Source organism: Nitrosomonas ureae (assembly GCF_001455205.1).
GTDB lineage: Bacteria > Pseudomonadota > Gammaproteobacteria > Burkholderiales > Nitrosomonadaceae > Nitrosomonas > Nitrosomonas ureae.
In genome coordinates this window covers 2533942-2647409 of the sequence record NZ_CP013341.1, presented here as the reverse complement: position 1 = coordinate 2647409, position 113468 = coordinate 2533942, and the positions used below count along the sequence as shown (strand labels likewise).

General features: G+C 43.8%; 135 protein-coding genes and 1 other annotated feature (2 of these 136 only partly in view). Of the genes, 60 read left to right on the top strand and 75 right to left on the bottom strand.

Annotation, left to right across the window (positions count from 1 at the left end; all coding sequences use genetic code 11):
* From ATY38_RS12320 to ATY38_RS12215, 23 genes are all read right to left on the bottom strand, one after another.
* Window positions 1-174, bottom strand: partial view of a hypothetical protein gene (locus ATY38_RS12320; RefSeq protein ID WP_062559568.1) — the beginning only. It extends 1803 nt beyond the left edge of the window; 174 of the gene's 1977 nt are visible here — the first part of the coding sequence; its start codon is at window positions 172-174; its stop codon lies off the left edge, out of view.
* 2 nt (window positions 175-176) lie between these two features.
* Complete coding sequence (locus ATY38_RS12315) at window positions 177-638, bottom strand: hypothetical protein (RefSeq protein WP_062559567.1); 462 nt, start codon at window positions 636-638, stop codon at window positions 177-179.
* Window positions 635-1171 carry a hypothetical protein gene (locus ATY38_RS12310; protein ID WP_062559566.1) on the bottom strand — a complete coding sequence of 179 codons (537 nt, stop codon included), beginning with the start codon at window positions 1169-1171 and terminating at the stop codon, window positions 635-637. The genes ATY38_RS12315 and ATY38_RS12310 overlap by 4 nt, the downstream gene beginning before the upstream one ends.
* Complete coding sequence (locus ATY38_RS12305; protein ID WP_062559565.1) at window positions 1168-1419, bottom strand: hypothetical protein; 252 nt, start codon at window positions 1417-1419, stop codon at window positions 1168-1170. The genes ATY38_RS12310 and ATY38_RS12305 overlap by 4 nt, the downstream gene beginning before the upstream one ends.
* 66 nt (window positions 1420-1485) lie before the next feature.
* Complete coding sequence (locus ATY38_RS12300; protein WP_062559564.1) at window positions 1486-1881, bottom strand: Mor transcription activator family protein; 396 nt, start codon at window positions 1879-1881, stop codon at window positions 1486-1488.
* A gap of 6 nt (window positions 1882-1887) precedes the next feature.
* Window positions 1888-2130: a hypothetical protein gene (locus ATY38_RS12295; protein WP_062559563.1), complete on the bottom strand. Its 243-nt coding sequence runs from the start codon at window positions 2128-2130 to the stop codon at window positions 1888-1890.
* 2 nt (window positions 2131-2132) lie between these two features.
* Window positions 2133-2972 (bottom strand): hypothetical protein, encoded by an 840-nt coding sequence (locus tag ATY38_RS12290; RefSeq protein WP_062559562.1) that lies wholly within the window; start codon window positions 2970-2972, stop codon window positions 2133-2135.
* Window positions 2959-3345, bottom strand: a complete 387-nt coding sequence (locus ATY38_RS12285; protein ID WP_062559561.1) for a hypothetical protein — start codon at window positions 3343-3345, stop codon at window positions 2959-2961. The genes ATY38_RS12290 and ATY38_RS12285 overlap by 14 nt, the downstream gene beginning before the upstream one ends.
* Window positions 3329-4588, bottom strand: a complete 1260-nt coding sequence (locus tag ATY38_RS12280) for a tail fiber domain-containing protein (protein ID WP_062559560.1) — start codon at window positions 4586-4588, stop codon at window positions 3329-3331. Before ATY38_RS12280 ends, ATY38_RS12285 begins: the two co-directional genes overlap by 17 nt.
* Complete coding sequence (locus tag ATY38_RS12275; RefSeq protein WP_062559559.1) at window positions 4588-6042, bottom strand: hypothetical protein; 1455 nt, start codon at window positions 6040-6042, stop codon at window positions 4588-4590. The genes ATY38_RS12280 and ATY38_RS12275 overlap by 1 nt, the downstream gene beginning before the upstream one ends.
* Window positions 6043-6044: 2 nt before the next feature.
* Window positions 6045-6509 (bottom strand): D-Ala-D-Ala carboxypeptidase family metallohydrolase, encoded by a 465-nt coding sequence (locus ATY38_RS12270; RefSeq protein WP_062559558.1) that lies wholly within the window; start codon window positions 6507-6509, stop codon window positions 6045-6047.
* Window positions 6506-6706: a hypothetical protein gene (locus ATY38_RS12265; RefSeq protein WP_062559557.1), complete on the bottom strand. Its 201-nt coding sequence runs from the start codon at window positions 6704-6706 to the stop codon at window positions 6506-6508. Before ATY38_RS12265 ends, ATY38_RS12270 begins: the two co-directional genes overlap by 4 nt.
* On the bottom strand, window positions 6678-10982 hold the full coding sequence (locus ATY38_RS16870; protein ID WP_062559556.1) for a tape measure protein: 4305 nt from the start codon (window positions 10980-10982) through the stop codon (window positions 6678-6680). Before ATY38_RS16870 ends, ATY38_RS12265 begins: the two co-directional genes overlap by 29 nt.
* A gap of 3 nt (window positions 10983-10985) precedes the next feature.
* Window positions 10986-11432: a hypothetical protein gene (locus tag ATY38_RS12255; RefSeq protein ID WP_062559555.1), complete on the bottom strand. Its 447-nt coding sequence runs from the start codon at window positions 11430-11432 to the stop codon at window positions 10986-10988.
* Window positions 11433-11717: a phage tail assembly chaperone gene (locus ATY38_RS17185; protein WP_470381949.1), complete on the bottom strand. Its 285-nt coding sequence runs from the start codon at window positions 11715-11717 to the stop codon at window positions 11433-11435.
* A 50-nt stretch (window positions 11718-11767) separates the two neighbouring features.
* The gene (locus ATY38_RS12250) at window positions 11768-12199 is read right to left on the bottom strand and encodes a hypothetical protein (protein WP_062559554.1); all 432 of its coding nucleotides are present in this window, start codon (window positions 12197-12199) and stop codon (window positions 11768-11770) included.
* Window positions 12200-12309: 110 nt separating this feature from the next.
* Window positions 12310-13851 (bottom strand): phage tail tube protein, encoded by a 1542-nt coding sequence (locus tag ATY38_RS12245; protein WP_062559553.1) that lies wholly within the window; start codon window positions 13849-13851, stop codon window positions 12310-12312.
* Between the two features lie 20 nt (window positions 13852-13871).
* A complete protein-coding gene (locus tag ATY38_RS12240) occupies window positions 13872-14294 on the bottom strand; it encodes a hypothetical protein (protein ID WP_062559552.1) in 423 nt (140 codons plus the stop codon).
* On the bottom strand, window positions 14294-14695 hold the full coding sequence (locus tag ATY38_RS12235) for a hypothetical protein (RefSeq protein WP_143023462.1): 402 nt from the start codon (window positions 14693-14695) through the stop codon (window positions 14294-14296). The genes ATY38_RS12240 and ATY38_RS12235 overlap by 1 nt, the downstream gene beginning before the upstream one ends.
* Window positions 14692-15207, bottom strand: coding sequence for a DnaT-like ssDNA-binding protein (locus ATY38_RS12230; protein WP_062559550.1), 516 nt, complete (start codon window positions 15205-15207; stop codon window positions 14692-14694). The genes ATY38_RS12235 and ATY38_RS12230 overlap by 4 nt, the downstream gene beginning before the upstream one ends.
* A gap of 5 nt (window positions 15208-15212) precedes the next feature.
* Window positions 15213-15815: a hypothetical protein gene (locus tag ATY38_RS12225; protein ID WP_062559549.1), complete on the bottom strand. Its 603-nt coding sequence runs from the start codon at window positions 15813-15815 to the stop codon at window positions 15213-15215.
* A 2-nt stretch (window positions 15816-15817) separates the two neighbouring features.
* The gene (locus tag ATY38_RS12220; RefSeq protein WP_062559548.1) at window positions 15818-16336 is read right to left on the bottom strand and encodes a hypothetical protein; all 519 of its coding nucleotides are present in this window, start codon (window positions 16334-16336) and stop codon (window positions 15818-15820) included.
* 4 nt (window positions 16337-16340) lie between these two features.
* Entirely contained in the window at window positions 16341-17366 is a 1026-nt protein-coding gene (locus ATY38_RS12215) for a hypothetical protein (RefSeq protein WP_062559547.1), read from the bottom strand.
* A gap of 353 nt (window positions 17367-17719) precedes the next feature.
* Between ATY38_RS12215 and ATY38_RS12210 the strand changes: the two genes are divergently transcribed.
* From ATY38_RS12210 to ATY38_RS12165, 12 genes are all read left to right on the top strand, one after another.
* A complete protein-coding gene (locus ATY38_RS12210) occupies window positions 17720-18043 on the top strand; it encodes a hypothetical protein (protein ID WP_062559546.1) in 324 nt (107 codons plus the stop codon).
* A gap of 12 nt (window positions 18044-18055) precedes the next feature.
* Window positions 18056-18253: a hypothetical protein gene (locus ATY38_RS12205; protein WP_062559545.1), complete on the top strand. Its 198-nt coding sequence runs from the start codon at window positions 18056-18058 to the stop codon at window positions 18251-18253.
* Between the two features lie 13 nt (window positions 18254-18266).
* A complete protein-coding gene (locus ATY38_RS12200) occupies window positions 18267-19976 on the top strand; it encodes a DUF4942 domain-containing protein (RefSeq protein WP_062559544.1) in 1710 nt (569 codons plus the stop codon).
* A 150-nt stretch (window positions 19977-20126) separates the two neighbouring features.
* Window positions 20127-20912 (top strand): ArdC-like ssDNA-binding domain-containing protein, encoded by a 786-nt coding sequence (locus ATY38_RS12195; protein WP_062559543.1) that lies wholly within the window; start codon window positions 20127-20129, stop codon window positions 20910-20912.
* A 46-nt stretch (window positions 20913-20958) separates the two neighbouring features.
* Window positions 20959-21237 (top strand): hypothetical protein, encoded by a 279-nt coding sequence (locus tag ATY38_RS12190; RefSeq protein WP_062559542.1) that lies wholly within the window; start codon window positions 20959-20961, stop codon window positions 21235-21237.
* A complete protein-coding gene (locus ATY38_RS12185; protein WP_062559541.1) occupies window positions 21234-21503 on the top strand; it encodes a hypothetical protein in 270 nt (89 codons plus the stop codon). Before ATY38_RS12190 ends, ATY38_RS12185 begins: the two co-directional genes overlap by 4 nt.
* 79 nt (window positions 21504-21582) lie before the next feature.
* Window positions 21583-21735, top strand: a complete 153-nt coding sequence (locus ATY38_RS16120; protein ID WP_158441781.1) for a hypothetical protein — start codon at window positions 21583-21585, stop codon at window positions 21733-21735.
* Window positions 21736-21779: 44 nt separating this feature from the next.
* Window positions 21780-22208, top strand: a complete 429-nt coding sequence (locus tag ATY38_RS12180) for a hypothetical protein (protein WP_062559540.1) — start codon at window positions 21780-21782, stop codon at window positions 22206-22208.
* Window positions 22209-22267: 59 nt separating this feature from the next.
* On the top strand, window positions 22268-22444 hold the full coding sequence (locus ATY38_RS16115; protein ID WP_158441780.1) for a hypothetical protein: 177 nt from the start codon (window positions 22268-22270) through the stop codon (window positions 22442-22444).
* A 44-nt stretch (window positions 22445-22488) separates the two neighbouring features.
* Window positions 22489-22674 carry a type II toxin-antitoxin system HicA family toxin gene (locus ATY38_RS17095; RefSeq protein WP_062559539.1) on the top strand — a complete coding sequence of 62 codons (186 nt, stop codon included), beginning with the start codon at window positions 22489-22491 and terminating at the stop codon, window positions 22672-22674.
* Window positions 22671-23087: a type II toxin-antitoxin system HicB family antitoxin gene (locus ATY38_RS12170; RefSeq protein WP_062559538.1), complete on the top strand. Its 417-nt coding sequence runs from the start codon at window positions 22671-22673 to the stop codon at window positions 23085-23087. The genes ATY38_RS17095 and ATY38_RS12170 overlap by 4 nt, the downstream gene beginning before the upstream one ends.
* Window positions 23088-23141: 54 nt before the next feature.
* On the top strand, window positions 23142-23393 hold the full coding sequence (locus ATY38_RS12165; RefSeq protein WP_062559537.1) for a hypothetical protein: 252 nt from the start codon (window positions 23142-23144) through the stop codon (window positions 23391-23393).
* A 122-nt stretch (window positions 23394-23515) separates the two neighbouring features.
* Here the strand turns inward: ATY38_RS12165 and ATY38_RS12160 are convergent, their stop codons facing one another.
* The 8 genes from ATY38_RS12160 to ATY38_RS12125 are packed head-to-tail and all read right to left on the bottom strand — an operon-like array spanning window position 23516 to window position 31037.
* A complete protein-coding gene (locus tag ATY38_RS12160) occupies window positions 23516-23953 on the bottom strand; it encodes an Ntn hydrolase family protein (RefSeq protein ID WP_062559536.1) in 438 nt (145 codons plus the stop codon).
* Complete coding sequence (locus ATY38_RS12155) at window positions 23950-24774, bottom strand: hypothetical protein (protein ID WP_062559535.1); 825 nt, start codon at window positions 24772-24774, stop codon at window positions 23950-23952. The genes ATY38_RS12160 and ATY38_RS12155 overlap by 4 nt, the downstream gene beginning before the upstream one ends.
* 12 nt (window positions 24775-24786) lie before the next feature.
* Window positions 24787-25986: a phage minor head protein gene (locus tag ATY38_RS12150; RefSeq protein WP_062559534.1), complete on the bottom strand. Its 1200-nt coding sequence runs from the start codon at window positions 25984-25986 to the stop codon at window positions 24787-24789.
* Window positions 25973-27379, bottom strand: coding sequence for a DUF4055 domain-containing protein (locus ATY38_RS12145; RefSeq protein ID WP_158441779.1), 1407 nt, complete (start codon window positions 27377-27379; stop codon window positions 25973-25975). The genes ATY38_RS12150 and ATY38_RS12145 overlap by 14 nt, the downstream gene beginning before the upstream one ends.
* Before the next feature lie 4 nt (window positions 27380-27383).
* Window positions 27384-28688: a terminase large subunit domain-containing protein gene (locus ATY38_RS12140; protein WP_062559532.1), complete on the bottom strand. Its 1305-nt coding sequence runs from the start codon at window positions 28686-28688 to the stop codon at window positions 27384-27386.
* Complete coding sequence (locus tag ATY38_RS12135) at window positions 28663-29040, bottom strand: hypothetical protein (RefSeq protein WP_062559531.1); 378 nt, start codon at window positions 29038-29040, stop codon at window positions 28663-28665. Before ATY38_RS12135 ends, ATY38_RS12140 begins: the two co-directional genes overlap by 26 nt.
* Before the next feature lie 6 nt (window positions 29041-29046).
* Window positions 29047-29760 (bottom strand): ParB N-terminal domain-containing protein, encoded by a 714-nt coding sequence (locus ATY38_RS12130; protein ID WP_062559530.1) that lies wholly within the window; start codon window positions 29758-29760, stop codon window positions 29047-29049.
* Window positions 29736-31037: a putative antirestriction adenine methyltransferase gene (locus tag ATY38_RS12125; protein WP_062559529.1), complete on the bottom strand. Its 1302-nt coding sequence runs from the start codon at window positions 31035-31037 to the stop codon at window positions 29736-29738. Before ATY38_RS12125 ends, ATY38_RS12130 begins: the two co-directional genes overlap by 25 nt.
* 77 nt (window positions 31038-31114) lie before the next feature.
* On the opposite strand from ATY38_RS12125, the gene ATY38_RS12120 reads away from it, so the two are divergent.
* A complete protein-coding gene (locus ATY38_RS12120; RefSeq protein ID WP_062559528.1) occupies window positions 31115-31459 on the top strand; it encodes a DUF488 family protein in 345 nt (114 codons plus the stop codon).
* Window positions 31460-31653: 194 nt separating this feature from the next.
* Here ATY38_RS12120 and ATY38_RS12115 read toward each other — a convergent pair whose 3' ends face one another.
* From ATY38_RS12115 to ATY38_RS12065, 12 genes are all read right to left on the bottom strand, one after another.
* Window positions 31654-32097 (bottom strand): RusA family crossover junction endodeoxyribonuclease, encoded by a 444-nt coding sequence (locus ATY38_RS12115; RefSeq protein WP_201011898.1) that lies wholly within the window; start codon window positions 32095-32097, stop codon window positions 31654-31656.
* Window positions 32087-32374 carry a hypothetical protein gene (locus tag ATY38_RS12110; protein ID WP_062559526.1) on the bottom strand — a complete coding sequence of 96 codons (288 nt, stop codon included), beginning with the start codon at window positions 32372-32374 and terminating at the stop codon, window positions 32087-32089. The genes ATY38_RS12115 and ATY38_RS12110 overlap by 11 nt, the downstream gene beginning before the upstream one ends.
* A 125-nt stretch (window positions 32375-32499) precedes the next feature.
* On the bottom strand, window positions 32500-32757 hold the full coding sequence (locus tag ATY38_RS12105) for a DUF7352 domain-containing protein (RefSeq protein WP_062559525.1): 258 nt from the start codon (window positions 32755-32757) through the stop codon (window positions 32500-32502).
* 126 nt (window positions 32758-32883) lie between these two features.
* Window positions 32884-33396, bottom strand: coding sequence for a DUF1643 domain-containing protein (locus ATY38_RS12100; protein WP_062559524.1), 513 nt, complete (start codon window positions 33394-33396; stop codon window positions 32884-32886).
* A 504-nt stretch (window positions 33397-33900) separates the two neighbouring features.
* The gene (locus ATY38_RS15895; RefSeq protein ID WP_143023464.1) at window positions 33901-34098 is read right to left on the bottom strand and encodes a hypothetical protein; all 198 of its coding nucleotides are present in this window, start codon (window positions 34096-34098) and stop codon (window positions 33901-33903) included.
* A complete protein-coding gene (locus ATY38_RS12095; protein ID WP_062559523.1) occupies window positions 34070-34765 on the bottom strand; it encodes a DNA methyltransferase in 696 nt (231 codons plus the stop codon). Before ATY38_RS12095 ends, ATY38_RS15895 begins: the two co-directional genes overlap by 29 nt.
* Window positions 34766-34828: 63 nt before the next feature.
* Entirely contained in the window at window positions 34829-35389 is a 561-nt protein-coding gene (locus tag ATY38_RS12090) for a DUF4114 domain-containing protein (RefSeq protein WP_062559522.1), read from the bottom strand.
* A 48-nt stretch (window positions 35390-35437) separates the two neighbouring features.
* Window positions 35438-35638 carry a hypothetical protein gene (locus ATY38_RS12085; protein ID WP_062559521.1) on the bottom strand — a complete coding sequence of 67 codons (201 nt, stop codon included), beginning with the start codon at window positions 35636-35638 and terminating at the stop codon, window positions 35438-35440.
* A gap of 53 nt (window positions 35639-35691) precedes the next feature.
* Complete coding sequence (locus ATY38_RS12080; protein ID WP_062559520.1) at window positions 35692-36312, bottom strand: hypothetical protein; 621 nt, start codon at window positions 36310-36312, stop codon at window positions 35692-35694.
* Entirely contained in the window at window positions 36299-37261 is a 963-nt protein-coding gene (locus ATY38_RS12075; protein WP_143023465.1) for a hypothetical protein, read from the bottom strand. The genes ATY38_RS12080 and ATY38_RS12075 overlap by 14 nt, the downstream gene beginning before the upstream one ends.
* A gap of 180 nt (window positions 37262-37441) precedes the next feature.
* Window positions 37442-37912: a phage regulatory CII family protein gene (locus tag ATY38_RS12070; RefSeq protein ID WP_074701706.1), complete on the bottom strand. Its 471-nt coding sequence runs from the start codon at window positions 37910-37912 to the stop codon at window positions 37442-37444.
* 70 nt (window positions 37913-37982) lie between these two features.
* Window positions 37983-38231 (bottom strand): transcriptional regulator, encoded by a 249-nt coding sequence (locus ATY38_RS12065; protein ID WP_062559517.1) that lies wholly within the window; start codon window positions 38229-38231, stop codon window positions 37983-37985.
* 84 nt (window positions 38232-38315) lie between these two features.
* Here ATY38_RS12065 and ATY38_RS12060 point away from each other — a divergent pair, with 84 nt between their 5' ends.
* The gene (locus ATY38_RS12060; RefSeq protein WP_143023466.1) at window positions 38316-38711 is read left to right on the top strand and encodes a helix-turn-helix domain-containing protein; all 396 of its coding nucleotides are present in this window, start codon (window positions 38316-38318) and stop codon (window positions 38709-38711) included.
* Window positions 38712-38799: 88 nt separating this feature from the next.
* Here ATY38_RS12060 and ATY38_RS12055 read toward each other — a convergent pair whose 3' ends face one another.
* A complete protein-coding gene (locus tag ATY38_RS12055; RefSeq protein WP_062559515.1) occupies window positions 38800-39075 on the bottom strand; it encodes a hypothetical protein in 276 nt (91 codons plus the stop codon).
* A 21-nt stretch (window positions 39076-39096) separates the two neighbouring features.
* On the opposite strand from ATY38_RS12055, the gene ATY38_RS12050 reads away from it, so the two are divergent.
* The 3 genes from ATY38_RS12050 (at window position 39097) to ATY38_RS12040 (ending at window position 41413) form a co-directional block, all read left to right on the top strand.
* Window positions 39097-39327, top strand: a complete 231-nt coding sequence (locus ATY38_RS12050; protein WP_062559514.1) for a hypothetical protein — start codon at window positions 39097-39099, stop codon at window positions 39325-39327.
* Between the two features lie 22 nt (window positions 39328-39349).
* Window positions 39350-39997: a PEP-CTERM sorting domain-containing protein gene (locus ATY38_RS16645; protein ID WP_235590294.1), complete on the top strand. Its 648-nt coding sequence runs from the start codon at window positions 39350-39352 to the stop codon at window positions 39995-39997.
* A gap of 141 nt (window positions 39998-40138) precedes the next feature.
* Window positions 40139-41413 carry a Y-family DNA polymerase gene (locus ATY38_RS12040; RefSeq protein WP_062559512.1) on the top strand — a complete coding sequence of 425 codons (1275 nt, stop codon included), beginning with the start codon at window positions 40139-40141 and terminating at the stop codon, window positions 41411-41413.
* Between the two features lie 84 nt (window positions 41414-41497).
* Here the strand turns inward: ATY38_RS12040 and ATY38_RS12035 are convergent, their stop codons facing one another.
* Together ATY38_RS12035 and ATY38_RS12030 are read right to left on the bottom strand one after the other, a co-directional pair.
* Window positions 41498-41791 (bottom strand): STAS-like domain-containing protein, encoded by a 294-nt coding sequence (locus tag ATY38_RS12035; RefSeq protein ID WP_062559511.1) that lies wholly within the window; start codon window positions 41789-41791, stop codon window positions 41498-41500.
* Entirely contained in the window at window positions 41779-42636 is an 858-nt protein-coding gene (locus ATY38_RS12030; protein ID WP_062559510.1) for a hypothetical protein, read from the bottom strand. Before ATY38_RS12030 ends, ATY38_RS12035 begins: the two co-directional genes overlap by 13 nt.
* 447 nt (window positions 42637-43083) lie before the next feature.
* Between ATY38_RS12030 and ATY38_RS16110 the strand changes: the two genes are divergently transcribed.
* The 15 genes from ATY38_RS16110 to ATY38_RS11960 all read left to right on the top strand — a co-directional run bounded on the left by ATY38_RS16110 (window position 43084) and on the right by ATY38_RS11960 (window position 52044).
* Entirely contained in the window at window positions 43084-43260 is a 177-nt protein-coding gene (locus ATY38_RS16110) for a hypothetical protein (protein ID WP_158441778.1), read from the top strand.
* Window positions 43260-43526, top strand: a complete 267-nt coding sequence (locus tag ATY38_RS12025) for a hypothetical protein (protein WP_062559509.1) — start codon at window positions 43260-43262, stop codon at window positions 43524-43526. The genes ATY38_RS16110 and ATY38_RS12025 overlap by 1 nt, the downstream gene beginning before the upstream one ends.
* A gap of 108 nt (window positions 43527-43634) precedes the next feature.
* Window positions 43635-43973, top strand: a complete 339-nt coding sequence (locus tag ATY38_RS12020) for a hypothetical protein (protein ID WP_062559508.1) — start codon at window positions 43635-43637, stop codon at window positions 43971-43973.
* A 9-nt stretch (window positions 43974-43982) separates the two neighbouring features.
* Window positions 43983-44960 (top strand): YqaJ viral recombinase family nuclease, encoded by a 978-nt coding sequence (locus ATY38_RS12015; RefSeq protein WP_062559507.1) that lies wholly within the window; start codon window positions 43983-43985, stop codon window positions 44958-44960.
* Window positions 44961-44970: 10 nt separating this feature from the next.
* Window positions 44971-46011, top strand: a complete 1041-nt coding sequence (locus ATY38_RS12010; RefSeq protein ID WP_082633038.1) for a recombinase RecT — start codon at window positions 44971-44973, stop codon at window positions 46009-46011.
* Window positions 46012-46028: 17 nt separating this feature from the next.
* Entirely contained in the window at window positions 46029-46223 is a 195-nt protein-coding gene (locus ATY38_RS12005) for a hypothetical protein (RefSeq protein ID WP_062559506.1), read from the top strand.
* On the top strand, window positions 46216-46737 hold the full coding sequence (locus ATY38_RS12000) for a hypothetical protein (RefSeq protein ID WP_062559505.1): 522 nt from the start codon (window positions 46216-46218) through the stop codon (window positions 46735-46737). The genes ATY38_RS12005 and ATY38_RS12000 overlap by 8 nt, the downstream gene beginning before the upstream one ends.
* A gap of 45 nt (window positions 46738-46782) precedes the next feature.
* Complete coding sequence (locus tag ATY38_RS11995; protein WP_062559504.1) at window positions 46783-47475, top strand: Rmf/CrpP family protein; 693 nt, start codon at window positions 46783-46785, stop codon at window positions 47473-47475.
* Between the two features lie 2 nt (window positions 47476-47477).
* Window positions 47478-48155: a 3'-5' exonuclease gene (locus ATY38_RS11990; protein ID WP_062559503.1), complete on the top strand. Its 678-nt coding sequence runs from the start codon at window positions 47478-47480 to the stop codon at window positions 48153-48155.
* The gene (locus tag ATY38_RS11985; RefSeq protein ID WP_062559502.1) at window positions 48152-49888 is read left to right on the top strand and encodes an ATP-binding protein; all 1737 of its coding nucleotides are present in this window, start codon (window positions 48152-48154) and stop codon (window positions 49886-49888) included. Before ATY38_RS11990 ends, ATY38_RS11985 begins: the two co-directional genes overlap by 4 nt.
* Before the next feature lie 292 nt (window positions 49889-50180).
* Complete coding sequence (locus ATY38_RS11980) at window positions 50181-50837, top strand: hypothetical protein (protein ID WP_062559501.1); 657 nt, start codon at window positions 50181-50183, stop codon at window positions 50835-50837.
* A 6-nt stretch (window positions 50838-50843) separates the two neighbouring features.
* Window positions 50844-51062 (top strand): hypothetical protein, encoded by a 219-nt coding sequence (locus ATY38_RS11975; RefSeq protein WP_062559500.1) that lies wholly within the window; start codon window positions 50844-50846, stop codon window positions 51060-51062.
* A 175-nt stretch (window positions 51063-51237) separates the two neighbouring features.
* A complete protein-coding gene (locus ATY38_RS11970) occupies window positions 51238-51525 on the top strand; it encodes a hypothetical protein (RefSeq protein ID WP_062559499.1) in 288 nt (95 codons plus the stop codon).
* 73 nt (window positions 51526-51598) lie between these two features.
* Window positions 51599-51820 carry a hypothetical protein gene (locus tag ATY38_RS11965; protein ID WP_062559498.1) on the top strand — a complete coding sequence of 74 codons (222 nt, stop codon included), beginning with the start codon at window positions 51599-51601 and terminating at the stop codon, window positions 51818-51820.
* An 11-nt stretch (window positions 51821-51831) separates the two neighbouring features.
* On the top strand, window positions 51832-52044 hold the full coding sequence (locus ATY38_RS11960; protein ID WP_036504797.1) for a helix-turn-helix domain-containing protein: 213 nt from the start codon (window positions 51832-51834) through the stop codon (window positions 52042-52044).
* A 113-nt stretch (window positions 52045-52157) separates the two neighbouring features.
* Here the strand turns inward: ATY38_RS11960 and ATY38_RS11955 are convergent, their stop codons facing one another.
* Window positions 52158-53357 carry a tyrosine-type recombinase/integrase gene (locus tag ATY38_RS11955; protein WP_062559497.1) on the bottom strand — a complete coding sequence of 400 codons (1200 nt, stop codon included), beginning with the start codon at window positions 53355-53357 and terminating at the stop codon, window positions 52158-52160.
* Between the two features lie 517 nt (window positions 53358-53874).
* Between ATY38_RS11955 and ATY38_RS11945 the strand changes: the two genes are divergently transcribed.
* The 11 genes from ATY38_RS11945 to ATY38_RS11900 all read left to right on the top strand — a co-directional run bounded on the left by ATY38_RS11945 (window position 53875) and on the right by ATY38_RS11900 (window position 64307).
* Window positions 53875-54981 (top strand): tyrosine-type recombinase/integrase, encoded by a 1107-nt coding sequence (locus ATY38_RS11945; protein WP_062559495.1) that lies wholly within the window; start codon window positions 53875-53877, stop codon window positions 54979-54981.
* Entirely contained in the window at window positions 54978-55766 is a 789-nt protein-coding gene (locus ATY38_RS11940; RefSeq protein ID WP_062559494.1) for a hypothetical protein, read from the top strand. Before ATY38_RS11945 ends, ATY38_RS11940 begins: the two co-directional genes overlap by 4 nt.
* A 113-nt stretch (window positions 55767-55879) precedes the next feature.
* Window positions 55880-56140: a hypothetical protein gene (locus tag ATY38_RS11935; RefSeq protein ID WP_062559493.1), complete on the top strand. Its 261-nt coding sequence runs from the start codon at window positions 55880-55882 to the stop codon at window positions 56138-56140.
* A gap of 1 nt (window position 56141) precedes the next feature.
* Entirely contained in the window at window positions 56142-56561 is a 420-nt protein-coding gene (locus tag ATY38_RS11930) for a helix-turn-helix domain-containing protein (RefSeq protein ID WP_235590292.1), read from the top strand.
* The gene (locus ATY38_RS11925; protein WP_201011896.1) at window positions 56558-57484 is read left to right on the top strand and encodes a hypothetical protein; all 927 of its coding nucleotides are present in this window, start codon (window positions 56558-56560) and stop codon (window positions 57482-57484) included. Before ATY38_RS11930 ends, ATY38_RS11925 begins: the two co-directional genes overlap by 4 nt.
* Window positions 57481-58086, top strand: a complete 606-nt coding sequence (locus ATY38_RS11920; RefSeq protein WP_062559492.1) for a hypothetical protein — start codon at window positions 57481-57483, stop codon at window positions 58084-58086. Before ATY38_RS11925 ends, ATY38_RS11920 begins: the two co-directional genes overlap by 4 nt.
* Window positions 58086-58253, top strand: a complete 168-nt coding sequence (locus tag ATY38_RS16640; protein WP_235590291.1) for a TubC N-terminal docking domain-related protein — start codon at window positions 58086-58088, stop codon at window positions 58251-58253. Before ATY38_RS11920 ends, ATY38_RS16640 begins: the two co-directional genes overlap by 1 nt.
* 18 nt (window positions 58254-58271) lie before the next feature.
* Complete coding sequence (locus tag ATY38_RS16635; RefSeq protein ID WP_235590289.1) at window positions 58272-58451, top strand: hypothetical protein; 180 nt, start codon at window positions 58272-58274, stop codon at window positions 58449-58451.
* A 52-nt stretch (window positions 58452-58503) separates the two neighbouring features.
* Window positions 58504-59247, top strand: coding sequence for a hypothetical protein (locus ATY38_RS11910; RefSeq protein ID WP_062559491.1), 744 nt, complete (start codon window positions 58504-58506; stop codon window positions 59245-59247).
* A gap of 43 nt (window positions 59248-59290) precedes the next feature.
* A complete protein-coding gene (locus ATY38_RS11905; RefSeq protein ID WP_062559490.1) occupies window positions 59291-59800 on the top strand; it encodes a hypothetical protein in 510 nt (169 codons plus the stop codon).
* A 121-nt stretch (window positions 59801-59921) separates the two neighbouring features.
* Window positions 59922-64307, top strand: coding sequence for a DEAD/DEAH box helicase (locus tag ATY38_RS11900; protein ID WP_062559489.1), 4386 nt, complete (start codon window positions 59922-59924; stop codon window positions 64305-64307).
* On the opposite strand, the gene ATY38_RS11895 is transcribed toward ATY38_RS11900, so the two are convergent.
* Window positions 64296-65462 carry an IS4 family transposase gene (locus ATY38_RS11895; RefSeq protein WP_062558265.1) on the bottom strand — a complete coding sequence of 389 codons (1167 nt, stop codon included), beginning with the start codon at window positions 65460-65462 and terminating at the stop codon, window positions 64296-64298. The two genes, ATY38_RS11900 and ATY38_RS11895, sit on opposite strands and share 12 nt — an antisense overlap.
* Between ATY38_RS11895 and ATY38_RS11890 the strand changes: the two genes are divergently transcribed.
* The 6 genes from ATY38_RS11890 to ATY38_RS16840 all read left to right on the top strand — a co-directional run bounded on the left by ATY38_RS11890 (window position 65428) and on the right by ATY38_RS16840 (window position 70487).
* Complete coding sequence (locus ATY38_RS11890) at window positions 65428-66168, top strand: type ISP restriction/modification enzyme (RefSeq protein WP_158441777.1); 741 nt, start codon at window positions 65428-65430, stop codon at window positions 66166-66168. The genes ATY38_RS11895 and ATY38_RS11890 overlap by 35 nt on opposite strands.
* Window positions 66169-66638: 470 nt before the next feature.
* A complete protein-coding gene (locus ATY38_RS11885) occupies window positions 66639-67070 on the top strand; it encodes a CBS domain-containing protein (protein WP_013648844.1) in 432 nt (143 codons plus the stop codon).
* Between the two features lie 139 nt (window positions 67071-67209).
* On the top strand, window positions 67210-67896 hold the full coding sequence (locus ATY38_RS11880; RefSeq protein WP_062559487.1) for a S24 family peptidase: 687 nt from the start codon (window positions 67210-67212) through the stop codon (window positions 67894-67896).
* Window positions 67897-68096: 200 nt separating this feature from the next.
* Window positions 68097-69005: a hypothetical protein gene (locus tag ATY38_RS11875; protein ID WP_062559486.1), complete on the top strand. Its 909-nt coding sequence runs from the start codon at window positions 68097-68099 to the stop codon at window positions 69003-69005.
* Between the two features lie 78 nt (window positions 69006-69083).
* Entirely contained in the window at window positions 69084-69788 is a 705-nt protein-coding gene (locus ATY38_RS11870) for an FRG domain-containing protein (protein ID WP_062559485.1), read from the top strand.
* A gap of 573 nt (window positions 69789-70361) precedes the next feature.
* Complete coding sequence (locus tag ATY38_RS16840) at window positions 70362-70487, top strand: hypothetical protein (protein WP_256216574.1); 126 nt, start codon at window positions 70362-70364, stop codon at window positions 70485-70487.
* Between the two features lie 213 nt (window positions 70488-70700).
* Here the strand turns inward: ATY38_RS16840 and istB are convergent, their stop codons facing one another.
* From istB to ATY38_RS11810, 12 genes are all read right to left on the bottom strand, one after another.
* The gene (gene istB / locus ATY38_RS11865; protein ID WP_062559392.1) at window positions 70701-71510 is read right to left on the bottom strand and encodes an IS21-like element helper ATPase IstB; all 810 of its coding nucleotides are present in this window, start codon (window positions 71508-71510) and stop codon (window positions 70701-70703) included.
* The gene (istA, locus tag ATY38_RS11860) at window positions 71503-73002 is read right to left on the bottom strand and encodes an IS21 family transposase (RefSeq protein ID WP_201011930.1); all 1500 of its coding nucleotides are present in this window, start codon (window positions 73000-73002) and stop codon (window positions 71503-71505) included. The genes istB and istA overlap by 8 nt, the downstream gene beginning before the upstream one ends.
* Window positions 73003-73173: 171 nt before the next feature.
* A complete protein-coding gene (locus tag ATY38_RS11855; protein ID WP_062559483.1) occupies window positions 73174-73668 on the bottom strand; it encodes a C40 family peptidase in 495 nt (164 codons plus the stop codon).
* A gap of 63 nt (window positions 73669-73731) precedes the next feature.
* Window positions 73732-74811, bottom strand: a complete 1080-nt coding sequence (locus tag ATY38_RS11850) for a protein-glutamate methylesterase/protein-glutamine glutaminase (protein WP_062560199.1) — start codon at window positions 74809-74811, stop codon at window positions 73732-73734.
* Window positions 74812-74847: 36 nt separating this feature from the next.
* The gene (gene cheD / locus ATY38_RS11845) at window positions 74848-75459 is read right to left on the bottom strand and encodes a chemoreceptor glutamine deamidase CheD (protein WP_062559482.1); all 612 of its coding nucleotides are present in this window, start codon (window positions 75457-75459) and stop codon (window positions 74848-74850) included.
* A gap of 7 nt (window positions 75460-75466) precedes the next feature.
* Entirely contained in the window at window positions 75467-76330 is an 864-nt protein-coding gene (locus ATY38_RS11840) for a CheR family methyltransferase (RefSeq protein ID WP_062559481.1), read from the bottom strand.
* 213 nt (window positions 76331-76543) lie between these two features.
* On the bottom strand, window positions 76544-78730 hold the full coding sequence (gene cheA, locus ATY38_RS11835) for a chemotaxis protein CheA (RefSeq protein ID WP_062559480.1): 2187 nt from the start codon (window positions 78728-78730) through the stop codon (window positions 76544-76546).
* 132 nt (window positions 78731-78862) lie between these two features.
* A complete protein-coding gene (locus tag ATY38_RS11830) occupies window positions 78863-79228 on the bottom strand; it encodes a response regulator (protein ID WP_062559479.1) in 366 nt (121 codons plus the stop codon).
* A 62-nt stretch (window positions 79229-79290) separates the two neighbouring features.
* Window positions 79291-79911: a hypothetical protein gene (locus ATY38_RS11825; RefSeq protein ID WP_235590287.1), complete on the bottom strand. Its 621-nt coding sequence runs from the start codon at window positions 79909-79911 to the stop codon at window positions 79291-79293.
* Between the two features lie 340 nt (window positions 79912-80251).
* Window positions 80252-81490, bottom strand: coding sequence for an EAL and HDOD domain-containing protein (locus ATY38_RS11820; protein ID WP_062559477.1), 1239 nt, complete (start codon window positions 81488-81490; stop codon window positions 80252-80254).
* Between the two features lie 148 nt (window positions 81491-81638).
* Window positions 81639-82439 carry a GGDEF domain-containing protein gene (locus ATY38_RS11815; protein ID WP_062559476.1) on the bottom strand — a complete coding sequence of 267 codons (801 nt, stop codon included), beginning with the start codon at window positions 82437-82439 and terminating at the stop codon, window positions 81639-81641.
* A 331-nt stretch (window positions 82440-82770) separates the two neighbouring features.
* Window positions 82771-83424, bottom strand: coding sequence for a thioredoxin domain-containing protein (locus ATY38_RS11810; protein ID WP_062559475.1), 654 nt, complete (start codon window positions 83422-83424; stop codon window positions 82771-82773).
* 104 nt (window positions 83425-83528) lie between these two features.
* Here ATY38_RS11810 and ATY38_RS11805 point away from each other — a divergent pair, with 104 nt between their 5' ends.
* Both ATY38_RS11805 and ATY38_RS11800 read left to right on the top strand, forming a co-directional pair.
* Complete coding sequence (locus tag ATY38_RS11805) at window positions 83529-83984, top strand: EVE domain-containing protein (RefSeq protein ID WP_062559474.1); 456 nt, start codon at window positions 83529-83531, stop codon at window positions 83982-83984.
* Between the two features lie 31 nt (window positions 83985-84015).
* Window positions 84016-84813 carry a sulfite exporter TauE/SafE family protein gene (locus ATY38_RS11800; RefSeq protein ID WP_062559473.1) on the top strand — a complete coding sequence of 266 codons (798 nt, stop codon included), beginning with the start codon at window positions 84016-84018 and terminating at the stop codon, window positions 84811-84813.
* A 178-nt stretch (window positions 84814-84991) separates the two neighbouring features.
* Here the strand turns inward: ATY38_RS11800 and ppa are convergent, their stop codons facing one another.
* The 4 genes from ppa to ATY38_RS11780 all read right to left on the bottom strand — a co-directional run bounded on the left by ppa (window position 84992) and on the right by ATY38_RS11780 (window position 88286).
* Window positions 84992-85525 (bottom strand): inorganic diphosphatase, encoded by a 534-nt coding sequence (gene ppa, locus ATY38_RS11795; RefSeq protein ID WP_013647590.1) that lies wholly within the window; start codon window positions 85523-85525, stop codon window positions 84992-84994.
* 370 nt (window positions 85526-85895) lie between these two features.
* Complete coding sequence (locus tag ATY38_RS11790) at window positions 85896-86729, bottom strand: OmpA family protein (protein ID WP_062559472.1); 834 nt, start codon at window positions 86727-86729, stop codon at window positions 85896-85898.
* An 18-nt stretch (window positions 86730-86747) separates the two neighbouring features.
* Entirely contained in the window at window positions 86748-87155 is a 408-nt protein-coding gene (locus ATY38_RS11785) for a DUF4398 domain-containing protein (protein WP_062559471.1), read from the bottom strand.
* A gap of 756 nt (window positions 87156-87911) precedes the next feature.
* Window positions 87912-88286, bottom strand: a complete 375-nt coding sequence (locus tag ATY38_RS11780; protein ID WP_062559470.1) for a hypothetical protein — start codon at window positions 88284-88286, stop codon at window positions 87912-87914.
* Between the two features lie 353 nt (window positions 88287-88639).
* Between ATY38_RS11780 and ATY38_RS11775 the strand changes: the two genes are divergently transcribed.
* The 3 genes from ATY38_RS11775 to ATY38_RS11765 all read left to right on the top strand — a co-directional run bounded on the left by ATY38_RS11775 (window position 88640) and on the right by ATY38_RS11765 (window position 91353).
* On the top strand, window positions 88640-89239 hold the full coding sequence (locus tag ATY38_RS11775) for a ubiquinone biosynthesis accessory factor UbiJ (protein WP_062559469.1): 600 nt from the start codon (window positions 88640-88642) through the stop codon (window positions 89237-89239).
* 135 nt (window positions 89240-89374) lie between these two features.
* Window positions 89375-90889 (top strand): ubiquinone biosynthesis regulatory protein kinase UbiB, encoded by a 1515-nt coding sequence (gene ubiB / locus ATY38_RS11770; RefSeq protein WP_062559468.1) that lies wholly within the window; start codon window positions 89375-89377, stop codon window positions 90887-90889.
* A 155-nt stretch (window positions 90890-91044) separates the two neighbouring features.
* Window positions 91045-91353, top strand: a complete 309-nt coding sequence (locus ATY38_RS11765) for a (2Fe-2S) ferredoxin domain-containing protein (protein WP_062559467.1) — start codon at window positions 91045-91047, stop codon at window positions 91351-91353.
* Window positions 91354-91560: 207 nt separating this feature from the next.
* Here ATY38_RS11765 and rho read toward each other — a convergent pair whose 3' ends face one another.
* From rho to ATY38_RS11715, 10 genes are all read right to left on the bottom strand, one after another.
* Window positions 91561-92820 (bottom strand): transcription termination factor Rho, encoded by a 1260-nt coding sequence (gene rho, locus ATY38_RS11760; protein WP_062559466.1) that lies wholly within the window; start codon window positions 92818-92820, stop codon window positions 91561-91563.
* 143 nt (window positions 92821-92963) lie between these two features.
* Complete coding sequence (gene trxA, locus ATY38_RS11755; protein WP_062559465.1) at window positions 92964-93290, bottom strand: thioredoxin TrxA; 327 nt, start codon at window positions 93288-93290, stop codon at window positions 92964-92966.
* A gap of 232 nt (window positions 93291-93522) precedes the next feature.
* Window positions 93523-94578: an ABC transporter ATP-binding protein gene (locus ATY38_RS11750; RefSeq protein WP_062559464.1), complete on the bottom strand. Its 1056-nt coding sequence runs from the start codon at window positions 94576-94578 to the stop codon at window positions 93523-93525.
* Window positions 94579-94581: 3 nt separating this feature from the next.
* Window positions 94582-96183, bottom strand: coding sequence for an ABC transporter permease (locus ATY38_RS11745; RefSeq protein WP_062559463.1), 1602 nt, complete (start codon window positions 96181-96183; stop codon window positions 94582-94584).
* Window positions 96184-96283: 100 nt separating this feature from the next.
* Window positions 96284-97297, bottom strand: coding sequence for a Fe(3+) ABC transporter substrate-binding protein (locus ATY38_RS11740; protein ID WP_176767924.1), 1014 nt, complete (start codon window positions 97295-97297; stop codon window positions 96284-96286).
* A 116-nt stretch (window positions 97298-97413) separates the two neighbouring features.
* Window positions 97414-98193 carry a DUF3750 domain-containing protein gene (locus tag ATY38_RS11735; RefSeq protein ID WP_074701910.1) on the bottom strand — a complete coding sequence of 260 codons (780 nt, stop codon included), beginning with the start codon at window positions 98191-98193 and terminating at the stop codon, window positions 97414-97416.
* A 53-nt stretch (window positions 98194-98246) separates the two neighbouring features.
* The gene (locus ATY38_RS11730) at window positions 98247-98834 is read right to left on the bottom strand and encodes a YiiX/YebB-like N1pC/P60 family cysteine hydrolase (protein ID WP_062559462.1); all 588 of its coding nucleotides are present in this window, start codon (window positions 98832-98834) and stop codon (window positions 98247-98249) included.
* A gap of 58 nt (window positions 98835-98892) precedes the next feature.
* Window positions 98893-99984: a DUF4062 domain-containing protein gene (locus tag ATY38_RS11725; protein ID WP_074701913.1), complete on the bottom strand. Its 1092-nt coding sequence runs from the start codon at window positions 99982-99984 to the stop codon at window positions 98893-98895.
* Between the two features lie 433 nt (window positions 99985-100417).
* Window positions 100418-101968, bottom strand: a complete 1551-nt coding sequence (locus tag ATY38_RS11720; RefSeq protein WP_062559461.1) for a GTPase family protein — start codon at window positions 101966-101968, stop codon at window positions 100418-100420.
* Window positions 101965-103194 carry a YcjF family protein gene (locus ATY38_RS11715; protein WP_062559460.1) on the bottom strand — a complete coding sequence of 410 codons (1230 nt, stop codon included), beginning with the start codon at window positions 103192-103194 and terminating at the stop codon, window positions 101965-101967. The genes ATY38_RS11720 and ATY38_RS11715 overlap by 4 nt, the downstream gene beginning before the upstream one ends.
* A gap of 249 nt (window positions 103195-103443) precedes the next feature.
* Between ATY38_RS11715 and ATY38_RS11710 the strand changes: the two genes are divergently transcribed.
* From ATY38_RS11710 to ATY38_RS16630, 6 genes are all read left to right on the top strand, one after another.
* Window positions 103444-104169 (top strand): phage tail protein, encoded by a 726-nt coding sequence (locus ATY38_RS11710; protein ID WP_062559459.1) that lies wholly within the window; start codon window positions 103444-103446, stop codon window positions 104167-104169.
* Window positions 104144-105184, top strand: a complete 1041-nt coding sequence (locus tag ATY38_RS11705; protein WP_235590286.1) for a tetratricopeptide repeat protein — start codon at window positions 104144-104146, stop codon at window positions 105182-105184. The genes ATY38_RS11710 and ATY38_RS11705 overlap by 26 nt, the downstream gene beginning before the upstream one ends.
* 138 nt (window positions 105185-105322) lie before the next feature.
* Window positions 105323-105847, top strand: a complete 525-nt coding sequence (locus tag ATY38_RS11700; RefSeq protein ID WP_062559458.1) for a hypothetical protein — start codon at window positions 105323-105325, stop codon at window positions 105845-105847.
* 22 nt (window positions 105848-105869) lie between these two features.
* A protein-coding gene (locus tag ATY38_RS11690; protein WP_144429461.1) for an IS3 family transposase occupies window positions 105870-107089 on the top strand; the annotation gives its coding sequence in 2 pieces (ribosomal slippage) (window positions 105870-106161 and window positions 106161-107089; 1221 coding nt in all).
* Window positions 106148-106264 (top strand) — a sequence feature (AL1L pseudoknot). Its footprint overlaps the gene before it by 117 nt.
* Window positions 107079-111932 (top strand): beta strand repeat-containing protein, encoded by a 4854-nt coding sequence (locus ATY38_RS11685; RefSeq protein ID WP_235590284.1) that lies wholly within the window; start codon window positions 107079-107081, stop codon window positions 111930-111932. Before ATY38_RS11690 ends, ATY38_RS11685 begins: the two co-directional genes overlap by 11 nt.
* Before the next feature lie 84 nt (window positions 111933-112016).
* Window positions 112017-112664 (top strand): DUF4214 domain-containing protein, encoded by a 648-nt coding sequence (locus tag ATY38_RS16630; RefSeq protein ID WP_235590282.1) that lies wholly within the window; start codon window positions 112017-112019, stop codon window positions 112662-112664.
* A gap of 110 nt (window positions 112665-112774) precedes the next feature.
* On the opposite strand, the gene ATY38_RS11680 is transcribed toward ATY38_RS16630, so the two are convergent.
* On the bottom strand, window positions 112775-113468 hold the 3' end of the coding sequence (locus tag ATY38_RS11680; protein WP_062559455.1) for a glycosyltransferase family 4 protein. Its footprint extends 980 nt past the window's final position; only the last 694 of its 1674 coding nucleotides appear in the window; its start codon lies off the right edge, out of view; the stop codon is at window positions 112775-112777.

The following is a 113468-nucleotide window of genomic DNA, read 5'->3' as shown; positions in this document are numbered from 1 at the left end:
ATCAGCCGAAAAATCAGACCCGGATGCATCAGAAGCGTATCGGATGTAAGTATAAGAACTCACTCCACTACCGCCGCCCAAAGGGACAGCAGCCGCACGACCACGCACCGGCAATCTGGATGGTGAGATATCGAGTTTTCTGGTAACTTTTGTTTTTTGCGCTTTAGTAACCATGACTACACCTCCACGTCGGGCTTAAGACGAATTGTTTTTTTCTGCTGACGCAGGAAATTGGTACCGAAAATTTCCACAGCATCGTAAAAATATTCAGCACGAATGCGATTGATTGCGCATCGAAGTTTTTGGAATCGGGATTTATCCAGGCAAGAATCTTCTTTTATGATTCTTTTAAGCAAAGCATCGAATTCAGCCTTGAATGATTCTGGTAGATAGCCTTCGCGTATAAGTTGATATCCGGCATCATGGACAAGCGAACCCGCCATTACGCTGGGTGTATCGATCGCCGGACCGCTCGGACCGTCCCAGGCATATCGACGCTCGATAATCATCAAGCCGGATTTAAACAGCGTGATGTACTCGGTTACGATATCCTCAGCAGGAAAAATCTGAGTCTGTACGAAATAGCGATTCTGAAGTAGGTATTTGTAACCGCCTTGATAGCAGAGCTCGGATCTCATGGATAAACAATCTCCATATTTGGCAGCGCAAATTTATCAAGCAAAACTTTACAAGCGTTTTTCCCTTCCTCTATTTCTCGGAAGGTATTCCGAATAGCCTGTTCTGCTCCTGGATCCAGTTCTTGCCAGTAAACTTCCTCACCTGTTCCACCAGTTCCGCCGGAATTTGAGCCTTTGGCTTCTCCGGCGGCACTACAACTCGTTGGCTTTTGGGTGCTGACGTACATGCGATGTTTGCGAGACTCAGCAAGATCACGATCAAGATCATTACGAAGTTTTTCAGATTCATTGAATGCCCCTATCAAATCGGATTTTTGTTTAAGCAAAGCCGCTTCATACTTTGCCCGTTCCTGCGCCAATAGCTCTGCCGCCTCCTTGTCGGTTTTGGCTTTGTCTTCCTGCCAAATAGCGCGCTCGTGCAGACGTCCGCTATCAAAGATTTTGTAAGTAACAATGGCTATCAATGCCAATACAATGGTGATTGCTGCAATGATTAAGCCGGTTTTGATTAATGTTGGCGAAGGTAGACTCATTTTGATTTTTCCCAGTACAATTTCGATAAGTACCCGGTTAAAGCGGTAATTGGTGCGTGTACCGCTGTGATGATTGCGGCAAGCTGGAGGCCATCAACATGCTCGGCATTATTGTTAGCAAACTCGAAAGCCCACACCGTTACCAGATAAGTCATGAAGCAGATGAACAGCATTAAAAGTCGACGAAAAAGTTTGTGGTCGTCGAATTGGCTATGAAATTTTGCGGATAATGTTTTGATACCTTCCATTTGGAAGGAATGATGGCACTGCTGATCTAGATGGATAAGCGGGAACCGGTTCCCGTGAATGATTTGCTAGAATAAAGCGGGTTGCTCTATTACCTGGGGATGTTTATTTCTGTGGAGAATTTTAGAGATTTGGCGCTCAGTCAGTCCATACTTGCGCGCAACTTTTGATCGGCTGAGAACTTTCTTGTCGTTGAGTATCTCAATATTTCTTAACTCTAAGGTTAACATTTGAGCTTTAGGGATTTCTATTCTGTCATAACCCCCGAACTTTTCACAAATTTTTGTGGCTGAATCGATGCCAAGAACGGCAATCAACTCATGCCCTACTTTGAGCTTTCGGGGTATATATACGCTGGTACCGCCATAGTGACGCACGAGTTTCAGCGTGTCAGAAATGCCGATTTCCTGCGCTATTTCTTGCAGGGTTTTTGGCAGCAATGAGATGTTGATATCCGACGTCATGAGATGCTATTTATCAGGCAATATCCATGCACGAATAACGATAGCGTGATCTCGCACCCAATCCAGCGATAGACCGATAACAACAAGTGTGCCGACCACAATTCGGCCAGCAAACATATACCTTTTCATATCCGCTACGTCTTTCATCATTTGTTCCTGGTTGTGCAGCATTACCTTGATCTGCTCAGGAGTCATTGGACATGATTCGGTGGCATGATCTGATCGTCTTCGTCTTGGTGTAAAGTACATTTTTATACCTCCACAATGCGTTTGGACGCGCTGTATCGTTGGAAAAATGGAAGTGTTACAGATAAATCCTGGTCTAACTTGCCGTATATTTGTTGTGATAATTGTTCTTCCGTGATGGGACCGTTTCCAGGAACAAGACTTATGAACAATGGCTGACTTTTTCCAATAGATCGAAATAAATTGTTAAGCGCTGCTTTATCCTGAGCATCCATGGCTTGCATGGAAAATTCCATCGCGCGTGTGATGGTGCCGCGATCGGTTATCAGATCACCAGCCGACGTTCTCATCCCGGTTGTGGTATCGATGAAATCAGTCTTGGCACCATAATCAGCGTTTTCATTCGGCTCCCAGAATTTACCGGCAATGATTCGGCTGATTTCAATGTATCCGTCCGGATTACCCGCGCTGGTTAATTCAATCTCCATTCTTTCAACACCTGAAACGGAATTAAAGAAAGCAGAGACGTGCGCTCCGCCGCCGTAAGCAAATGAAGCCGAACCGATAGAATCAAATCCAACCGGAGGGTCGTAATTGTAAGTAACCGGAATCGCGCCCGTATCATGTAACAGAGTACCGGCAGCTGGGTCATCATAAAGTGTGATCTGGAACGTGGATCCCGCAATCAGGTTTGTAAATGCCAGCGCTACGCCACTGATTTCCTGAGCGCTTGCCCAAGTAATGATCATTTTTGGTGACGAGAGATCTACCGACCTCCAGGTTTTAGCTTTTTGATCATCTTTGAGGTTGCTAAGCTGATGTCCGATAACGGATCCCGGAACTGACATTGCGGCCCCGGAGTGATCGTCAAAAATATTTTTGTACAATATTCTAAGATTTGACATTTTTATTGGCTTCTTCCAATTCAAGCTCAGTTTTAGCTATCGCCGCGGCAATGGCTTCTTTCTTGATTTTTTCCTGCATGATTTTTTCGCGCTCCGCGACAACGTTCGCACGTCCCAGGTCAACGAATTGCCATAAGTCTTCTTTTCTGAACACGCCGGCAGGCTTGGTTTCTGTAGCGGCCATGAGATTGTCGTAACCGACGCCTTGAATGATGAAGTTTTCATAGTTCTGTTCTTCGGCAGCTTTAAACTCACCATCCGGCAAGATCGTGCCAAATCCAACCATTACCCGAACCATACGACCAGGCAAATGGTGCTCATAAGCCACAATGTCTTCATCTTGATCAAGTATTACTTCACGCTTTCTGGACATCTATAACCCTCCCTTTACGTTTGCCGGATTTCAATAAATTAACCTCTGCTGATAGTTCCTGGATTGCTTTTATGATGGGAGAAACCAAGCCGTTGTAATCCACTCCTCCGGTTCCGTCATTATTCAGGCTGGCTAATGAGTCTTTTCTATTTCCCAATAATTTAACGACTTCTTGATATATCAATCCGTGCGCAAGCAACTCTGGATTTTCAATCATTCTGAACGTTCTTGCGGTAAGTGAATTAATGAAATCCAAACCCAAAAATTCATGTTCTATTTCTGTTTTAAGTCTGGCGTCAGAAATATTTTCGATATAAGCAAAATTAGATGTGCCTCTCGTTCTAACTGTGGCCGCCAAAGAGCCAGTCACATTCAAATTAAAACCATTCCCAGAAACAGTACAAGTTCCAGTGTTGCAGGGCACAATGTTGCATAAAGCCGATGCATGTTTTCCGTCAACCATGTCAGCATTAAGATTTGTTACCAGTGTTGTATTTGTCATGGTCATTCGACCGCCAACATATAGAGCTACGCCACCAGCTACGTGTGTTGCTCTTACGCCAGTTGCATTAACGCCGGTTCCTTCTCCAAAGACGCCATATCCGGTGGAGGAAGATCCTTTCAATCCGGAGTCAGTAGAGCCGTTTCCGGAAAATGCCGATACCCCATTATCAGCTGTGCCGTTCAAGTTTGCGTGCAAAGATGCCTGCCTGCCGCCCAAAGTTGCCGAACCGGTAAAGCTTCCGTATCCAGAAATGGAAATGTCGCCACCGCCAACAATATCTCCGCCGAAACTTGGGTTGCCTGAAACCGGTATATTTACCATTAGCACGCCAGATTGGTACATTCTGAACCCGTTAGCATCGCCAACCCATCCAGTAGATGGATTGCTGCCGACTACCGCGAGTTGGGTGCTTTTCAGAGATTTGATGTATTCGCTACTGGAATTCAATGCATTGAATCCACGACCTGCACCGGTAACTTGGTTAGCGTTTGTACGAAAAAAAGTCACGCCATCATTGATATCATCCAGATCACCGGATATTTGGGTGAGATTAACATTGTGTGGATTTCCACTGGAAGAGGCATGCGCAGCTGCGTTTGCTGCATTTGTAACGACAGTATTGACGGGGGTGCCGCCAAGTGTGCCATTAACATTAACATTCGTACCCAGATTGACAGAAATGGTGCGTGGAGTATCCGCTTGCAGGAAAGCATCAAGATCGTTGAGGATCGCGGCCATTACACAAATACCTCGACCTGCGAGTACAGGGTTGACCAGTCTATGGACAGTCCGATAACCTGACCGTCCTTGCCGGAATCTAGCCCGAAGCGCGGATAAGTCAATGTCACAGCTCGACCAAGAAATAATTCAACAAGTCTGGGTTTACCGGTAAAAGTAATTACAAAACGAGGTGTTTTATAAAGATTAAGCGATCTATTACCCTCATTGATTGAATCCGATGCAGTAAGTAGCAAGGTATCAATTGGTATGGGCTCACTGTCAAGCGCGTAATTTGATTTTACTGTTGCATCCTCTACAGTTACGCTTGCGTATTCAGACGCATAGATTTTCTTATGTGATTCTGGAATGCCGGTCAGCAATTCTGGTTGAATAGTCCAATTCTTATTGTAATTAACCTTGAATGCCGCCTTGACAGGCAACTTTTTGGAAATTCTGATTGTGTTTTCAAAGATATCATCCGGGCCAATCTCAAACGGGGTGCCGGGTGCCGGTAGTTCAAGTTTTAGTAACTGCAATTTCCCGAGTCGGGACATAACTAACTGCGCACCAACGCTGGACGCAAGCTGGTTGCATATGCCTAGGGTATTCTCACGCGCACTGATATAAATCCCAACCGGCTGAGGATTGGCTGAATCGAAGGCCGATAATTGGGCAGAATCCAGATCTCCGGAAGTGAATTTGTTGGCGCCACCGTAATTTTGTACGATTCTTTGGATAATCGATGCAACTGTAGTATTCCATGATGCAGGTTTATCGCCTTGTACGCTAAGTGTGACTTTGCCAAAAGGTTGTACAGTAAGTGTAAATTTTCCATGCGCAATATCATTAACCAGTCCAACAGGAACGCCATTGACACGAACCTCAAGATTCTCTTCTATGGCGGATTGATGTGTCTGAAATTCCAGCGTAGCCGGGTTGCTCAATAACGGCGAAACATTGAAACATTCACCGAAACACAATGGAATAATCTCGTTTTTATTGGGCGTGGATCCACCCAGTTTTGTTTCTGTGATGGGCGTATTCAACCGCTGCAACTTGTCGCGCACTTTGATGTTCAGAGTTTGCGCTGATCGGCTATCAATATCTTCAATGGTACCGCTGAATATTGTCACAAAGTCGGAGCGTAACCAGCGCACGTCACCGGCATAGATGTTTATTGCTTTGTTAACCCAGATATCGTTTAACCAGCTATCAAGCGCTCCGTCAACATTGACGAGCTCGACGTCTCCAAATGACATGGAAGGCGAAGAATCTATGCTCATGCGCTCTATTAGCTGGATTGAATTCGCTGAAACGATCGGCTCATAAATCCTTCCGGCCACATCATCTGAATAATTCTTTGTAGACAAATAATGGGTAGTATTCACGCCTGCAATATTCGATACAGCCTCGACCAGAATGCACCTGATCGCGGTTGTGTCTTGGAGCCAGGCTGTGAAATTGACTGCCATAATTAAGCTATCAATCCCACTTGTCGAGATTTGCCTTTAATTGTCAGGCATTGCATGCGGTTTTTCCCGCTAACGATTGAGCAATGCACCCAACCGGAATTCGGAATGCCAGAGGTGTAATTCTCGAGTATTAGCTGGTCGTAAATCAGGCTGGTTGATATCCAAGTAGCCAGGTCATAGTTTGAAATACCCGGTATCTCAAAATCAACCGCCTCTCCGCGAATATGCTGTGATGTATTACCGCTACCGATAGCCTTGTTCAATTCCGGACACCGGAAACCGCTGCTGGGTTTAAATGCTGCATGGAAATGATCGCGCACCGGTTCAAGAATCCTGCAGCAAACTATTTTCAGTCTTTCAATAACTTCATCAGGAGGTGTGTTATCAATTCCTAGCTCCACCGCTTTGTCAGAGTGAATAAGCTCACCAAGGGTGAAATGAGGTGAAAGGTTTTGATTAATATTCATTTGTTATATTTAGATAAGTTTTCTAATTGAGCGTCAATATCAGCACAGTTACTACCATTCGCAGACATTGTTGCGCGCTTTTGCTTAAGTCTTTTTATCCAGTTTTTAAGTAGACCGGGAGCAATGTATTTATTATTCAGAACGGGTTTCTCCATTTTTTTACTCGTTTTATGCAATTTTTGGTTCTCTTGATTCATTCCACTGCCTGCGGTTTTCAACTTCAATCAAAGCTTCTGCAATTACCTTGGCGTTTTGTTTGTTTGTGATATCTGTAGCAGCGATCATGTCGCCAGTTTGTTCATTTTGCTCTTGTCGCAGTTGCACGATTTCTTCGCGCAACTTCCTAATCTCATCAGTCGTTGATGATGGAACAATGGCTTCAGCACGGTGAACCATGGCAAGACCTGATTTTTGAATAAAGTCAGTTCCACGAGCAAATGATTGCAATCCGTTATCCCGGACAAATTTTTCAATGTCGGTTAGGGATATTCCGGACACGCTGGATAATCTTCGGGATGAAATTCCATTGGCGCGCGCGGCGTTGTATATCGCCATCGGATTGTTTCGATTGGCATTTACGAAATCGATAATCTGTTTATCAGTAACGCTGGCCCCACCGAGGGATTGGTTGAGTTTAGAAATGTCATAACCCGCAGCTGATAACTGACCGCTTGAAACTCCGAATTCAGCCGCTTTAGTTCCCACCTGCTGAGGTGTCAATCCAGGATTGGCAGCAAGATAATCTTTGATCGTTTGAGTCGATATTGATGGATTACCCGCACCCTTCAAACTTGTGGCAACCAACTCTTTAACCATATCGGCAGTGGTTTTGGTATTTTGGTTAATATCAACCAGATTGCCTACACTGTCGTCGAGCGCTTTCAATTGCTGCGTAGTGATATCCACTTGGGAAAGTGCAACGCCCTCAGCATTTTTGAGAACGCTCTGAACCAAATTAAAATCACTGACAAACGCAGCAGAAGATGCGTTGTAGGTTTGGCTGGCCTTCAAGAATTCTTGCGCAACATTGGGCAATTTGGCCAGCGCGTTTTGATCGCCGGTGGCTGCTTTCAACCGCACTTCGTTGAATTGTTGTCTCGCCTCATCCAGTTTTTGGCGTGGGGTTAAAGGCGATAACTCTCCGAGCAATAAACTTTGCCGGAAATCTCTCAATTGGCCGGCAAGATCCTTGAATTTAGAAATCGTGCCTTCAAGTTCTGAGCGCTCTTTTTGGTAGGTGGAAGTCAGTTCATTTCTGATATCCAGCAAAGAACGCTCGTTTTCGACCAAACTATTTGTGCTTTGATTGAGCTTGGTTCGTAGTTTGTCTACATTGTCGAATTTCTCGATGACGTCAAGCAAACCAATATACTGATCTTTAGTTACGCCACCAACGGCTCCTACACTTTGAACAAGCTTCGTGAATTCATCGCGCGTAATCGAAGCTGAAAACCCAAGCTTGTTCATCTGAATGGACAGATCTTCAAACATCACCTTGAACTTGGTTGAATCGTCTACAAAGTTATCGATGAAGAATCCGATTTTCTGGCCAGCCGCATCCACACCACCTAATTGATCAACAACTTCCGTGCGGAATGTAGCAGGAAGGCTAAGAATTGCATCACGCGCCTCTTTCAATGATCTACCCGTGGATAAGGCAGCAGTATTCAGCACATCGAACTCTGCACTCAATCGGGAGAGCGTTTGGATATTCGTCTCGCCTGATTTGGCTATTACATCAATTTGGGCCAGGACTCCCCCGGCGATTTCATTGCCCAGGTTATCCAGTAATTCTTGAATCGCTTCTTCGGTTAAGCGCTTGCCTTTTTCCGATCTCAGGTCAATTTCTTTGGAGAAATTGGTTACTGAATCTGTACTCAGCCCAAGATTGTCAGCGAATCCTTTGACAGAAGTGCCGAACCCTTTGAGCGTGTTATCAAATAGATCAAGGAATGCAGCTTCATTCGGTGATGCTTGCTCACGGTGCTTATTGCCGACAAACAGTCCGCCTTTTGCCCGGAAAACGTCGGTAACTCTACCGTCAAAACCTTCTCCGGATGCCTTGCCTATGAGTGCTTCCTGACGGAATTTAAGCGGCCCGTGTCCGAACAGTAAAGCACCCAGGCTTCCGATCACAGGAATAGAATCAATAATTTTGCTACCTGTTGATTTATTACCGGCAAGCATTCTGAATACCACATCGGCGATCGCTGCCACCGCAAGCGGTCCCGCAGCTGCGGCTACGGATGAACCCAGTCCAGCTGCGGCCCCCATTCCTGAACCGCCGATTGCGGTACCAGCGCCGCCGATAAATGCCGTCCCCGCACCACCGGCAGCGCTAAATACTCCGGCGCCGGTTCCAGCCAAACCAGCTCCAAATGCCCCCACCGATCCTGGCAGCATAGACAATCCCCGCCCAACCAAGGATGGAATACCAAACCCGCTGCGCAAACCTGACTTTAAGCTATTGCCCAGACTTGCTATGTTGAGGAAGTTTGCCGCGCTGTTGCCAGAGGATGATGCACCGCCGCCAAATCCTGAATTGAAGAGTGATGAGATACCCGATGATTGAAGAATCTTAAACGCCGCAAATTCAGCAATCATCCTGCGAACAGCATCCGCAACACCGCGCACCATCCCTTCAAGACCGTCATCAAAGGGATTGAACAGGAAATTGGCTAGTGAAGTTTGGATATTCCTCGCGCCCTGGATTGCAAACTGATCCAAGCTTCCGAATACATCCCGTCCGGTTTCTTTTACCTTGAATAATTCATCATTGGTTTTGGCCAATACCCGGTTGTAGGTTTCTTGCGACAATCCGGCTTGCCGTAAGCGATCGAGTTCTTGAGTTGTGGCCGCGAGTCTTTCTTGTGGGCTGGCAACAGATTCAGTAAGTGATTTAACCCTTTGCAGATCTTTTTCAAGCGCAAGAGCGGTTTCCTGTTTTTGAGAAAGTTGCGCATATGCATTCGCGCTTGCCATGATTTCCAATCGAAGTTTCTCGTTTGGAGCTTTGGACGCAGCATTAGCAGCGGCAAGCATTTTTCTCTGAATTGCATTTAAACCGATTTCTTTTGATTCAAGCTTCAGGGAATCAATAACCTTTTGAGCGCTGTCTACCTCTCGTTTAGCATCGTTTTGGCGCTGTAGAGATAATCTTTCCCGCTCTTTTGCCTCAGCCTTGAGTTGTTGCAAAACCTCTCTTGGCAATTCAGGTTTGGAAGTTGGCGTAACAATGCTCTTAATTTTTTCCGGTGCGATTAGCGTGGTATCTATTGGCGCCGGTTTCGGCAAAACTTCTTTATCAAGATAATCAACTAATCCACTTAATGCTTTGGGGCCGGTTGGCAAGAAATCCAGGAATGAATCGATAGCACCGCCGACAAATGGTAATTGTTTGGTTTTAGCAACCAGCCTACCCACTGCATCGGTGGATCTATCAACCACAGATACAAATTTAGTGACAAAATCAATGCCACTGGAAAATACGTCAATTAATCCAAGCCTGCCGATGGAAAGCTTCAAATCAAACAAGGAATTATCCATGCGATTGACTTGCGCATTCAATCCCTTGGCTGCTTCGCTTGACTGGGGCCCAAACGTTCTTTGCCATTCAGCAGCTAGTTTGGGCAACAAGTCAGCAGCAAGAAGCTCGCCTTTCTGCAACATGCTGCTTAATTCTTGTCCGGTAACGCCTAAAGCTCTGGATACGGTATTGAACGTACCCGGCACCCGTTCCGCTATTTGTAACAGTTCTTCAGTGGAGACCTTATTTTTTGAGATGATTTGCTGGACAGCGGTTAACACGCCGCCGGTATTGTCAGCGGATAATCCCAGAACCGTTGCAGCTTGCGCAACACCGATAAATATATCGCGGGTTGCCTGACCTTCTAATTGAGTACCTTTTGAAGCAGCGGTAAGTTTTGCGTATTGTTCTGCGGTAGATGAAAACTGTAAACCAAGCCTATCCGATTCTTCACGCAGGAATGCTATCTCTTTAGTTGCAGCCTGAACTGATCCGGTTCCGAGGATTAAAGAATTGGTGAACCTTTCATTTGCAATTGAGGCATCCAGAATTGCGCGACCGCCACCAATCACACCATGGAACGATACATAAGCCGCAGCAATGCCAATAATTTGAGTTTTGAGCGTACCAATAACATCGATATTACTTTTTGCAGCAGATCTGGCTTTATCGAATGCATCGATCTGCCTGATGCTGGCATTTACTGATTCCCTTTGACTTGCATTTAATTTGAGTTGTGCAGCATCGTAAGATAGTAATTGCGCCCGAGTGAAACCCAATGTTTCCGCTTGTCGCTTCAGGCTGGCTACAAAATTATCCCCTTGCAGACCCATCCCGCCCAGGCTATCGGCGGCTCTTTTGGCGCTATCTGCAATATCATCCAGAGTACGCTTGACGGTTTTTCCGCCGCGCTCATTGATGACGATATCGTAATTTTCGGTAGTCACTTTTTAGGTTCGCTTTAGTAGGGAAGCTTCAACGCCTGTTTCAGTTGCAATTCCATCCCTTATGGCCTGCTCAATGAATCCCGCAGCTGCTTGCGGAGAATGACCTTTATTAAGATCGTCGATATACGGGAGGTTGATATTGATGTGAATTTCTTGACCAAACTCTCTGCCTTGCAGTGCACTTTCAGCTTGCGCAATTGCGGCCTGAGCATTCGCTCCGGCTGTGCTTCCCTTTTTTCCTGCAAAGTATGGTGCTTGAATTTCTGAGGCGGATGATTCTCCGACAGTTACCACCACAGAGGATTTGGCGCGACCTGTATCGACCGGCATAGCTTTTACAATGAGAGCATCAATAGCAAGAGCGACACGAATGGTTTTTTTATTCTGATTAACCAAAATCGTGTCGCCGTGTTCCCTCAGTTTCTTTGATAAATCACCGAAGTCAGCCATTTACTTGCTTTTCCTTTTCGCTTCAGCCCATTCACGATAAGCCGAATCAAGCTCGTTAATGTGATATTCAATGTCATCACGTTGAGCTTGATCCGTAATTCCTATCCGATCGCAATATTCCATGATGGTCATCCATGAAATGCTGCCTATCCCCCCGAAACTTGCAGTGCGGCATGTATCAAGCCGGTGAAACGCAACTAAAAACAACTCAAGTCCGCGCAGTAAAACAGGTGCATTCTTTATTGCTTTAGGAAGCTCCCTACCCTCCCTTACGCACTGTTCAATAATTGTTTTTTCTGATTTGCCCTGCTTTAGCGTGTAAAGCAGGACATCTGCTAGTTTTTTGCGTCTGCTTCCCGGTCTGCGATCCGGAACAATTGCATTTTGTTGGTCTGAATCTGAAAATCAGTGAACAAGTCAGGCAAATCAGCGAACGCATTAATCACGTTTTCTTCGGTGTATGGCAGTATTGATCCGTCAGGACCTTCTATCCCTTGCTTCCATTTGCCTTTTTCATCCTGAACTTCCCAGTTCAGAACAACCGCTTTTGCGTAGAGTCGGCGATTAATTTCACGCTCTTTTTCCACCGGCAAAATTTCTTGTTCAATCAAACGTCGAACCGGTTTGGTGAGAAATTCATGAGTGCGCACGAATTTACTGTTTGAACTACCGGCGCGCGCTGCGGTTATGCGGAATGTGCCGTAGTCCAACGTAATACCTTTCTTTTCTAATTCCTTGTCAGTGCCGAATTGTTTGTACATGCTCATGATTATTTCTCCCGATAAGCAAAAACTACCAAAAACTACAATTAATAAATATGCCGCGATATGGGGGTTACACGCTAAGAACAGTATTAGTCCCATATCCAGCATGCTTGTTATACCTCTGCCACGTCCGGCAAGTAATCAAAGAACGTGATTGATGCCGTGTAATCCAGATCAGGCGAGATACTTGCCGCCGTTGCCGCATCCATGGTTAATGGCAATTTCACCGCCTCATCCAGCTGAATATTCGGGTTTCCACCGCCAAGCGATATCAGTGGAAGATCAATTGCAAAACCGGCATTGTCTTTCACCACAATTGCGTCGATCGTGATATCTTCGTTATTGCGGATTGAATTAATGGCTTCGATGTCGGTAAAGTAAGCTGTCACATCACCAGTAACCGCGAAGGTTCCGGCGGAGATATCAAATGCCCCCAGAACGCCTACAGCTTTGGCTGGTTTATGGTTGTTTGATATGGATAGATTTAAATCCGTAACGAATGAAAAGAATTTCGCTGCGGCCTCATCTGTATTAGAAACCTTTGCCATCTTGATGCGCTTCACATCCGAGCTGGTGTTATAAGCATCAGAATCTTCCAACGTTGGCCGGTTACCCGATTTCAATCCAACGGTGCTTGCTCTGGTTTCGGAATCGGTAGCAATGAAACTGATGTTGTTAGTAATCTTTGTGGCGGTACCGATGCTGATATCGAGTTTGTCTGCCAAACATCCTTTCATGTACAACGCCTGGATTTGTGAAGGCTGAGCGGTATCCGGAGCGCCTAGTGATAATTCAAGCTGGTATGTTTTACGAACGATATTCACACCGGTTTCATTTTGCAATTTGCGTCCAAAATAAATCCGAACAGTTTTGCTGGTACCCGCATCCGTGACCATGGTGCTGTCAGATTTATCCAGCTCTAAAAAATCTGGATCAATTAAGCGGATTCTCTTAAATCCGGAATTAACCGCATTCAATGGATTCTGAGCTTCTTCGTCGCCGCCAATATAAATCCATTCGCCAACTGTGAGTCCTAACGTTGACATATCGAAGGCAGCAGATACCAGCTTTGGCAATGATCCGCTGACGTCCACAGTAATGTCCCCGGATGCGAATTGATGACCGACCACAACCAGCTTACTATCCGCAGGCGGAGAAGCTTCAGTAGTCAATGTTTCTGCCACAGCAATGGATACATCAGGATCAACCGCCGTTACGCGATGCAATCCGCTGTTACTTGCATTTGTAAATTTGGAACCGAAAACAAGGGATCCGACCAGGAATCCGGTAGTGCTAGCAAGTTCGTAAGTATCGTCCCCTGCCTGCACGGTTACAGAAGGAATATCGGTTCTTTCGGCTTTGGTCCGGTAATTGGCATAAAACACGCCTTTTAACAACTCTTGGAAGTTAGTTTGGGTGAAATCCGAACCGAAGCTTGCGGACGCTTCCAGATCAGTTACAACACCTTTTTTACGCTGGCGCCCGTCAGTAATCGGGTTACGAACCAGAGTCGTGATTTTGGATCCAATATCACCATAATCGTTGGGTTCGGCTGGCACCCAGTTTGGCGTGACTGGCAACACATTGATGCTTTCTTCTTCAGCTATCCTAAGCCCCGTGATATTGCTATCGATCTTATTTACATTTGTTGCCATTTTTCAGCACCTCCACTTGATTAAATAACTTCGTCGTATTCAAACTGAACAAACACGCATATCAAGAACCAGTCCCCGTGATTTCCCATCTCTTTGAGCTGGATCGATCGGAACACAACTCCGTCAATGGTTTTCCCCAAGAAAGCAAGCTCTACACTCCTGGCCAATGTGTAGGCTTCCTCAGTACCGGATCCAATGCGCACATAGATTTCACAGTTAAACCGGCCTTTTCTTCCCCAAAGTTTTTTTCCATCAGCCCCCGCAAGACTTAATTGTTTCCCGGCTTCATGAACAATATTTACGAATGCCCAAGGATTCGTTTGTTTGATTGGTTCTACTTCAGGGGTCTTCCCTGGCCAGACAGCCGGATAGCTCGCATTGACTGACCAGGCAGCATTGAAAGCTCCGAATATCGCGTCAGCAGCTTGCTGTTGCGTGGTCATCAGCTCTCAACCCCGATGTAATAAAGCAGCGTTGTGTCAGCCGGTTTAAGCTTTTCAATAAAACTGATCTTCGATTCCTGATCGCCATCAATCACGACATGGTATTGATCGAAATCTTCCGGGGTATCCTCGCCCGGCTCGGCAATAAAAACGCTCTTGGTATTCTTGTAGAGTTCGATTGTTTCGCTGCGAATACCTAGACTACTGGCCGATGAAAGCGGAATATTCACAGCTGAAATGGTTGTGCGGATCGTATTCTCAGGATCGCGCGGATTGGTAGCGCTTCGCCAAGGTTTACCTTCGATCGCGCTATCCGGATCAAGGGTTGATAGCGTGATTTGTCGGCCTTTAGCTCGTATTCTTGCCTTGACCTTGGCTAATCTGGCAGCGTAATCCATCACACATAACAAGTGGCGCCGCCACTGCTTTTAACAAAAACAGACATTAACGAATCGGCTTTGGGGTATGGCCGTGCTAATAAATATCCGGCTTGGTATTTTTTGGTTTCCGTTAAAGGTCCGGTGCCTTCGGATTCTTCAATCAAGATTCTCCCGCTGCTATCAACAATAGGATTGGGCATCAGAATTTGAGATAATGAGATCAGAGCATATTCACAGGTAGCTATTCTTAGTTCTTTTGGTGTTCCGGAAAGCAGCCTACCCTCTTCGTCATAAATATTGATCCTGGGGAATAATAAAGCTTGTGTATCGGGAAATTGCAATCTCCCTTTCAGATTTCCGCGCCATCTGATCTCGATGTATTCCGTTCCGGCTCTCATGGCAGCTTCTTTCACCTCACCGCTGCCAGACCAAGCTGAGATTCCAAGGGCGGCAAAATGGGCATCAGCATTTTCAACGCTTTCGTATGAGTTAGCGTCTGCCATGCCGGTGCCATCTTCGACTATGAAAGCCATTGTGATTATTTAGCGGATGTTGTCCGAACAGAACGAGGATCCTGTTTTCGGCCAGAACCGCCCTTTTGATCGATCGGCGCACGGGTCTCAAGCGCCTTAATCAATTCATCCGGATCAAGTCCGCGTTCCAGCATTGCCTTCTTTTTCTCAGCTTTTTCTTCACGCTTGCGATTCTGGCGGGTGAGATAAAATTGAATTTCAGACATTGGATTTTTATCCACCAGACTGCTTTCCTCAATAATCAGCGCATCCAACGCTTTGGTTCTTTCAGAAACGATCGTTTTGATACGCTCTTGTGCCTGCAATGCTTCATCAAGTGCATCCTGAGCACGAGATTTACGAGCAGGAAGAGACATATCCAATTGCTTTGCTTTTTCTGCTTCATCTGCGAGACGTTTTGCTTCGGCATCTGCCTGGGCTGCTGCAGCGTCAGACTTGGATTTTTCTTCAACTGCTTTCGCATCCGCTTCTGCTTTAGCTTTTGCAGCTGCTTCATCCGCCAATCCCTTTGCTTCCGCTTCAAGTGCCGAGGATTGCTCGGCAGTTGCCGAACTCTTTGTATCTTCTTGAGTTAAGACTGGATCTTGATTACTTGTGGTTTTCGCCATGATTAGTCATCTCCCAGAACGGTATATAAGACTTCCATGTGGCCGTTCAGCAGCAAATCGACCTCACCGGAAATGGCCGCATCATCTATCAGAACGTTGGCATAGAACTGAAGATCATTGGCTGTATTGTCATGAATCACGCCATTGCTTGCTGTTGCGGATACCAGCCGGACAACTGGTGAAACTTTACTGGTTGCAGCCCCCAGGGAAGTGCTTGCCACAAGGTTAATTTCCGATCCCGATAAGGATCCATCTGCATCAGATCCAGTGCCGATCGAAATATCGCCATCGAATGTGGCTGTCAGATCGGCATCAGAGCTCGATAACTGCACATAACCAGCAGCGCCGTGAATAAGAACATTTCCTTCCGGCAATTTGAACAATGCAGCGCTACCGAAACCAGGTGCACCATCTTCAACCGTGATTTCAAGATCCTTGAATTCAAATTTTTGCCGTATGAAATTTTGCCGTTTGCCCCCGGCTAAAGGGCGACGCTCACTGCGTCTTACGCCTTTAGTCATGGGATTAAGCCTCGCGTGTGATTAATCGAGCGATGTGAACTTGCTTGCGTTCCGGCCATACTCTTGACCATGAACCGGCATTTGCCAGGTCGTTGCTGGCAGCAGTATTGCCTGGGCCACCCGATGGCGCGGTGCCAACATATGCGCAACCAGCCGGATGAATAATCCATTCCCAACGGTGGTGTAATGTTTCCATACCAGCACCGTTACCGGCTGCGGCAACGCGATCAGATTCAAGCGGAACCTTTGGCAAACCTTGCCCGAATCGGAAACTCCCGCGCCCGAATAACCAGGACTCGAAAACGCCCGAGCTTGCAGGCATGGAATCATCGACGATTACGACCATCCCGTTAAATACCGGAATGTTATAAACACCCTGGGAATCAGGGATCATATCGATGAGATTGTTCTTCTGCATGCGGCCATAAACAATGGAATGAACGCTAATGAGGCCAAGCTCATCCATGCTATCGCCCATGGTCAATTTGGCATCAATCACGGCTTCTGCGGATAAATTTGTAACACCATCACTATAAGACGAACCGCTAATGTCCACGGTCATGTCGTTTTGAGTGTGTGTATCTGTTCCGGTAGGACTCGCCGCGTTATCCGCCAACAATCCTTTAACAACAGCGATAAACGTGCCTTGCAACCGTCGATTTTTATAATCAGCCACACGATTAACAACTGAAAGCATTGGATCGGCACCAGCCAGATCACCCGCCAAATCCATCGATGACCATGATTTGTTTCGAGACAAGCGGACTTGTATTTCTTTCGATGTTGATACTTTTGAAGGAGTGGCTAACACTGCTTCGTTATCAGAAGAAACGTTGTCATCATCATCTGGAAGATCACGGAATGAGGGCTCGTTGAAGGTATTTCCACCACCCAACAATACTAAATCCAACTGAGCGTCAGGAACGAGGATTCCTGATTGAATCAGGCGTGATTTAACGGTGGTTTGTTGTTGAACGTACGGCAGGAATATTTCTGGTTTGACGAGATCGGCTACTTTTGTAATGGCCATTTCTGAATCTCCATAGCTTAAAGTTGTTAACTCGAAGCAGGCTCACTATGGAGACTGGCTTCACGAATAATGAATGCATCTCATGATGCGTGAAGCACTTCAGCCAGCTGAGTCATCTCATCACGATCAAACTCAACCAACCGATTCGCTGTAAATATTAATACTGTTTTTTTAATTTATCAATATATTTCATGTGTAATACGTTATTGATTAGTATTTAACATGATTTAAAGTTGATAATTGTTGACACAGAATTATCGTAAGTGTATGATTATTAATATAAGTTAATCATTTTTTAACTTAAAAGCCAAGAGTTACCGGCTTGACGGATTCAAGAATAATAGGAGAAAACAATGCTAACTAATGACGAAGCAAAAATGATCGCGGCAACAATTTTAAAACAACTCGGCGGCGGTCGCTTCCGCGCGATGACCGGAGCTAGAGAATTATTTGCGCACAATGAAGGATCAGGAGGTTGCTCTTTCAAGTTACCTCGAATCCCAGGAGTAAAGATCAATTACGTTAAAATCATTTTGAATGCCAATGATTTGTATGACGTAACTTTCGGCAGAATCTTCAAAGACGAATACAAAGTTATCAGCGAATTTAAGGATGTCTACAACGATCAGCTGATTGGTTTGTTTGAAGATGAAACAGGTCTGGCCACTTCACTGTAATCGAGGGATAGAGTGAGAAACGGAACGAGGGTACAAACAAAATTCGGTGCCGGAACGGTTGTCGGAAAAGAGCCAATTTTCAATTGGTATCGAATTATTGTGGATCTTGACCCAGAACATACTTGGTCAATCAAAAATGAAAAAGCAGCATTTTTAGTAAAAGATTTAAAGATTCTTTCGCAAACCGACCCGGCGGATCCGGGAAACTAATTAGGGAACAACTATGAAAACTTCAACAGCACAAGCATTGGCAGAATTAAACGCAACCGGCCAAGACTTTGAATGGTACCCGACAACCAACGAGATCATCGATACATTCTTTGACCATGCGTCAAACTTTGAATTAGAGAGCATCCTTGATGTTGGTTCCGGTGATGGGAAAGTTTTGAAGAGATTTAAAGATAAGCATCTATCGGCACCGAAGCTTGATTGGGAAACACGTCGACACATTGATTATTTTGCGATTGAGAAAGCTCGGCCACTGCTTGATAGTTTGCCGATCGATATCGGGATTTTGGGAACGGACTTTTGGGAGCAATCACTACTTGATAAATCGGTTGATTGTATTTTTAGCAATCCACCGTACAAGGAATTTATTGATTGGTCTGTAAAAGTCATTCGGGAAGCAAATTGTAGTTATATCTACCTTGTGTTGCCGCAACGCTGGAAAGAGCAAAAGCCAATTATCGCGGCTTTGGAATCTAGGAAAGCAGGTTATAAAGTCTTGGGTGAGTTTGATTTCTTGAATTCAGAAGATCGTCAAGCGAGGGCGAGAGTTGACCTGGTTTATATTTGGTTATGTCACGTTGATTACAGCGAGAAGCGCTCGAAATATGCTCATGGCAGAACGCAAAATCTGATTGATCCATTTGATTTATGGGTAAAAGAGTTTTTCGGTCTGGAAGAAAATAACAGGAAACTCGACATTTCTGAATGCGCTCAAAAAAAAGAAGACGATGAAACTCGGAAGGCAAATATAGAAAACTCGCTTGTTCCGGGCAATGGAATGATTGAGGTATTGGATGAGCTTTACCGCGAAGAGTTAAACGGCCTGATTGAAAACTACAAGAAGGTTTGTTCGTTGGATGAAGCTCTATTCAAAGAGCTGGATATCTCAGTAAAATCCATAATCTCATCGATAAAAGTGAGGGTCAGCGGTCTTAAAAATTCGTACTGGAATGAGCTATTCAGCAATTACTCGCCGCTTACTGGAAGACTCACGGCAGCTAGTCGAAAGAACTTTATCGAAAGTATTAGACGCAAGACAAACATCGACTTTACCGCGTCCAATGCCTACGCGATAACAGTATGGGCAATCAAGAATGCTGACGGATATCTGGATAAGCAAATGATCGATACTTTCAAAAGAATGGTCGATTCTGCAAGCATCATTAACTATAAATCGAATGAAAAAGTATTCAAAAAAAATTCGTATATGTATTTCCGGGAAGATTACGATAAGCACACGCATTTCAAACTGGATTATCGATTAGTGATATCTCGCACCGGCGGAGGATTGAATCATGATAGGTGGGCGTCTCGCGGCGGATTAACCGAAGAGTCAGCAAATTTTATCGATGACTTGATTGTGATTGCTAAAAATCTTGGCTTCAATTCTGATGATTGCGTAAGAAATCATAATTTCACAGCAGGTCAAAAGGAAGAATTTTACTGCACCACCAAAGCGGGTAAGCACCTAAAATTAATGGAATTACGGGTTTACATGAACGGTAATATGCATGTCAAATTTAACCAGTCTTTCATGCTGGCATTCAATGTGGAAGTTGGTAGATTGCGCGGATGGATTCATAACGCGCAGCATGCAGCTGCTGAAATGGATGTTCCGGTTGAGGAAGTAAAAGAATATCTTAATTCGTCATATTCCCTGGCAAATGATAGTCAGGTTGCCGGTCTTTTAATGCTCGCACATTAGAATATTTATGTTTATTTTCAGTTACTTATATTGACCTTTAGGTAAAAAAGTGTAGAATATCAATAAGTTGAAAAACTAAATAACAAAAGCCAAATCAGGTGGCACCCTGAAATGGCTTTCTAATCAAACTCAATACGAGGGGTATTAAGAATGACTACAATCAATATACAGTTCTCCACACTACTTAGCAACGCAGTAAACCAGCCCGGCATCATCAGCGAAGCATATTCGGCCTTTCATAATTACAGCCTGGGCAATGTAATGGCGGCTGCGTTCCAATGCGCTGCCAGAGGAATTAAACTCGGACCGATCGCAAGTTACAAAGCATGGACAGAAAAAGGCCGGCAGGTCAAAAAGGGTGAGAAAGCAATCGCTCTGTGCATGCCCATCACCATGAAAAGCGAGAAGGAAAACAAATCAACCGGCGAAACTGAAGAGCATGTTTTTTCCCGGTTTGTTTGGAAAAATAACTGGTTCGTGCTTTGGCAAACTGAGGGCGAGGATTTTGCGAATGAGATTCCGGTACCATCCTGGGACAGAGAATTGGCATTGAATGCGCTGGGAATAACTGAGGGAACATTCGATCACTACAATGGAAATTGTCAGGGATATGCGTCCGGCGCATCGATCGCAATCAATCCCCTTGCTCAATATCCACACAAAACCCGCTTCCACGAATTAGCGCATGTTGTCTTAGGCCATACCCTAGAACACACCATGACTGACCACGATACAACGCCTCAAGACATACGTGAGGTTGAAGCAGAATCGGTAGCGTACATTTTGTGCAGTTTGTTGAGTTTACCCGGATTAGACGAATCTCGGGGTTATATCCAACACTGGCTAAGAAGCTGTGAAATTCAGGAAAAGTCAGCTCAGAAGATTTTCAGCGCAGCTGACAAGATCATGAAAGCCGGGCAAGTCAAGCCACAATAACTAAACAAAAGCCCCGCAAGGGGCGAACCAAATAGGAGAAGCAACCATGAAAATTAAATTCTTAGCAGATCCCGGTCACGGCTGGGCGAAGGTAAAAAGATCGCTCTTAATTGAGCTAGGTATCGAGAAAGAAATCTCGGCCTTTTCATACCAACTCGGCGAATGGGTTTACCTGGAAGAAGATTGCGACTTATCTTTATTCCTTAAAACGATCAATGAAAAGGGTGTGAAGGTTGAATTTTCCGATCATTTCGCCAAAACACAATCAAAAGTACGCAGTTATCAATCATTCCGATCCAACACAGCCCAACAGGTGAAACCATGAAATATTATCTACTATCAATATTAACCAGGTGCGGTGAGTTTGAATTTTACAAAGATGTATCGATTAAAGTCGAGCCAGACGATGATGTTAGTAAAGCGGCGAGAAAAGTTGTATGTGATTGGTATGATGATGGTGATCCAGGTGGACGTGACGGACCAGACGCCGATGGGGTGTATTGGTATGATAATGGAAATGATGTCCGTTGCGACAGGATAACGGAAATATCAAAATCCGAGTACGAAATATTTCAAAAATATTCTATTTAACTTGTTGTTTTTATTGTTTTTTTTGCAATACTCTGTATAATGAACATATCAACAAATTAAACAGAAAAAGGAAATGAAGATGAAAAACGCAAAATTAAATAGAAACTACTTTGATCACCAGGTTGGAGAAATAATTGAAGTTTTTGAATTCAGAGGAAACGGAAGATACTACGTAAAGTTTGCAAATGGCGAAACAGACGTGATCGGAAAATCTAGTTTCACATTAGTTTAATAATTACCGGCCAGGAGGATCCTGGCAGCTAACAGGAGAAAACGATGGAAAAAAAATTGTCACCACACGCAGCAGCAGCCCAAGCAATCCGCTCAGAGCTCAAAAAATTAGGCGTCAAAGCCAAAGTAACCAGCGAAAGATTCTCAATGGGTAACGCAGTAACCGTATATCTGGAAGATATCAATCCGGCTATGATGGAAGCAATAAAAGAAATCACCAGCAAATACCAGTTTGGGACATTCAGGGCAATGGAAGATTATTACGATATGAACAATGTAATACATGATATTCCGCAAGTTAAATACGTGCATGTGAGCAATCGTCCATCGGCGGCCATGAAGGATAAGATTTCCCAGGCATTAATGGCTACGAAATATCCTGGATTTGATACAGCTCAACCTTGGGAAGTCAGCGAATTAGTTCACAACTATTTTCGCAATGAACAATTCTGGAAAGAACACCTAGCCGCTTAAAATTATCCTCACCACAAACCAAAGGGGCGTAAGCCCCTTTTATTACAAGGAATAATGAAATGGATGAAAAGGAAGATCCTCAGCCACGGCAGGAAGAGAGAAAGTCTTACCTCCATGTCGAGTGCAAACCAGCTGAGAAAGGTCGGTATATCCAGGCAGCGAAACGAAAAAATATGAAGATGAATGCCTGGATTCTTGAAACATTAAATGCTGAAATTGATAAGAATAAACAGTAGTTTATATTGACTATATAACTATATTGTTATATGATATACTTACTATGAACGGAAAACAAATCATCAAGAAATTGCAGGCTGAAGGATGGAAGCTTAGTCACATCAATGGCAGTCATCATATGATGGCGAAAGGTGGGTACATAGTACCAGTACCGGTTCACGGCACTAAGGACGTTCCCATAGGGACATTATTATCAATCCAAAGATTATCGGGGGTTAAATTAAAATGAATACACTTTATCCGGCAATATTTGAACCTCAAGAACCATCGGGATTTCATGTGCAGTTTGTGGATATGGAAAACGTATTCACTTGTGGCGAAACAATCGAAGAATGCTTATTTAACGCTGCGGAAGTTTTAACGGGAATGATGGAATGTTTTCTTGAAAATGGAACGGATATTCCACGCCCTTCCGAAAACGTTGAAGGGGCATATTACATCGCTCCGGAAGTAAAAGTTCAGTCTGCCCTTTTGGTTCGATGGGCAAGAGGTGATAGGTCATTAGCTGATATCGCCCGTGCTATCGATTCATCCTGGCCGGTTGCTCAGCGCCTGGAAGATCCGCATCACTGGCCCACTTTAAAGCAGCTTGATAAAGCCGCAGCTGCATTAGGTAAAAAGCTGGTTTTGTCTTTGGAGTAAGTGATTTGAGAAATTGGTAGATTTGCTCAAAGAATTTGAAAGACAGGACAAAAAATGAAAGAAGTATCCGAAAGAATGAATTTGAAATTCGGTGAAGTAGCAGGCGCGTATGTTATTTACAGCGTAAGAAACATAAATGAGGGTATGAGGGTTTCGTTTTACAACTTAACTCAAATTTACTCAAAATTTAACCTTTATGAAGAAGGCAGCACAGATTATCGCAAAGCAGCACAAATTCTGCATGATTTTTGTTTAACCGCTAATGAGGATACAGGTTACACTGTTTCAGTTTGGTTTGATAAATAGGTGAACGAAGTTTGAAGTGCAATTTTGATGGCAAAGAAATATATTTCAATACTGACTTTCATCCCAATCTAAAATGATGTAATTCCACCAAATTAAAAAGGGCGCACTAAGCGCCCAATTTGCTACTTGAATTCAAAAGTTCTGATAGTGCCGCCGGTACATGAATCACGTTTCATTGCCAATTCAATCGACTCCTTTGCACTAGCACCCATGTCCATTGCAGCTAATGCAAATCGCATGCCGGAACCAACAGCATAGTGATAATTGAGTCTAGGGATGTCCTTGTACATACGAGAATGTCCATCGATCTCTTCTATACCGATGATGAGGAGCTTACCTTCAAGAATTGCTATCGCGTGGATATCTATGTACCGCATTACTGAGCTTCCAGACTGCGCGCAATGAATAAATTCGTCAGCCTGGCCTATATCCCCAGATATGAAAAAATGATCATTGCCTACATGAAAGTGCTTATCGATATTATCATCGATAATTAAATCACCTGCTCTAACACGGCTATCGTACGCAATGATCCCGTCCTTATACGCTATCGTTGTCATGCAGCTTTAGGTTGTGGTTTAGGACCGCCGACTGTCGTACCCGCAGACCGCGCCATTTGATCAGCACGTTTTGGATCTTGTGAGTGAACCTCTGCCTGTTTGGTCAAGTTCCACCCGGTAGCACTCCATGGGTTTTCGCCACCTAAGTTCCCTACACCCTCAGAACCAAATGAATTACCCGATTGACTACCTGGCCACCAGTAACGTTTTTTCTGTTGCATCTCGGTCAACCACACGGTTGGATCTAGGCCAGGAGTAACGCCAACCTGATCCTTTGTTACCACCCGGCCATCCTCGGTAAGGTCCATCATGGCATCGGCATACATCAAAACATCGTCATAAGCTTCAGGCATCATTTTAGACGCGATTGCGGCTTCCCGAACCTTGTCATGTATTGTTCTGCGTTTTTCTCGGGCAGAGAAATCATTCACCTGAGTTTGTGCGGCTTCGAGCTGAGTTTTTAACTGGTCCCGTTCTCTTTCTACCGGGGCAAGCTTCGTGCGTAATCGCCCTTCCACCATTTCATTGATTCTGGTTTCATCGATCTTTCCGGATGCTGCCGCTTCCAGCTCTGATACTCGATCGAGCTGGGATAGAATGTCAACCGGATCCTTATCACCCAGCACAGCATATTTGTCTTTCGTGGCTTTATGATCCTTGCGCTCCTTCGCCAATGACGTGGTTAAGACGTCAAGATCAGTCTGTGTTTTCATACCCTCCACTCCAGTCAGCAGATACGATCCGTCTGATTGCTGGGTGTACAGTGAATGAAAATGCTCTTCAAGTCCTTCAAGATTTGGTATTTTGATTTTCAGTGCCATTTGCGTCGTCTCCTAGTTTAAAAATTTACTAACATCCAATCCCGCACGCTCAAAAGCTACCGCGTCCCGCTGCGCGATTTCTTTAAGCGTGAGAGTTGTTCCGTCTGCATCGATAAATCTGTCAAGGGTCAAATTTCCTTTGCTGAATAATTCGGCTCTTGTTTTCCCCAAGGTATCCAATTGGAAAACCGCTGACTGCGTTTTAAGCCAGTCGTTGTAATTCAATTTGGCCGGTACCGGGCCCACCAATTCACGGATTCTTTTCCTCGCCCATTCGTCATAATCGCCCTTGGTACCATAAGGCAGATCATCACGTTTTTTGATTGACCCCAGATCATTCTTCTCGGCATATTCCTTGACCAGCAATCTTTCAGTAACCGGCTTGGCTGGCCGCACACCGATATCCTGGTTGATATACATCACACGAGCTGACCGGCAACCGATGTGAATTGGAGGATATGGTCCCTCCCCCGGCTTGAAGGTTTGGCTATCCAAACCTTTGCATTGCATCGTGGTTCTGCCATCGAGCATGGCTACATATTCTTCGAGCTCAATAATCTCGGCATTCATCAAACCAACTTCACGCCGAGCATTACCGTTGATGTGCTGAATAGCCGTGCGCACCATCATGTTCACTGAATCGCGGGTGTGTTGCGTTATGCCGTCCGTTCCTTTGGCTTTAACCGTTCCGAATACCTGCCTGCCTACTTCTTTGGCATCTTTGCCCTGAACGATGCCTTGATTGATCATTTTATTTATCCGCGCGATATCTTTTTCTTCATAATCCTTAACCCAATCCTTCAGCAGCTTGCCCTCGAATGGCCTGGCAGTGACAATAGATTTCAACGTTTCCGGGCTCGGTACAACTGTATCGATAATGACCGGCGATACGCTCGTGATTAAAAGCGTATAAAACTTTGATTCCTGTTCCACAAATGAAAGCGCTTCCTCAGAGAGCAATGTGCCGGCTGAACTCCAGGCATCAGATCTGATTTCCTTGATAACTTCCTGCAGCCTGGTCAATCGCTCCCAATCTGAACTTGTTACCACTCGTGAAGAGTCCCCGTACTTGTTGAGTAATTTTCCGGCGATTTCGTCCTCAGTCTGATCAAGCAATTCGTTGATCTTGTTTCTGATGCCAGCCGCATAACGCAGAACGTAGGTTTGATGGCGCAGCGCCGCATCGTACATTTGCTGATTAGCGGTCTCCATCGGTTCCCGTTCTCATTGGCACATCATCTTCCCCAGCAATTGCGGTAATCTCTTCATCAATGGTTTTATCCGTCAATCCACCCTCTCTCATTCGCTCATGAATGGTTTCTTGTGAAATTGGCGCCCCCATAGTTTTCGCTGTCATCATGTCGATGACATCTTTGGCAGTAATGGATACGTCCCCGAATTCAGTAAACGGTGTTACGATTACTTCATCCGGATTCAGGCTCATCCACTCAGCCATCATTTTGAGGATGGTTTCCAATGCTGCGCATGATGTTTTGGCAATCTGGGTAATGCTGGCCGTTTGGGAATTCTTACGAGTTATCAATGCCTCGCCACTTTCAGATGATTTCTTATCCAACAACTTGAGCGCTTTTTCCTCGGCCCTTTTGTAGTCGTTTTCCAGCGCTAACCTTTCTTCTGTCAACCCCTGGGAATTCACGCCGATGAATTTGGCATCGCCGCCTATACTGACATCCAGCACCGCACCGGCTCCCGTTCTGACGGTTTCGTTCTCGTTTTCAATCGTTCTCATATGACCGATACGAACCAGGGTATCTTGCGATTGCATGTATAAGTGATAGCGATAATTGGCTTCTGATCGATAGATCCCCAAAACCTCATTAACCAGGCCTATAAATGGCGGAAGATCGGGTTTAGTCAATGAATCTTTGGTGTTGATAAAAACGAAAGGGATTTTTTCCAGTGACTTTCCGATCAACTGGACTGGTTTTAATTGTGCGGAATCAAATGTGTCTTCAAATACTCCGGTTTGATAAACAGATTTGCCCGATTCATTACCGGACAATATGCATACCCGAAACATTTCCTTGGTAGTCCACTGAAGTTCTGAATCAAGTATGGTTTGGGGCTCATATAACACAACCATTTTAAGATTGGCCACCGTTCCGGATTCCAGAATCCCCTCATCCCAATTAGTCACAGACTCAGCGTTGAATAAGGAAATGTAAGGCAAATCCGTGTTTTCATCGACGTCAAGCAATAACCCCAGACGTCCGGGGATAAGTTGCTCTTCATTGATTCTGCGCAAAAGTCCGTAAACGGTTTCACCCTGCCGTGTAATTTTCTGCAGTATGGGCTCCATCTTAGTTGGTACCTGGATAACAGGATCTTCCCCATGCATAACTCCAAGCGTATTTTCTACAGCCTGATTAAAAAGGTCAGGGAATCTCGCACCCTCGATATACTTTTCATAAGAAGCTCGGCCTTTGTCGCCTTTTCCCATCCCATCCAGAACCTGTGCAACGGTAGGCTTTAGATAAGTAGTCTCTTTGCGCTTGACAACTCGCTCACCCAAATAAAAATCCCGTGCCATCAAAATGTCGGGTAGAGAATTGTCGTAATCCGGATGTGTGTTTTTTACGCTCATGATTTTAGGTCCCGTGTGTGGTTGCTTGTCTGATGATGTGAAGCACTGGCATTTCGTAGGCGATTGGATATCCAAATGCATCATTTCCGTGATCGAATCCGCCTTTCTTGTCCGGCTCGCCGTTATCGTCATATGCCTGTTTCTCAAGACAACTGGCAGTATCTGGGCATTCTTTCGCATTTACCCATACCTTTTGTTTTGAGAAAGCGACATTGACCGCATTCACCCGATCTTTAACGAACGGATTTGAAGCGTGTGCGCGAACCTCAAACCCTGCAGCAAGCAATAATTTGATATCGCTGGTTGCTGCTCCGGTGGTATTGCGGCTTGCCCCAGAAGCATCAGGATAGATGATGTGCCTGAAGTTAGAAGCTTTTGGCCACTTCTCGGCAATCACTCGAATCATTGCAGGCGTGTCGAAGATATCCTTTAATTCTGCGACGCAATGAAAGCCGTTTGGACGCTGAACCAATATCCGCGCAGCCATTTTCTGCACGTTGAAATCCATGCCGATGAATAGGACTTCACCTTTTGGATTAATGGTCTCGTTGGAATTGTTCGTAACGCGGTTGTAATTGCGATAGACGGTGCCGGATTTAAGGTTAACAAACTGACCATTCACATAAGCCAGAGCAAGTTCCGGCGTGTACGATTCAATCATTGACGGTATGTAATCGTCAGGCAGATTGATTTCGTTTTCGTAGGTGCTGGCTTGAATTAAACCGTAATTGTTTGATAGTTCAGGTTTTGCAATAACATCCTCGACAAAAAGTTTATGAGTTGCCAAAAAGCCTTCCGGTGTTGTGGTAACGTCGATGCCATTCCTCAATCCTTTAATCTTGAAACGCATCCGGGCAATAACACGCTTCCATACCAACAAAGCTTTCATCAAGGGCAAGGTATCAAACTCATCTATCAAAGCATGGCCGATCTTAAAACCAATTATTTTTCCGGGGTCATCCATTGAACGGCATATTGAAGTCCCGTAATACCAGCGGCCAATAAAGAAATGAACTTCTTTATTCGATTGGTTTATCTGTACACGGAAACCAAAATTGTAAGCAACCTCTTCAATCGTAGGATAGAAAATATCCCTGATCATTGGGTAACTTGGAGCAAAGTACCCAGCATTAATCTGTGGGTGTTCCCTGAAATGTGAGCACATTGCCATCCCACCCACGTATGTCTTGCCGCTTCCATACCCGGCGACAAAAGCCCGGAATTTGTGCGGCATGCGCAGAAATTGGCTTTGAGGTCTATTAGCCTTAAGATCAAGCTTTTCTTCAAGTGTCGCTAGGTTTGCGCCCATCGTATTCCTTAATCACAACTTTTGCAGCCGGCGGTTTTTCATCCGGCAAATCGGAACTTTTATCAGACCATCCGCCTTGAGTTTTAAGAAAAAAAATTTGCGCCGTGATATCTCCGTTTCTGGCTTTTGTAACGAGAGAATTTGCGACAGAAATAATCGCCTGCGATTTTCCTTTTTTATAGCGGCTCATCGCAATGGGCTGACGATCTAAAATGCGTTTAAATGTTGCTGGAGCGATCATAAAAAAATCCGCTATTTGCGGTATTGTTAAAAAGGATGCCAACGCTTCAAGTTGCTCAATTTGCTTATCATCTAAAACCTTCGGCGGCTTGGGATTGAATGCCTTGGCCATTTTCTTCTATTGTTCATTTGTTTCAACAGCAGCCGATTCTTTCTCGATTTCCTCTAACCTTTCCATAGTGAGTTGCGCCATCGTGCGAAGTGCAACCGCAGAATTGTGAATATTCATTACTTTTTTTGTTTGTGTGACAGCCTCAAAGAATTGATCAAAATCATCTATTTTTCCGCACAAATTGACAGATTCTTGTTTTTTTCCGATGTTTTTTACCAGTTCCATAAACACATCCATTTCTTCAGGCAGAAAGAGCAAGTTCAACTGTTGATATTTTGGTGCACCCACTGAGAGTGTGCTGATATCCAATTCTTCAACTTTAAAAATGTCATCTGTTAGTCCGGAATATTCTTTGAGAAACGAATCCAGACTGTCGTAATATTCCTGCAGCAAGCTAAGATTATCTTGACCAGCAATGGCGTTGTGGCTCAGTGCGATCGCTTTTTTCTCGGATTCAGTCAGCAGGCTAATAATTTCGATTACATCCGCCTCAATTATTCCGGCGGCAATAGCAGCCTGTACGCGATGATTCCCCGATAAAACTTCATTTTGGTAAATCAGGGGCGCACTGGTCAGCACCCCATCATTCTCAAGATTTTTCACCAGGCGCTTGAATTGCGCAGGCGTCATATAGCGAGGATTGCCATCAAGGAGCTTCAGTTTAGTTAAATCGGTTTTGTATGTTTTTGTCTGGATCATTTGTTGTATTTGTTGAACCATTCGATGTAAATCTGTTGAGGGGATTGGTTTCTTACTGGTGAGTGATAATTAAGAAAACCTTCTTTGCGCGAGTAAAGATTCCAGATTCCGCGATATTTCATTGATACTGGTTTTTCAGTGAAAACCGTAGTGCAAAGCTGTTTAAACTTGAGTAATGTCCTACGCTCTATCTCTGAAACAATATCTTTTGATGTGGCGATCATCGCTATGAGTTTGGATAAGCGATTGTTACGCGATACTGAAAAGTCCGAAAGAACATACAGACTTTCAATGTCTCCGTATTTTGATAATGAAAGGATTATTCCACCGGCCAGCTTGCCATCGATAAACACGCAATAATTGAACATTCCGGATACATGAGATATTCGTTTTGCAAGATATACGTTTTTCAAGAATGTCATTTGCGCCGAGTCCATTCGCGTGACATTTACTATGCTTTTTGCCGTGGCCGTGGCAGGGTCAAACTCTTGATATTTGAATTGCCTGCTGGTTTGAGATTTGCGTCTGAATGATGAACGCTCAATATTATTGACGTAAAGATATATTGGTTTATTGGTGTTGCTGAGAAATTTTCCGCCGCATTTTAGGTTTTCCATTTCCTGATCACCATAAACGCAGAAACTTATGTCCCTGTCCATTAATTCGAGCAGAAATCGGTCAAGTGTTTTGGGGTCAAATATCGCGTACTCCGGTGGTACCCAGGAAATATTCTCGCTCACGAATTTAAATATTCGCTCGTATCCGCCTTTATAGGTTGGAGGAAAGGCAATGACGATATCTGTTTCGGGCCGCGCTTTTTTCGCCTGCTCTATAAAATCACCAGGCGTAAAACTGGCTATGGGCAATTTATCGAGAAGTCTTTGAATCGATTCCTTAGCCTTCTGATGGAAGATTCCAAAGTTTTGAATAATGTGCTTTTGATGGATCTGGTTATATTCGTTCTTGGATGAGAATTTGGCGATCTGCATTGATGCAGCGATTGATGCTACACGATCAATGAACCCGCACCCATTACGGCTAGTTAAATACTCTTCAACGAATGCAAGCTTGTTAATAAACTCGAATTTCACTGTCTCGTTCACTGCCAGCTGGCCTATAGATACTGAAAGAATGTTCACGTCATTGGAATGCACCTTGAGCTTTTCATAGGTGCTGGAAATGCTTGAATCCACCCTGAAAGAACCCGAGCAAAGCACCCAGGCATTGTTATAGTTTTCAAAGTCAACTATATGGTGCATCTGCAACATAACATCTTTCGGAACGGAGCCAATAAACATGAATATATGTGTTAATTCAAGGAGTTATATAATATAATAAACCTTCGTAGTTAATTTAAACCACAAAGGAGAAAGTAATGAAAACATCAAGCTTGAGAACATATAAAGGACCAGGAAGAATTGTTATATCTAGATCTACCCGTGGCATTTCCCCAGCCGGATATCGTGTATTTAAAACATTGGCACCCGGCGATTACTTCAGAACAGCAACCAAAGAGGAATACACAAAGCTTTTTACCGCGCAGTTGGATGCACTTGATCCGGTTGAAATATGGGAAAAACTGCATGACTTGGCTGGAGGCGTTGAACCGGTATTGCTGTGCTATGAAGTTCCACCATTTACTGAAGAGAATTGGTGTCATCGTCGGATGGTTGCTGATTGGTTTCAGAAAGAACTTGGCCATAATGTTGACGAACTTTGAAACGATCATAACAACAAGCCATTGAGGAAATATTGGAGCGCGAGGATTGGATTTGAACCATCCAGAAACAAGGGGTACTTGTTTGCCTGCCATTTCTCGCGCGTTTTTATTATTATATGAATTATTTATAGAAATGCAATAATATATGAGGAATACTAATAATTGATTTGGGCAAATTTTTTTAGCGCAAACCATCACGCTACCTCCAAATCCAATTCCCGCACGATCACAACAACACCAGGTATTTCGGCATAACGCTTGCACTTCGATACTTTCACAACTAACGAATCATCATGCCAAACCACACCGTTCATCCCGTCTTTAACCGATTTTTCAAGGTTGTCCAAGTCTGGTTTCTTGGTGGCCGCTATCAAACCATCCACGGCCTTTTTCTTTCTCGTAGCAGACCATGAGGCAGGTATTGGTAGCCTCACATCTAATTCAAGATATATAGGCTTTAACATCAAGTTTTTTCCTGCCATTGCTATGCTTGCTGCATAGGCAACTAAGCTCTCATAATTTACCGTTTTCTTTGGCGTGTAGATTGTTATGTGATCGCCTCTTTTCGCAGCTTTTGGTCTACCTTTGGCTACTGGTTGTCCTGGAATGACAAATTGCAGTTCAGTTTTAATTTTCACACTCAGCCCTCAAATGAAGACAAGGAGCATATACCTCAATCCTGGACCTTAATGGCTCACCTGGTAATAGAGGGAGAATCTCGACTGCCGTCACATTTTCTAATTTCTCACCATTGCAATAAACTTGTGTGTTCCATGCATAACCATCAGAAACAATCAGTAAATTTTCTTTCTGACAAATCATTTCACGCTTGCTTTTTATTTCTTCGATGCTCTCACGAATCCTCATCCTCGCCAGTTCCAACAAGCGTCCATAATCAGTTCCGTTGATTATCAATTTCAAACTCCCTGTATGAAATGATTTAAAAAATATTTTTCATTATTCGTCATATTTATTGTGCATACCTGAAATATGCATCTAGTTTTTATGCCTACTAGTTTCGGTATGCACACTCCCATCATCTACCCACCCATATCAAAGACGTGATAAACCAATCCATGCGCTTGCAAAGTTGATACATGCTTTCCTATGGACATTGGCAATTCCTCACCGGTTAGATAAATACGTAATTTCCTCATGTATTTATCGTTTGATGTATCAACAAGAAACCATGCGCAAATTAATCCTTCCTGTATCTGCACATCAAGAATCTCAGCACCACTAGGGATCATCTCGTTCAACTCGTTGCGAGTAAATTCATATTTCCATATTTTCTTCATCTGCTCTTATCATCCAAAGTTATTAATAGAGTTTTGGAAATCTCTCTACATCAATCGTCAAATTAATGTGCATATGGTGATCTTGACCATAGGGAGCCCAAAAACCCTAAGCTGTATGCACACCCATCATTTACCCAAAGCCTCCATACCATCCATAAATTTGGTGTTGAATGAAATAGGCTTTAAATTCTTCGGCAAATAAAGCGGATGCGCCGGATGGCCTCCCTTTGTCAATCTCAAGCACATCAATTTATCACCTAATATCAGCTTCACTTTTTCCGCACGTCTATGATGTACGCCGTGCGTTCCCCATGCCGCTATAATCACGCCGGCATTCTTGGCTACATCGATGAGCATTTCATCGTTCTCCGGTCCTACTGGATCATCGACGGCTTTCATGACTTGCGGATCAGTTGCCCGGTACCCAAAAATATTGGTCATGCACAATGCAGAAAAACCCCATTCCTTCGAGAAATTAATGCACCGTCTCACCGTTGGATCGTCTTGCAATTCGTCAGCCGTTGAGGGATTCAAACCGATAAACATTGCATACCCGGCACCCCCTATCCAGTTACGCCATAAGGTGTATCGGTAGGTGCGACATGGTGAGAATATGCAGCCGGTTTTAACTGTGGTCATTAATTAAGATCCAAATTCAGTTGTTAAAAATTATTTAATAACTCAACTGACAAGTAATATTTGTCAGTTCAATTCGATGTTGGTGGCCGGTACTGATCTTCCGGCATAACAGATCCCAAGTTACCGTCGCGACCGGCTACTATCTGCTTAAGGTCTTGCGCATCAGCCTGCGCATTCACCAACAAGGAAAGAGGCCGTGTTAAGCAAGCCGGATTTAGACACCTTCTGACTCGGCACCGGCACACGCGAACACCACATTCGCCCTTGTCTCTTCCGCCGACTGGTTAGGTCGATCCGTATTGGTCAGCTATCGCTCACCGCCCCTTTCCTTGTTTGCCCTCGTCTTTCCGAGGCGTCATGTTGGTGTTGCGCAGACCCAGTCACACCTAGACCATCACCAACAAGTCATGAATACTCTAAGTTGCTTGTGATTTAATCTAATAGATAAATCCTTAAAATATTCATGCTTCTTGGCCCTGGTTTTAGGTACCAGGAAACCGTAATTCACTTCTTAACCTTCTTGCTTTCCCGCGCCATAAGTTCAGCGTTAATCCCATCAGCCAACCCATCGCCAAACTTTTCACGCCATGATTCAATACACTTAAGCTTATATTCATCAGTGACGCATCTTTCGATGAAGTCAGCGCCTTGCTGCACTGTTGGCGCAAGGCCATCACGCAAACAATCTTTCTTGCTGCGCATACTTCGATACCCTTTCACATGCCGTTTTAAAGTAATCCGGATCAAGCTCGCAGCAAGTTATTCCAAATCCCATATTATTTGCTGCGATCACGGATGACATTGAGCCACCGTGAGTGTCGAGAATTTTTTGCCCTGGCTTGGCATAGTTAGTAAGCAACCATTCATAAAGCGGTACCGGTTTCTGTGTCGGATGAATCCGTTTATCGTTTTTACGAACATCGCCACCAAATGAACCTTGATGCATACCATTCCACATATACTTAAATATCCGGACAGCACCATGAAAGGATGAATAAGCGAGCTCAGCATCTGCAAAGCTCGATTTGCCGTTATCCTTATCCCAAACAATCCAGCCTGCCGAACTTGAATCAAATAATCCTGCAAAATGATTTGCACCCCAAATAATTTGGTTTTTGCTCACTCGTTTCAGGTTAATGAAATATTCCCGATCTGGTACCGCCCAGCTTTTACATTCTTGGTAATACTTTGCTCTTTGAACGCCTAAGCTGGAAAAACCTTTTCCGTAATAACCTGATCTGTTTGGACCCTCAAAATATGGTGGATCGCACACCGCTAAATCAAAATACTTATCCGGCACCGTCCGCATAAATTCCATGCAGTCAATATTCAGAAGCGTTGCGTTTTTAATTACTGTTTTTTCCACCATTTGCCTCGTTATTTAACTTTAATCCGTTAACCTTTATTAACGCCGATTCTTATGCAATTTTGGCTAAACCGCGCTACCAGACCCACCAATGCCGCGCTTTCTGACAACATAAATCACCAGTAGCAATCCGATTAACAGCATCAAGTAAGTTTCGGGCTCCGGTACCGGGGCAATTTCAATATTCGTAAAAATCGCCATATGATCATTGAAGTCCAAATCTCCGCCGCCCCGGATATCTTCAAATCCAATCAGCACAGCGCTTGTACCATCTGGAAGTTGAAATGATGACGCGAACACATGATTCAAACCATCCGAATTGCTCTCCGGATTCGACCAAAAGAAGTCGCCTGTCGTAATCACTTGCAGGACTGGAATGAAATAATCACCGGCATGGAATTCACCCAGGCTTTTAAAATCCCCCATAGATGCCTGCCGATTTGAGAAAACACTGAATGGAAGTGAATGTTCTCCCTTCCCTATGAATGCCAGGAAATTGCTCTCATAGTCGGCACTTGAACCAGCAAAATACGCATTGACCGGACCATCGTTTTTAACCGTGAAACTGACGGCTTGAACGGAGAATGTTATGAAAAACAATGCGATTGACAACAGATATAATTTCATTTTTATTTACCTTTTTTAATGTTTATAGATATTTACGTTGAGAAATTTCTATGAAGGATCCGTTGATCTCTTTCTTGCTTCGATCCAGACAAAAATAAAGAAAATAAAAATACAAAGAACGAATCCGCCCCAAAAAGGCATAGTCACGTACCACCATGACCAGTCAATGTGTCCGGTAAGTTTCAGTGTCACAAAGACGACTCCAAGAATCCCCAGAATCCCGATACTTCCGCCGTTTGATGTACTCATTTCCATGCTCCTTTAAAAATTCAAAACTTCTGTTGATAAAATTTGTTGCTTGATTAAGCTTTTTTCAGTTCTCTGCCAGGCGTTAAGGAAAGTGATAATTTATTTAACCCCTGTGAATTATTTGAAATTGATAACTGCGTGGCACCGTTATCGCGGTATGGCAATAACTTCTCGGCGTGAGATGCGGTTAACCTTCCCTTCTCAACAGCCTCGACCAAAACTTGTTCTCTGCCATGCGGGTCATGTCCAAGTGAAGGAATCCACGTAACTGCCACACCTTGATCACGAGCTTTTGCACATCGATCGCGGTAAGCTTCAAGGAAGGCCATCCGCGCTTGAACCGTGTCACCATCGTTGATCAGTTGGCAGCAAACACCGTATGCCTCGGCCATTTCCTGAGTCCAAACCACGGATCCAGATTCGTTTTTGGGAATCATTGCCCAAGCTTCTTCGGGTCCAGGTCTTCCATCATCGATTCGTGAAATCACGTCTGCCAAAGACATTCGAGATTTCAGTTCCCTCCGGCATTTGGTTAATGCTTTAAACACCAACTCTTCAGGGTATTGGGATAAATCCTCAGCCATCATCCGGGCCGCATCGATCGACAATTCCGTACCGGTAAGCTCTGCAGTAACCGCGATTGCCTTTAGTAAATTTTCTTTAATTTGTGGCATTTTTAACCGTCCTTTGCTCTTCGATTAATTCTTTAAAAACATTTGCAGTACCCTGTTTCTTGTCAGCTAGCCTCGCTTGGGTGTTCGTAACCTGTCGCTTGGTTGCCCATTCGGTACGCAGCTTCTCGGCATCTGCCAGCAGAGTTCCGACCGTATGCATTTTCTGAATGTAAAATTGATTGTTGTGATGCACGAAGAACGCTGCTACATGCGGGGATTCATCAATTCCGATACGCTTCACAAATTGCACAATCTGAGCATTAACGGTGGCATTCCTGACCGGATCTGTGCCATATCGATTGTGGTAAGCAAGGACGTATTGATCCCATGTTTTCCGGCATGCCTCGGCATTCGGGGTTGATGATTTTTCGGATTTTTTGGTTTTTTCGATCGGTGGTGGGTCGGTTTTATCGACCCCCTCCGGGAAAATAGGTACGGAGGATTCGATAGAATCCGAAGTGCCGCAATCAGAAATCAGGTTAAGGCAATCAGGATTCAATGAATGGGGATTCAGGAAGAGGGAATCAGCGCGATCACTAGTAGAGTTGATCCGTATCGCTCCAGTTAAATCATGATTAATCGTGAGTGACGAATAATCAATGAGTTGAAGATGATCGGTATTGTATTCAGGTATCTCGCTAGGTTTTTCTCTTTCGTTCTTGTGCGGACTCTGGTGTTTGAGGAAATTGGGTATATTGATGAATAATTTTTCAGAGTCAGAGTAGAACCGTATTAATCCAGATTTATCGAGATTAATCATGAGTTGTTTGATATCGCAATCATCCCATGGCAAAACCTGAACTTTTATCGTTCTTGGTTTGCATTCTAAATTCCCGTTGTAATCAGCCAGTGTCCATAATCCGATGAATAGCAATCTTCCCAAAGGATCATTATCTGCAAGCTGCTCATTTGTAAAAAATGAGGGTTTTATATTCCTTGCGCGAGCCATATCAATTAACCAATAAAAAACCCGTGCATTTGAGCGATCAAACACACGGATATAAAACAAGCGGACATTATTAAAACGCCTGTCAGAAGTTTTGCGCGATTCCGACTATGCGATACGGGTCGCACATCGCGCTGCGGTATATCCAAAGAAGAAACTGATGGCCTATGGATATTGTTCATTTCATTCGTTGAATGAGTTGTAAAGCTGAGTTGTTATTTGCATCAGGTGCAAAAGTAACGGTCTCAATTTTTGACGCTCACTTGCATCAAAATGAAAATCTTGTGCGGCATCGCTGCCTTCTTTTAGTAGCGTGGAAGTGCTGGCAACCAAGGATAGGAAAGTTTTTACCTGACATTTTGGTTCGGTTTGTTCCAGCGACAGATCAACATCAATGGTTGCCTGACCGATTAAATAGGCCAGTGAAAAAATAGTGGCTTTGGCCTGGCAATGAATAATGATTTCTAAAAGGACAGAAAAGGAAGGAGGTAATGCTTCATGATCCGGATTCAAATGATTGGCAAGTGTTGTTGGATTCATTCCCAGCACACCTGCCAACGCGGTAATTCCGCCAGGAAATTTCTTTGCATCAGCTTGTAATGACAGAAACAATGATCTGTAAATCTGCTTTGTTAATCTCGATGACTGTCTCATAAAGCGAAACCTCTTGACCTTTCGTCTAGCTCACCACTTTCAGCATATGGATAATGCGCAAAATGAATACTCATGCCGCTTTTTCCGAATCAGTTTGTTCTTTCTTGGCAAGCTCCGGCCACCACGTTTGCCAGTCATCCGGCCTTAACTCTTTTCTTGTTACTAACCCATTGGTAGCAGATTCAATAAGTAATGCCTTAGCTAACGGGACTTGTCTTTTGTTATGTCTCCAATGGCTTACTGAAGGCAATGGAACTCCAATACGTTTTGCAAAACGGTTGGAATTTTCAATTTCATTTAAATATTGATTTAGGTTCATGCGGCGAATATTAGCACCGTGCTTATAGTAAAGTCAATTCCGGTGCTAATATTTTTTTTTATGCTCTTGTTGTTTAATTTGCCTATGAAAACTGTTGAGGAAACTAGGCACGAAAGGCTTCTGATACTCAGGGATGAGTATGGAACGGTGGCTGCTTTAGCAAAAAAACTAGAAAAAAGTTATACCCAAGTATCTCAATGGATAAACAGATCTGTCTCAACTAGAAATGGTCAACCTAGATCCATTAACTCTGAGTCAGCAAGAGAGATAGAAATAAAAACCAATAAACCTCGCGGCTGGATGGATCAACCAGTTACTCAAAGTCAATGGGAAGAAGAATTGAATATGGATCAATATGCTTTGCTCTCAAAATTTGGAGAAAGGCTAAAAAAAATGGGAGACGCCGAATTAAAGGCGACAGATAAAATTATTGATGGCGCAAATGATGCACTTAGAGCTGGAAAAGGAACGGATAAATAGTTGGGGAAAGAAAGTTGTTTCTATAAGAACAAGGTGTGCAAAGGAAGATTGCGGGTGCAGGAAAAGTTTTAGAGGTAAAACTTAATAATTAAGGCTCCTCCTGATTTAATTTATCAGCTTCATCATTTTCTTTCCATCTTAACTTGATGCGCTCTCTTAGTTCTTGGTGAACTGGTGAATTTATTGAATCAAGGTAGTCGATGATGGTTTTCTTAACAAACCTTTGATAGATATCGTAAGGAAGCCATTTATGTTCTCTCCATTCAGGATAAACATCAGGATGATCGAATGCTTCGGGTTCGTTTTGATAATTAAGAATTTTAGCTAACACGATTTCAACTTCGTTAAGTTCGTTTTTTTGCATTTTTTCACTCGGGAGTTGGGTATGGGGAATGTTGAGATATATGCACCGTTAGTTAATGGAAGTGTTTTTCCATATTACGAAAATGGTGAAAGCTGTAAATATTTAGTTGAAAGAATTTTAGGTGACGATCTACGACCGCCAGCCAGGAGCTTGACTATAAGGATTATAACTACATCAGGAAAAGAAGTGGTAATAGTTATTCCAAATGATCATTCTGAAGCTACAGTGAGATTGGATGGTGAAAAGATTTAATAACAAACAAAAAGGGGAAATAATGAAATCATCAAAGTATTTATTGGTTGCTGCATCACTAGCATTCGTAACTGGAACGGCTAGTGCGAATATTATTTTCACATACGAAAGCAATCAACTTTTATCAAAAGACGCTTTGGGAAATCCAGGACCGAATTACTCACCTATCAGCATGATATTTGAATTTACTGACGATAGGTCAACTCTGATTAATTGGTCTATATCCCAATCTGATACAGGTACTCTTACACAAGCTGATGCGAATCTTCAACAATCAAATGGTTTAAATCATCCTCAGCTTATCAGAATCGATACCGATAGCTCTGGAAACGTCAGTGACTGGAGCATATCAGTTTTGAAATTGTTGGAAGAAAATACATCAAGCAATGCGCATGCTGTTTATTTTCATTCATACAGCGATTTAACAAGGCCAGGAGTCAATAGAGATAATGATGTTTTTAGTTTATATAACTTTACGCCCTCTCCAACAGAAAGCGGATACTCAAAGAATCCAGGTGTTTGGACAATATCAAGCTTCCAACCAGACTTTCACTTTAATGCATCACTAAATTACGAATCCCCCTCCCAGATCCCGGAACCATCAACTTATTTGATGTTGTTGGCCGGGCTTGGTTTATTGGGATTTGTGGTAAGAAGAAACGCAGCATGATAAAGGAAGCGCGTTTCTTAAAATGGGGATCAAGAAACGCGCTAAATGACAACCTCTTGAGGTAGATTGAAGTGCCAATCACAATATACTCGCTCGATTGTGAATATTTTGTGATAGTTAGGGTTGTGAAAAATTAATACCATGGATAGATCCATAGCGCTCATCGATGTAAATAACTTCTATGTAAGTTGCGAGAGGGTTTTTAATCCAAAGCTCGAAGATGTGCCGGTTGTGGTGTTATCCAATAACGATGGCTGCGCCGTCGCCAGAAGCAATGAAGTAAAGGCACTTGGTGTAAAAATGGGCCAACCGTGGTTTCAGCTGAAAGATCTTGCCAAAAAACATGGAATCATAGCCTACTCATCCAATTACACGCTATACGCCGATATGAGCGACCGGGTAATGAGCATACTATCGGAATATAGCCCAAACCAAGAAATCTATTCGATCGATGAATGCTTCTTGGATATTACTGGATTCCGGGAGCATACCAATTATGGGCAAAGCATCAGGCAGAGAATCAAACAATGGACTGGATTGCCGGTTTGCGTCGGAATTGGTGGTACCAAGACACTTTCTAAACTGGCCAATCATGTTGCAAAGAAAAATGCTAACTTTAACGGTGTCTGCGATCTGAATGCTTTTTCCCCTACCCTGCATGATGAATGGTTGAGCCGTATTGAAGTTGGTGAAGTCTGGGGTATCGGCAGAAAGCTTGCACCCAAACTGAATAAACACGGAATTAAAACTGCCCTGGATTTGAAAAATTCCAATTCAAAACGTCTCAGGGAGGAATTCAGCGTGGTTATGGAAAAAACTATCCGTGAATTGAATGGTGTGCCCTGCATCGAACTGGAAGAAATCTCGCCACCCAAGAAGCAGATCATCAGCTCAAGATCGTTTGGTATAACGGTAAAAGATCTCAAGAGCTTGGAAGAATCAGTATCCTCTCACATTGCCAAAGCTGCAGAAAAATTACGCCGGCAACAATCTTATGCCGGGGCCGTGCATGTATTCATCACCACCAGCCGGTTCAATAAGCCAGAAGAGAACTATCACAACACCTATAAGATCAAGCTTCCGACGCAATCGGCCGATACTATTTTACTCACCAAAGCGGCGTTGTGGGGGTTGCACAAGATCTATCGAAGCGGATACAAATACAACAAAGCCGGAGTAATGCTCTCGGATTTTGTAACTAATGAGAATCGCCAGAACGATATGTTCGGTCTCCGATTGGAAGATAACAAGTCAAAGCGGTTAATGAAAGTAATGGATCAAATTAACGCTAGAATGGGCAAAGGGACTATTAAGTTAGCTTCCGAAGGCACTGATCAGCATTGGAAGATGAAGCAAGGTAGCAGGAGTCCGGGGTATACGACTCAGTGGGATGAATTGGTACAGATTAAAGACTAGATTTTGATTCTGTCTAATAATAGATTAAGTTAATTTCCATCGGTTAGATCCTAAGCTAAATGTAGCTAAATTTATCTAAAACTCTTACGCTAATTCAGATTTTTTTACAGCAAAAGCGAATCTGTTTTGTATTAATGTATTTATATGATGAGTAGAATTAACTATTTGCAGATATTTTTTTATATCTTCAAAAGTAACTTTTTCTAATAATCGTATAAATGCAGCATTTATAAACGCAGATGGGACAGATTCTATCCCAGCGAAAGAAACTTCCACTCTCTCGTTATTTGCTATTTCTGGGTAAATTAAATTAAATATTTTTTCTCCATCCTCATAGGTAGATGGCCTCTCAACGTATTTTTTAATCACAATTTCCATTGGAATGGCTCCTGTTTAATATCCTCCACAATTTTGTCAAAATTCTTTGTTTTCAAAATTATACGCACTAATGTACCAGGATAAAATCCCGGTGAAGGTCTTGGTATAATTTTACTTGTTTCAAAATCTTTTACAGCAGAAATTTCACCAGTTCCCGAAGCAATCAATATTGTTCCATTGTTTCTTTGAGTAACATATTGGATTAAGTTAGGAAGACCTGCACCACGATTCCTTACATTGGATTTTGTAGTAAATCCTTCTTCGCAAGCCACTTTAATTGCTTCGTGATCCAATAGCCCTTGCCTTACAGCTCTAACTGAAGCAGGTATTGTTCTTCCAAAATCTGAGATTGCAATTCTTATTTCAGATTTTCCAGGATCGTAATGTGTAAATGTACATCCTTTACCGACGCCTGAATGATATTCAATATTATGTAACACCTCTTCAATACAGCTCCTAAGAGGAGCTAGAGTCTCTTCATTACTTAACCCTGATTGGGTTGCAATCCAAGGTATTAACTCGAAATACAAATATCCAATATTTTGTTCGGTAGTAACTAGTTGCAATGGCATATTGCAATACTTAGTTTCATGCTTTGTTAAAACCTGTCCACCTAAATAAAGTTTAAAAAAACCTACTTCATCTAAAAACCTAATTGATTCATATCCAGTTTCATAATTCTCTAATTCGACTTTTACTTTAATTTTTTTGAAATATTCAATCAAATTACTTAAAACTACTACTTCTACTGGAAAAATTTCTTTTATTTCTCGAAAATCAAAAATTATCTTTGCTGCCTTTTCTTTTTTTTGAATTCTTATTGCATCTTCTATTAATGGATACATACTCACCCGATTAAAACGTACGGGCAATTTTATTCTTACATCTTTCCAAAAATATGTATGTGGTAACAATTAAATTTTAATTTTATTCAGATTTTTATTCAGTACGATCGCACACTCAATTTTAAACTAAAAATGCTTTTTTTCTTAAATAGAAAACGAGAATATATCCATCCCTATTTAAACTTTTCTAATTTTTCTACTTTCTCATAGCAATTCCAGCTTATCACATCAACTACACACTGCACCCTAATTCCGTCGAATTCGACGGAGTTAATCTTTATACCTATTTCGTAGTCGGTTCGTACTGAATTTGTCCTAGGTAATTACTATACCCATATTTATTAGCACCGTGCTATTGACTATACGTAAGCACGGTGCTAATATTCTTACATCAACCACCATAAATCGTAAGCGTAGGTCGGTTGGATAAATTAAGGAGGGTTTGAGATGAGAGACTTCAAAAGTTACGAGGCACCGGAAGCGGCAAATCTGATGAGAATTCTAGTATGGCTTTTCTTCTTCGGATTTTTGGCAGCTTTGGCTTGGGCAAGCAATTCGGATTACAGCGCATGCATGGCTGAGGTTAGAAGCATTTATCTGTGTGGCGGAGGAGTAAATAGATAATGAAAATAATTAATAGCAAAATTTATGCCAAGAAAACCAAGCCAAGATGCCCTTTTTTCTTAGGAAAAAGCGGGCTGTTCTGGACTTTTTCTTCATTAAGTAATTTTATTTTTATTTACAGAAAAGATCTTTTAGGCAAACCAGCTCTCGTTCAAATAAGAGAAATTGGTTTGTCGGACGAATTCGATGGTGGCGTAACGACTCATCAAATGCCTGGGACTTTGGCTTCTGCAGTTGATAACAAGAAGATAAATTGGGAGGAATGAATAGATGAGATTGATAAATTTATTGAATTTCTTTCGCAGATTAGTGCGTGGTCACTCTGTAAAAAGAGCATGGAAATTACGGTGGATATCGTCGCATGAGGTTTTCAAATGATCAGCGCCAAGAGGAAACCTACTGTTCAGTACACAAAAGAGTGTGGATTAAAGATTGTGACTGTTAACAACATTCAACAAGAAGTAATCAATCTCATCCGGGAATGGGTGTTTAATCGAGACGGTGAACCATTCTGCATGAATGATCTTTTCAATGCTCCGGAATTTGCAGGAAAACTGAATAAAAACATCCGAACCATGCTTCTGGTCGATCGCGCTCTTATAACCCTTCACTGCACATTCAAACGAGATGAAGAAAACGCGGTGACATTTTCCGAGCTTCTGTACACGCCGCCAAAAATCAAGCGGATACTTCGTGATGAACTTTATTCGTAAGGTGACTATATGAACGCAGTTATTCAAGAAATTCCGCTCGATCGGAAAAGGTATATCGGAAGTAGTGACGCGGCGGCAATCCTTGGTGTTTCACCATGGAAATCAATATTCCAGCTCTATCAAGAGAAAACTGGTGAGTATCAGGAAGAAATCACGCCGGCCAAGCAAAAGATATTTAACCGCGGAAAACGTTGGGAACCCATCGTCATTGAAATGCTGGTTGATGAGCTTGAAGACCGTGGGCATGACGTCAAGATCATGGGCAGAAACAATAGATTTCTTGATCCGGAATATGATTTTCTGGCTTCTGAAATCGACCTTGAATTAATTGTAGATGGTGAGTTTGTTAACGGTGAAATGAAAACGGTACACCCATTTGCTGCTAAGGATTGGGGCGAGGAAGGTACGGACGAAATACCGATCTATTACACCAGCCAGGTATTACACGGGCAAATGGTTACTGGGCGCAGTAAAACAATCGTGGCTGCTCTGATTGGTGCTGATGACTTGAGGGTTCACTTTGTTAATCGTGACGAAGAAATGATCCAATTATTGCGCGCAAAAGAGATTGAATTTTGGGATCGCTTAATAAATCGCCAGGCCCCAGATCCAACCACACCGGAAGATATCAAACGCTTGTACCAGATTGATTCCGGCAAAGTTATGGAAGCAGATTCAGAATTGATTCGGTTGTGCTCTGAACTTTCTTACAAAAAAGCTGATGGTAAATCAATTGAAGCCAGCATAGAAGTTTTAACTACCCGCATCAAAGCTCGTATGGGCGATGCTGCAGTCCTTCTGCACAACGGTCAGAAACTGGCCACTTGGAAAACTAATAAAGATAGCGTCAAGACTGATTGGAAGGAAGCATTCCATGATCTGGCTGATGCATTTTCTTATGAGCCAGGATGCGGTGAAGTTGTAAAAGATATATTGGCAGAACACACCTCCACCGAAACCGGCGCCAGGCCATTTTCATTGAAATAAGGAATTAATCATGAGCACAGCAGAATTAAAAGCAGTAGTAACAGGCAGCGAAAAGCAAGTAAGACTTTCTGATATGAAACCAAAAGATCAGATTGCTCATCTGCTCAGATCAAAACAAGCTGAAATCAGCAAGATGCTACCCAAACATCTAAATGCAGAACGATTGCTTAAAGTGGCTCAAATTGCTGCAACCACTACTCCTGCATTGGCTAAGTGTGATGTCCCGAGTCTTATCGGGGCGATTGGTCAGTGCGCGCAGATGGGATTGGAACCTAACACAGTTCTAGGGCATGCATATCTGTTGCCTTTCAACACCAAACGCAAGGACGCGAATGGTAATGAGAAATGGGTTAATTCTGTCCAAGTAATCATTGGTTACAAAGGCTTGATTGATCTGGCCAGGAGGTCCGGTCAAATCGTCAGCATTGCATCACATGAAGTATGTGCCAATGACAAATTTGAGCTTGTATATGGATTGGATGAAAAGCTAAATCACACGCCAGCAATGGGTGCACGAGGGGAAGTTATTGGATTCTATGCAGTAGCAAAGTTGAAAGATGGCGGTCACTCATTTGAGTTCATGAGCAAATTTCAAGTTGAAGAAATAAAAGCAGCTTCAGAGAAAAAGAACAAACGAGAGTCGTCAGTATGGAAAGATCATTTCATTGAGATGGGTAGAAAAACAGTTATTCGGAGATTGGCTAAATATCTACCTCTATCAGTAGAGTTTCAAACTGCTGCAGCACTTGATGGTATGGCTGATGCAGGGAAAGATCAACACCTTGATGACATTGAGGGGGATTACTCAATAATTCCGGATGATGCACCAGAAATAGATACCGATACCGGCGAAATCCTCAACGAAAAACCAGCAGAGACCAAACAAATCTCTGAGGAAAAACTATCCATCAAACCCGAAGAAATCCAGGCTAAAAATGATGAGCCAAGCCCGGAAGAGCAAGAAAAAATCAAAAAGCAATTGATTGATGAGTCCAATAAAGAACAGGCACCACGGGCGGCAAGGTCACGTCAGAACTTTGATCTTGAGTAATTTGGATTTTAAAAATCATGAGCCAAGTCCAAGATATTTACAAAGATGATGAGTTTGAAGGATTGCTCGAAGACGCACGGATGAATGCGGCCACTGACTGGGAAGAAAACTTCGTATCTGATTTATGCAGTAAATACGCTGATTTTGGTCGACGCATGTTTCTCTCGGATTCTCAGCAGCAACATCTTGAAAGGATAGCCAGCGATGAATGAAAACATACAACTATCTAACCGGCAAAAATCATTCTTGACCGCGCTGGGTTTAACCAATCCACCCGGATATCAACCGGAAAAAGCGCTAAAAAAAGAATCGAGCAAGAGGAAGAAAAAAACCAAGGAAAGCCAGACATTATCTATGCGGCCAGCAGATATCAAATGGCGCAAGGTAAAAAGATACATTCGTGAATATTTTCTGGATCGTGGATACACCTCGGCTGACTACAAAAAACTATATCAGGACGCTCAAGATGAGGGGGTTGATCTTGAATGTTTCAAGGGCAGGAAAGTTTCCTTGCGGAGTTTCGCAAACCAGGCGCGGAGGGTTCGGCTGGAATTGGGCATGCAATCGATACGCAGAGCCGGATTAAAAAAACTAATCTTAGATAAATTTGACTCGGGATCGACGGAAAAACAAATTGTATCCGAATTGAAATGCAGCCCGAGCCATGTTTACAACACGCTCAGAAGCGCTGGAAAAATCCAAGCCAGACCAATAAAAGTTTATTAGCAAACGCCTCAAATCAACTCTTAAAAATCAACATGGAGATTTAACATGACCAAAAAATCAAATGATTTCAGACAAATGACAGCCGATACAGTGGGCAAGGATTTGCTTGGTGCGCTCGTTCAAGAAATTAGATTGCTCCCGGATGTATGGCCAAAATTACCAAAGAAAAAGCAGGATGATGTCATTGATCGTTTGCGTAAGCGCGTAGAGGAAAATGTGAACATGGCTGTTTTTACCTTGGCCGCGCAAGATAGAACGGTGGTGGCCGGATCGTTGGATCAAATAACAATCAAAGACGGCGTTAAGGCTGTTATTAAATTCAGCATCAAATCTCCAAACCTTGATGGGTTATATGAAGCTGCAAGCGATGGGAGTGACGTGCTGGTTGTTGTGGCCGGAGTAAAAGAACATACCGGCGGCATGAATGAAATTCAGGGAGAGGATGATCAAAGAGGCATGGACCTCGGACACGAATACAACGAGAACGATGGCGGCGGTATGAATGAGCCCATTGAAGGCAAGGTAATTGGTTTACCAGAGAAAGTAATTACAGAAGAAGATCTTGAAACAGCCTATCAGGATGGTCGACTAGCAGCTGAGGAAGGCAATGAACAAGCTGATTGCCCGATCATGGATGGTTCACTTGTAGCCAAGTGGGTTCGTGGTTTTAAAGATTGGCATGAAGAAAACCCTGTTAACGATGAAACCGAATCAAGCGACGATAAGGATGCGGCTTAATCATGAGCAAAGTTATCGTTTTTGACACTGAAACAACCGGAATTGATGATCCGGAGATCATTGAAGCTGCTTGGGTTAATGCTCCAACCAGCATTGAGTATATCGACTCAGAGTTCGAATATTGGGAAGAATTTCATAAAAGATACAAGCCATCTAAGCCAATATCACTTTCTGCAATGGCCATTCATCACATTATGGACGAAGATTTAATTGCTTGCGATCCATCAGACTCATTTAATTTGCCAGATGATATTGATTATTTGATCGGCCATAACGTTGACTTTGACTGGAAAGCTTCTGGTTCGCCAGTAGTAAATCGAATTTGCACACTTGCATTGTCAAGATATCTATGGCCAGACCTTCCTGCGCACAATCAGTCTGCAATGCTTTACTTCTTGGAACGTGAAAAAGCCAGGGAATTACTACGTGGCAAAGCACATTCGGCAAAAGACGATGTTAGAAATTGCATCATTATTCTCAATCACATATTCAGGAAAATTGGAAACATCCACACTTGGGAAGAATTATGGGAAATATCAGAGATAGCCAGAATACCAACCCGTATGGCGTTTGGGAAGCATAAAGGTATGGAGATTAAAGATGTTCCATCGGACTATAAAAGATGGTTAATGCGCCAACCCGATACTGACCAATACCTTCTAAAGGCACTGCAATCATGAAAATAAATAAAATATCTTCTGTCGGCACGGTGGCTGTGCGGGAAATTGAAATTAATATCAAATCCCCTATTGCATTAATTTGCGGCTCTAATCGGGCCGGAAAATCAAGTTTACGGGATGGAATTTACCATGCTTTCACCGGCGAAAATCCTCACGATATTCTGAAAAAGAATTACGGACTACTTGTTAATCGGGATACCGGCAACAATATCGGGTATACCTACGTTGATTATAACAACGGGCAACGGGCATGCATTACCCTGCCCAATGGTACGCATGAATTAACTGAGCAGCTGCATTCCGCTCTGCCCTATGTTTTGAATCCATCCCTATTCGGAAGTATATCCGCTGATGATCGCCGCAGACTGCTATTTGATCTTGGGAATTTGAGAAGCGATGGCGGGGAAGTTAAAGCCAAATTACTCAAACGAGGTTGCGATGCTGGGAAAATTGACGGAGTTATGCCTTTCCTGAAATCGAGTTTTGATAATGCCCACAAGCATGCTTCGGACAAAATCAAAGAAGCGCGCGCCAACTGGAAAGCCACCACAGGCGAAGCTTATGGCGATAAGAAGGCTGTTGATTGGAAAGCTCCAAAACCAGAAGTTGATATGGAATCCGCAATTGCCGCAACAAATACAATAACTCAACTCGACGAGGAAATCGAAGAAACCAGCCAAAAACTGGGCGCATATGTCGCCACAATCAATGGCGCCAAAGCCCGTAATTCTGAAATTGTCAGATTGCGCGAATCAGCAGGAATGATAGATCGCATTGAGGCCAAACTTAAAAAAGATCGTCAAGAAGTTATCGTTTGGGAGGTTAAGGTCAATGATGCCAGGTTATTTGCCCAGGGTGTGAAGCCTGGAAATATCGATGTCTCATGCCCGTGTTGCAATGCTGAGTTGACTTTCAATGGCAAGGAATTGATCAAGCGTGAAACTGAATCTCCAATCGATAAAGAAGCTGCTGCAAAATTACCCGAATACGAGAAAACATTGACCATGCTCAGAAATGCCGTGGCCAGTGGAGAACGTGATCTTTTAGCAGCACAGTTCGCAAAAGAGAAACTTGCTCAGATTGAGGAAACCAAAGGGGATGAAGTATCTGAGGAAATGATCGCTCAAATTAAAATCTGCATCGAAGAACTTAAAGCCGGACGCAAGCAAGCCCAGGAATCATTTGATCAAATCAAAAAAAATAACCTATTTGCTGCTGAGGCTGATGAGAAAACTAAAAAGGCTGCGGGATATCACGCGGACGCCCAGGCTTGGGACAAGATCGCAAATGCACTGGCACCGGAAGGAATCCCAAGCGAAATGCTTTCTGCTGCATTGACACCGATCAATGAACGGATAGCTTTTAGTTGTGGTGTTTTAGGGTTTCCCGGAAAAGTAAGCATACAGGACGATATGACCATTTTGGAAGATGATGGAAAACTCTACTCATTCAGCTCAAAAGCTACCAAATTATTGATTGATTCAATGATTGCGGAAGCTATCAGCCATGTAACCGGAATCAAGTTTTTTATGGTTGATGAGTTTGATCTTCTGGATATGCCAAGCCGGAGCGCTTATCTCAATTGGTTAATGGATTTGGTTGAAAACAACGAAATTGACACAGTTCTTCTATTCGGCACATTGAAATCAGCGCCCACGAAATTACCTCCTTTCATCACTCCTTACTGGATTGAGAATGGCGTAATTCAGGACTGTAAAGCGGAAGCTGCTTAAGTAATATGAACTTCATCCAAAATTTACTATGTGTTTTTGTGTTCGGGATCGGATCAATTCTGTTTGTTGAATGGATTCAATACATCTGCTTTTTATGAGAGCTATCGTACAGATTTATCACAAATAATGTTTAAAAATTTACAAAGACTTCTCAGCCAGACGTGTGCCCTCCTAACTCTCTCGTTCGCACGTTTGGCACCCCTCTTCGGGCGGATCTGCTACTCATCAACAATGGGCCGGAAACCTTTGTCTTTGCCAGCGGATCTGCCCTTCCTCACTGAGGAGAGCTCAAATGATTAAAGAGCGGCCAATCCTATTTTCTGCGCCAATGGTACGTGCCATTTTGGATAATAGGAAAACTCAGACAAGGCGGATTATAAAAAAGGTTGATCCAGATTCTTTTCCATTTTGCGAATCTTTCGATGAAGCAAATGGATTACCAGTCATAATTTTTTCTGATGATATTGACGATAACGTTATTTGCAGGATATTAGTTTCATGCAAATACGGCAAACCTGGCGATCGGCTTTGGGTGAGGGAAACTTGGCGCTATTCTAATTGGGCTCCATTTAGTAGAAATGTTGCACTTGTTCAAATTCAATATCAATCTGATGACGCAAAAATTGAGCATATGGTCGGGGGTTTTAGCTATGATTATCATATCTATTATAGACCGTCAATCCACATGCCCCGCTGGGCATCGAGAATCCTGCTCGAAATTACGAATGTAAGAGTTGAGCGGTTGCAGGATATCAGTGAGGATGATGCGATTGCTGAGGGGTGTGAGCCTTATGGGGTTAGAACTCCAGATACACCAATGGCGCCGTCTGAATTCGAAGGCCACTCAGCAATTCAAGATTTTTCTTGTCTTTGGGAATCAATCAACGGCCAAGGCTCATGGGATCTTAATCCATGGGTGTGGGTTTTGGAGTTTAAAAGGATAGGATGAAATATCATGTCTTGGTATACGTCAACATTAGCGTGGATTGATGAGCAGCGATTGAAAAATCCGGACATGGCGCTCGAAGAGCTTAAAAACCATTCTTCTAAAAAATACCCGTTTCACGGACGGTATGGCTCTGCTTATAAGGGTTTTTTGAAAGCAATGCGAGAAAGATTCGGTTACACAAAAAGAAATGATTATCAAAAAGATATTTTTAATGAAGAGTCATAAATTCAATCCAGCGCAGAAAAAAAGCAAGAATTGAGAGAAGATTCGCCAGGCGCATGATTATGCGTTATGAAAAATCTGTAATGGAAATGTGCACTGACCCAAGAATTCCAAAAGAAGTAATAGTGGAGGCCATTCAATCTGCTATCAACGAAGAGAAATCGTATAGAGGTAAATCATGACAATAGGTATTAGCAAAAAAGTGTTGTTGGAATATAGAAGATTAAGATTGGATTCAGAAGAGCTATTGGACAGACTAATCAATGAATGTGTCGAACTAAACAATTGGATCCCAATTAATGAGAATACTCCTATTGATAAAGAGCTGATTTTGTATTATCCAGCAGGTATAGTTAATCATGTTTTTTTACCAAAAATCAAATTGATCGGCTACCACAGACCTCAACTTAGCAGTATTTGCAGACAACCAAGCCATTACCAGGAGCTAAGTAAAGATCCAGAATGATCCTGGCGGCATAGAAGTATTTTTTCTGCAAATGTTCCGAGAAGGATTAAGCCCACAAAAAGGAAACTAATAAATGTCAGAAAATAAAAAAAATCTATACGACCTGGCAAAAGAAAACGGCTACACCGATGAAGAATTCGTGAATGAAATCGCACAGTGCTACGGCACTCATACTTCATTAATCATGGACAAGATGGGTAGCGGCATTACGATAGAGCACAACGTCGAATTTGAAGATCACACCATAAATATCCAGTGCCGGAAGATTATTAATGATACCCGTACCTTAAATTGAGTATTGAAATCATGCAAACACAGCCAATCGAGAAATTAATCAAATCCGAGCAAGAAAAGCTAAATACGGATAAAGCAGCTGAAATCTTGGGATTAAAACCTCAGACACTTAAAGTCTGGCGTTGCACAGGCAAGCATAAGATTGCTTACTACAAGATTGGCAGGAAGGTGTTTTATCTTAGATGTGATCTTGAAACGTTTATGGAAAACAACAGAGTAGCTTAAATATGGGAAAATCCCATATTTAAAATATTGAACTTGCACAATTTCGCAAACTTAACTGCTTGCTTGACGAAAAACGAATTATTATGCAAATCGCTTGCATCAATTCTGATAATTTATTTCAAGTTCTTTTTTAGTTTATGAACGTCAGCCGGTTCTTTCAATCCTCCCGCCCTAAACATCGCGGAAACGGCAGAACTCATGCTTTCACGAACCGGATCAAGATCAAGTCTGGCATATATAGCCGTAGTATTTTGATGCTTATGGTTGAGTGATTTTCCGATAATTGCTAGTGATGCGCCTGTTTTAGCTTGCCAGCTTCCAAGCGTTCGTCGTAGGTCATGTAGCCTTAAATTTTCAATTCCCGCACGAGCAAGAATCCTTTCCCATCCCTTTCGAGGCTCAACCAAGTGACCCTGCTTCCCATCACCAGGAAAAACATATAAGCATTCAACTATTGGTTTTCGATTCAATAATACGTGTATGGCCTCAGGCAAGAGTGCGACGGTTTGCGGGGTGCCGTTCTTAGTTTCTTCAATTCTCCACTCGGCACGATCAAAATTGATGTCCTTCCAACGCATTGAACATACATTCGATCTTCTCGCGCCGGTTAATAAAGATATCAATACGTAATCGCGCACTGTTTCATTTGGTTCATCAGCAACCGCTTGGAAAAATCTGGGCAATTCATCGCCCTGGATAAACCTGTCACGACTATTTTCTTTATTCCTCCTGATACCAAGAGCAGGATTTTTTTCCCATAGTCCGGCAGATATCGCCCATCCGAATACACTGGAAATCAGTGCCAATACGCGGTTGGCTGCAATCGGGGAACCGTGTTTAGTTACTGAGCTATGGATCATAGCGATTGATGATCTATCTATTGAGGATAGTTTGAGTTTTCCTATTTTTCCGGAAACGTGGTTTTTATATTTTTCAACGTCTTCGGTCCACGTTTTTTTATTTGGCTTTGAATGACGCTCTATATACTCAGAGAATAAATCATCAAATATCATTTCAGATTTTTCTCCGCGCTTAACTTCCGCAGGGTTTCGACCTTCTGAAATGGCCAGGTTAATTTCCATGGTTCGGCGTCGTGCCTGGTCGATTGTCATATCCGGGTATCGACCTAACGTGATGCGCTCAGGGTCCCCGCATTTAATTCGTTTGAAAACGCTGAATGTCTTTATACCCGTATGAGAAACCCGTAATTGTAGACCGTTTGCTTTTGTATCCTGGTAAGTATCTCTCTTTCCAGTATCCGGAATAGGAAGAGAATCGATATCCGCTTTTGTGAAATTAAATTTCTTGGCCATTCAGGGTTACGCCGGGGTTACATCTGGGGTTACAATCTGGGTGCATTTTGATACACTTTTTTCAACTATCATTAACCTCAGATTATCCGAAGAATGGCTTTTTATCAATCTTTATGTAATTTTGCGAACTTCCATTAACCTGGATGAATTGGCGGGAAGGCGGACTGAAAATCCTTGTGTCGGTGGTTCGATTCCGCCCTTGGCCACCAATAAAAACAAGCACTTATAGCTTAACCGCATAAGTGCTTTTTTGTTTCCGGGACACTCACGGGACATTTCAAAAAAACAAACCAGAATATTTAAGCCTAACATTTACTTGATGAATGCAGGTCAAAATGACATTTTTCGCAGTCAATTGCCCCGCCAATGTCTTTTTATTAAATTTTTATATTTATATATTCATACAAACAACAAGTTATTTATCATAGTATTCAGATAATATATCCTGTGTTGTGATTTTCTATGCATTACTGTAGAGTGTTTGCAAGTTTTCAAAAACACTCAGAAGGAGCAGGATATGGCCAGCATTGAAAAACGCAAGCTTGATGATGGCACGTCAAGTTATCGGGTAAAAATCCGTCTGAAAGGTTACCCACCAGAGAGCGCAACTTTTGCACGATTGACAGATGCGCGCGAGTGGGTGAAAAAAATCGAAGCCAATATGAAAGCAGGCCGCCACTTTGGCGTAAGCAAGCGGCACACGCTGAATGAACTTATTGACTCCTACGAAAAGAGCTCACAGCACAATGAGTTGAAATCCGCCGCAGAAATGCGCACCCGCCTTGACTGGTGGCGCAAGCACTACGGTAAAAAGCTATTGCAGGACATTACACCTGGTGTGGTAGCACAAGGCCGCGATACTTTAAACAATGAATGCCTGACAGTACGCAAGCGTGGCGGTGATGGGAGCGTATCGCGTGTGCCAATTGAGAAAAAGCGTAGTGGCGCAACAACAAATCGCTTTCTTGCTGCGCTATCTACTGCCTGCGCTTATGGCGTAAAAGAATTAAATTGGATTGAACGCAATCCCGTAGAGCGCGTGGCCAAACCAAAAGAAAACAAAGGCCGTGTTCGTTTCCTTGACGATACTGAGTTACCCCGCTTCCTTAGTGCTTGCCGCAAACACCCAGACTTATATCTTGCTGTGCTGTTATCGCTTACTACTGGCGGGCGTCAATCTGAAATAATGGGACTTCGCTGGGGACAAATAGACCTTAAAACAGGCCGTGCAATGCTTTACGCTGGCACAACGAAAAATAATGACGCAAGAGTATTACCGCTGGTTGGCGAAGCCTTCACGTTGTTACAAGAACGCGCCAAAGTGCGCAGCCTATCCGATGACCGGATATTCCCAGCAACTAACAAAGCAAAAAAAACGGCCTTCATCACGCTGAGAAATCCATTTATAGCCGCGATGAAAGAAGCTGAGATTACAGATTTTCACTGGCACGACCTGCGCCATACCTGCGCGAGTTATTTAATGATGAATGGTGTTTCTTCGCTGGAAATATCCAAGATACTTGGACACCGTACCATGGCGATGGTAAGCCGATACGCCCACCTTGCCCCTGCCAGAGTGTCAGACATAGGCAATGCACTTGCAAAGAAAATGGGGGTGGCATGATGATTGAATTTATAGACAGTAACGGTATAAAAAGGACGTGCGTTGACGGCAACAATCAATATCTGACCGAGTGTGCAGGAACATTCCCGCCCTATGGCCAAACATGGCATTTAGCGGACACTTGGAATTTAGACCTTGCTGCTAAATTGATTGCTACAGGCTGGCCTAACGTGGATATTGAAGCTGACAGGCTTGATGCAAAACTGGCAATCTGCAAAAGAAGTGATGACGCAAAAGGACGACTTCGCGCCTATTCGCATTATGTGGAGTTGGCAACTGTCGCCATTAAAGACGGCATATTGAGAGACACCGACAGTCCCAGTGCGTGGCTTTATTGGGCGCAATCGAAGCATTACAAAATTGACCATCTAACAAAATATCTAGGCCGTTCGTTATCTGATAAAGATGCCGCTTTTTTTGCTGGCATTGATGCCATGCTTGAACCGTACCTAAAGCCCATAGATTACGGGCAAGCTGCGCCTGATGTTGTGGACACGACCAATAAGAAAAACTACCAACCGCCAGGCATTACTGATGGGATGGTGACCATCACTAGACTGGCAATCACAGCCGCATGGGAAATTGAGGGGGAAATTAAGCGAAAAGCGACTGCTAAAGAGGTAATTAAGAGATTACAGGAATGGGTGAAAAAAAATCAACATGCTGAATTGATAGAGATAATACCGCGTGGCGTTAAATGGATGACAACTGCCCCAGATGAGAAAAAATACGAAATTGGCGCTTGCCGGGCAACGCTTAAAGCATGGAATAAAAACCGAGACTAGACCGAGCCTATAGATTCTAAATAGAGACAAGGAACTGTAGAAAAAACATCGAAAGAACACGCGTAAATTACGCATCGAACCCCCGCACTTGCGGGATTAGAGGAGCGTATGTTATGCAAGAAGCACAAACCGCATCAAGCACACTTCCCAAGCTGGCAACTGTAAAAAATCTTCCAAGTTGTTTTCCGCTGCTGGGACTGACCACCGCCGCAGTTCACGGGCAAATTTTTAAATCAAAAGACCGCTTTGACTCTAAAGGCCGCCTGATTCCGGGCAACGGTTTAGCTGAAACTGGTGCAATAATTCGACGAGGTAGAAAAGTGCTTATCGACGTTGATAAGTATGCTGCTTGGCTATCTAATGGGGGATTATGAAATGAAAAACGCCCTCATTCAAACTACAAATAAGAGCGCGGCTGACACTGCGAATTATAGCTTAAAAATAAAGCAAGAAAGTGTTGGGCGTGGAGATATAAACATGGGAACCCATGAAAACACCGTCAAAGCGCAGCGTAAGCGCATTCTTGCTTATCTGCATACCAAACCCCTTGATACATTAGACGCACGCAAAGAACTTGATGTAATGCACCCGGCAGCCCGTGTCATGGAATTACGTAATCAAGGGATTGGAATCAAAACGATATGGATAGACCGGGCAAGCGATTGCGGAAAAATTCACCGAATTGCTTGTTATATTTTGGATGGAGTGACGGACACCACCCCAACCGATACAGAAGACAGTATCAATAGCAAACAAACCGACAAGCAAGAGGATAGCACGGAGGTGGGAGTATGAGTGGGAGTATGAGAACCTTCGAACAGCCAATCAAAGATAAATCATTTTATCGTGCAGGCACGTTAAAACGGATAAGGCGAACCAATCATCAATTAGATCAGTTAGATAATCATATTGTTACTGTTCTTATAGATGACCACCCGCAAAGTGTAAGACATATCTTTTACCGCATGACAGATCCACGATTACCTGAAAGTGTTGAAAAGTCAGACGCGGGTTATCGTCATGTTCAAGATAGGTGTGTGAAGCTGAGACGATCAGGCCGCATTCCCTATGCTTGGATAGCTGACATGAGTAGGCGTGGTTATTATGTTCATACCTATTCAGATGCCAGTGAGTTTATATCGAAGATGGCTGGATTATACCGGGCTGATTTGTGGGCAGGTTCAGATCATAGATGTGAAGTCTGGTGCGAGAGTAGAAGTATTGCCAGTGTCATTCAACGTGTCTGTACTGAAATGGCCGTCGATTTATACCCTTGCGGCGGGTTTGCCAGTCTGTCATTTGCTCATTATGCCGCAGAACAGCATAACAGAATGAAGGATTATCGCCCGCTGACGATTTTCTATATTGGTGACTATGATCCGGCAGGGGTAATGATTGATCGTTCGCTAGAACGTGAATTAAGGCTTCATTTAGATTCCAGAATAGATATGAGTTTCGACCGTATCGGTATTAATGAATACCAAATTGCTGAATTCGATTTACCAACTAAACCCCGCAAGAAAAGTGATACGCGCTCACAACAAGTTATTTCCACCGTTGAAGCTGAGGCAATGCCTGCGCATATCTTGCGTGACTTACTCAGGTATAGCATTGAAAGCTTACTGCCGGAAGGTGCGCTACACGCCGCAAAAATAGCAGAGCAATCCGAACGTGAAGGGCTGAAAATTCTTGCTAAGCACTTGCGAGGTGCGCAATGAGCCAGAATCGTAAACCGCCTGCTTATATGGAATATGCTGCTACCGTACTGGCACAGATTCCATTTCGCAGCATGTCCCTTCAAGAACGGGGTTTGTTCTACACGATGAGGCTTGAATGCTGGGTGAATAAGAACTTGCCCAGTGATCCTCTTACAATGTCAAAAATATTGGGGTTGTCAGCTGATGAGGTTGCCATTTCTCTTCCTGCTGTAATGAAATTCTTTAAGATTGAAGGCGATTTTATTATTTGCCCTGAGTTGGAAGACTATCGATCTCATTTAGAAGAAAGAAAGCATAAACAAAGCCAAGGCGGTAAAACCGGATCAGCCATTACCAATAAAAAACGAAAAGTGGCCAAAGAAATTGCAAATGAAGAATCAAGCAATAATCCATCGAGTACCTTGTCGAGTAACTCGCAAGTACCCCGACGAGGTAGTGACGAGTCCTTAGTTAAGTCAAGTACAGTAAAGCTAAGTCAAGTACAGTCCATTAAAGAAAAAGATTCTAGCGTGGATTCTTTTATTAAAGATTACGAAGAGTACGAAGCTAAGGAAGAAAAAGATGCATTGGATAACGGTAATAATGAATTTGTGAGGTTTTGATGAGCGCTATCGAAATCATTAAAGAACTGAGAGAACAAAACTTTTTTGTTAAAGCTGATGGTGACTATCTTGAGCTATCGCCGCCTGAGAAAGTTACCCATGAACTGATTAACCGTTTACGAAAACACAAACCCGCAATCATTGCGGAGCTGATGCGTGAAGAATGACGCACCAGGGTATTAACGATGCTGGCAGAGAATACCAGTACACCAAGGGCAATCATTACAGATGCGGATAGCGATCCTGATAACATGATTCTAGCCATTGCTATCCGTGATCAGTACAGCTTTGAAATGGCGATACCCAAAGATAAGTATGATCCATTTTTGTTAATGGAAATGATTGAAAACGGTTCGACCCAGTGACCGAAAGAACAAGCCGACAATAACTCATTTTTGATTAAAGGAATAATTACTCATGGCAACAAGAAAGAAAGCAAAAGAACCTAACCAGCAAGAAGCAAAAACATTAATCATCAAAAATCAAAAGGGGAAAAGTGAGGAACGAAAACTAGCCGAAGTGTTGCTATCCCCCACCGCGCTAAATGCATTTACCGCTGAAACATTTATTGCGACTTCTGCACGGGCACTGGATTTGACTGAAGCGGTGGATATAATGAATGGAAAAACAGAAAAAATTATTGCCGGTGATTTAAGCGAGTTGGAATCTACATTAATCGCACAAGCGGTTTCCTTAAATGCCATTTTCAATACCTTGGCAAAGCGATCAGCTCAAAATATGGGTAATTATCTTAAATCTACCGAAGTCTATATGCGACTAGCTTTGAAAGCACAGGCACAATGCGCCCGCACCATAGAAATATTGGCAGCCATTAAGAATCCCCCAATAATTTATGCCAAGCAAGCCAATATTGCACACGGACACCAGCAAATCAACAACAACACAACCCATACGCACACGGGGAAAAATATAAATTCTTCAAACGAACTATTAAGCGAGGACAACAATGAGACATTGGACACCCGAAGAACGATTGAAACAAGCGGAGTTAATCAGAAACTGGCAGCCGTGGAAACAATCCACGGGAGCAAAGACATCAACAGGAAAAGCAATATCCAGCCAGAATGCATATACGCATGGATTAAGCAAGTTTCAAAAAGAAATGCGCCAATTATTAAAGCATCAAAAACAGATTATTGAAACAATTTCATATTCATGTGATTCTGATATCTAGGAGTTGTCAATGTGCATTCTCAAATGGTTAAATAAACGTACTCCTCCGACGCTCTTAAGTAATGACACATTTAAAGATATTGCTTATATTCAAGTCCTGGAATATGCGGCAAAACAAGCAAGAGGAGTTGGATATAACAAAAATGGGGAAGAACGATGCATTGGATTCAAGCTTGAGAATATTCAGGTCGATCTAAAAGAAATTAAGTTAGATTGGTTACAAGAGATTCTTCCCGAAATCTGCACTATACGCCTAAATAACAAAGAAATAATTGGTAGACCCAGCCAAGAGAATGACAAATGGAGTGAATATACTTTTGTGATTAAATCAGATGAATATATTAAATTTATCACTCTTGAAAGTTCAGTTAATGCGAATAAGTCACTGATAGCAACCAATTCTTCTTTAAAAGTAGCAATTATTTCTCTTTGGATTGCAATAATTACATTGTTTGCAACAATCACAATAGATTTTTTTGAGGTTAATTATAAAGACTTAATGTTTTGTCTTGTTCCATAAACTAAAGAAATTAGTTGAAATAAATAGTAATAGCATTACTCCGTTTTGTTTGTTCAAATATGTAAATGAGTATATGCATTCCAAGCGAAATTCTGTTTAAAATTAAATTTCAGGGGAAAGTATGTCAGCCTTACGGGAATTACTCGCAAGCTATCGCAGCGCATCACGCACCGAACGAGAAAAAGGCACGTACTTTGAATTATTGATTAAGGATTTTCTCAAGAATGACCCCACCTATTCCCCGCAATTCTCCGAAGTATGGACATACAAAGACTGGGCAGAATCACAAGGTATTGATAGCCGTGACATTGGCATAGACCTGGTTGCAGGATTAAGTGAACAGGAAGGATTCTGTGCCATTCAATGCAAGTTTTATGCAGAAAACTACAGAATCCAGAAATCAGATTTGGATTCATTCTTTACCGCTTCAGGCAAGAAAGGATTCACTCGCCGGTTAATCATTGATTCTACCAATGGCGCATGGAGTGAACATGCTGAAACGGCACTCAGTAATCAAACCATCGGAACCCAACGGATTGGCTTATCCGAATTAGAAAACAGCCCGATTGATTGGAGTGTATACGCACCCAGCGCGATTATACTCAAGCCTAAGAAGAAACCAAGGGATCACCAGATTGCCGCAATAAAAGCGGTTAAGGAAGGATTGGCAATAGCTGACCGTGGCAAGATGATCATGGCTTGTGGCACCGGTAAAACCTTCACTAGCTTGAAGATTGCCGAAGAAATGGCAGGCAGCGGCCATCAAGTTTTATTTCTGGTGCCATCCCTGTCTTTAATGTCTCAAACGATTACCGAATGGACGATTGAAAGTGTCTTGCCGCTGCGTTCTTATGCCGTCTGTTCAGATGTTCAAGTAGGTAAACGGAAAAACAGCGATGATCTGGCAGATATCAATATTCATGATCTGGCTTACCCAGCCACTACGAATGCAAAGAAGCTGGCGGAAAAAATAGCGCATCCTCACGATGGTGAAATGACCGTCATTTTTGCAACCTATCAATCTATTCAGGTTATTCATGACGCGCAAAAGCAATATGGATTACCTGCCTTTGATCTGATTATCTGTGATGAAGCTCACCGCACTACAGGTGCCACCTTAGACGGTGAAGATGAATCAAACTTTGTAAAAATTCATGATCCGGATTATATCAAAGGCACAAAACGCCTTTACATGACCGCAACACCGCGTATCTTTGGTGATGCCATCAAAACCAAGGCCAAGGAAGTGGATGCCGTGCTTGCATCGATGGATAACCCTGCCTTATATGGCGAAACGCTCTATGAGTTGAGTTTTTCTTATGCAGTACAAAAACACTTACTCACCGATTATAAAGTGCTGGTATTGGCCGTTGATGAAACGCTGGTCAGTGAAGGCGTGCAGAAGCGTTTAACCGATACCGACAGTGAATTGATACTGGATGATGCCACCAAAATAATTGGCTGCTATCGTGCTTTAAGCAAACTGGATATCAAAGCGGATGTAGTTGCTGATTGCGACCCTATGCGCCGGGCGGTTGCCTTTTGCCGTGATATTAAAAGCTCAAAACGCATAAAGGATGAATTCGCCATCGTCATTGATGAATATCTGAAAAACCTATCACTGCCCGAAGATTTTCTACCCCTTAACTGTGAAGCCGATCATGTGGACGGCACTTTCAATGCCACTGCACGCAATAGCCGGTTAAACTGGTTAAAAGAAGATACTGATAAATATACTTGCCGAATTTTAAGCAATGCCCGCTGCTTATCGGAAGGTGTGGACGTGCCCGCTTTGGATGCCATTTTATTTTTGCATCCGCGCAAATCCCAGATTGATGTGGTGCAATCGGTTGGCCGTGTCATGCGCCGGGCGGAAGGTAAAAACATGGGATATGTGATTTTACCTATTGGCGTACCCGCTGGCTTATCCCCTGAAAAAGCCCTCAACAACAATGAAAAATACAAAGTAGTATGGCAAATCTTAAATGCCTTGCGTTCGCATGATGACCGCTTCGATGCCACCATCAATAAGCTGGATTTGGGCGCTGATGTCAGCAGCAAGATAGAAATCATTGCAGTCAGCAATACTTTACCCGAACGGCAAGGTACTAAGAAAGAAGGCAGCAATATTGGTGCGGGTGGCTATGACGGCAATGATAATGAATCCTTTGATAACACCAAGGACAAAACCACTTCAATCCAAACCAGCTTTGCATTTGATGAATTCCAGAAAGCTATATACGCGAAAATCGTAAAGAAATGCGGCAAGCGTGATTATTGGGAGAATTGGGCAAATGATATAGCGCGTATTGCACAAACGCACGTTACCCGCATTACAGCCTTACTAAAAAACAAGGGTGGCCGAGAGTATCAAGCGTTTGCAAAGTTTCTGGAAGAATTGCGCGATGATTTGAATGAAAGCATCACCGAGACTGAAGCCATAGAAATGCTGGCACAGCACATTATCACCAAGCCAGTATTTGATGCCTTGTTTGAGGGTTACAGCTTCACCCAACATAATCCGGTATCTCAAGCTATGCAAAGTGTGCTGAATGTATTGCATGAGCAAAACCTTGAAAAAGAAACCGAGACGCTACAAAAATTCTATGACAGCGTTAAAATGCGGGCAGCTGATATTGATAACGCCATCGGTAAGCAGCGCATCATTGTTGAACTCTACGACAAGTTTTTTAAAAACGCCTTCCCGAAAATGACTGATAGGCTGGGCATTGTTTATACGCCGGTTGAAGTGGTGGATTTCATTATTCACAGCATCAATGACGCATTACAGCAAGAATTCAATCAAACCTTGGGAAGCCCGAATGTCCATATACTTGACCCCTTTACAGGAACCGGAACCTTCATCACCAGGCTATTGCAAAGCGGGCTGATTGATCGGCAGCAATTAGCTTATAAATACCAGAATGAAATCCACGCCAATGAAATTGTATTGCTGGCTTATTACATCGCAGCCATAAACATTGAAGCGGCTTATCACAGCATCATAGGTGGGGATTATGAACCGTTTAATGGCATATGCTTGACCGATACCTTCCAGCTTCACGAGAAAGACGATTTGGTCAGCAATATGCTGGTGGCTAATAGCACTCGGCGCAAGAAGCAAAAGGCGTTGGATATACGCGTGATTATGGGCAATCCGCCTTATTCCGCAGGGCAGAAAAGTGCAAATGACAATAACAAAAATATAACTTATCCAAAATTGGACAGGTCAATTGAAGACACTTATGCTGAAGAATCAAGTGCTGGAAATGTTAAAAATCTTTATGATTCATATGTTCGCGCTATCCGTTGGGCAAGTGATCGTATTGGCAATAGCGGTGTAATTGGTTTTGTGAGCAATGCCAGCTTTGTGGATGGTAACGCTATGGATGGATTGCGAAAATGCCTGACTGAAGAATTTAGTCGTGTTTATGTGTTTCATTTGCGAGGGAATCAACGCACATCCGGTGAATTATCACGTAAAGAAGGTGGCAAGATTTTTGGAAGTGGTAGCCGGGCACCGATTGCTATCAGTATTTTGATTAAAAATCCCAAAGCTGCTGAGCATGGACAAATCTATATGCACGACATTGGCGATTATTTAAGTCGTGAGGATAAACTTGCCAGAATTAGGTCATTTAAAAGCATCAGTGGCATTAAAAAGGCTAATGGCTGGCAACCCATTACGCCGGATAAGCATCATGACTGGATAGGTCAGCGTGATGATAGCTTTAGTGAGTTTATTAGCTTGGGGGATAAGAAGGATAAAGAGGCAGTGGCTATTTTTGAAGATTATTGTCTAGGATTAACAACTAGCAGGGATGCATGGTGTTATCAGTTTTCAAGAAATTCACTGGAAAATAACATTTCAAGAATGATAGATTTTTTTAATTCTGAAGCTGCTAGATTTAAAGAAGCCTGTCAGAAGTTTACAAAAGATAATAGTTTTAGGATTGAAAATTTCGTTAACAATGATACAACTAAAATAAGTTGGTCAAGAGGTTTGAAACAAAGCTTATCAAGAGATAAACAGCTATCTTTTATGAAAGATAGCCTTGACATTGGGATATATCGCCCATTCTCCAAACAATGGGTTTATTTTGACAAATTTCTTAATGAGTATATTTATAAATTACCTCGCATTTTCCCCAATGCAACAGCAGATAATCGGGTGATTTGTGTAACTGGGAGGGGGGAAACAGTAGAGTTCTCCGCTTTAATCGTAGATAAGATTCCAAATTTGCATACGATTGCATCAGGTCAGTGCTTTCCTCTCAAACTCTATAACTCATCATTAAATGAATCCATCCAATCTGATGATGTGCATGGTGATTTGTTTGAAAACAATCAAAAGAAATCAATTACCACCGATGCTAAATACAATATAAAAGATGGTATAACCGTTGCAGGGCTGGCACATTTCCAATCAGCCTATCCATCAGAATCCATCAATAAAGAAGATGTTTTTTACTACATCTCAGTAGTGTCCGGCAATTTAGTTGAATAGATTCAGTTGGTTGTTGTTATGGTGAGTGATCATTTGCATCTCAGTATTTTTAAGTAATTGATCTAGGTTAGTTTTCTCGAAAAGAGTTAGGCTCAGGATTTGTAGGATTGTGTAAAGTGAAGTCTCGGTATTGAGTCGCTTTTTTACGATGGCAACCAAGACATAAACCGAGATGGCAATCCATATCTGTGTCTTGACTGCGTTTTCAGTGGTTCCGTAGAATTGCTTGATACGAAGATGTTGTTTGATCCACTTGAAGAATAGTTCGATCTGCCAGCGACAACGATAAAGCTGAGCGATGGTCAGTGCAGGTAAATCGAAGTTGTTGGTTAGAAATACCAGATGCTTGTCGTGTTCGGCATCATAGAACTTAATACGTCGTAGGTGCTGCGGGTAATCCTTGCTGGCCTTCGTAGCGGTCAATGCAATGGTCTGATCGCATCGCAGTCCCGTGGATTTGTCCACTGAGTGAGAGTAGACACGGCGAAAAAGGAGACTGGATTTAGCGCGCGTTACAAAAAATGCTTGTGCTTGATGCATAGTGAACCAGCGAGCAAAGTCGGTAAAGCCCCGATCCATGATGTAAAAGCTGCCAGCTTCGGGGATCAGGAAATCGAGCACATTGACTTCGTGCATCTTGCCGTCGCTGATATGGATGAACGTTGGAATGTTGCCGCGTAGATCAAGCAGTGTATGCATCTTGACGGCAGCTTTGGTCTGACGAAAGCGCGCCCATGGAAAGACGCTCAAACACAGATCGATGGTCGTGGTATCGAGTGCATAGACTGTCTGTTCCAACTCCACCGCTAAGCTATCGCTGGAGTAAAGCTTTCTGGCGATCTGGATCAAGCTCATCGCGAAATCCATGTAGATGCGACAATCGCGCTGCTCGTTGGCATCGGCCAACGTACTCTTGGCGATGTTGCCTCGTATGCCCAAGTGATAAAGCTTAGCTTGGTGAGCGCGCAGACAGGTTTCGATGTTGCGCAGACTCTCGCGGTAAGTCAGCTGCGCGAAAGCCATGCAAAGAAATTGATCGAGATGCGAAAGAGTCTTGGTGGGATATTTGGAAGGGTAACGCTGTACACAGCGGCGGAATGTGTGAAGGGGCAAGTAATCCATGAGTTGTGCGAATACCAATTTGCCTGAATGCATGATAAGAAGCCACGTAGGGAAACCTCCAGTTTCGCAAAAAATTCACTTTCAAATCGGTGACACCCCCAAACATACCATTTCATTCTACAGATCAATCTGTTATACAATCATCTTGGGTAAATTGCCGGACACTACTGACTACATCTATGGAATCTTGCATTCTGAAGATTACAAAAAACGTTTTGCTGATAACCTCAGCAAAGAATTACCGCGTATTCCTTGTGTGACAAAAGCCAGTCATTTTTGGGCATTCAGTCAAGCAGGCCGTGATTTGGCAGAGCTACATATCAATTATGAATCAGTTGAACCTTATGCCGTCAATTTTGCGAGCTGTGAATTATTCATGAATCAATTTGAAGATAAAGATTACCGTGTTGAACAAATGAAATTTGGAAAAAAAGGCAAGGAAACTGACAAATCTACGGTGATTTATAATCACAAGATCACCATGACACATATTCCATTAGAAGCTTATGAATATATTGTTAACGGCAAACCAGCTTTGGAATGGGTTATGGAACGTCAAGCAGTCACTACACATAAAGAAAGCGGTATAGTCAACGATGCCAATGATTGGGCAATTGAAACCATGAATGAAGCATCTTATCCGCTTAAATTATTTCAAAGGGTGATTACTGTGAGTCTGGAAACCATGAAAATTGTGAAGAAACTTCCAAAACTGGATATAGCAACAAGCCAATCTTGATTTAAACAAGGTACTTTACAGCGTTTTTTTTATGAGGATTATTCTAACCTGGTGAAAATTCCAGCGAATCAATTTTTAAAAGTGGTTAACACTTAACTTATCAATCAGGTGACATTTTAGTTCACAGGTTGACAATCAGTTAACTCGCCTTGAAATGTGAGTTTTAGCAAGTAATGTTACTTTCAAATCTAAGTTTTTTTCAGTATCAAGCTGCTACATAAAACTACAATTCAGCTAGTTATTTTAATTAACTATTAAATGCTTTCAGTTTTATTAATACCGAACTCAATGCTGACCCAATTCATACTTCTTCTTTGTTATTAATGAAGATAACAGCCACAAAGCTTAATCCTTTAGACTGTTAATAACCGCACATACATTATTTTTCCTAATTGTTAGTTTCTTATTTACCCAGTGCATTATTCAAGTTACATCTCTAGGAAATTTTAATTCCCCTTAAGGAGGACAACATGGAAAACCAACAAGTAAATAAACTAATGGAAAGGAATCTAAAGCTCATTAATGCTGATGCAACCCTGGAAGAGGCGTCAATAAAGATGAAACAAGCTGGTTGTGGCTTTCTTCCAGTGGGTGTCGAAAACACGCTTGAAGGGATTATTACGGATCGGGACATAGTTGTCCGTGCTATTGCGGAGGGTAGAGACCCTACACGCGAAATTGTGCGGGATTATATGACTTCTACTGTTTGCTGTTGTAAAGAATCAGATACTTTGAAAGATGCCGCGCAAGTTATGAGTGAAAACCATGTTAGCCGGTTAGTTGTAAAAGATGAGAACGATAATATTTGTGGCATTTTAACTTTCGGCAGAATCATTCGTAGCAATGACAATAAGCAGGAAACAAGTGAAGTAGTAGAAAGAGCAACTGGAAAAGCTGCATAAATTAGAAAATTAATGAACAAACCCGTCCTAGTGGCGGGTTTTTTATTGGTTCTGGTGGGACACTGGCGGGACACTACCAGCCAAAAAACAGGCATATTCCAGAATACATGCGAATAGGAAAATACCTTCTTCACATTGATTGTTATATGCTTATTTATTCTGGTGTATTATTATTTGTGCAAGAATTCAGACTGAATATCTTCCGCCCAAAAATGTTCTTGAAGCCATTCACACTTATATAAGTCAGAATCCTGATTTCTTTACAAAGAAAGATAACAAAGAAAGTAATGAAAAACAGTCTTCTAGGCTTTATTCAACCACACCACTAAAACTTGTTTCAAGTGATAGTGAGCACAATCACTTAACAGCCGAAAGTCATTCCATCACTAATATCAGGGTAAATGATTTTGTTTCGCTTCCGAAATATGATATTCAAACAGTAACAACGGAAGGGCATAATTGTGCAATTCATTCTGAACAAATTGTTGATTATCTGGCTTTTAAAAAGGAATGGCTTGATATGTCGCTGAATGTTCGTAATGATTGTCTGGCGTTAATTACTATTAAAGACGACAGCATGGAACCGACATTACGGAGTGATGACCTGATCCTCACCGACGTGAGAAGATCCCATCTGGAAAATAATTCCTTATACGTGCTGCAATTGGATAATGAACTAGTCGTTAAACGGATTCAGCGCAAATTGAACGGCTCCTTGATCGTTAAAAGCGATAATCCTAATTACGAATCTGAAGAACTAGATGAATTAGCAGCTAAATCGCTGCATATTATTGGGAAAGTGATTTGGTTTGGGCGTAGGATTTAATTTGGTTTTTTGTAAAATATTGCCATTTTTATTAAGTACTCCTCATAATTGTCTTATTTATCAACATAATAATAATATGTCTAATTCAGGAATTGACATAAAATTGACACACTTAAACATTTACTCAATTATAAAGTTATAAAACAAGCACATTTGATTATTGAGCACATGTTTCTTACTAATTATGGTACTTTTAATACATGGCATTAGCGCGTAGAATCAATTCAGAAGCGATGCGTACATTCCTAAAGTCTCAATCTCAAGAAGAAATTACTTCTTGGAATGAGCATAACGAACTGCGGGCCGAGGAGGAGTACAACAAATTCGAAGCCAGTTACCTAAAGCACGAATGCTATCTATGTGGCAAACCCTTAAAAACAACAATCAGTCGCACAGAGCCGTGCGTTCACTGGATACTGCGCCAATGTAAGTTCAAGAAAAATGACTTCCCTCTTCTGTTCCCAAGATTTGGTTACACACAGATCGCCGCCTTTACTCGCTGGTGTGCCAATCAAGAGAAATTACTCGGCGCAATCAATGACCTTACCTCGCAAAAGGCTGAAAGAAAAATATTTGAGTACACAGTTAAATGGAAAAACATAGAATGGACTTTTGACTGCGCTAAAAACGACTACACGGGTCACAATGGCACGCAAACAGATTTTCCGCACTATCACTTTCAAATGAGAATTGATGGTAAGCCATTTATCAATTTCAGCGATTTCCACATCCCACTCTCTGAAGAGGACTTGTTTCATATTGATCTTAGCATGTCCATGCCTGATCTTTTTCAACACAACTTTGGTCCCTTCGGTGCGGGAATTCAAGCTGCGGCCGACGCAGATCTTATCAAGCTCATCCAAGAGACAGAGACATCTAGTGAGGAAGAAGCAGCTTTTCGCTTCCAGACTATTATCAGCGGAAAGGATGGCCATCGCATTCAAGGTGAGGACTTGCTACAACTCGTTAAACAAAGTCAAGCCTCAGGTGAAACATTGGCTAGCCTTGCCCACAAGAATTTTTCTGACAAAGCTGAGATCTGCACTATCATATCACCATCTGATAATTTACCTAAAATCGCAAGACGCACGGAGAGAAAGCGACGGTAAAACCTTACTTTCATTTTTAGGGCTCTTAACGTAACAAGTCAATTTTGGCTTAAACATTCATTTAAATCTCCCATAAAAATGATTAAAGCGACCGTCAACTCCTTATCAGAATATATAGAAAATATCGACTTTTTAGAGGTAGTTAGTGCTCTGACAATCTTCCGAGGTCAACCCGTTGAAGGCAAACTCAATCCGTCATTAGTTAGATCGGCCCCACTGTTCAATCCTCTCGAACGAGAGAGAGAAATGCTTAAGCAAATGAGGCTGCTGGGCGCTTCTTTATTGCCAGCAAACGAGCTAACTTACATTGACCTACTTGTATTAGCTCAGCATCATGGCCTGAATACTCGACTTCTCGACTGGACATCAAACCCACTAGTTGCACTCTGGTTTGCATGTTCCGATCGTAACGCAGAGGGTGATGTATTTGTTTACGCATTGCTGGCAGGCACTCATCTTGAAGAAAATCCATATGATATATCAAGTATTTCACTTACTGAAACCAAGGTCTTCCAGCCTCGATTAAACAATCCTAGAATCGTTGCTCAGCAAGGCTGGTTCACGTGGCATCACAACACATTCAAAAATGGATTCGTTCCGCTGGAAGAAGACGCAAAGATCGCAGATAGTCTGTTTGAATATCGGATACCCAGCAAGCTTAAGTGTGATATTCTGATTTCGCTAGATCGGCACGGAGTTAGCGCTCGAACCGTGTTCCCCGATCTGCCAGGGCTTTGCAATTACCTCAATTGGAAGTATCCTCCAAAATATACTAAAAATTAAATTGTTTTATTTTTATACCAAACAAATCGCAAAAATTTATATTTTTGTCCAATTTTTTTATATTTTGTACCAAATAATTATTTTGGTGTTTTTCTGCTCAGATCTTTATTCGACGCTATCTTTCAGGCTATTTATTTCTTTTTTCTCTAGTGCCAAATAAGTCACCCCCCCACAGTGGCTAGTTCGTCGCGGGTCTCACCTAAATCTTCCCGCCCCGGCAAAATTGCCGGATCGGTATTTTGCTTTAATGTTGATAATTGCCTTTCTTTAGCCTTCACCTAATCAATAGCTCTGCCTGAGAGCATATGTAATTTTTCGCATGCCAATTAAACAGCAACAAATTACATATATATATATATTAAATCAATATGTTATGTGTTATATGGGCAAAATTCTATTAGCGTGATGTTGATCGATGCGATGACAAAAAATTAGCATGACGTTGATTTTTATACCATCAAAAAGAATGAGCTATTTTAAATTTTAGCCTGGTCAATGTGACGTTGACGCTTAAACTCGATACTCATTTTGAAAGCAATAAACTTTATATTAATTTAAAAAGGAAAGCGCAAAATGAAAGAACAACAACAGCAAGACTCAGTTACCACAGTAATGGAAGCGTTTGGAAAGTTCAAAGCTTCGCATGATGAAAAATTCAACGGACTACAAGAACAAGCTGACCGCCTGGAAGAGATATGAAACCGGCCACTAAATGGAATACCAAAAGCGGAGGTATCTCAACCTAATCGTTTTGCAGTGACTGTGTTGATACCGGTTTAAAATTGCCCCCCATTACGGTTGAAAATTGACCAGGGGAAATCAGTGCGTAGGGTACTACGCATCTGTGGATAAGTCGACCAGACTGAGTTGGTTTTTTACCTCCTGTTGATGTTTTAGTCATAATGCAATGCGCTACAAATTAGCCAGATATTCTTCTGGAGAAGATTTTTCTTTTTCTCTTTCCTGTATTTTCATTTTTGCATTAGCGGCGCTTTGTTTGTAACGGAAAGAGTCATTACCGGTTTCGATAATATGGCAGTGATGGGTTAGTCGATCCAAAAGCGCGGTGGTCATCTTGGCGTCGATGAAAACGCTGCTCCACTCAGCAATCGCCAGGTTGGTGGTAATGATGACGCTGGTGCGTTCATAAAGCCTGGAGAGTAGGTGAAACAATAAAGCGCCGCCCGCTTGAGAGAATGGCAGATAGCCCAATTCATCGAGGATAACTAGGTCGACCTGTAATAGTCTTAGCACCAATCGACCTTGTTTTCCTGCAGATTTTTCCTGTTCCAGACTATTGGCCAGATCAATGGCACTGTAAAAACGCACTTTTTTATTATGATGCTGTATGCCTGAGGTACCGATGGCAACGGCTAAGTGCGTTTTGCCAGTTCCGGTGCCACCGACCAGCACCAGGTTCTGTGCTGCGGTTGCAAATTCCATCGTGGCCAGTTGATGAATCAGTTGTTGATCGACTTTGGACTGGCTGAAGTCAAAACCCTGTAAATGGCGCTGTATCGGGAATCTGGCGGCCTGGGTCTGATAGCGGATGGAGCGGATGCTGCGCTCGGTTGATTCGGCCTGGAGTAGGTGATACAGGATTTTGTCGACCGATTCAAGATCAGCCGTCCTATCCAGTGTATGCTGTTGCCTTAGTTCGGCATAGCAGGCCGCCATTCCATATAATTTCAATTCCTTGATTTGCGCGAGAATGTCAGACATGCGGCACCTCCTGGACGCTCAGGCGGTCATAGCGCGCAGTATCGGCCCGCGGCTCTTCATTGAGTTTAAGTGTCGTTTCCACTAGCGCAGGTAGCTCAGCCTGTTTCAGGCGCGCGAGTACATTGGCTACATGCTCGGCGCTAAGCACACCGGATTCCAACGCCAGTTCAACGGCGACCAGAACAGCTTCCAACCCATGTGTTGGTACCAGACTCAGTACTTTGGCCATGGTTCGATCGGCTTGCTGGTGTTCTCTGCGCCGCAATGCAGTCTGAAATTGCAACAAGGGTGCCGGTAATTCAGCAAATGGGGCACCGTTGCGCAAGGCGCCCGGTTTCTTCTCGATGATCGGAATATAATGCTGCCAGTTATAGCTGACCTGGTCGCAATCCAGAAGACGGATATGACTGACTACTACAGCATTGTCATGGACAATCTCGACGCGGTTGGAGTACAGATGAACCGCTACCATCTGGTTGGCTAGGTAACAGGGAACGGAATAACGGTTACGTTGCAGTGTGACCAGGCAAGTGCTGGAAACACGCGCCAGCACTTCAATATAACCATCAAACGGCGCTGGCATCGGCATCAGGTGCATCTGTTCCTGTTCCAGCGCATCGGCTAGGGTAATGCCAGCATAATCCGGGTGCTGTATTTCTGACCACAGCGCGCGGCAGCGCGCTTCAAGCCAGTTATTCAGATCCTCAAATGTACTGAACTGTTGCTGTTTGGCCTCAGCCCAGATAAGGCGGCGCACATCCTGAACATTCTTCTCAACAATCCCCTTTTCCCAGCCGGAAGCAACATTGCAGAAATCCGGCTCGAACAGGTAATGTGCCGTCATCGCAAAGAAACGTGTATTGACCACACGTCCATTGCCTTTGGTCACCTTGTCCACAGCAGTCTTCATGTTGTCATAGATGCCGCGCCTTGCAATACCTCCTAAAGCAGTGAATCCGCGCGTATGGGCATCAAACAACATCTCGTGGCCTTGAGAAGGATAGCCCGACAGCATGAATGCACGGCTGGCGCATAGTTTGGTGTGCGCAGCCAGAACCTTGCGATGAATGCCGCCGATCACCAGCCACTCTTCGCTCCAGTCAAACTGGAACGCTTCACCCAATGCAAACCTTAGCGGCACATATGCTGATTTACCCTTACCATCTTGATTGCGCCAGTTACGGATAAAGTCGGAAACAATCGTATAACCGCCCGTATAGCCTTCGTTCAAAATCTCTTTAAACAACATCTTCGCCGTGCGCCGATCCTTCTTGGGACGACGCGCATCCCCTTCCAGTGCCAATAACAGCCTAGGCTCAAACGGAGTCAATTTGCCTGACTTCTTTGCCCTTTGATATTTAACAGCACTATCACCGGACGCTCTCAGCCACTTCTTTATCGTGTTTCGTGACAGACTTGTTCGTCGCTGAATTTCATTCATCGACAGATGTTCACGATAATACATCCGCCGTATCTTTGCATACATAACCATAGTAATCACTTCTACTGTCTCCTGCCTAAAATTTAAGCAGGATACGTCAATTACCTGGTCAATTTTCAACCGGTACAATCAGGCTTTTCTGGTCAATTTTCGACCGGCGTCAACAACCTACTGCAATGAGAGAGATCACGAGAAACAAATTAATATAATTTTATTTCAAAGTTAGATGCGAACGGATTTCCAGTAATTGGATCTCCAATAGATATGATCAAGCCTTGATATTGTGACGCCTTTCTTTTGAGATGCGTGCAAGAATTTATTTTTCTCCAGATAAATTCCTACGTGATTTGATGCTTTACCGGTTCTGAAGAACACTAAGTCTCCAGCTCTTAAATCATTCTGTCTAATTTCTTGTCCAATTCTTGCTTGCATCCACGTTGTTCTTGGTAAATTCATACCGAGTTTTGATTTAAACGTCAAATGCACAAAACCTGAACAATCAATTCCCTGTCGACTCAATCCGCCATATTGATAGCGCACCCCCTGCCATTCATTATAATGAGAATAGAGCGCCTTTCTCATATTACTGGGATCTAATGGCTTATTGATAGTAGAGCGAGAATTATTCTTGTAAACAGACCGTTCCTGAATTGACTCGCAACCTAGCAAGACACTTACGCCAATAAAAATTATAAATCGAGAAACAGATATTTTCATTGATGATGTACTTTCTACTTGAATCCGCCCTTTACCCTCAATCAAAACCAAGGAATAAATAAGCTAAATACGGTTACTATGTGACCCTATACTGGATAATTTTGATAGAACACACCTAGCCATATCTTTTAATGAAACAATCTCATTCACCCCACCTGCGGCAATGGCTTCTTTGGGCATCCCAAAAACAACACAGCTCGCCTCATCTTGAGCAAAGGTATGTGCTCCTGCTTTGTGCATTTCCAACATTCCTGCAGCGCCATCTTTTCCCATACCCGTTAGAATCACACCAATAGCATTTTTTCCTGCGCAATTTGCTGCTGAACGAAATAGTACATCAACTGACGGCCTATGTCGACTCACTGGTTCTCCATGATTTAGTTCAGTTATATAATTCGCACCACTACGTTTGAGTAATAGATGCGAATGGCCTGGCGCGATAAAAGCATGACCCGGCAATATCCTTTCCCCTCCCTGAGCTTCAGTAACTGATATCTTACATATACTATTCATGCGGTTAGCAAACGACTTAGTAAATCCTTCTGGCATATGCTGCGTCACAAGTATGCCCGGAGAATTAGGTGGCATGCGAATCAGAAATTCTTTAATCGCTTCCGTTCCACCAGTAGAGGCACCTACTATGATTAATTTTTCGGTTGATGAAATGCGATTTAACACAACTGGTAAAACGGCATCCGCAGTAGCACTTTTTGTAACCGGTATAGACATATGTCGCTTAAGCCGAGCCGACTTGGCTATACGAATCTTATCTGCAATTTCGTTACCATATTCTTTCAGCCCCGACACAATATCGATTTTAGGCTTAGACACAAAATCAACTGCACCTAATTCAAGCGCACGAAAAGTTACGTCCGAGCCTTTCTCTGTCAGCGTTGAAACCATGACAACAGGCATAGGCCTCAACCGCATTAATCTCTCCAGAAAGTCAATTCCATCCATTTTAGGCATTTCCACATCCAATGTCAGCACATCAGGATTCATGGCTCGTATCATTTCGCGTGCCGCCAAAGGATCAGCTGCGACTCCAACAACTTCCATATCTGGTTGGCTATTAATAATTTCACTCAATAGCTTACGAATAAGCGCCGAATCATCAACGACCAAAACTGAAATTTTTTTCATATTATGAATTCGATGAAATGCAAAAAGTGGGTTCAATCAAGAAAACAACTCTATTTCTCCACCGTTTTCGACTTTGCGTAAGCGTAGACTATAATCTCTTTCACGCTCAGAAATAGTCATGTTACGAGTATTCCGTAATTTCTTTACCATTACCTTACTATTTTTTGGGAAGAAATAGACTTTGCGCGGAAATATATCAACTAAATCTTGTGCTACCACTCTTATTCTTTCAGTTCGCAGAAACTTCAAAACAAAATCTGCATTCCTTTGGCCAACATTCGCAACCGTCAGCCCATCCAGAACATTTCCGCCACCAAATACTTTGGCCTCAAGATTACACCTACGGGCGCCCAGTTTGAGCAATTGATTAATCAGTATTTCCATCGCATACGTGCCGTAGCGAGCTGAAGCATTCAAGGGGCTACCCACATCCGCACCACTATCTGGAAGCATAAAATGATTCATACCACCGATACCGCTATAACAATCACGTATACAAGCTGCAACACATGAACCAAGTACAGTTACCAAAAGCATGTCTTTATCAGTAACGTAGTATTCACCTGGTAACAATTTGACAGCCTGATGATTAAAGCTTTTGTCAAAATATAAATTGCTCGCAATTTGATCATCAAGGATCTCAGTCATACGATTATTACCTTTTCCGGTTAGCTAATTCATAAACTGTTTTCTCACGCAACTTAAATAAATCAATAGCATGTTGAAAACTTTCAGAATGCCCAGCAAACAACAATCCATCAGAGGCTAACAATGGCACAAATTTTTTCAAAATTTTATATTGCGTTTGTTTATCAAAATAAATCATTACGTTGCGACAAAATATCGCATCAAATGGACCTCGAATTGGCCAATTATCATCAAGCAAATTCAATTTCCGGAAGGTAATCATATTCCGTAACTCAGGACGAACTCTTGCCGAACCATCATGAGAACCTTTACCTTTCAAAAAAAACTGTTTCAGCTTTTCCTTAGGTAATTTTTCTAATTTATCCAGTGAATAAATGCCCATTTGGGCTTTTGCCAACACATTTGTATCCAAATCCGTGGCCAGAATATGTACAGGTGGAGTATATGACTTAAACGCCTGCACCATTGCCATTGCCATCGAGTATGGTTCTTCACCGGTAGATGAGGCACTGCACCAGAGTTGAATTTTGTCGTGATTTTTACGCTTCTCTACATGCCTCTCGAGAATGGGAAAATGATGTTGTTCACGAAAAAATGCGGTAAGATTCGTTGTCAAGGCATTAGTAAATGCTTCCCATTCTTCCGGATTGCCGCGCTCTAAATAGTCCAAGTATTCATTAAAGCTATCGAGACCTGTCGCACGCAACCGTCTAGCAAGCCGACTATACACCATGTTCTGCTTACCAGTTGAAAGTGAAATACCCGCATGCTTGTATATCAACTTTCTAATACGTTCAAAATCAGCCTGAGTAAAATTATATTCGCGCCCTTTACTATCAGAGTTATCTTCGATATTCGTTATTAACCCCATAATTTCCACTCACAAAAAGATAAAATGATATTTCGCGATAACTATCCAACATCAAACTAAAATCCAGGTTACTTCTTTGACAACGGCAGCCTCATAATCGGACGAAATGATACAACTCAACACTTTGATAATACAAAGTAATGTTATTTCTGCAGAGCTCCTACTATTTTTATATGATTTTCTCTTTTTTTCATAAAGAATTAAGTATGAACTCTACACAAGCTCTTGCTGAGACGCCATCACCAGAGCTGCAGCATCAAGAATAAGCGCAACTTTGCCATCACCCATAATAGTCGCACCCGAAGCTCCCTGAACTCTACGGTAATTACTCTCCAGACTCTTAATAACAACTTGGTGCTGTCCAACCAAATCATCCACAAATAAAGCTGCTTTATGTCCCTCAGCCTCAAGAATGACAAGAATTCCTTTATGAATCTCCGTTACGTTCGGACGCAAATTGAAGAATTCATGCAATGCGATCACTGGAAGATATTCACCTCTTACCTGCACTACACGCCCTTGTCCGCTCACTGTTTTAATATCGGTGGCCGCCGGTTGCAATGACTCGGTTATATAATTTAACGGGACAATAAACATTTGATCTCCCACAACCACAGATAATCCATCAAGTATCGCGAGCGTTAGTGGTAAGCGGATAGATATGCGCGTACCTGATCCAAATGTTGATTCAATATCGATGCGCCCTCCCATACTCTGTATATTTCGTTTCACTACATCCATGCCAACACCACGACCAGACACGTCTGTAACTTGATCCGCTGTTGAGAAACCAGCTTCAAATATTAATAACCAGACCTCCTGATCAGTCATTGCATCATGTACAGGTAAACCACGTTCTTTTGCTTTGGCAAGAATTTTCCCTCTATTTAGTCCTGCACCATCATCACTGACCTCGATTACAATACTTCCCCCTTGGTGGAAGGCTCGAAGGGTAATTGTGCCTTGCGCCGGCTTACCTGCAGCAGTACGTTTTTCAGCTACTTCTACACCGTGATCCAAGCTATTTCTAACTAAATGTGTTAAAGGATCAGCAATTTTCTCGATTAACCCCTTATCAAGTTCTGTATTCTCACCAACAGTCCTCAACTCCACGCGCTTATTCAGTTTCGCCGCCAAATCACGTACAACTCGCGGATATCGGCTGAATACAAAACTGATTGGCATCATACGAATTGACATCACGGATTCTTGCAAATCTCGTGTATTTCGTTCCAATTGACTCATTCCACTATACAATTTCTCGAACAACACCGGATCATACTGAGAAGCTGTTTGAGCAAGCATTGCTTGAGTAATTACCAATTCCCCAACTAAATTAATCATTTGATCAACTTTCTCTATACTGACTCGAATAGATGACGTTTCACTAACAGAGGCTGCTGTATTAGTTTTTCCAGAAGATTTATTTGTAACTTGGGATTCATTTTTGTTGCTACATGTATTCGGCAACTGTGCCTGGTCCAGGTTAATTTCTGAATCTTCTATATTCCGCGGTACAGCGGGCGCTCCAGGGAAGAACCCATAGCCTGGTGCAGAAGGCGTTTTACATGTCAATTCGTCTTCTTTTGCTAAAACTCCTGCATCACAGACTGATTCATTTAGAATCTCAATTTCTGCTACCTTGGTTGAAGTACCATCAATCGTAGTTGCTTCAATTTTAAGACTCGCGGGATCAACCACGAATGCCAAAGTTTCCCAAACATCTTCTTCGCTACTACTTGTGGTCAGCGCTAATTTATAATGCCCCTCCGCATTTACCGGCGTAAGATTCTCCAGATCACCCAACTCCTTTAAATTAGAGAATAAATTCTCAAGTGCTGCACTACTCAAATCCATACTGGAAAACTCGATAATAAAACTAAGCCCTGCGGCAACATTTTCATGAGAAACTTTATCTATACCGGACTCAACATCAATCTCTTGCGACACTAACTTAGCCTTAGTATCAGAAAAAGCTGTTTTGGCATCTACTATCGATGGGGCTTCCTGGGTATCCTCACTTAATCTTCTAAGCTCTTCACAAACGGCTTCAGCAACAGCGGGATCAGCTTGTCCTTCTCCGCGATGTCCAGCCAATTGTGCTTTGATAACGTCCCCGGCCTTTAAAAAAGCATCGACCATCTCGCTACGTACCTCAAGCTCGCCCTTACGTAATCTGTCAAGCAGTGTCTCCAACATATGCGTCATCTCCGTCATATCTGTAAAACCAAATGTTCCCGCTCCACCCTTAATTGAATGAGCAGCACGAAATATAGCGTTTAAATCTTCCAAATCTGGCGAATTCACGTCCAGTCTAAGTAAACATGCCTCCATATCCGCAAGTAACTCTGAGGATTCTTCAAAAAATATCTCATAAAACTGTTCAAGATCTGTACTCATGAGAAGCCCTATTTCAAGTTAAATTGTTTGATTGACGCTTTAAAGAAAGAAACCCAATATTAGAGAACAAAACACTTACTCTTTGAGAGTAGAGGTTATTTAAGCCAGTTATTCCGCTTAAAAATATTTTTTTTAACCAATAACTTTACCGATTACTTCCAATAATCGTTTGGGATCAAACGGCTTCACTAGCCATCCCGTTGCCCCCGCCGCTCTACCTTTTGCTTTTATTTCATCTCCAGATTCAGTGGTCAATATCAAGATAGGAATATTTTTGTATTGAGCTAATTTCCGCAGCAACTCCAGTAACTTTAATCCGTCCATGCGAGGCATATTGATGTCGGTTAGTATTAGATTAATTTGATGATGACTTGCCTTATCGAAAGCATCTTGACCATCAACTGCTTCAATGACCTCATAACCCGCACCCTTAAGTGTAAAAGTTACCATCTGCCGGATTGACGCAGAATCATCTACTGCAAGTATTGTCTTAGCCATTTGCTTTACTCCTTTGCTGATAATATTAAGTTGCTCGATAGAAAATATCCGTTCAGCATTTTTTAAAAAAGCTCAACATCACCCATCTGCATTCCTTGCTGCACAACCGGCTTTTTTTTGCTTTTATTCTTCACCACATCAATTGCTTTAGAGATTCCTGAATGTATTGAATCCAAAGCTTCTCTTTCAGTTTCTCTCTGCCAACCACCTTGCCTATCAATACGCTGCAATTCAACATTTAACATTTCCACTTGACGCGTAGTGTGAGCAAGCAATTGCGCAACTAAATCACCAAACTGCAAAGAGGTAATTACCATCTCCAACTCTTGTTCGATTTGATTGGCAATAACCATTTGCTTCTCCAATAACTCATTAATGGAGCTACTTGCCTCAGGAGTGGCCATTCTTTCAATAACCAGAACCATTTCATGATGAGACTCTGTTAATTTACTTATGTATCTGAAATTAATAACTAAATTATTAACTGCATCACTAACTAATCTTTCGGCCTGGTTCAAATCCCCTTTGATACCTATGAAATATTCATCGACAGCGTTATTGCATATAACTTTATCGTTATCTTCGAGCGCCAATTTACCTTCAGATTTATTATCAAGCCTGTCGCTAACTGATTGCAGCTCAGTCATAATTTTTTCCTCGCCACTTGTTTTACTCGAAGCCATTGTCGCAATCGTTTGATACACAAGCCTGTTATCATGCTCCATGCATAAACTTTATCATCGACTATCGCAAATACCTTAATTCAATAGAACATAACCATAAGGGTATTTGTCGCATCAATACTTCTTTGACATAAAAAATTAACGTCATAACATTTAATAACTTTAACTCCACAACCTTGCAAAGAATCTAGTAAATTCACAAATATAAGCAAAATGAAATCAGCGTTTATGAATAGTCAAATATGTCACGAAAATTCTTTGCGAATTAATTGCATTCATCAATTCCGATTAGTTATATATCAATACTCAAACTTAAAAATAATTCGATAACACACCCAGTTTAATTGGCCACCTCACTGATTCGATTTGCCCATCCAATTGCTTGTATCTCAATATCTGCCAAGTCACTCAAACTCAGAAAACCAAGTTCAGCCAATATTAATTGAATCACAGCAACATCCCCTTTCTCATTAGCTTCTATTAATTTCAGTTCTTGACCTAAACGCCCTTCTCGATTTAACAGCGCTTGACTCATATCATCAGGGATTTCCAACTTATCGACAATTTTCTGCATCTCAATACTAAGTAGCACATTGAGCAGAGATAATATTCCTACCATAAAAGCTCTTTCTTGGTGATTCTTATCATGAGGTCGCTCCGCTGTTGCAATTAATTCCATTAATTTGCCCCGTGCTGCCGCTGTCTGCATTAATGCATTGGACATATTTTCATTAGACTGATCAGCTGTATAGAGCAACAATTGCACCCACCTTTGCAACTGCTTTCGCCCCATTATCATAATCGCATGCTTGATCGAATTGATTTTTTGCGGCAATCCACTTGCTACTGAATTCACCATTCGCATCAAGTTGTAACTTAGTCCAGGTTGATGTTTAAATTCCTTTTCTATTTCTTCAATATCGTTATCCCCCATCACTAGTGTCAGTAATTTTAATAGCGACAACTTTCCAGGATCAGCCCGTTTTACTGATAACACTTCAGGTTTTGCAAAATAAAACCCCTGAAACATCTGGAATCCAAGTTTCATACAATTGCTTTCCTGTTCGCGGGTCTCCACTTTCAACGCCAAAAGCAATACTGGCCAACGATTCAATTCAGCTACTAACTTAGAAAGTTCATTTTTCTCCACTTCAAGCACATTTACTTTAACCACACTGACCAATGGCAGCAATTGCTCGACTTTTTCATTCATGGCAACCACATTATCCAGTGCAAATTGATACCCTTTTTGCTTTAACTCGCTACATCGCTGCATAAAATCGGCTGTCAGAGTCGTTGTTTCCTTTATTTCGAGTACTACATGTTTACTGGGAAGCAAACTAATAATATCGCTCATTACTAGTCCTGGATCCGCATTGATAAATCCTCGCTGTTTGCCCAAAACATTCTGAATGCCCAACTGACAATATGCATTGATGATGACATTTGCGGATGCGGATAAGTCGTTATTAATATTAATCTCTTCATCAGCTTCTTCTTGTCTAAAGAGCAATTCAAAGGCCACCAAATTTTGATTACGATCGAGAATGGGCTGCCGTCCAAGAAAGAAACCTTCCATTTACTCCTCCACACTAACCAAGCAATATAAAGAAACGTTCAAGTACACGGATTCTGTTTATTTCTCTAGCTTTCTTCATATTTACAAGCATATTTTTCTGAGATCCATATATGGAAAAAATGATCCTTCATCCCACTCTTGCTCCAAGTTAAGCCAAAGCAGGAATTGCTCTGTTTTTCCCTGTTCGCTTTGCTTGATAAAGCGCTTTATCGGCACGGCTTATAACTGAATTCTGATGCTCTCCAAATGAGCGCAATGCAACACCAGCACTAAAAGTTATTGGTATTGATTCGTTATCGATTTGCAAAGTGAAATTTCTTTCCAAGTTATTTTGTAACCTCTGGATGATAGTTAATGCATCTTCTAGCTCAACCTCGGGCAATAAAATTACAAATTCCTCTCCACCAAAACGCGCGACTATATCGGAAGGGCGTAATGTTTCCTTAGCAACGGTAACCAAGTTAATGAGTACACTATCCCCGTATTGATGACCAAAATTGTCATTAATTTTCTTAAAATTATCCAGATCAATCAGAACTACTCCCAATGATTGGGCATTTCTGTCGGCACGCGCTGCTTCACGCTTAAAAATATCATCAAGACCACGACGATTGAATGCACCCGTCATTTGATCTGTCTGCACAAGTCCTCGCAGTTGTTCCAACTCACCCTTTAATAATTCAATCTTCTGCTCTGCTCGTTTCACTTGCTCCTGAGCGACAAAAACCTCATCACTAAATTTCAATCCTCGCGTCTCGGATAACACGACATCCAGAATTCTAATGATCTCATCAGCATTATGTGTTTTGCGGATTTGTTCAGCGTAATGTTCTACTTGCTTATAATAATCTTCAGAATCAATCATAGATTTCTGCTCACTTCTAATAGCATTAGTCGATTTAACCAATCTTAATATTCTTTTTTGTTTATGATTAATAGCTTCTTGCATTGCTATCCTCCTCAATTAACGACATTGGATGCAGAACAAAACCAGCGGGGAGATAATTCGTCGGATTGCGAAGGAGAACCCGTTCTGGTATAAACTGCCACATCAGTAAGTTAACAGAATGTGGTTGGAACAGATGTAAAGAATAAAAAGGGAAATCGGGTGCTATTTACCGATAAGAATGGCTTCTATACTGACTTAATGGTCCCTCGGAAAGTATCGAGCCATCGTAATATGGGATAAGCCGCGCGAGAAACTGTATGGGTAACACCCTAAATGAAAAGCTCTGCCAATCTGCACCTCAACAATTGACAATAGGCAAAATCTGAAACAATTATTTTTCTTTAATACAATGCTCCACCATTGCTTGCTTGTAATCAATCCGGCCAAATGACACATCTTTTAATTGACCCTTGCGGTCAAACAAAATGCACGAAGGTGTTCCCTGCAATGCAAAGTTCTCGAAAGTTTCAGCTTTCATCGATTTCTGCTCCAGATAATGCCTAACTTGATGCAGCACTAACCTTTTCTGCTCATCGCCCAGGTTCTCAAAATTCGGAATAAATTCACCAGCATAGCGTAATACGCGCTTATCCGTTATCGGCTCAGTTTCCGCCACAACGCGATCCATGCCCACTGCAAAAGGAATTTTCCATGGTAACTTACCCTCTGATAATATACCATATTGATTCAGTGCCTTGAGTGTTTCACCGATCACCTCGCCGGTGGTAATTAATTTCTGCAAGTTCTCGAGCGTATTTTTGTCATAATCCTCAAATGCGGTGGCCAAACCGATGACAACCAATCCATGTTGATGATAGCGTTCATGCAGATCGATAGCTTTAGGTAATGAATAAATAAAACAGCCCGGACAATTTACCTGAAAAACCTCAATCAATACCACCGAACCCACTAAATTATTTAACACAATCGGCCCTCCTTGCACCCAAGCAGCAACCGAAATATCAGAAAGTGAATGATTATTCATGATTAAAATAGTTAAAATAAATAAATAGAAACTCTGGCATATTACAGAAGCTGGACATTGTCATACAGTATTTTTGATAAAAACAAATTAGAATCCGCCACAAAATGCGTTACTGGTTAATGAAGTCAGATCCTGATGAATTCAGTATTGACGATTTTGCAGCATTACCCGAACAGACCGTAGCCTGGGAAGGCGTACGCAATTATCAATCACGCAATTTTATGCGCAATCAAATGAATATCGGCGATCAAGTCTTTTTCTATCATTCCTGCTGCAAAAATCCCGGCATCATGGGTATTGCAACTGTTAGCAGACCCGCATATCCAGATGTTTCGCAATTCGATTCCAGCAGCAAGTATTTTGATCCCAAGGCATCCTTAAATAACCCGCGTTGGTTTAATGTTGAGCTTACCTTAACAAGAAGAATCCATCTGATCTCGATCAAAGAGCTCAGGCAGCACGAGGAGCTGCGCCGTATGCGGGTACTGCAAACCGGTAACCGCTTATCGATCACCCCGGTTGATCCGGCCGAATGGCAATTTATCCTGAACCTGCTATGATCGTATTGGATCCTTTTTATAGAGACCGAATATGGAATGGTGGCTGATTTACCTTCTGACCGGTGCATTTGTAGGCTTCTTCGCCGGCTTGCTCGGCATCGGTGGCGGACTGATCATGGTGCCCGTGCTGATCACCGTATTTACTGCTCAGAACTTTCCCGTTGACCGCATCATGCATATGGCGCTCGGTACCACGATGGCCACCATTATTTTCACATCAATCACCAGTTTGCACACTCACCATCAGCATGGTGCAGTAAATTGGCAAATTGTAAGAAATATTACCCCCGGTATTATTCTCGGCACTTTCGGCGGCGCCACCTTGGCGGGATCGATGACGGGGCAGCTACTGAGCTCTATTTTTGTCATTTTTATTTTTTATGCCGCCACGCAGATGCTGCTGCAATTTCGTCCCAGCCCGATGTTTCAGTTACCTGGAAGAATCGGCCTGTTACTCGCCGGCGGAGTTATTGGCGCAGTTTCCAGTCTGGTTGCTATTGGTGGCGGGTTATTGTCCGTACCATTTCTTACTTTATGCAAAACCAAACTTCAACACGCTATCGGCACTGCAGCCGCCATCGGTTTTCCCATTGCGCTGGCCGGTACCATCGGCTATGTCGTAAATGGATTGATTCAATCGGATCCACTTCCTGCCAATAGTTTAGGCTATGTCCATTTGCCCGCATTAATTTGGCTGGTATCCGCCAGTATGTTGACAGCACCGCTCGGTGCAAGACTAACACATTCGACCCAAACCGCCATCCTAAGAACAATCTTTGTTGTATTGCTTTATAGTTTAGGTATTAGGATGTTAATCAACTTAATTTAAAGAGGGAGATTTTGATTTATCTTATTACAGTATTTCAACTGTAGGATTCCAACCTTCTTCCATCGCTGCCCCACCTAAGAAAACAGCCACTTAATCTCTGGGAATTCAGTTTTCCGCTCCTTAGCGGCGAAACTGATGCAGTTTGCAGTTAATATTTCGTAGCTTGCAGTGAAGTACTTTACTCCGCAGCTTTAGCCATTTTAATCGCTCGCATCACCATGTCGCGCGCTTCGGCCGCGTCACCCCAGCGACCGACACGCACCCACTTTTCCGGCTCAAGATCTTTATAATGCGTAAAAAAATGCTCTATCTGCTGAAACACGATATCAGGCAGATCCTTTCGCTCGGATACATGTGCGTAATAAGGGAAGGTCTTGGTATCCGGCACACAGATAAGTTTCTCATCACCGCCATGTTCGTCTTCGAGATGAAGCAGCGCAATTGGTCTTGCGCGCACTACGCATCCGGCCAGGAATGGCGAACGGGCAATAACAAGCGCATCGAACGGATCACCATCATCGCATAAGGTATGAGGAATAAAACCGTAATTAGCCGGATATCGCATCGGTGTATGTAAGATGCGGTCTACGAATAATGCTCCAGATTGTTTATCAAACTCATATTTAACGGGTTCACCACCTGTGGGAACTTCTATGATGACATTGACATTGTTGGGTACATTGGCGCCTACAGGAATTGCTCTAATATCCATGAAACATGCCTTTCTCGCTTTTTGGGATTGGAAGAAACAAATACTACGACTACGCGGATCTTTACTTTTGTAATTTTAGTGTACTGAAGGCCGGAATGACTGTCAAACATTCATCCGGGCATTAAAAGAACAAATAAAAGAGAACGACTAAATGAATCACCGCTTCCGCAACCGACCCTCAAGCGCAAAATCAGATGAACGACTTCCCTCCCCCGAGGAGCAAGGAATAAGACCCGATACAGATTAAACCAAATATTTCGCTCACAAATATTTTGTTAAGAGCAAATGAGTGGACTTAACATATACCATCGAGCCAAGCTTAGCTGGCTCTGATTTTATATGTTTTTTTCTATATGAGTATTTACATTACTCACGGTCGTGGTGTTATGACGCCATTTTCATCTGACAAGATAATTTCTACGCGCCGATTCAATTGACGGTGTTCGGCAGTATCATTGCTGGCAATCGGCAAGGCTTCACCATAACCGCGTGAAGCGACACGATCATTACTAATACCACTATCCAGTAAAGCCATCTTCACGGCATCGGCACGTCGCTCGGAAAGCTCCTGATTGTAATGGTAACTGCCCGTATTATCGGTATGGCCTTCAATCAATACCTTATGCTGGGTATACTGTCTGAGAAAATCAGCCAGTTTTTGCACAGTACGAACACCATTTGCTTCGAGCTGAGCCATATTGGTACGGAACAATACATCATTCAATGTAATCACCAAACCGCGTTCTGTTTTCTTGGCGTTTAACTCATCCAGTTCCTTCTGTTGCTGAGCAATAAGTAATTGATCAAATGCCACCTGTTGTTTGGATTCTTCAGCCTCGGCTGTTCTTGCTTCAAGCAGAATTCGATCACGCTCGACATCGGCATTTGTTACCACTGACTCAGCGATTTTCGCTTTGGTAGTTTCTTGCGCGATGGCAACTTGTTGTTTTGCCATGTAGGCCAAATGATTAACTTTAGCATCGCTTTCTCCTTGGTTTAAAGCAACGTCTGCTTTATCCAGAATATCGCCGGCTTCTTTTAATTCCAATGCTGCCATATTGGTAACCTGCGGATTTGCTAATGCACTGTTGTAATTAGTATGCGCTTGCGCAAGAGATGGATTGTGCGGAGTCGAGCTACAGCCAGGAATAGTATAAATAGCTATAACAATCAGAATAGTAGAGAGATACCCATTTTTTTGCATAATAAACTCCAATGAAGATTATTGAACTTGACGATCAATTTCTTGACGTAACGTACGGCTCGCTTCCTGCAGCGCATCCGCCGCTTTCTGTGCTTTAACAGTGCGCGCCATCGCTCCAGCAAGTTTGGCATCCATCTGCGCTTGTTCTGCCAGCTGACGGGCAAGCACATAGTCTTTCTCTCCCATTGCGCGTTCGGCAGCTTCCATTTTTTCCATCGCAGACTTAAATTCTACTGGCGCGAATTCACTACCGCCCGCGCTGAGGGCACTATTTACTGCGGTTCTGGAGGTCGCTATCTGCTCAGTAGGTGCCGGAATACTTTCACAACCAACCATAAAGAGGGCAGAAATTACTGTGACATTGAATATGCGAATCATGTGATACGAATTTATGGGATAAAAATTCTTTATTATTTTTTGATCCATTGGTAAAGCTCCTAAAACAATTGTGGCAATAATTACTTAGTTTTCCGTGATAATTGGCAAATTATCTCTATCAAAATCCAGATGAATCTATTTTGAGAATGGTCATTTTCAAGACTCTCGATGGTAATTAGATGCCTTCTAATGAGAAAAATCAGTACGCTAGCGCACACATCAGTTCAGACACTGCGATACAAACCTGTTTAGAAAGAAACTTGAATAAGCCAGGTTTATGACTTCACAATCCCTGGTTCTTTGTTCTCAATTTAACAGCAGCAAAGAAAGATTCAATTGATGGTGGTGCTCTGAAATGCCGCCAATTCTCGACAGGAAAATCATACAAACCACAATGGAGGCTCTGGTTTCCAGCCGCATTACAATACCTCTGGATATTTCGGACTGGATCACTTAGTACAGTGATAAAACGCTTGATAAGCTTTTTTCTGATTTCTGCCTGCCGGATCTGCGCAAAGCCTCTTTGACCTCAGATTGCAGAAGGATCAGGCAATTTTCCAATATCTTGGCAATCAATGCTCCCAGCAGCGTGCTGATCCGCTTGGTGGGCATAGCTGGGAGCCACTTTGTGGAATCCCATCGTAACGTAACCAATAGCTAATTTGAGAGGATTTTTGAGTACTCGCTCTCTCTCATTCGCGAGAAATGATCACAGCATTATCAGATGCTGCACTTTGAACTTGAATCCATGATTAGGCATACATAAAACCAGCCTTACTTCTTTATTCGGAAACGGAAACACGCTTAGTCGGTCATCCGCGCACTGCGCGACAAATAGCCTAAATAGCAACCTGCCAGCACTCCTAAAATCCAACTGAGAACAACAAGAACAGGCATCAAATGTGAATCGTTTGTATCGCGAAATTGGCTGATCAATACTCCCATCGGCGCCGCTCCCACCACTATAAAAGCGCAAGTTCCCAGTGCTCCTTTACTCCATCGATATACCGCGCATGATAACAACAGAAAGGGTAATGTCATGATTAGTTGAATATGCCAGGAAATACCACTCCAAAGTAACCCAAAACTAATAAATGACAATAGAAAACCACTGACAAGCGCACAAAAAATAATGAATATACTGTGCCAAAAATTGCGGGTAGGCGGTTCTTTTTTCATCTTAACCACTCATTATTTCCAAATACTTTGTTAAAGAATTCAGCATGCACACTTCCTGAACATCAATAGAACTATCTTAAGGTTAATCTATTCCGGAAATTATAATGCCAAGCGTCAATCATACAATAACAACTCCATTGATAAACCAGTTGATCCAACAACTTGAGGAAACTTTAGGGTATATCGAGAACCTATAATGAATTCAAATTAAAATGCTATACTCGCACAGCAATTGTGAGCTCGGGAACGAAGAGGATCAATTTAAATTATGGTTAGATTCTATATGAAAAAACTTAACAAAATATGTAGCTATCTCTTTTGTTCCCGTTATTATCTCTACAAAATTACATAGAATGCTGACAACCGTTGTAATTGCTTCAATCAATCATGTTTTACGCAGTGAAAGCTGGGCATCCAGGCGATTGCAATCTTTTACCGGGAAAACATTCTGCATTCGGACTTTTCCCTTAATTAATCTCAAAATGCTGATCAACACAACGGGTGAATTACAGAAAGTTGATGATTCTATGAATGCAGATGCAACATTGACATTATCTCCACTAATACTGCCCGGATTGTTGGCCCGCGAACTGAACGCATTCGCGCAGATAAAAACATCCGGGAATCCAGCCTTGGTTGAGGAATTGATTAACATCGGCCAGCATATCGACCTTAAAGGAATCGTTGAACACGATCTTAGCAATGCCATCGGAGACATACCAGCACACCGAATTGCTCATGCAGGTGAACATTTGGTGCAATGGCAAACAAAAAATATCAATCGCTTTTCTCAGACATTGATCGAATATTTAACAGAGGAAAATGTTTTTCTAATCAAGCCCGACACAGCCCGTCGATTTGCAGAAGAGATCAATTGCGTGCAACTTAATATTGAGCAACTGGAACGACGGTTAAATAAATTAGCGCAACATAATACCTTCGCCAATGAATAGAGAACGCTATGCAGCGCATTCCTTTTGCCGAATGGCACCGCAAATGGCTTAGGATTGAACCTGAGTAAATAATACCTGAAGTATTCTATCTAACCTTTTTGGCACAATTGACCCCTACCGATTATTGATTTACTCATGCGCCTATTTCGACTTCTAAAAATACAATACGTGGCTTTCCAATTCGGACTGGATGAATTTGTCTTAAATCATAGCCGTTTGCGGGTGTTAAGAATTGTTGTAAAAACATTAACCTTCTGGAGAAAACTGGATAAGCCGCGTGGGGTGAGATTACGGTTGGCTTTAGAAAAATTGGGGCCTATTTTTGTCAAATTTGGCCAAATGCTATCCACCCGGCGTGATCTTTTGCCTCACGATATTGCCGATGAATTGGCTAAACTGCAAGATCAGGTTCCCCCGTTTTCTCTACAACTCGTATTAGCAACATTAGAAAAAGAATATGATCAAAAAATCAATGAAGTATTTCTCGAATTCAGTGACATACCGATAGCCAGCGCATCTGTTGCACAAGTTCATTTTGCAGTCTTGCACGATGGAACCGAAGTAGCGGTAAAAATATTACGCCCTAATCTGGAACCTATTATCACACACGATGTTGCGTTGATGGATACAGGTGCCTGGCTGGCAGAAACACTCTGGTCGGACGGCAAGCGTCTAAAATTGCGGCAGGTCGTCTCAGAATTCGCCCGCCACTTGGATGATGAACTTGATCTAATGCGCGAAGCAGCCAACTGCAGCCAATTACGCAGAAATTTTCTAAATTCTCCATTGTTGCTGGTGCCCGAAGTCTACTGGGATTATTGCCGCAATGGTGTAATGGTGATGGAACGTGTTAAAGGCACCCCTATCAGTCATGTTGAAAGACTGCAGGCTCAAGGAATCGATATCCCGCAATTAGCACGTGTTGGAGTGGAAATATTTTTCACTCAGGTGTTTCGCGATGGGTATTTCCATGCCGATATGCATCCGGGGAACATCTTTGTTGGTGCAGATAGCCGGTATATTGCGGTTGATTTCGGCATCATGGGAACGCTCAGCGATCAAGACAAAAATTATTTGGCGCAAAACTTTCTGGCCTTCTTCCGCCGGGATTACGGACGCGTTGCACAAGCTCACGTAGAAGCTGGTTGGGCGCCTAAAAATACCCGAGTGGACGATTTTGAATCCGCCATACGGGCTGTTTGCGAACCCATCTTCGACAAACCGCTGAAAGAAATATCCTTTGGGCGAGTTTTGTTCCAGTTGTTTCAAGCTTCACGACAATTCAATGTCGAAATCCAGCCTCAATTGGTATTGCTGCAAAAAACATTACTCAATATTGAAGGCCTTGGTCGTGATCTGGATCCGAATCTGGATCTTTGGAAAACCGCCAAACCGTTTCTAGAGCATTGGATGGCTGAGCAAATCGGCTTGCGCGGATTTACCAGTCGAATACAAAAAGAAGCCCCGAACTGGGCGATTATCCTGCCGGAATTTCCTCGCTTGATACATCAAGCTTTTGCGGAAAACCGCAATCATGCTTTGGAAAAAAGAATGACCGATCTCGTCATCGAGGAAAAACGACAAAACCGGTTGTTGTTACTGATTGCAATCTTGCTGGCTGGACTGCTGTTCTGGCAAATATTTCATTAACTCGCTTCAATCAAGGATTTTTCCACGCAAAAATATTTTTCTCGTTAAAGTAATCCTTGCTAATATTGATGACACCACACATCACCAATCAAGTTTCAGCAAAAAGAATTACATTAAACTAACAATCATATTTTTCCAACTTCTCTATCATCCTTATGAGTTATTATCAATATCATGTCTTTTTCTGCATCAATCAACGTGAAGGAGGTGCAAAATGCTGCAACAATTTCTGCGCTCAGGAACTGCGTGATTATGCCAAACAACGCATCAAATCATTAAAACTCGATGGTAAGAAGAAAATCCGCATTAATAATGCGGGTTGCCTTGATCGCTGCAATGAAGGTCCCGTTATTGTGATTTACCCGGAGGAAACCTGGTATACCTATATCGATCAAGAAGATATTGATGAAATTATTGATGAGCACTTGCTCAAAGGAAATATTGTCGAGCGTCTTAAAATCTGATCTCAACTAGATGTGCTGCATCCCGAGTAAATGAATGACGGAAATCTCTAATGGCCAAGATCCGTCGCCAGGGGCTTGAGATCACTGCAGAAATAACGAAATCTACGCGCCATCATTGTGCGCTCTCACCTACTATCCAGCGCCCGGAATAACAACGTTATCCCAACCATCTCCACCATAAGATTTTACGTCAATCAATCTCGGCTTCTATACTCGTCTCATTGAATCAAAGAAATCAGAATTATTTTTGGTTCCTTTGATTTTATCCAGTAGAAATGCCATTGCATCCATATCATCCATGGGATGCAGCAACTTACGCAACACCCAGATTTTCTGCAGAACTTCGGGGGCAATCAACAATTCTTCACGGCGCGTACTTGAGCGATTCACGTTAATTGCCGGATAGATCCGTTTCTCAGCCATGCGGCGGTCAAGATGAATCTCCATATTGCCGGTACCTTTAAATTCTTCGTAAATCACGTCGTCCATTCTAGAACCGGTATCAATCAGCGCGGTTGCAATTATTGTCAACGATCCACCCTCTTCGATATTCCGTGCCGCGCCAAAAAACCGCTTAGGGCGTTGTAGCGCACTTGCATCCACGCCCCCTGTTAATACCTTTCCGGATGCAGGTACCACGGCATTATAAGCACGGGCGAGCCGTGTAATCGAATCAAGCAGTATTACGACATCTTTCTTGTGCTCGACCAAACGCTTAGCTTTTTCAATAACCATTTCGGCCACTTGGACATGCCGACCGGCGGATTCATCGAAGGTGGAAGAAATCACCTCTCCCTTGACGGAGCGGATCATTTCCGTAACCTCTTCCGGACGCTCGTCTATCAATAACACCATCAGAATCACATCCGGATGATTAGCCGCAATGGCATGTGCGATATGTTGCAGCATGACGGTCTTTCCTGATTTAGGACTGGCCACCAGCAATCCGCGCTGCCCTTTTCCGATCGGAGCAATCAAATCAATAATACGACTTGTAATATTTTCTTCAGCTTTAATATCCCGTTCAAGTATTAGTCGTTCATCAGGAAACAGTGGTGTCAGGTTTTCAAACAAAATTTTCTGCTTGGAATTTTCTGGTGGCTCATTATTAACTTTATCAACTTTCACCAGTGCAAAATAACGCTCCCCATCTTTGGGGGGGCGAATCTCGCCATCGATTGAATCGCCCGTATGCAAATTAAAGCGCCGAATCTGACTCGGTGAAATATAAATGTCATCCGGACCGGCTAAATAGGAAGTATCCGGAGAACGTAAAAAACCAAATCCATCCTGTAGCACTTCCAGCGTTCCATGACCATAAATATTCTCACCCTTGCGTGCCTGGTTTTTAAGCAAAGCAAAAATCAAATCTTGCTTTCGCATTCGATTGGCACCGTCAATTTCGTTTTCGATAGCCATTTTCACTAATTCAGTGACATGTAAATTTTTTAGATCAAATAAGCGCATGAGGAAGCTCTTAGAAAAGAATACTTAGGAAAAGGTAAAAATACTGGAAAGGAAAATATTACAGATGGGATAATAAAAAAAGTCGCGACGTGGTCTTTATCAAAAAATAATCCATAAATCTATCTACTTACAGACTAACGATTTTAAATATTACTGTCAATAAATGCTGTCAACTGCGATTTTGATAGTGCGCCCACTTTTGTGGCTTCTATATTTCCATTTTTAAAAATCATTAATGTCGGAATACCACGGATGCCATATTTGGGCGGTGTTAACTGATTCTCATCAATATTCAGCTTAACCACTTTAAGTCGCTCCCCATATTCATTGGCGATTTCGTCAAGTATGGGCGCTATCATTTTGCAAGGACCACACCACTCTGCCCAATAGTCAACGAGTACGGGGGTAGTCGATTGCAAGACTTCCGTTTCAAAATTTGCATCGGTAACGTAATGAATATGTTGACTCATAAAATAAAATCCCTCATTAAAATTGTTCAATTCTTGGAATAGTAGCCTCAATAATATCTCTGAGACCGGTTTACATGATTGTTGGGAAAAAGCTGTAAAAGAGAGGTATAAAATACCAATCTGATTATGCTATAGAAAAAACTATTAAAAGGGAAGTGGCAGCACCGCAAAAAAGTGCTTTAAACCTAAATCCGGTAAAATTTACATACAAAATTGATTCAAAAATCAAGCCTCAAGCTCCCAATTGTTGAAATGCCACAATATGATCAATTTCAAGCTTGATACCTATCTTCTCGCCAATGGCATGATTATGATGACTGGATACTAATGCCAATACCCGCGCTCCACCAGAAAGACGCAATGTATATAAAATCTCTGCGCCACGAAATGCCTTGCACACGATTGTCGCCTGCAGCGAACTGGTATCGTCGTGCACAATATCGTCCGGCCGTAACAACACATCCACGTTACTACCCATCTCATATTGATGAGGGCCCGCATTCTCTAAAATCCCAAGCTCGACCTCAATCTGTTGCGCACTAATCACCTTTCCGGGAAGAAATACACCTTGCCCGATGAAATTGGCAACAAAACGATTCGCCGGTCGATGATACAAATTAAAAGCAGTATCCAACTGTTGCATTTCACCGCGATGCATGACGCCAATTTCGTCAGCTATCGCAAAGGCTTCGGCTTGATCATGGGTAACCAATATAGCCGTGATTCCCTGGCTCTTAATAATTTCACGCACTTCCATGCTTAAGCGCTCACGCAAGCTAATATCCAGATTGGAAAAAGGCTCGTCCAACAACAACAACTCCGGCTTGGGTGCCAATGCTCTCGCCAATGCCACACGCTGTTGCTGCCCACCCGATAATTCATGCGGATATTTTTTGGAGGCTTCGGTCAAATGCACCACATGCAGCAATTCATCGACACGCCGGGCACATTCCGCCGCGGTTAAACGATGCAGACCAAAGCCGATGTTGGCAGTCACATCCAAATGTGGAAATAACGCATAATCTTGAAAAACCATGCCGATGCGCCTTCGTTCCGGCGGCACAAAAACATCCGCGCTACTGACACAAACTCCGTTCAGGAAAATTTCCCCGGCCAATACGGGCTCAAATCCTGCAATACAGCGTAATGCCGTGGTTTTTCCGCAGCCACTCGGCCCCAGCAAGCAACCTATTTTTCCTTGCTGCAAAGTCAGGGTTAAATCATGAATCACCGCTTGCTTACCATAAGCCTGTCGGACGCTGTTCAATTGTAACAATGGAATGCTCATTACTTATATTTCAGTTTGCCGCATAAATAAATAAATCGGTATTAATCCAGCCAGTATCAGCGTAACCGCAGGTAAAGCCGCCTGCTCCCATTGGCCTTCCGAAGTCATTTCATAGATTCTGACCGCCAGCGTATCCCAACCGAATGGACGGGTCATCAGCGTAATAGGCATCTCCTTCATGACATCAACAAAAACCAAAGTGGCCGCGGTAAAAATGCCCGGTTTCAATATGGGAATATGCACGCTCCTGATCATCGCCCAGCCATGCACCCCCAAACTCATCGCCGCCTCATCAACGCTGTGCGTTATCCGTTGCATTGCGCTGTCAATGGGATAATGACTCACGGCCATAAATCGTATCAAATAAGCAATCAACATGATGGCCAATGTACCCTGAATCAATTGACCTGTTTCTATTTCAAACCAGTGTAACGCCAATTCACCAAGCTGCCCATCCAGCCAAGTCAGCGGCACGTACACGCCAATTGCCAATACTGCGCCCGGTAATGCATAACCAATGGTTGCGGTACGCACTGCATAGCGCGTAACGGGATCAGGATAACGCCGCACCGCATAAACCATGGCAATCACAACCAGGCAGATCAGCAAAGCCGCCAGGCTGGATAATGTCAGGGAGTGCCAGAGAAATTCCAGGTAACGGTCTACATCATAATCCTGTGTAAATGACTGCATGGCCCAATAACACAATTGTGCAACGGGCAAAAAGAATGAAAAAAACAGCACACTCACCACAAAACCGATGACCATCCAGTTATGCCATCCGGTCAACTGAATGCGTTGAGCGCGTGCGCTTTTTTTAGTTTCGGCGTAACGCATACGGGCTCTGAACTGCTGTTCCAGCACAATTGCAATAAAAACTATAATAATCAGTAAAGAAGCCAGCTGAGATGCGGCATGCAATGAAAACATGCTAAACCACGCCTTGTAAATTGCTGTGGTAAACGTATTGTAATTAAACACCGCAACCGTTCCGAAATCCGCCAATGTTTCCATTGACACGAGCATGATACCGCCGGCTATCCAGGGACGCGCCATAGGCAACACTACTTTGAAGAAACCCTGCCTACGGCTGAATCCCAGGGATTGTGCAACCTCTAACGAACGCTTGCCCTGGCTCAGGAAAGCATTCCGTGCCAGCAAATAGACATAGGGATAAAATGCCAGGGTCATGACGATAATAACGCCCATCCTGCCGCGTATCTCCGGAAACCAGGACAGATCAGAATCCAACCAAACACGCAATGTAGTCTGTATCGGGCCGGTAAAATCAAACAGACCCAGTGCAACAAATGCGGTTACATAGGCAGGTGTCGCCATCGGCAATAACAACGCCCAGGAAAAAAAACGCCGCCCGGGAAATTCATACACCGCAGTAAACCAGGCCAGACTGATACCCAATAGCGCAGTCCCGATGATCACACCCAATACCAGCCAGAAGGTATTGAGTAGCAAAGGAATCAGTGTGGTTTCAAAAAGATGTTGCCAGATCTCGTCCGCCGGTGCCAGCACGGAGGAAAGAATTACGCCGATGGGCGCCAGTACCAGTACAGCCGCGATAAAAGGTACCCAGCGCCAATTGATCATCAAACGTTTGAAAAAAGACAGAACAAAAAGAAACTTGCGTATTCAGGAAATTGATTTTGCACCATTTCAGCCTGCATCAACCTCCTTACTTACGCGGTTTTTAGCGGTATCCTGCACGGTCCATCAGTTTTACAGCGGTCGTCTGCAATTCTCCGGCCTTGATCAGATTCATTGGGTTTTGCTTAAAGCTACCCCACCCCGCGACAAATGGATCTGCGGCAATTTTGGGATTGACCGGATATTCCATATTCACATCCGCGAAAAGGTTTTGTGCTTTATCGGATGACAAGAATTCCAACAGCTTGATCGCGGCTTGTTCGTTGCGGGCATGACGCGTGACGCCCGCGCCCGAGATATTGACATGCACGCCATTGTTATCCTGATTGGGCCAGAAAATCGCCAGCGGCAAATTCGAATCATTCTTCATTAAACGGCCAAAATAATACGTATTGACTACGGTGACATCGCATTTTCCAGCCGCCACAAACTCCAATGCCCGGGTATCATCGGACAATGGATCGGTGGCCAGATTAGCCACCCAACCCTTGACGATCTTCTCCGTCTGCGCTTCGCCATGCTCGGCAATCATCATCGCTACGAGAGATTGGTTGTATACTTTCTTCGAAGTACGCAAGCACAACCGTTTGCTCCATTTGGGATCAGCCAGATCTTCATACGTTGATAGTTCCGCGGGATCCACTTTTTTCGTGTTATAAACCAGAGTCCTGGCACGGACGGATAGCCCGAACCACACATTGCCCGGATCGCGCAAATGCGCCGGAATATTATGCTCAAGCACCCCGGATTCAACCGGTTTCAACAAGCCTTTCTGCGCAGCTGCCCAGAGATTACCAACGTCTGCGGTTATCAGCATATCCGCCGGAGTATTTTTTCCTTCAGCCTCCAGCCGGGCAAGCAGCGCGCCTTCATTATCCGTGGTGTATTTGACTTTGATTCCAGTTTCCTTGGTAAAAGCATCAAACATCGGCTTGATGAGCTGCTCGATTCGCGCGGAATAAACAACCACTTCATTGGCATGCACGGGCTGAACAATCAATAACGAAAAAACAAAAGGAACGACAATAAGAAAACGGCTTAAATTTGGGCTGGCCATGAGAGAAATTCCAGGGGAAAAGTTATATCAATCGAATTATTCAATGACGAATACTATAGTATGAATAAGAATAATTATCAATTAAATGTCTATTGTAGAGAGCTGCGAGATCCCGATTAATTCTCGGTTAGCGGCTGCGACCACAAACCCAATTCCTTGCGGCCCACCAAGGGCAGTTTAATGGCGAGCGGATTCCAATTCAGGCCAAAAGACAAGCCCAGAAAATTGAATTCAATGCCTTCCACCGCACTAACCAACACGCCCAACAAACCAAAAAATGAAATCTGAAAACCACTGCCGCTCGGCGCATGGGAAATAAACCGATAACCCAGATAATCCTTGCCAATCGCTGTCGGCGGCAAATCCAGCCGCAGCTCCGGCACCGCGCGTGAAACCCAGGCGGTAAACGTATTGGAATTCGGCCCCGGCCATATGGTGTAATCTTTCATGTAAGGATAACTATTAGCCGCCAGATCGATTTTCTCGATCAGCGCATCCACTCCGTCACCGCGTAGATCTGCCAAAATCTCGGGCGTATTGCCGTACCAGCGCCGATCAGGCGCATTCTCATAAACCGCCAATACCGACCTCTGGCTACGGCGCAACCATCCGATCACCTCATAAATGGTATAAGACTGAGCACCCGAAGGCTTCACAGCAATCCAGGTATGAATGCCAAAATAACCGCGCCAACCAAAAGTGCGCGCACCATAAACCTGAATAATCGCCTCAGAATTCGTGGCAGGATCAGGCGCTATGCCGACCGGCTCGCGGCTCGCATTCCACCAGTACTGCGCCTCCGCGTGCTGCGAAAAAGACAGCCCGGCAAGCAAAACCATCACCCAACAACTCAATAAAACAGAACGACCCACACCCCGCGCAACTGATACCAACATCTTGAGAAAATCCGGTTAAGTCAATAAAAATTTAAATGATGGATTGAGTAATACTAAAGAATTCGCCCTACTAGAGAAACTTTCTCGTCCAGCCAAACATCTTCTGGACTGATAAATTCTTTAGGATTGAATGCGAACTCTTTACCTGCATGAGAAAAACACTCGTGCACCAATTCCGAGCAGATGTATTCTCGATCTTTTTCCTTCTTTCCAATACCAAGCGTGATACGCGCTAAAATCTTTGCGATTTCGTCTTTATCGTAGGGTTGCGTTAGCTCGTCTATGCCAAATGTCGCAATCCCTTCGACCGTCGCAGAATTCACATCTTTACAACGCGCTAGCACTACCCGCCCTTTATAAGGCCTTTTATCTTCATAGTCGTTCAGATACTTGGACAAAGGCGCAAAACGTACCCCTATGTCCTCGACGCTTTCCAATAGCAAAACACGATCAATCGAATCAAGCCGAAACACTATCCCTACATGACTCCAAGGACTTCCTGTAACTTTTTGAATTGCTTTGGAAACCAAATAGTCACCGGAAGCAAAGAGAATGTCTCCGGACTTCAGTTTTGCCCGTAGATCCGAGTAAGGAAGGACGGGAAGCGCCTTGATGTCTTTGCTTTCAATATGAGCAGCCATTTCTTACTCCTTTTGTTGTTAGTGGTTGTAGAACGTCATAGTTGAGAAGTGACATACTTTATGCACCGTCCTTCTTGAATGCCTTGTTAGACGGGCTTGATGTAACTTTCTCATATCCTTCTTTTCGAATAGCCCTCAACTGTGTCATAACAGCCTCTCCATATGCTGTAAGAGTCCAATAATTCGCCTTGTCCTTTACGCTACGGCCTTTCACACTTTTTGTTACGAGTTTTAATGCGAGCAATTGAATTTTGATAGTATTGAAATCTTCACTTTTAATCGAGAATTCACCTAGTTCATAACCTTCTAAAGCTTTATCTTCGCTGAGCGAATCCATATTAACTTCGCGAATCATCCGATTTAACTCTGAGCGTAGATCGCTATCAGTTGCTTCATCAATCATTAATGGAGAAATTCTTGCAAAAATTTGAGACCAAGAGATCTCAAATGATGCAGAATAAATTGTGTCAGCAGTATATCGGCTAGATTTAAATGCGCCAAAACCATAGTTAATGTCAAATAAATCCTCGCCTTGTGCTAGATGCTCGGTCTCTTTTGGTACTGTTGTTCTTGAGGCTTCAAGTTCTCTCTGGAGCGTGTCTATTTGTTTTCTTAGTAACAGTATTTCCTCAATTGACTCTTTTGATGGAAGCAAATCAGCCTTCACCCAGCCTATTCCTGGATTATTCTTGATTAGTTTAATTAAGCTGCGACTCACGGCGGATCCAAGATCGGCTGGACCATTCCAATAACGAACCATCTTCTGTTCTGCAAACGATCTAAATTCTTCTAATTTTTTCACCTTCTCGGGCTCTTTTTCGCTATCTTCTGCAGGGAGTCTGCCTGGGGTTTTATGTAAAAAAGCTATAACTGGCTTTCCTTGCTCAATTGCATATTCGTATTCTAGTTGTGTAAAGCTTTTATTCCCTGGCCCCAGTGAACCATAACGACCGGCAATAATTACGATGTAATAATCGCAGTCATCAATCACACGTTTGATCAAAGTCCATTGATCATCATCTGCTGCAGGAAATAACTCCATACCAGCGGGAATACAATCTAATTCTAACAAGGCTTGCATCACCTCCTGGCGTGCTTCAAGCAAATCCCTGTAAGTTGAACTGACGAAAACTTGGTAACGTTTATCCATAATTATTTTTATCGTCTAACGTGGGATTAATCGGCGGCGCGCTATTGCGCTGCCCTATTGAACACAGAGTTATATTCACGAAACATGAAAATCCCTTGGGATTTCGCAGTACCCAAGGATACACGGCTGTATCTCGCTTCTATATACGTGTATGTTTGATAGATTGTCTTTGATTCCTTGTTGCTGCAATGTATCGAACTCAATCGCAAAAACAACGTAGCTCTCATCAACATCATGATGTATCAACACTCTAGTACATATATCAAATACTTCATTTATTTTACCCTCGCTCAAGCAACATCGGGGTAAAGAAACAAGTAATCATCTATTAGTAATAAAAATCTCATTAATGCAAAAAACGCTGAGCAACTACACAGAATTGTCTTTTACCCTACTAGCTAAAGTTGTCTGGTTTATTTACAAAAAAAACTACTTATCCCCCACGTTTGCCCAACATCTCAGGCAAATCACGCAAAAACCGCCCCGCCCCTGCCATCTGACGGCGCAGCATGACCCAGTCTTCCGCTCTTTTTTTCGCATCCAAGCAGCGCATCAAACGGATTCTGAGCGCTTCATCCTGATGGTTCAGGATAGCCGCCCACAATGTATCATCCACATTATAAATTTTGCCTTCTTGCAAGCTGACAGGAATAATTTGCTCGGTCGGCACGGCCAGATCGGCAGCAACGGCTTGCACCGCGGCGCTTATATTGGCCGACTTGGTATTCGCGGTATCGGTCAGATCATAGGGTGGCTGCCATTCATTCGCCGGGCGCAGCCGATCAATAAAGCTGACGACGACCAGTAACGGCGCCGGGCGTCGGTCTATCCGCGCGGCTTGATAGGTGCGCAAGGCATCGAGAAATTGTCGTTCAACTTGCCGATCCGGGCGATTGGCCGGGGTGACCCATAGAATCAAATCCGCATTCCCCGCTGCGATCAGCATTGGCTTGCTGTCAAAAAATGAGCTATCGCAACCGGGGCTATCGAAGATCAGGGCCTGGGTGAATCCTTCGCGCGATAATACAAAGGGTTCAAGCGCTTGTGTCGTGCCCGTCAAAACATCGGTAGCGGTTTTAAGTTCGCCAAACAAGGCATTGATCAAACTGGATTTACCTGAATTGGATCGGCCCAGTGCCAGTATCCGCAAGGGCTCGGCCGCTGATGCCGCCGTTTGATCGGTCTGTTCCAAATCTACCCTGGATTCCGGTGTCGTAGATTCCGCTTGGTCTTCATCGCCAAGCGCCAAACGGCCGCTATACAGATCGATGGCGTAATATCCCACTTTGCACACATAGGCACGTAGAAACCAGCGATGCAATTCATGCCTGGCCTGATCAAAACTGCGCTCGCGCAAATGCCGCCAGGCTTCGCTCAGCAAGGCATTAATCGGATTAATCAGGATGCTGCCGGCGCGGTATACATTGAACATTTTTTCCGCCTTGGCTTTCCAACGCTGGATGCGAAACAGATCGCCCACGGTCAGGCGGTTGCTGAAGGGTATTTTTTCTGCAATATCCCGGCGCAGCTCGCGGCTGGCCCGCTCAATAATCAATAAAGTATGCGGCAGGGTCAGTTCATAGAGCGGCTTCTCAACCTCCGGATGATAACAATGCGCCACCGTTTCCATCGCTTTCTGTCCCAATTCCGATATCCACCGGCCATCTTCAAGCGGCCAATCCTCCGGGTTACAGGTAGCGGCCAGCGCTTCAACCTGCTGCCATATCGCATCCGCACGGGGCGGCCATTCCGGATTGGGCTCGGTCGACATATTCATCAATAATTGACGTTCCTGCCGCACGAGCAATTGTTGCAAGCCATAGCCCAAAACGCCGCACACCACCATCGCGATCAACCAATACAGTAGATTTCCGCTTTGCCATAACCAAAGTACGCCAAAACCCAGCAAGGCCAGCACGGGCAATAACAGCAGAATGACTACCAGTAATCGTAACGGATCAACGGTTGGCGGCGGTTTTTTCATTTGGATTGACTCCGTAATCGCTCTTTGAGCAGGGAGGTACCCTGTTCCAGCTCCTGCGCATAAATCCTGCGTAATGTTTTTTGGTCAACCTTCAAGCCATCTTTGCGCCTGGCAAAAAAATAGATCGCCGCTTTTCCTAACGCGTAAGTGGTGGCGCCGCTGGAACTGGCGCCCCATACGGCGCCTATCGTTTGCCCCCAGAAGGGAATCACCTTGACCACAGCGCGGCTCAGCATGCGCGTAAGAAAGCCGGACGCGATCCCCGCCCCCACTAATCCGAGAAATTCCGTGATCGTGCTTCTATCCCAATACTGCCCGTAGAGCAGCGCCAGACTATGCAAAAGTTTAGCCTGCACCGCGGATACAGCCACCAGGTCCACCACCGGCAAAGCGCCCAATCCTGCCGCGGTGAGCGAGTAACCGACGATATGCTGGTGCGCAGTGCGCGCATATAGATCATGCACTTCCTTATCGCCGCTCAACTGATGTTGCAATCCTAACGATGTCAATGACTCGATAGCCTGCCACAATGCTTCCAGCCCATAGTCATGCGGTTCAAATCCATCTTCAGGCAGGGTTAAATCCACAGCCACCCAGTGCATGGGTGCAAAACCGGGTAATTTTTTCAAAGCATCGCGTTGTGCCTGCAAGGCGCGGCGCAAATCAAGCGGGAGCGTTTCCGGTAAGGGATCATCCTCATAAGGCCAGGGATGCATATGGCCATGTCCGTTAGGATATAGTTCGTGCAAACCCGTTTGCACGATCAGCACAGGCCATTCGGGGTGACGCTGACGGATGGCATGCAACACTTCAAACACTGCAGCCTGATTGATATCAGCCACTTTCATCACGGCAACCAGCAAATGCGCCTGGGATTCGCAATACTGAATATCGTCACCCGGATCATAGGCAACTTCTCCCAAGCCGCGCGTATCCAAAAACCTCACAATAGGGATGTCGGCGGGAAAATCATAGAAACGGGAATTGCGCGTGCATGGTTGAAAACCATTGCCGATCTCGGCCGCTGCGCTACCGGTCAATGCCCGGATAATCGAAGTCTTACCCGCTTGTGTTTTGCCCAACAGCCATAACACCGGTACCGGCATCTTGGCGCGCGCTTCACGCAAAGAGGCTTCCAGCAAGTTTTCATCGACTCTGGGCTCCAACAAAGCCGTCCGCAATTGCTCCCAGTAGTTCGTCCAGTTTTTCAGATCGCTTAATTTCATCACGTTGTCATCTTATCATCAGTAAAGACGGAGTTAAGCTTGAATCATCACGCATGGTGTTCAAATCCATGCAATTTTTTAATCTTCTCCGGGAAAAGAAGGCATAAAAGGCGTTATTACATCATTTTTACCCCATCGTAAGGCTGTTAAAATACTTATTATTTAAACCATAAAAGAAAAAAATTGACCTTTGATATCAAATAGGTTACTTATGCAATTTGAAGTTCAATCTTAAAAAAGGGAAGACCAATGAAACTAAGTAAAAAAATGCAAGGCTTTTTTTCTTTGACCGCTGCCATGATGTTCATGACCACAGCGCCTTACAACGTGAATGCCGGAATGGAACCTTTTGTCGGTGAGATCAGCTATGTCGCATTCAACTTTGCACCGCAAGGTTGGTATCAATGTGATGGGCAAACCCTCCCTATCAACCAGTATCAAGCGCTCTTCTCCTTGCTGGGCACTAATTACGGTGGCAATGGGACCACCACCTTCGCCCTGCCTGACATGCGAGGCAGGGTTCCGGTACATCAGGGACAACACCCCGGCGGTTCGATGTTCACCCTGGGCCAATCCAGCGGCGCGGAAAACATGGCACTGACTGTGAACAATATGCCCGCCCATAATCACCCGGCTACGGCGACCTCGGCTTCCACATCAGCCTTGGCACCGGGTGGTACCGCAACCTCGACATTGAAAGCGGTGAATAGCGACGCGGACATAAAAACCGCGGCAGGAAATTCTCTGGCCAATGCCAAAGGATTGAACAGCGCGTACTCCGCCTCCGCGCCGAATGTCAGCATGAGTCCCGCCTCGATCGAGACTACGCTCGATGGACTCAATATCGTCACCACGACAAGCACCAACGTCGATGTTGGCGTGGCGGGCGGTTCTCAACCCTTTTCGATAATGCAGCCGTATACTGTTGTGAATTGCATTATTGCCTGGAATGGCGTTTATCCTTCGCGGCCCTAGTCTTGTTCAAGTGTGGTTATTTGATATTTCTGCCGACAGAAATATGAAGAAAGCTTTGTGGGCATTGCTGTGCGCCGTGACTTTTCTGTCTGAAGCTTGGGCGGATAAAGTAAACGGCGTAGATGCACCAGCAAGCGACCATCCGACCTTGCAAGATGCCCAGGACGCATTGGCATCCGGCAATTATGCCAAGGCTTTTAACGGATATCATAATGCCGCTGTACAAGATAAAAATGCCTTGGCGCAGTTTTCAGTGGGGCTTTTTTACCAGAATGGCTGGGGGCGCGAAATCGATCCGATTACCGCCTGCCGGTGGTTCGAGAAATCTGCGCAGGGCGGCATTCCAGTAGCTCAGCATTTGGCCGGCGTATGTTTTGACGAAGGCATACACCATGTGAAAGATCCGGCTGCAGCGGCCTACTGGTTCCGGAAAGCAGCTCAGGCAGGACACCACTATTCGTACTGCCATCTTGCCAATCTACTGATGACTGGACGAGGTTTCCCCAAGGATCCCGTAAAGGCGCTGGAACTCTGTCACCCAGTGGCGCAGCAAGGATCCCCACCCGCACAGCTATGGATGGGAAAATTTTACCTGCGAGGCGATCCGGCCATTCGGAATAAACAGGAAGCTTATCGCTGGTTTGCGGCTGCCGCGCAGAAACAAACACCTGAAGCTTTTTATTATCTGGGTCTGATCATGCAGAGTGATTCATCGGCCAATCAGGCACCGTCAGAAATCAGGCAAATGTTTGAACAAGCCGCTGCGCTTAAATATGTCCCGGGTTATTTTCAAGCAGGCAAACATTTCTACGATGCGGAACCGGATCCGGGAACCGGTCAATTGTCCGCAGAGCACTTGGCAAAAGCTTATTTATGGCTTTCAGCGGCAATACAACAATCTCAAAACCCGGAAGAAATCTCGGTTGCAAAATCGATGGTGCAGCAGATCCTCGCCGTCATGCCGGAAACATGGCTAGCCGAGCTTGATCAGAAAATTGCACAGCATTTACAGTGAAATTAAGCAGAGGCTGTTTGATGAAACTCAATCGCAGCGGTATCCAAGCGATCATCATGGAAACGATCACGCTTGAATAATGTATTTTCAGAAACAATGATTAGCCTGAAGTTTTAGAACATTCAAAGGAGCCACGCAATGACCACTACAAATTTCGATAGCGATCCGCTAGTCACTAACGATGGCGTTACTTCGGCCACCTACAGCGGATGGACTTTTGGTGCCAGCAGCGCAGTTGATTTCGCAAATGCCAATTCATCAAATCTACCAACGCTTTTGAATCAATCCGGCGGACGATCCATTATTTCCAATTATGGCGGCGCCAATGTAACCGATTTCTACTTCAAATCTTCTGATGGCTCTGATTTTCAGCTCAATTCATTCGAAATTGACAATGGTCCGAATGGTGCTTCAACTTCTCTGACCATCGCCGGTTATCGGGATAATGCTTTGATCGTTAGCGCGGAATCCGTCAATTTAATAACCAGCGATGGAGCTGGAAATATCACTTATACGCAGCAAGACAACGCCGGATCAAGCTATAGCGGACTACTGACTTTTAATTCCGCATTCAACAATATTGATGAGATACGTTTTGTTTTTGGCAGTGCGGTAGAACTGACCGTTGATGATATTGAATCGTCCCGGTATTTCCGGAGATAAAATGGTTTGAGAGGAGGAAGAGATGAAAAACCAAATCAGTTATTCACCGGAAGTACGAGAACGAGCGGTAAGATTGGTATTCGAGCAACAAAAGAAGCATGAATCGCAATGGATGGCGATCAAGTCGATCGCATCAAAGATTGGCTGTACAGCGGAGACGTTGCGCACCTGGGTAAGACGAACAGAGATTGATCAGGGAATTCGAGGCGGCCTGTCGACTGCGGATCGTGAGCGGCTCAAGGAATTGGAACAGGAGAATCGGGAATTAAAGCGAGCTAACGAGATATTACGTAAGGCATCGGCCTATTTCGCGCAGGCGGAGCTCGACCGCCGACCGAAATGATGGTGACATTTGTCGATAGCAACAAAGCGGAATACGGGGTCGAGCCAATCTGCAATGAAATCTGGATTGCCCCGTCGAGCTACTACGAACACAAAGCGCGCGAGCGAGATCCCGATCGATTGCCTGACCGCATCAAGCGGGATATGAGACTAGAACTTGATATACAGCGGGTATGGAAAGACAATTTCCGAGTTTATGGTGCTCGCAAAGTATGGCGGCAGTTGCTGCGAGAAGGTATTGGTGTTGCTCGTTGTACGGTCGAGCGGTTAATGAAGAAGCTTGGAATACAAGGTGTTCGACGCGGCAAAAAGTGTTGGACAACCATTTCGGACGATTTGCTTGACCGGCCAACGGACAAGGTTAACCGGCAATTTGTAGCTGCCCGGCCCAATCAACTGTGGGTGGCGGATATTACATTTGTAGCGACATGGACAGGATTTGTTTATGTGGCTTTTATCACCGATGTTTTTGCCCGGTATATTGTTGGCTGGCGAGTGAGTCGTTCATTGCGAACGGAACTGATACTGGATGCATTGGAACAGGCGCTATGGGCACGGCGGGGAACCTCAGGATTGATTCATCACAGTGATCGAGGCAGCCAGTATTTATCGATTCGCTATACGGAACGTTTGGCGCAGGCAAATATTGACGCCTCTGTCGGAAGCATCGGAGATTCTTATGACAACGCGCTAGCCGAAACCATCAATGGTTTGTACAAGACCGAAGTCATACGGCATCGCGGTCCTTGGCGTAGTATCGAAGAAGTAGAATTTGCCACATTGGAATGGGTGGATTGGTTCAACAATCGAAGACTGCTGGACGCAATCGGATATGTCCCACCGGCAGAATTTGAAAAGGCGTATCATCGCCAACAGGAAGAGTCAGCTGATGCAGCTTGATTCAAGAAAACATGTCTCCGGAAAATCCGGGGCGATTCATATTGACATTTCAGCAGCGGTTGTCCCTCCCACGATCACCTCAGCCACTTACGACGCCAGCACCAATTCGTTGATCGTCACGGGTACCAACATGGTTGCTACCGGCGATGCACTGAATGATATCGATGTTTCAAAACTCACCCTGACCGGACAAGGCGGCGCAACGTATGCCCTGACTTCCTCAAACGTTGAAATATCTTCAGCCACTCAGTTCACCGTTGCTTTAAATACCACCGATCAGATCAATGTGGAAGGATTGCTGAATAAAAACGGCACTTCTTCGGTAGGCGCAACCACCTATAATATCGCAGCAGCGGCTGACTGGAATCCTGCTCAAACCGGTAACGCAGATACTACAGGTAACGCAATCACTGTCAGCAATGTGCAAACACCAACGATTACCTCCTCCGCCTACGATGCCAGCACCGGAACTCTGGTCGTTACCGGATCAAATTTCGTTCAAGCGAACGGCGCAACCAATGACATCACAGCCAACAAGCTTACATTTACCGGCGAAGGCGGCAGCACCTACACACTAACGGATAGCAGCAATGTTGAAATCACCTCGGGTACGGTTTTTACGGTTACCCTCAGTGCCACCGACAAAGCCGCCATTAATCAGATTATTAACAAAAATGGCACCAGCTCCACTGGCGCCACAACATATAACTTAGCCGCTGCCGATGACTGGAACACCGTAATCGGCAATACCGATATTTCAGATGCGACCGGCAACGGCATTACCGTCTCCAACGTAGCCGCACCCACGATCACATCTGCCACTTTTGACGCCAGCACCGGGGCGCTGGTGGTCACCGGCAGTGGCTTTTTAAAAGTAAACGGTGCCACGAATGACATCGATGTCTCCAAACTGACTTTTACGGGTGAAGGCGGCAACACTTACACATTGACCGATTCCTCTGATGTCGAGATCACCTCCGGCACGGCATTCACCGTCACCCTGAGCGGTACCGACAAAGCCGCGATCAATCTGATCGTCAACAAAAACGGTACCGCTTCAACTATTGGCACGACCTACAATCTGGCTGCTGCGGAAGACTGGGCAGTGGGTGCCGATGCTGCGGTTGTCGTTGCTGATCTCACCGGCAATGGCATGACCGTTTCCAATGTTGCTGTCCCCACTATCACCTCGGCAACCTATAGCGCCAATACGGGTGCATTGGTAGTTACCGGAACCAATTTCCTGAACTCCAGCAGTGTAACCCTCGACATTGTTGCCAACAAATTTACGTTTACCGGCGAAGGCGGCTCCACATATACGCTGACCGATTTCAGCAATGTCGAAATCACATCCGGTACGGCATTCACCATTACGTTGAGCGCTACCGACCAAGCTGCGATCAATCAGATTATCAATAAAAATGGCACGTCCTCGACTGGCGGCACGACCTACAATCTGGCCGCTGCGGAAGATTGGGCCGCCGGTGCCGATGCCGCGGTTACCGTAGCCGATACGACAGGCAATGGCATCACCGTATCCAATGTAGCCGTGCCCGTCATGACGTCGGCAACCTATGATTACAGCAGCAATGTACTGACTGTCACCGGAACCGGCTTTTTGCAAAATAGCGGCGCTGTTAATGACATTGACCTGTCCAAGCTGACCATCACCGGTGAAAGCGGCGCGACTTATACGCTGACCACCGCCACGGATGTGGACATCACACCAGGAGGTACTGAATTCTGGACAACATTGACTGGCGCGGATCTGATCAATGTTGAGTCGCTGCTGAATAAGGACGGCACATCATCGATCAGCAACACGACCTACAATCTCGCTGGCGCTGAGGATTGGGCCGCCGGCGCCGATGCCGCAGTAGCGGTAGCCGATCTCACCGGTAATGGCATCACGGTCAGCAACTATGCCGCACCTGCGATTACCTCCGCCACTTTTGACGCCAGCACTAATGTTCTGACGGTAACCGGAACCAATTTTGTTACCAACAGTGGCGCAAACAACGACATTGCAGTTTCCTTGCTGACATTAACCGGCGAAGGCGGCAATTACACATTAACTTCTTCGGATGTTGAGGTCACTTCGGCAACCGCCTTCAGCGTCACGCTGAACGCAACCGACCAATTGGCCGTGCACGGCTTGCTGAACAAGAACGGCACCGCTTCTTCCGGCGCAACCACTTATAATATCGCGGCGGCTGAAGACTGGATGGCCGGAACCGCCGCTTCCGTCACCGTCGCTGATCTCACAGGCAATGGCGTCACGGTCAGCAATGTCCAGACACCTACGATTACTTCGGCAACCTACGACTCGGATTCGGGTATCCTGGTCGTTACCGGCACCCATCTATTTAACAAGACCGGCGCCAGTAATGATGTGGTCATTTCCACATTAACCTTGACCGGCGGCATTGCCGATGCCACGTATACCATCACCAGTTCTTCGGATGTGGAAATCACTTCGGCCACTTCTTTCAGCGTTACCCTATCCGGCACGGATAAAACCAACGTGGATGCATTGCTGGACCAAACTGGCACGACGTCATCGGGTGGCTCTACCTATAACCTGTCCGCTGCAGACAACTGGCTGGCTGGTGCTGATTCTGCGACTGATATTAGCGACACGACCAATGCAATAACCGTTTCAATCAATCCAAGAATCACCTCAGCGACTTATGATGCATCTTCCGGTGCCTTAGACGTCACCGCCACTAATCTGCAAGCCAACGGCGGCGGTGCCGACATCGATGCATCGCTCTTTACGTTCACCGGCGAAGACGGAACCACTTATACGTTGACCGATTCCGCCGATGTCGAAATCACTTCCGCCAGCGCATTCACCATCGCGTTAAGCGCTACCGACAAGGCCGCCATCAATCAGATCGTCAATAAAAACGGTACCGCTTCCACCGGCGGAACTACTTACAATCTGGCTGCCGCGGATGACTGGAACACTCAGGTCACCAGCGGCAATACCTCAGATACGACCAGCAACGGCATCACCGCCTCCAATGTAACCGCACCGGCCATCACGTCCGCCGCCTACGACGCCAGTACCGGCGCACTGGGAGTCACCGGCAACGGTTTCCTGAAAGCTGGCGGCGCAACTAATGATATTGATGCATCCAAATTCACCTTCACCGGCGAAGGCGGTGAAACCTATACACTGATTGATTCCGCCGATGTCGAGATCGCCTCCGGCACCGCGTTTACAATCACATTAAGCGCCACCGACAAAGCCGCTATCAACCAGATCGTCAATAAAAATGGTACCGCTTCCACCGGTGCCACCACGTACAACCTGGCTGCAGCGGAAGATTGGGCGACCGGTGCCGATGCAGCCGTCAACGTGGCCGACACTACCGGCAACGGCGTGACCGTTTCCAATGTCGTCGCGCCTGTGATCACTTCGGCGACGTACAACACGGGGACCGGCATATTGGTAGTGACCGGCAGCGGCTTCCTGAAAACCAATGGTGCAGGCAACGATATTGATGCTTCTAAATTCACATTCACCGGTGAACTTAGCGGAACTCGCACCTTGATCGATTCCGCCAGTGTTGAGATCACCTCCGGCACCACGTTCACGATCACTTTGGGTGCAGCCGATAAAGCCGCTGTCAATCTTCTTTTGAATAAAACCGGCACGGTATCCAATGATGCGACCACTTACAATCTGGCCGCTGCGGAGGATTGGGCGGCAGGCGCCGATGCCGCCGTCAATGTGGCAGATCTCGCAGGTAATGGCATTACCGTAACCGTTGCGACTTCATCTTCCGGCGGTGGCGGCAATGGCGGCTCAACGACCACGACGGTCGATGGCGTTGAAATTGCCACGACAACGCAGTCGGACGGCACCGTAATAACCACCCTATTGCCCATCACGGGAACACGGGAAGACGATCCGTCTTCACTGCTGAATGATCACGCGGATATTCCGCTGATTACCGGAACATCGGGCAACACCTTGCTGACTATCAGCTTACCCACCGGCGTGGGCGTTAATGCCCAGGGTTTGCCTCAGGAAATGAATCTGACGGATGCCAGAAGTGATCTGATCCAACGTATCGCACAACAAGCCGGAATCGATAGTGCGGATGAAAGAGTTGTTAATCCGGTTGAAAATTTCTTGTCCACGCTCAATTCTGAAACCACACTAAGCATTCGCGCCGTAACCCCCACAATTAACAGCAATCAGGCCCCGGAACTCCCGATTATCATTACGGGTACGGAAAATACCGGCAATCCCCGGCAGGCACTGATAATCGACGCCAGTAATCTGCCTCCCGGCAGCATTCTTCAATTAATGAATGTCGCGTTTGCATTTATTATCGGAGCAGCCAGCATAGCAGGAGGCGCCGGTGAAAACTATGTCGTAGGTGACGATAACAATCAGTACATCGTGTTGGGTGCTGATAATGATGTTTTGTTTGGCGGCGGCGGCGATGATACGATCGGTAGCCTTGGCGGCGACGATCAGACTTCGGGCGATGCCGGCAATGATATCGTTTTCGGTGGCAGCGGCAACGATCGATTAAGCGGTGGAAGCGGAAATGACCGACTCAACGGCGGATTGGGTTTCGATACTGCGGTACTGGAAGGGGAATTATCAGATTACCGGATTGAAATCAGCAATGACAACGTCACGCTGACACAACTCAGTAATGAAGAGACGGATACATTGACGGATATCGAATTGCTCCAATTTGCTACAGGCAGTAGCACAGTCATAGCTTACTCTGAGAATGAAGCGGTTGCGCATCATCTGGCAAAAACGTGGCTGAAGCGTGATTTAACAGCTGTTGAAGGCAACGCGGTACAGAACTAGGAGGATGCGACTCCTGATGATATCCTGACAGCTTTTTACAACCTTCCTGAAGCCATTGGATTCCAAGATAAGACCAGTGATGAATTGCTCGCAGGCCTGAACACCAATCCGTCGATTATCCGCCTGGACGCAATCCGAAACTTTACGGGCAGCGATGAAAACGATCTCGGTTATCTGCCGCTGGGATTATCCATAAATGCCGATGGTGGTGCAGGCCATGATGTTCTGCAGTTGCCGGGCACGCGTGAGAATGTGCATGTGGAATTTTCAGGTGACTGGCTGGAATTAACGCAATTAAGTGATGGCGCCATGTTGAATCTGAAGAATGCTGAAATGATTGCCTTTGATAATGGAGAATCGGTTGTCATTGCACACAATGCAACCGAAGGGATTTTAGGCCGCCTATTCCATAGCTTCTTCGATCGGGATGCCACTATGGCTGAATGGCAATTGGGGCGGGAAGCCCTGCAAGATCAGATCGATCCTGACACAATTCTGGATTGGTTCCAGCAGCGCGCCGATCTGGATGCGTTAACCGACGCAGACTACGTACAAACAGTCTATTCCCGGACACTGGATCGCTCCGCCACAGACGATGAGCTCAGCGTGCAAATGTCGCGGTTGGCTAACGGCCAAATTGAGCGAAAATGGCTGGCTGTCGAAATTGCACAGGGCAGCGAGGCAGCAACCCATTTGATTGGCAGCGTGATGCTGCAGGAAGGATGGATATGAAGTCCTATAAACCTTCAGAAATTTTATGCACTGTAATTGCTGAAAAATTGGCGCAACCCAATTCAACACGACTCAACCTGTACTTTATCAATTGAGAGCAATCAGTTGCACTACGCCAATGAGATTCTGGTCGCCATGATGACAAGCGCAATAACGGGCAAGAAAATATATAAATGATCCTGGCCATGATTACGAATATTGATTTTCATAACCATCATAAATGGAATAGATAACAAGAAAGTGTGCTGCACAGCTTGCAAAACCAGAGGAGACACTTGCAAATCCCTCATAAATATAAAAGCCACAAACCCGATAATGAGAAGAACCAACAGCTCAAAGTCTGACAAAAGGATAATTTCTTTACATTCGGTGAACGCCAAATTCAACACCACCCACAACCATGCTATCGCTGATAGTGCCCTTAGATATTCATGAAGCCAGGAAAAATGAACCAGCACTGAGAGATTGTAGACCAGTATCAGCGCAAAAATATTTAAATACAAAGTGCCATGCAGAATACTTAAATCCGCCGCACGACGCTTACGAAAGGAAAAAAATACCAACAATACCGCAAGGCCAAATAACATCAGAACCTTACTACCACTTAAACCAAGCAATGGCGCAAGCAGCGCAGGAAGCAGCAATGCTACTAGTATTGAGATACCAATCGAATGCCACCTATCAAGCCAGTGAGCTATCAATTTATAAATATCAGATTGCCTGAATTTATCAAAGTAATGAATCGTCCATTTTTTGCTGCGAATACCGGTTCTTCGCACGAACAAGAACCATGAAAACACCAAT

Coding starts and splice junctions, on each gene's coding strand:
- ATY38_RS12315 (WP_062559567.1), bottom strand. CDS start 638: ATGAGATCCGAGCTCTGCTATCAAGGCGGTTACAAATACCTACTTCAG.
- ATY38_RS12310 (WP_062559566.1), bottom strand. CDS start 1,171: ATGAGTCTACCTTCGCCAACATTAATCAAAACCGGCTTAATCATTGCA.
- ATY38_RS12305 (WP_062559565.1), bottom strand. CDS start 1,419: ATGGAAGGTATCAAAACATTATCCGCAAAATTTCATAGCCAATTCGAC.
- ATY38_RS12300 (WP_062559564.1), bottom strand. CDS start 1,881: ATGACGTCGGATATCAACATCTCATTGCTGCCAAAAACCCTGCAAGAA.
- ATY38_RS12295 (WP_062559563.1), bottom strand. CDS start 2,130: ATGTACTTTACACCAAGACGAAGACGATCAGATCATGCCACCGAATCA.
- ATY38_RS12290 (WP_062559562.1), bottom strand. CDS start 2,972: ATGTCAAATCTTAGAATATTGTACAAAAATATTTTTGACGATCACTCC.
- ATY38_RS12285 (WP_062559561.1), bottom strand. CDS start 3,345: ATGTCCAGAAAGCGTGAAGTAATACTTGATCAAGATGAAGACATTGTG.
- ATY38_RS12280 (WP_062559560.1), bottom strand. CDS start 4,588: ATGGCCGCGATCCTCAACGATCTTGATGCTTTCCTGCAAGCGGATACT.
- ATY38_RS12275 (WP_062559559.1), bottom strand. CDS start 6,042: ATGGCAGTCAATTTCACAGCCTGGCTCCAAGACACAACCGCGATCAGG.
- ATY38_RS12270 (WP_062559558.1), bottom strand. CDS start 6,509: ATGAATATTAATCAAAACCTTTCACCTCATTTCACCCTTGGTGAGCTT.
- ATY38_RS12265 (WP_062559557.1), bottom strand. CDS start 6,706: ATGAATCAAGAGAACCAAAAATTGCATAAAACGAGTAAAAAAATGGAG.
- ATY38_RS12255 (WP_062559555.1), bottom strand. CDS start 11,432: ATGGCTGACTTCGGTGATTTATCAAAGAAACTGAGGGAACACGGCGAC.
- ATY38_RS12250 (WP_062559554.1), bottom strand. CDS start 12,199: ATGAGCATGTACAAACAATTCGGCACTGACAAGGAATTAGAAAAGAAA.
- ATY38_RS12245 (WP_062559553.1), bottom strand. CDS start 13,851: ATGGCAACAAATGTAAATAAGATCGATAGCAATATCACGGGGCTTAGG.
- ATY38_RS12240 (WP_062559552.1), bottom strand. CDS start 14,294: ATGACCACGCAACAGCAAGCTGCTGACGCGATATTCGGAGCTTTCAAT.
- ATY38_RS12230 (WP_062559550.1), bottom strand. CDS start 15,207: ATGGCTTTCATAGTCGAAGATGGCACCGGCATGGCAGACGCTAACTCA.
- ATY38_RS12225 (WP_062559549.1), bottom strand. CDS start 15,815: ATGGCGAAAACCACAAGTAATCAAGATCCAGTCTTAACTCAAGAAGAT.
- ATY38_RS12220 (WP_062559548.1), bottom strand. CDS start 16,336: ATGACTAAAGGCGTAAGACGCAGTGAGCGTCGCCCTTTAGCCGGGGGC.
- ATY38_RS12215 (WP_062559547.1), bottom strand. CDS start 17,366: ATGGCCATTACAAAAGTAGCCGATCTCGTCAAACCAGAAATATTCCTG.
- ATY38_RS12210 (WP_062559546.1), top strand. CDS start 17,720: ATGCTAACTAATGACGAAGCAAAAATGATCGCGGCAACAATTTTAAAA.
- ATY38_RS12200 (WP_062559544.1), top strand. CDS start 18,267: ATGAAAACTTCAACAGCACAAGCATTGGCAGAATTAAACGCAACCGGC.
- ATY38_RS12195 (WP_062559543.1), top strand. CDS start 20,127: ATGACTACAATCAATATACAGTTCTCCACACTACTTAGCAACGCAGTA.
- ATY38_RS12190 (WP_062559542.1), top strand. CDS start 20,959: ATGAAAATTAAATTCTTAGCAGATCCCGGTCACGGCTGGGCGAAGGTA.
- ATY38_RS12185 (WP_062559541.1), top strand. CDS start 21,234: ATGAAATATTATCTACTATCAATATTAACCAGGTGCGGTGAGTTTGAA.
- ATY38_RS16120 (WP_158441781.1), top strand. CDS start 21,583: ATGAAAAACGCAAAATTAAATAGAAACTACTTTGATCACCAGGTTGGA.
- ATY38_RS12180 (WP_062559540.1), top strand. CDS start 21,780: ATGGAAAAAAAATTGTCACCACACGCAGCAGCAGCCCAAGCAATCCGC.
- ATY38_RS16115 (WP_158441780.1), top strand. CDS start 22,268: ATGGATGAAAAGGAAGATCCTCAGCCACGGCAGGAAGAGAGAAAGTCT.
- ATY38_RS17095 (WP_062559539.1), top strand. CDS start 22,489: ATGAACGGAAAACAAATCATCAAGAAATTGCAGGCTGAAGGATGGAAG.
- ATY38_RS12170 (WP_062559538.1), top strand. CDS start 22,671: ATGAATACACTTTATCCGGCAATATTTGAACCTCAAGAACCATCGGGA.
- ATY38_RS12165 (WP_062559537.1), top strand. CDS start 23,142: ATGAAAGAAGTATCCGAAAGAATGAATTTGAAATTCGGTGAAGTAGCA.
- ATY38_RS12160 (WP_062559536.1), bottom strand. CDS start 23,953: ATGACAACGATAGCGTATAAGGACGGGATCATTGCGTACGATAGCCGT.
- ATY38_RS12155 (WP_062559535.1), bottom strand. CDS start 24,774: ATGGCACTGAAAATCAAAATACCAAATCTTGAAGGACTTGAAGAGCAT.
- ATY38_RS12150 (WP_062559534.1), bottom strand. CDS start 25,986: ATGGAGACCGCTAATCAGCAAATGTACGATGCGGCGCTGCGCCATCAA.
- ATY38_RS12145 (WP_158441779.1), bottom strand. CDS start 27,379: ATGAGCGTAAAAAACACACATCCGGATTACGACAATTCTCTACCCGAC.
- ATY38_RS12140 (WP_062559532.1), bottom strand. CDS start 28,688: ATGGGCGCAAACCTAGCGACACTTGAAGAAAAGCTTGATCTTAAGGCT.
- ATY38_RS12135 (WP_062559531.1), bottom strand. CDS start 29,040: ATGGCCAAGGCATTCAATCCCAAGCCGCCGAAGGTTTTAGATGATAAG.
- ATY38_RS12130 (WP_062559530.1), bottom strand. CDS start 29,760: ATGGTTCAACAAATACAACAAATGATCCAGACAAAAACATACAAAACC.
- ATY38_RS12125 (WP_062559529.1), bottom strand. CDS start 31,037: ATGTTTATTGGCTCCGTTCCGAAAGATGTTATGTTGCAGATGCACCAT.
- ATY38_RS12120 (WP_062559528.1), top strand. CDS start 31,115: ATGAAAACATCAAGCTTGAGAACATATAAAGGACCAGGAAGAATTGTT.
- ATY38_RS12105 (WP_062559525.1), bottom strand. CDS start 32,757: ATGAAGAAAATATGGAAATATGAATTTACTCGCAACGAGTTGAACGAG.
- ATY38_RS12100 (WP_062559524.1), bottom strand. CDS start 33,396: ATGACCACAGTTAAAACCGGCTGCATATTCTCACCATGTCGCACCTAC.
- ATY38_RS15895 (WP_143023464.1), bottom strand. CDS start 34,098: ATGCGCAGCAAGAAAGATTGTTTGCGTGATGGCCTTGCGCCAACAGTG.
- ATY38_RS12095 (WP_062559523.1), bottom strand. CDS start 34,765: ATGGTGGAAAAAACAGTAATTAAAAACGCAACGCTTCTGAATATTGAC.
- ATY38_RS12090 (WP_062559522.1), bottom strand. CDS start 35,389: ATGAAATTATATCTGTTGTCAATCGCATTGTTTTTCATAACATTCTCC.
- ATY38_RS12085 (WP_062559521.1), bottom strand. CDS start 35,638: ATGAGTACATCAAACGGCGGAAGTATCGGGATTCTGGGGATTCTTGGA.
- ATY38_RS12080 (WP_062559520.1), bottom strand. CDS start 36,312: ATGCCACAAATTAAAGAAAATTTACTAAAGGCAATCGCGGTTACTGCA.
- ATY38_RS12075 (WP_143023465.1), bottom strand. CDS start 37,261: ATGGCTCGCGCAAGGAATATAAAACCCTCATTTTTTACAAATGAGCAG.
- ATY38_RS12070 (WP_074701706.1), bottom strand. CDS start 37,912: ATGAGACAGTCATCGAGATTAACAAAGCAGATTTACAGATCATTGTTT.
- ATY38_RS12065 (WP_062559517.1), bottom strand. CDS start 38,231: ATGAACCTAAATCAATATTTAAATGAAATTGAAAATTCCAACCGTTTT.
- ATY38_RS12060 (WP_143023466.1), top strand. CDS start 38,316: ATGAAAACTGTTGAGGAAACTAGGCACGAAAGGCTTCTGATACTCAGG.
- ATY38_RS12055 (WP_062559515.1), bottom strand. CDS start 39,075: ATGCAAAAAAACGAACTTAACGAAGTTGAAATCGTGTTAGCTAAAATT.
- ATY38_RS12050 (WP_062559514.1), top strand. CDS start 39,097: ATGGGGAATGTTGAGATATATGCACCGTTAGTTAATGGAAGTGTTTTT.
- ATY38_RS16645 (WP_235590294.1), top strand. CDS start 39,350: ATGAAATCATCAAAGTATTTATTGGTTGCTGCATCACTAGCATTCGTA.
- ATY38_RS12040 (WP_062559512.1), top strand. CDS start 40,139: ATGGATAGATCCATAGCGCTCATCGATGTAAATAACTTCTATGTAAGT.
- ATY38_RS12035 (WP_062559511.1), bottom strand. CDS start 41,791: ATGGAAATTGTGATTAAAAAATACGTTGAGAGGCCATCTACCTATGAG.
- ATY38_RS12030 (WP_062559510.1), bottom strand. CDS start 42,636: ATGTATCCATTAATAGAAGATGCAATAAGAATTCAAAAAAAAGAAAAG.
- ATY38_RS16110 (WP_158441778.1), top strand. CDS start 43,084: ATGAGAGACTTCAAAAGTTACGAGGCACCGGAAGCGGCAAATCTGATG.
- ATY38_RS12025 (WP_062559509.1), top strand. CDS start 43,260: ATGAAAATAATTAATAGCAAAATTTATGCCAAGAAAACCAAGCCAAGA.
- ATY38_RS12020 (WP_062559508.1), top strand. CDS start 43,635: ATGATCAGCGCCAAGAGGAAACCTACTGTTCAGTACACAAAAGAGTGT.
- ATY38_RS12015 (WP_062559507.1), top strand. CDS start 43,983: ATGAACGCAGTTATTCAAGAAATTCCGCTCGATCGGAAAAGGTATATC.
- ATY38_RS12010 (WP_082633038.1), top strand. CDS start 44,971: ATGAGCACAGCAGAATTAAAAGCAGTAGTAACAGGCAGCGAAAAGCAA.
- ATY38_RS12005 (WP_062559506.1), top strand. CDS start 46,029: ATGAGCCAAGTCCAAGATATTTACAAAGATGATGAGTTTGAAGGATTG.
- ATY38_RS12000 (WP_062559505.1), top strand. CDS start 46,216: ATGAATGAAAACATACAACTATCTAACCGGCAAAAATCATTCTTGACC.
- ATY38_RS11995 (WP_062559504.1), top strand. CDS start 46,783: ATGACCAAAAAATCAAATGATTTCAGACAAATGACAGCCGATACAGTG.
- ATY38_RS11990 (WP_062559503.1), top strand. CDS start 47,478: ATGAGCAAAGTTATCGTTTTTGACACTGAAACAACCGGAATTGATGAT.
- ATY38_RS11985 (WP_062559502.1), top strand. CDS start 48,152: ATGAAAATAAATAAAATATCTTCTGTCGGCACGGTGGCTGTGCGGGAA.
- ATY38_RS11980 (WP_062559501.1), top strand. CDS start 50,181: ATGATTAAAGAGCGGCCAATCCTATTTTCTGCGCCAATGGTACGTGCC.
- ATY38_RS11975 (WP_062559500.1), top strand. CDS start 50,844: ATGTCTTGGTATACGTCAACATTAGCGTGGATTGATGAGCAGCGATTG.
- ATY38_RS11970 (WP_062559499.1), top strand. CDS start 51,238: ATGACAATAGGTATTAGCAAAAAAGTGTTGTTGGAATATAGAAGATTA.
- ATY38_RS11965 (WP_062559498.1), top strand. CDS start 51,599: ATGTCAGAAAATAAAAAAAATCTATACGACCTGGCAAAAGAAAACGGC.
- ATY38_RS11960 (WP_036504797.1), top strand. CDS start 51,832: ATGCAAACACAGCCAATCGAGAAATTAATCAAATCCGAGCAAGAAAAG.
- ATY38_RS11955 (WP_062559497.1), bottom strand. CDS start 53,357: ATGGCCAAGAAATTTAATTTCACAAAAGCGGATATCGATTCTCTTCCT.
- ATY38_RS11945 (WP_062559495.1), top strand. CDS start 53,875: ATGGCCAGCATTGAAAAACGCAAGCTTGATGATGGCACGTCAAGTTAT.
- ATY38_RS11940 (WP_062559494.1), top strand. CDS start 54,978: ATGATGATTGAATTTATAGACAGTAACGGTATAAAAAGGACGTGCGTT.
- ATY38_RS11935 (WP_062559493.1), top strand. CDS start 55,880: ATGCAAGAAGCACAAACCGCATCAAGCACACTTCCCAAGCTGGCAACT.
- ATY38_RS11930 (WP_235590292.1), top strand. CDS start 56,142: ATGAAAAACGCCCTCATTCAAACTACAAATAAGAGCGCGGCTGACACT.
- ATY38_RS11925 (WP_201011896.1), top strand. CDS start 56,558: ATGAGTGGGAGTATGAGAACCTTCGAACAGCCAATCAAAGATAAATCA.
- ATY38_RS11920 (WP_062559492.1), top strand. CDS start 57,481: ATGAGCCAGAATCGTAAACCGCCTGCTTATATGGAATATGCTGCTACC.
- ATY38_RS16640 (WP_235590291.1), top strand. CDS start 58,086: ATGAGCGCTATCGAAATCATTAAAGAACTGAGAGAACAAAACTTTTTT.
- ATY38_RS16635 (WP_235590289.1), top strand. CDS start 58,272: ATGCTGGCAGAGAATACCAGTACACCAAGGGCAATCATTACAGATGCG.
- ATY38_RS11910 (WP_062559491.1), top strand. CDS start 58,504: ATGGCAACAAGAAAGAAAGCAAAAGAACCTAACCAGCAAGAAGCAAAA.
- ATY38_RS11905 (WP_062559490.1), top strand. CDS start 59,291: ATGTGCATTCTCAAATGGTTAAATAAACGTACTCCTCCGACGCTCTTA.
- ATY38_RS11900 (WP_062559489.1), top strand. CDS start 59,922: ATGTCAGCCTTACGGGAATTACTCGCAAGCTATCGCAGCGCATCACGC.
- ATY38_RS11890 (WP_158441777.1), top strand. CDS start 65,428: ATGAGTTGTGCGAATACCAATTTGCCTGAATGCATGATAAGAAGCCAC.
- ATY38_RS11895 (WP_062558265.1), bottom strand. CDS start 65,462: ATGCATTCAGGCAAATTGGTATTCGCACAACTCATGGATTACTTGCCC.
- ATY38_RS11885 (WP_013648844.1), top strand. CDS start 66,639: ATGGAAAACCAACAAGTAAATAAACTAATGGAAAGGAATCTAAAGCTC.
- ATY38_RS11875 (WP_062559486.1), top strand. CDS start 68,097: ATGGCATTAGCGCGTAGAATCAATTCAGAAGCGATGCGTACATTCCTA.
- ATY38_RS11870 (WP_062559485.1), top strand. CDS start 69,084: ATGATTAAAGCGACCGTCAACTCCTTATCAGAATATATAGAAAATATC.
- ATY38_RS16840 (WP_256216574.1), top strand. CDS start 70,362: ATGAAAGAACAACAACAGCAAGACTCAGTTACCACAGTAATGGAAGCG.
- istB (WP_062559392.1), bottom strand. CDS start 71,510: ATGTCTGACATTCTCGCGCAAATCAAGGAATTGAAATTATATGGAATG.
- istA (WP_201011930.1), bottom strand. CDS start 73,002: ATGGTTATGTATGCAAAGATACGGCGGATGTATTATCGTGAACATCTG.
- ATY38_RS11855 (WP_062559483.1), bottom strand. CDS start 73,668: ATGAAAATATCTGTTTCTCGATTTATAATTTTTATTGGCGTAAGTGTC.
- ATY38_RS11850 (WP_062560199.1), bottom strand. CDS start 74,811: ATGAAAAAAATTTCAGTTTTGGTCGTTGATGATTCGGCGCTTATTCGT.
- cheD (WP_062559482.1), bottom strand. CDS start 75,459: ATGACTGAGATCCTTGATGATCAAATTGCGAGCAATTTATATTTTGAC.
- ATY38_RS11840 (WP_062559481.1), bottom strand. CDS start 76,330: ATGGGGTTAATAACGAATATCGAAGATAACTCTGATAGTAAAGGGCGC.
- cheA (WP_062559480.1), bottom strand. CDS start 78,730: ATGAGTACAGATCTTGAACAGTTTTATGAGATATTTTTTGAAGAATCC.
- ATY38_RS11830 (WP_062559479.1), bottom strand. CDS start 79,228: ATGGCTAAGACAATACTTGCAGTAGATGATTCTGCGTCAATCCGGCAG.
- ATY38_RS11825 (WP_235590287.1), bottom strand. CDS start 79,911: ATGGCTTCGAGTAAAACAAGTGGCGAGGAAAAAATTATGACTGAGCTG.
- ATY38_RS11820 (WP_062559477.1), bottom strand. CDS start 81,490: ATGGAAGGTTTCTTTCTTGGACGGCAGCCCATTCTCGATCGTAATCAA.
- ATY38_RS11815 (WP_062559476.1), bottom strand. CDS start 82,439: ATGCAAGAAGCTATTAATCATAAACAAAAAAGAATATTAAGATTGGTT.
- ATY38_RS11810 (WP_062559475.1), bottom strand. CDS start 83,424: ATGAATAATCATTCACTTTCTGATATTTCGGTTGCTGCTTGGGTGCAA.
- ATY38_RS11805 (WP_062559474.1), top strand. CDS start 83,529: ATGCGTTACTGGTTAATGAAGTCAGATCCTGATGAATTCAGTATTGAC.
- ATY38_RS11800 (WP_062559473.1), top strand. CDS start 84,016: ATGGAATGGTGGCTGATTTACCTTCTGACCGGTGCATTTGTAGGCTTC.
- ppa (WP_013647590.1), bottom strand. CDS start 85,525: ATGGATATTAGAGCAATTCCTGTAGGCGCCAATGTACCCAACAATGTC.
- ATY38_RS11790 (WP_062559472.1), bottom strand. CDS start 86,729: ATGCAAAAAAATGGGTATCTCTCTACTATTCTGATTGTTATAGCTATT.
- ATY38_RS11785 (WP_062559471.1), bottom strand. CDS start 87,155: ATGGATCAAAAAATAATAAAGAATTTTTATCCCATAAATTCGTATCAC.
- ATY38_RS11780 (WP_062559470.1), bottom strand. CDS start 88,286: ATGAAAAAAGAACCGCCTACCCGCAATTTTTGGCACAGTATATTCATT.
- ATY38_RS11775 (WP_062559469.1), top strand. CDS start 88,640: ATGCTGACAACCGTTGTAATTGCTTCAATCAATCATGTTTTACGCAGT.
- ubiB (WP_062559468.1), top strand. CDS start 89,375: ATGCGCCTATTTCGACTTCTAAAAATACAATACGTGGCTTTCCAATTC.
- ATY38_RS11765 (WP_062559467.1), top strand. CDS start 91,045: ATGAGTTATTATCAATATCATGTCTTTTTCTGCATCAATCAACGTGAA.
- rho (WP_062559466.1), bottom strand. CDS start 92,820: ATGCGCTTATTTGATCTAAAAAATTTACATGTCACTGAATTAGTGAAA.
- trxA (WP_062559465.1), bottom strand. CDS start 93,290: ATGAGTCAACATATTCATTACGTTACCGATGCAAATTTTGAAACGGAA.
- ATY38_RS11750 (WP_062559464.1), bottom strand. CDS start 94,578: ATGAGCATTCCATTGTTACAATTGAACAGCGTCCGACAGGCTTATGGT.
- ATY38_RS11745 (WP_062559463.1), bottom strand. CDS start 96,183: ATGATCAATTGGCGCTGGGTACCTTTTATCGCGGCTGTACTGGTACTG.
- ATY38_RS11740 (WP_176767924.1), bottom strand. CDS start 97,297: ATGGCCAGCCCAAATTTAAGCCGTTTTCTTATTGTCGTTCCTTTTGTT.
- ATY38_RS11735 (WP_074701910.1), bottom strand. CDS start 98,193: ATGTTGGTATCAGTTGCGCGGGGTGTGGGTCGTTCTGTTTTATTGAGT.
- ATY38_RS11730 (WP_062559462.1), bottom strand. CDS start 98,834: ATGGCTGCTCATATTGAAAGCAAAGACATCAAGGCGCTTCCCGTCCTT.
- ATY38_RS11725 (WP_074701913.1), bottom strand. CDS start 99,984: ATGGATAAACGTTACCAAGTTTTCGTCAGTTCAACTTACAGGGATTTG.
- ATY38_RS11720 (WP_062559461.1), bottom strand. CDS start 101,968: ATGAAAAAACCGCCGCCAACCGTTGATCCGTTACGATTACTGGTAGTC.
- ATY38_RS11715 (WP_062559460.1), bottom strand. CDS start 103,194: ATGAAATTAAGCGATCTGAAAAACTGGACGAACTACTGGGAGCAATTG.
- ATY38_RS11710 (WP_062559459.1), top strand. CDS start 103,444: ATGAAACTAAGTAAAAAAATGCAAGGCTTTTTTTCTTTGACCGCTGCC.
- ATY38_RS11705 (WP_235590286.1), top strand. CDS start 104,144: ATGGCGTTTATCCTTCGCGGCCCTAGTCTTGTTCAAGTGTGGTTATTT.
- ATY38_RS11700 (WP_062559458.1), top strand. CDS start 105,323: ATGACCACTACAAATTTCGATAGCGATCCGCTAGTCACTAACGATGGC.
- ATY38_RS11685 (WP_235590284.1), top strand. CDS start 107,079: ATGCAGCTTGATTCAAGAAAACATGTCTCCGGAAAATCCGGGGCGATT.